A 112,996-nucleotide genomic window follows, 5' to 3' on the forward strand; every position below is an offset into this window, starting at 1 on the left:
TGCGCGGCAATCCTCCTCCTTCAGGGGGAGGAAGGATAGCGCGGACGCCGCAGGCGTCCTTGCTGGGCATTAATGCGGCGTTTTCTGTTGCGCAATGTACTGCCGCCCAATCTCGATGGGCGCGCCGCCGCACGCTCCCGCAAAATAGGATGGCGACCAAAGCGCACCACCCCGCAGCTTGCGTTGGATGGTTGGGTAGTTCTTCTGCCGAATCATCCGACTAGAAACCCCCTTCAGGCTGTTCACGAGGGCGGACACGGCCACCTTTGGCGGATAGTTCACGAGCAAATGCACATGGTCATCTTCTCCGTCGAACTCCACTAACTCGGCTTCGAAGTCGCGGCACACGCTCGCGAATACCACGCGCAGGTCATTAATAACCGCTTTCGTAAAGACGCCACGTTGATATTTCGTTAAGAAGACTAAGTGCACATGCATGAGGAATACGCAATGCCTGCCGTGCCTCATTTCCGGGTCTTTTATGCGGGGGCGTGCCATTTTCTGAGTTGCTTAGTTTCACAGCCCAAAGTATTTTTTACCGCATGGAACGACTCCAAGCCTTCAAATTCGAACTGATGCCGACCGGCGAGCAAGCGCGCAAGATGCGCCAGTTCGCCGGCGCGTGTCGGTTCGTCTACAACAAGGCGTTGGCGTTCCAGAAAGAGAATCACGCAAGCGGCCAGAAGTTCGTCAGCAAGTTTTCGATGAGCAAGCACCTCACGGAATGGCGCAATAACCCGGATACGCCTTGGCTCGCCGATGCGCCACGTCACGCGCTCATGATGGCGACCCAGGCATGCGATCGTGCATTTCAGAACTTCTTCGCGGGGCGCACGTCGTTCCCGCAGTTCAAGCGCAAGGGTGTCAGCGATAGCTTCCTGTTTCCCGACAAAAACCAGATTGAGGTCGATAGCGGAAACGGTCGTATCAAGGTTCCGAAGCTCGGCTGGCTACGCTATCGCAAGAGTCGCGACGTGCTAGGCGAAGCTCGCAGCGCTACCGTGTCGCTGCGAGCGGGCAAGTGGTATGTCTCGATTCTCACGAAGTGCGAGGTCCAGCAGCCGGTTCCACAAGGTCCGGCGCTCGGCATCGACGTGGGCGTTGTCCGCTTCGCCACCATGAGCGACGGAACGTATATCGCGCCGCTCGCGTCGTTCCGCAAGCACGAGCAGCGGCTTGCCAGGTATCAGCGCCGGATGGCCCGCAAGATGAAGGGCTCGGCGAACTGGAAGAAAGCGAAGTCCCGCATTCAGCGCATCCACGCGCGCATTGCGCACGCTCGCGCTGATTTTCTCCATAAGGCATCGTCAGCTATCAGCAAAAACCACGCGATGATCGCGGTCGAAGACCTGAAAATCAGCACCATGTCAAAGTCGGCGAAAGGTACGGCCAACGCGCCAGGACGCAATGTGCGCGCGAAGTCCGGCCTCAACAAGTCGATTCTCGACCAGGGCTGGGGCGAGTTTCGTCGGCAGTTGGAATACAAGACGGCATGGCGCGGCGGCTTCTTTATCGCCGTCGATCCCAAAAACACGAGTCGCACGTGCCCGTGCTGCGGCCATGTATAGAAGGACAATCGGAAGACGCAAGCGCTGTTCAAGTGCGTCGAATGCGGACACGAAGCGAACGCCGACCATGTCGGCGCGCTCAATGTCTTAGCGGCAGGACATGCCGCGATTGCCTGTGGAGGGATGGCGCGGCCAGGCCGCCCGTCGAAGCAGGAACCCACCGAAACTACTAGTGCGGTTTCCGCCTAGGGTCATAGGAATCCCATCCCTTCAGGGAGGGGAGGATGTCAAGCGACATGACCGCGGCCCCGAGGGGCCCGGCCATCGATTGCGAGTCGAATCCGAAGTGAGTGATTCGACAGCCGGGCCGCCCGCAAGGGGACCCACCGCGCCCCGAATCACACCGCCAGATTGTCCGGTTAAGTGCCGATCTCGGGTATCCATCTTGAGATTTGGTATCACTTTTAGATATCATATGCACTTCAAAGCCAAACACCGAAAGACGCTTGAGCTGCTTTTTTCACGCCCGACCCCGGCGAGTGTCAAATGGCTCGATGCCGTCGCGCTGATGAACGAACTCGGAGCGGAGATTGACGAACGTGAGGGGTCTCGCGTCGCCATCTTTTTGTTTGGTCAAGTCAGAGTGATGCACCGGCCTCACCCGTCGCCAGACATGGACAAGGGTGCCGTGGCGTCGATGCGAAGGTGGTTCGAAGAGAACGGAGTCAAGCCATGATGAACGTGATGAGGATCGGCGAATACAACGCGGTCGTTTCTTACGATCCGGAGATCGGTATGTTCCGGGGCGAATTCACCGGGCTCAATGGCAGTGCGGATTTCTATGCGGGCGATGTCGATCGTTTGCGGCGTGAGGGCGAACGATCGCTCAAGATCTTTCTTGAAGAATGCAAGCGGCGCGGGGTCGAGGCAAAGCGGCAGTTCTCGGGGAAATGGATGCAGCGTTCGACCAAAGCGTTACATGAAGCTGTGACACTGGCCGCTGCCGCGCGCGGTCTCAGCGTCAATCAGTTCGTTAACGAAGTGCTCGAGGAAGCGACGCATACCGATTAGCCGATGTCGTGCTCCGGAGACGTGTGCGTTGATCCGATAAGGCAGGGTTCACCCCGATAGGGCGGCTCAATCTGGTAGCGCTACCATCGCCGGCAAGCACGCCCCCGAGGAGACACCTGATGACCGCTCGTGAATCGAACCAGGCGCACACGCCTGCATCCCCGTATCTGACTCAACCGGCCGACGCCGCCGGCTCGCCGCGCGCGCGTCGCGCGTACACGCAGGATCGCCCGATCGGCGTGCGCGCAATCGTTGTCGCGGCCTGCGCGCTGGCCGCGTTCACAGCGAGCACCGCCGCGCAGGCCGCCGAGGTCGAAGTGCTCCACTACTGGACGTCGGGCGGCGAGGCCAAATCGGCTCAGGTGCTCAAGCAGATGCTCGAGAAGAAGGGCGATACGTGGAAGGACTTCGCCGTCGCGGGCGGCGGCGGCGAGAACGCGATGACCGCGCTCAAGACGCGCGTCATTTCGGGCGATCCGCCGGCCGCCGCGCAAATCAAGGGCCCCGCGATTCAGCAATGGGGCGACGAAGGCGTGCTCGTCTCGGTCGACGACGTCGCGCGCGCCGACGGCTGGGACAAGGTCCTGCCGACACAGATCTCGAGCATCATGAAGTACAAGGGCCAATACGTGGCCGCGCCCGTCAACGTGCATCGCGTGAACTGGCTCTGGATCAACGCCGATGCGCTCAAGAAGGTCAACGCCCAACCGCCTTCGACCTGGGATGATTTCTTCAAGACCGCCGATGCCTTGCAGAAGGCCGGCATCATCCCCGTCGCGATCGGCGGCCAATCGTGGCAGGAAGCCGAGACGTTCGAAACCGTCGCGCTCGGCGTCGGCGGCGCGGCGTTCTACAAGAAGGCGTTCGTGGACCTCGACGAAGCGACGCTCAAGGGCCCGACGATGGTCAAGGCGCTTGAGACGTTCAAGAAAATCAAGCCCTACACCGACAAAGGACAGACCGGCCGCGACTGGAATATGGCGACCGGCATGGTCATCTCGGGCAAGGCCGCGATGCAGTTCATGGGCGACTGGGCCAAGGGCGAATTCACGGTCGCGAACAAGACGCCGGGACAGGACTACCTCTGCGTGCCCGGACCGGGCTCGCAAGGCGCGTATACGTTCAACGTCGACAGCTTCGCGTTCTTCAAGGTCAAGAATCCGGACTCCGCGAAAGGACAGAAGGATCTCGCGAGCCTGCTCATGAGCCCGGAATTCCAGGAGATTTTCAATCTGAACAAGGGCTCGATCCCGGTGCGTCAAGGCATGGATCTCGCGAAGTTCGACGATTGCGCGAAGAAGTCCGCGGCCGATTTCCACAGCGCGCAAACCAAGGGCACGCTCGTGCCGTCGTGGGCGCATGACATGGTCATCAAGCCCGCCGTCGAAGGCGCGTTTTACGACGTGATCGGCGAGTTCTGGAACAACGACGGCGAAACCGCGCAGCAAGCGGCCAACAAGCTCGCGGCCGCGTCGAAGACGAACTAGGCTTCGCGGTATCCAGGCTTCGGGATGACGCGTCGCGTTGCGCTTCGTCCTGCTCCGGCTTTATCGATCGGCTTCGTCGACGGTCGGTCCGCATGAAGCCGGAGCCGCATTCGAACCGATCCGCGCATCGGACGCACCGCGCCGATACGGATTCGACCGAACGACGCAACAGAGATGCACGTGCGCGGTCCGCTCGATGCGCGTGCGGACCGTGTAGCATGGCGGCTTCGTTTCTGTCCCGTCTTTGAGGAACCCGCCATGCCGCTCGTGTCGCTTTTGCAGACGCGCATGCCTTCGCGCCGCGGAGGCCGTGCGCGATGACGACGCTCCATTACATCTTCGATCCGCTGTGCGGCTGGTGCTATGCGGCCGCGCCGCTCGTCGAGGCCGCGCGGGCCGTGCCCGATCTCAAGGTCGTGTTTCATGGCGGCGGCATGATGACCGGTCCGAATCGCCGCACGATCACGCCGCAATGGCGCGACTACGTGATGCCGCACGATCACCGCATTTCGGAACTCACGGGGCAACCGTTCGGCGACGCGTATTTCGACGGTCTGCTGCGCGATGTCACGGCCGTGCTCGATTCCGAGCCGCCGTTGACGGCGATCCTCGCGGCGGAAGCGCTCGATGCGCGCGGTCTCGATATGATCCACGCCGTCCAGCGCGCGCACTACGTCGACGGACGGCGCATCGCCGATGCCGACGTGCTGCGCGATATCGCCGCGCGGATCGGTCTCGACGGCGATGCGTTCGACGCGCAATGCACGCGTCTCGGCGGGACCGCGACGCTTGAGCACATCCGCGATGCGCGCGCCTTGCTCGAGCGAGTCGGCGGCAACGGCTTTCCGACGTTCGCGATCGAGGACGCCCAGGGCCGATTCGGGCGAATCGATACGGGCACCTGGCTCGGCCGGCCGACGCAATGGGCTCAGGCGCTCGCGCAAGCCGTCACGTCGGACGCGGTGTAACGCATGATGCAAACCGCAATCCGATACGCGATCGTCGCGGCGTGGGCCGCATGCGCGATGACGTCCGCGGGGGCCGCGACGCACGCGGACGAAACACATGCGGATGAAACACATATGCGCGCCGCCTCCGATGCGCGCGAACAGGTGCGGCGCGTCGTCGATGCCGCGGTGCGCCCGATGATGCGCGAGAACGGGATTCCGGGCGCGGCCGTCGGCGTTTTTGTCGACGGTCACGCTTATGTCTTCGACTACGGCGTCGCATCGAAGCAGACGCGCCAGCCCGTGCGAGACGACACGCTGTTCGAACTCGGTTCGGTGAGCAAGACGTTCACCGCGACGCTCGCGTCGTGGGCCTGCGTCGAGGGCAAGCTGACGCTCTCCGATCCGGTCCAGACGTATTGGCCCGCGCTCGCGGGCACACCGTTCGGCGCGGTGACGATGCTCGAACTCGGCACGCATACGTCGGGCGGCATGCCGTTGCAGGTGCCCGACGAAATCGGCGACGAGGCGGCGTTGCTCGCCTATCTGCGTGCGTGGCAACCGACCTATACGCCGGGCACGGAACGCACGTACTCGAATATCTCGATCGGCATGTTCGGATTCGCGACCGCGCGGACGCTCGGCGCGCCGTTTTCCGAACTCGTCGAACGGCGCTTGTTTCCGGCGCTCGGCGTCACGCAGAGCTATATCGTCGTGCCGCCCGCGCAGCGTGGCCGCTATGCGCAGGGGTATACGAAGGGCGGCGAGCCGATGCGGATGCGCGGCGACGTGCTGTCCGACGCCTCGTACGGCGTGCGCGCGACGGCGGCCGACGTCCTGCGCTTCGTCGAGGTGAATCTCGGTGTGCGCGACGTCGAACCGTCGCTGCGGCAGGCCGTCGTCGCGACGCATACGGGCTATTTCCGTACGGGACCCATGACCCAGGACTTGATCTGGGAGCAATACCCGTATCCGGTCGCGCTGAGCACGCTGCTCGACGGCAACGCGCCGACGATGATCGATTCGCAGCCGGCCGCGAGGATCGATCCGCCGCTCGCGCCGAACGATGTGACGTGGATCAACAAGACCGGCTCGACGAACGGCTTCGGCTCGTATGTCGCGTTCGTGCCGTTACGCAAGATCGGGATCGTGATCCTCGCGAATCGCAATTTTCCGATTGCGGCGCGCGTGGCCGCCGCGCATCAGATCCTGACGACACTCGATACGAACTAGCGCGCGAACGGACGTCTACGCGCATCGATGTGCGCGGCGTGCTTGACGCGATCCATGCGCGTGAACGCGGCGAATCCGCGTTCACGCGGATTCACGCGCTTTGACGTGCTTTAACGCGCGCTTACGCACCGCACCGGATCGGACGGCTTCGGGAGCTTGAGCGGCGCGGGCTTGACGGCATGCGTCGTCGCGAGTTCGTCGAAGGCCACTTGCTGAAGCGCCGCGACTTGCGCCGTCGACAGACCCAGCTCGAACCCCGAACACTCGTTGTCGCCGAGCGAACGCGGATCGAGACCCGTCACGCTACCGAAGACGACGAGCGCTTCGAGGTAATAGCCGAATGCGCTCGCATGGTAGTTGTCGTAGGACCAGAGATCGACCTTGCCCGCATCGATGCCGTCGTACGGATTGCCGTCCGCGACGCCCGTCTGGATCGCGCGCAGCCATGCTTCGCCGACCGGGATGACGGGCTTGAGCCCCGGTGTCGCGGCGGCGGCCTGATCGTAGCCGGCACGCACGTCGTGCGTCATCGCGTCGATTGACTTCCCATACCACGCGCCTTTCGCGTCGAAAACCTGGTCCGCGCGCGGCCACGTCGCCATCACGCGGATATCGACAGCGGGATTGCGCGCGCGCAGCAGGTCCGACATGCGGCGCACGGTATCGACGAGCACGGCCGGATCGCCGGGTTTCTTCGGATCGAGCGTGCTGTAGCCGTGCATCACGACAGCGTCCCACGCGCGTTGACCGATGATGCCGGTCTTGTGATCGAGGTGCCAGTCGATGCCGACGCCGGGTTCCGTCTCGAGATAGACGTCGTAATTGAGGCCGGCCTGGACCGTGAACGACTTGAACAGGGCCGGCATGCCGCCGATGCCTTCGCTGTTGAGATCCGTGACGGTATCGGCGCGGTAATAATGGACCGGCGATTTGTCGGCGTACGTGAAGCTGTTACCGATGAAGAGGATGCTGCCGGCGAGGGCGTTGCCCGCAAGGCCGAGCAGGCCGGCGGTCAGCATCAGGGCGCGCGGCCAGGAAAACGCGCGACGGGCGCGCCGCGACGAGGCTAAGGCGTGGATCAGCGTCAAGGTTGTCTCCTTTAAAAGGCTCGATGCGCATATCGCCGATCTCGCGTCGCGCATGCGCGGTAATTGTGTCAGACATGCGCACACTGCGTATGGGCACGCGCGCGCGTTGGACTTGCCTTTCTGTAATGACAAGTAATGGAAGAATATTTAAAGAATGCTGAAAGCGCTAAAGAATCTTTAGACAAATCCGATACCTCGTAGACCATCTCATTATGAACAGGACGGTCTATAGGTATGAAGTCAGCAACCCTGATGCGCATTTCGGCTTTGGCGATCGCGGCGACGCTCTATGGGTGCGCAACGAATGATCAAGGCGTTGTCGTCGTCGATCCGAACAAGGTCAACGAGATCATCACGAATGCGCTGACGCCGCCGCCGCCCGTCGCGGTCGTGGCCCCGGCCCCCGTGATCGTCGAAGATCCCTATGCGCCGGTCCCGACGGATGCTTACGTCCTGGTCGCGGTCGACAGCGATGTCGTCGTGATCGGCGGCAACACGTATATCTGGGTCGTCGGTCCGAACGGCAAACGCGAACGGCATTTCTACGCGCATGGCGATCATCGCCAGGACGTGTTCCGTCGTCGCGACGAACTGCATAACGTCATGGCCCAGCACGGCGGCCATCTGCCCGACCACGCAATCGCCGGCACGCATCCCGGCGCTCCCGGCGCGGCCCACGCGGGCCCCGGCGGCGTTGCGGCGCATGGCGCGCCGGGCGCAACGGTCGCGCATGCCGCGCCCGCGCCCGGGCATCCGGTCGCGGCGGCCAAGCCGGCGCCCGCGAAGCCTGCCAGCAAGGATCCGAAGAAGTCTTGAGCGACGGATGCGTCGGCATGCGCGGGCGATCGATCCCGCGCATGCCGCGTGTGTCTTCGCCTGCATCCTGCCGCGGCGCCGATCGTGCGCCGCATTTGACCGCTTAGCGGCGTTCCTCGCGCAAATAGGGCTCGCCGATGCTCGCGGGCGCGCCGTCGGCGTCGCGTTGCGTGACCGCGACCCAGACCATGACGCCGAGCGTGATCAGATAGGGGCTCATCAGCAGGAAATACTGCGGTAGCGCGATTCCGCTCGCGGCGAGCTGAGGAATCAGCGCCTCGATGCCGCCGAACAGCAATGCGCCGGCCAGCGCGCGCCATGCCGACCACCGCGCGAAGATCACGAGCCCGATCGCAATCCAGCCGCGCCCGTCGGTCATCCCCGCAATCCAGAGCTTCGTGCTCACCATCGACAGATAGCCGCCCGCGAGGCCCATCAATGCCGCGCCCGCAAGCACCGCGATAAAGCGGTAGCGCAGCACGGGAATGCCGGCCGCGTCGGCTGCTTGAGGGTTCTCGCCGACCGCGCGCAGCCGCAGGCCCGACGTCGTTCGGTAGAGATACGCGACGACCGCCGCGAAGATCAGCGGCGTCAGATAGACGATCGCGTTCTGCGCGAGCAAGCGGCTCAGCCACGGCGCGAGCACGCCGGCCCCCGGATGCAGCACGCCGAGCCCCGCCACGGGATGATTGGTCCATTCGAGCAGCGTACCGAGCAGGCTCGTGCCGCCTTCGCAGAAGAACACGATGGCGAGTCCCGAGATGATCTGATTGATCCGCAGCCAGATGGTCATGACCGCGAACACGACCGAGACAAGGCTGGCCGCGCCCATCGCGAGCAGCAGCGCCAGCACGGGATGGCCCGTCGTGATGTGGGCGCCGATCGCGGTGAGCCCGCCGACGAGCATGAACCCTTCGGCCCCGAGCGACAGCACGCCCGAGCGTTCGGTCACGATGAGTCCGAGCGCGGCGAGCGCGAGCGGTACGGCGACGTCGGGCACGCTCGCGAGCCAGGTCGTGATCCAGTCCATATCATTCGATCCGTGAGGCAACGGGTTGGAAGCGGTGGCGCACGAAGAAATCCGACGCCGCGACACTGATGACAAGAATCGCCTGGATCAATTGCACCATCGAGAACGGGATCTGATAGAACACTTGCAGGCTGCGTCCCGCGACGAAGAGCATCGCAACGAGAAACCCGACGCCGCATGCGCCGATCGGATGATTGCGCGCGAGAAATGCGATGAGCACGCCCGAGAATCCGTAGCCGCTATAGAACGCTTGAGTCAGGCGGCCTTCCTGTCCCGCGCAGAGCAGCCACCCCGACAGCCCCGCGAGCGCGCCCGAGATCAGGACCGTGCCGATCAATAAGCGGCGTACGGGGATGCCGACCGCGCGCGAGACGCTTTCGCTCGCGTGTACGAAGCGCAGATACAGACTCGCGCGGCTGCGTTCGAGCGCCCACCATGCGGCCGCCGTGACGACGAAAGCCACGAGCAAGGCGGCGCTGATGCCGCCGGGCAGATCGGGCAGGCGCTCGAAGGACAGATATTGCGGCGAGTGGGGGAACGCATCCTTCGGGTCTTTCCATGATCCATAAAGCAGGAACAGCAGGAAGTCGCCCGCGACGTAGTTGAGCATCAGCGTCGAAATGATTTCGTTGATGCCGAGACGCACGCGTAGCCAGAGCGGGACGATGACCCATGCGGCGCCGCAGACGAGCGCCGCGGCCATCATCGATCCGAGCCGCGCGCCCGGCGGTCCGATGCCGTAGATCGACACGGCGGTCGCGCCGATGGCGCCCGCGATCATTTGGCCTTCGAGGCCGAGATTCCAGAAGCGCGTGCGAAACGCGATCGCCGCGGCGAGTCCCGTGACGACGAGCGGCGCGGCCTCGAACAGCACGGCGCGCAGGCTTTGCGCATCGAACAGCGTCTGCATGACGAACTCGGTCCACAGATCGCCGGCGGATACGCCCGCGGCGACGAGGATCGCGCCGCTGACGAGCACGCCCGCGATAAGCGAGGCCAGCACCACGATGCTTTGTCGCGTGCGGCCGACATGCTGACGGACCTCGATCGTATAGCGTCGCGAGAGCCAGGGGATCGACGGGTGCGGTGCGCGAGGCGCGGTGGGCAACACGTTGCGCACGGTGGGTGGTTCAAGCGACATGAGATACCTTGGATTCGGAAAAAACAGGCGATTCGGCGCGCGCATCGTCATGCGTCGCGATCATCGCTTGACCGATCGCGTGCCGGTCGCCGGGCGCATCGAATTCGGCGACGATCGCGCCGCGCGAGATGACGCCGATGCGATCCGCGATCGAGAGAATTTCATCGAGATCTTCGCTGATCAGCAGGACGGCGGCGCCCGCGTCGCGGGCCGCGCGCAGGCGTGCATGAACCTGCGCGGCCGCGCGCACGTCGAGGCCGCGGCTCGGGCTATGCGCGACGACGAAGCGCGGCGCGCGGCCGAATTCGCGAGCGATCACGAGCTTTTGCGCATTGCCGCCCGACAGCAGCGCGGCTTTTTGCTGGACGTTGCGCACGCCGCGCACGTCGAACGTCGTGACCGCGGTTTGCGCATCCGCGGCGAGCCGACGGCGATCGATACGGAACAGGCCGCCGTAACGGCCTTCATGCAGATGCGCGACGCCGAAGTTGTCCGCGATCGACAACGCACCCGCCAGCGCGAGTCGATACCGGTCGGCCGGAATCGTCGCGATGCCGAGCGCGCGGCGCGCCTCGGCGCGCATCGTTTGAATGTCGCGCGCGTCGTCGAGTTCGATCGTGCCGGACGCGATCGGCTGGATGCCCATGATCGCGGCGACGAGCTCGCTTTGTCCGTTGCCGCCGACGCCCGCGAGACCATAGATTTCGCCGGCGCGCACGGCGAGATCGAGACCCTTGAGCATCGGTGGCGCACCCGCGCGCGATGCGGTGCTCACGCCGCGCATCGCGAAGCGCACGCGGCCCGGCGAACCCGGCTCGCGCGCGGTCGGCGGCAAGGCTTCGCCGAGCGCGGCGCCGACGAGTTCGCTTTCGCTCGTCGTGCGCGGATCCAGGGTCGAGACGGTGCGGCCCGCGCGCATGATCGTCACGCGATCGGCATGACGCCGGACGTCGGCGATCTTGTGCGTGACGAGCGCCACGGCCGCGCCCTGGCGCGCGAGGGCCTTCATCGCGTCGAGCAGGCGCGCCGCTTCGGCGTCGGTCAGCACCGCCGTGGGTTCGTCGAGAATGACGATGCGCCCGCCCGCGAGCAGGACCTTGAGGATCTCGACGCGCTGCTGTTCCGCGATCGACAAGGTATCGACGCGCCGCTCGGGTTCGATCGCGAAGCCGAGCGCGCTTGCCTGCGTTCGAATCGCGTCGGTCAGCGATGCGAGACGTTGCCGATGCGAGCGCACGTCGTTGCGCGGCATGCCGAGCAGAATGTTCTCGGCCACCGTGAAGGTCGGCACGAGTTTGAAATGCTGGTGCACCATGCCGATCCGATAGGCCGCCGCATCACGGGGCCCCGAGAACCGCACGGGATTGTCGTCGACGTGAAGCGATCCGGCCTCGGGTGCATAGAGGCCGGCCGCGATGTTCATGAGCGACGATTTGCCCGCGCCGTTCTCGCCGAGCAGGGCATGGACTTCGCCCCAGCGCAGCGTGAAATGCGCGTCGTCGAGCGCGACGAACCCGTCGAACGTCTTGCGGATACCGGTGAGTGTGAGTGCGTCGGCCATCGTTGGTGCGCTTGCGTTATTTCTGGGTGATCACGCCGGTGACGAACCAATCCATCTTCCAGAGATCGGCATCCGAGAGCACCTGTCCGGCCGGCACGCGCAGCTTGCCGTCGCGATCCGAGAGCGGGCCCGCATAGATCTGCTTGCCGTGCAGGATCGCGTCGCGTTCGGCGAGGATCAGCTTCTTCTTGTCTTCGGGCACGGCGGCGCCGAGCGGCGAGATGTCCGTGCCGCCGTCCTTCATTTCGATGAACGCACCGTACGGCGAGGGCTTCCAGTTACCCGCTTCGATTTTCTTGATCTCGGGCACGAGGAACTTGTCCCAGACCCAGACCGACGAGCAGACGGTCGCCTTCGGCGCGAATTCGCTCAGATCGCGGTGATGGCCCGTGCCGTAGACGCCGCGTTCCTGCGCGACGACTTGCGGCGTCGGCGTATCGACGTGTTGACCGATGACGTCCGCGCCGTGGTCGATCAGCGCCATGGCCGCCGCGCGTTCCTTGACGGGGTCGTTCCATGCGCCCGTGTAGACGACGGTCAACGTGGCATTGGGATTGATCTTGCGCGCGCCGAGTTCGTAGGCGTTGATGGTCCAGTTGACGACGCCGAACGGATTGGCCGCGACGAAGCCGAGCTTGCCCGTCTTCGAGACCGAGGCCGCGGCCATGCCGCACAGATACTGGCTTTCATAGGTGCGGCCGTAGAACGATTCGAGGTTCGACGCGTTCGTCGTGCCCGATCCGTTGAGGAACGCGACATCGGGATGCTTGGCCGCGAGCGCCTTGAATGCGTCGGAATAGCCGAATGCGGTGCCGATGATGATGTTCGCGCCGCGCGAGATGAAGCGTTCGACGACGGGATCGATGGCCGATGCATCTTCGGGGATGCTCTCGACGAACATGATTTTCTGTCCGAGCGCGGCTTCCATTTTCTGGCGGGCCTCGTCGAACGATTGGCCCCATCCGCCGTCGTTCTTGGGGCCGAAGTCGAGCATCGCGATCTTGGGTTTGTCCTTGAGCGTGAATCCATCGGCGAGCGCGACGTTCGAGGCGAGCGCGGCGCCCGCGGAGAAGACGATGCCGGTGAGCAGCTTGCGAAGCATGGGATACCTGTCGTGGTGAAGGGGAATTCGGTTGAACGTCGGAAGCGGCGGGTCGCGCCGCGATATCAGTCTGTCTCGCGGGCTAGAGCATGTGATTGATGCGGAACACATTGCCTTCGGGATCGAGCAGCACGGCCTGGTACCAGTTGTAGTAGGTCAAGTAGGGCGGCTTGATCAGCGTGGCGCCGTTGGCTTCGGCGATCGGCACGAGCCGGTCGACGTCGGCTTGCTGATCGACGTCGATGTTGAGCAGGAACTTGACGCCGCGCGTATCGGCGTGGTCGTCGAGATGCAGCAGCGCGTAGGCGTCGTGCGCGTTGAAACCGATGCACGTGCGGCCCGCGTCGATGCCGCGGAAAATCGGCGAACGGATCGATTCGACTTCGGCGAATCCGAAGACGTCCTGATAGAAACCGCTGAGCGCGACGATGTCGCGCGCGAAGACGTTGACGTAGGAGAGGTGAGCCATGACTATGCGGCCTTCGTGCCGCCGAACGTGGTTTGCTTGACGAATTTCGACGTCAGATGATCGCCCGACGAAATCGGTGCGTATTTCGGACGTTCGCCGGGCGCGAGACAACTCGGCAGGCATTCGACCATCGCGTCGTAGTTCGGCTGATGGAAGAAGACGAGCGATTGCCGGCGGTTCGTGCTGGCCTTGTCGGCGGGCGGGTTGATCACGCGATGGACCGTCGAGATCCATTGATCGTTGGTCCATTGCATCATGAGGTCGCCGATGTTGACGACGAGCGCGCCGTCGATCATCGGTACGTCGACCCATTGCCGGGCTTTGTTGAGGACCTGCAGGCCCGAATCGTCGGGACGCACGATCGTGAGGCTGCCGTAGTCGCTATGCGCGCCCGCGCGAAGCTGATTGGGCTGCGGGGCTTCGAGCTGCGGCGGATAGCTGAGCACGCGAAACATGCTGATGTGCTTGTCGATGCGCGCATCGAAGAAGTGCTCGGGCAGATCGAGCGCGAGCGCGAAGATGCGCATGAGCGAGCGCGAGAGGTCGCTCATCACGTCGAAATACGTGTCCCATGATTCGCGAAAGCCGGCGATCGGCGGATACGTGTTGGCGACGAAATGCGGGCCTGCGGCCGGGCCGTGGTGGTAGGTGTCGTCGGGTACGTTCGAGGGGCCGATCGAAAACGATTCCTTGAGATCGCCGGGCGCGGCTTCTTCGAGGCTGTACGACAGGCCTTCTTCGGAGACGGCGCTGTAGCCGCGCACCGCATCAATGCGCGGCCGATCGACCTTGCGTTTGTCGGCGAGCGGCAGCGCGAAGAAGTCGCGCGAGGTGGACGAGACGCGGTCGATGAGTTCGGTGGGCACGCCGTGATTCGTGATGACGAGAAAGCCGATGCTCCGGCACGCTTCGTCGACTTGTTTGGCGACTTTCGCGCGCCCCTCGGCGGTGCCTTCGAAATAGGGCGCGAGGTCGATGATCGGGACTTGCAGCAACGTCATGTATGGCTCCTGAGTCAGACTTGAGGGGACGTCATGCCGGGCGCGATTGCGCGGGCGGGGACAGCCCTGTGCGTTCATACAGCGCAAAAAAACGATTGCGTATTGCACGGAGTCCAAGGCAACGTTCGTGCCATGTGCTGACCAAATGGTCAGGTTTTTTGGGTGACACGCGCGTATGGCGTGGGCTGGCGGGGCGCGGCGCGGGGTGCGCGCGAGAATGTGTATGCGAAACGCGAGCACTTATTGAGTGCGGTGCGCGTCGAGCGGATGGGCGGAAGTGGTGCGTGGTGCACCGTCGGTTCGATGGCGCCGAAAACGTGCGTTCGCCGACCGAATCGATGATCGACACGCGCCATGCGCGTGCCGATGCTGTCTGAACCCGTGCGATCAGCGGCCGAAATACACGGTCATCGTTGCGTTCGTGACGGCCGGGTCGTGCGCGGTGACGCCGATCACGTCGCGCGTAGATGCGGACGCAAGGCGAGCGCGAGCGGGAAGATGGCCAGCGCCGTGATGGCGGTGGCGACCGTGGCGCCCCGCACGCCGATCCAGTCGCCAAGAAAGCCGTAGGCGATCGGCGAGAGCGCGCTCGATGCAATCACGCCCGTATAAAAGAGCGCAAACGCGCGCTCGGTCCGCTCGACCGGCGTCAGTTCGGGCACCGTGCCGTACAGGACCGACGATGTGCCGTTGAGCATGACGCCCAGCAAGGGCAGCACGATCATCGCGGGCGTGAGCGGCAACACGATCACGGCAAGGATCAGCACGGCCGTCGCGCCCTCGGTCGCGTAGACGGTGCCGATGACACCCATGCGCGCGCCGAGCCAGCCGCACGCGAACTTGCCCGCCGCGCCGCCGATGAACACGAGCGCGAGCGCCGTGCCCATCATCGGCTGCGAGATTCCCTTCGCCTTGAGAAGAAACGGCAGGAAGGTCAATAGCCCCATGCGCACGGCGGTGTCGAGCACACCGATCAGGAACAGCACCGTGAAACCCGATCGCGAACCGTGGTCGTGTGCGCTTGAAGCGGCCTTCTCGGAAGGCGCGTCGTTCTGAACAGGCGGGAGAAAAAGTGCAATCACCGCGGCCACGACGACGCCGAGCGCCGACATGAACCACAGTGCATGCCGCCACGGCATGACCGTGATCAGCAGCGAGATCGCGGCCGGCAGCGCGGATTTTCCGAGATCTCCGGAAAAGTTGTAGATGCTCAGCGGCCCCCGCGCATTGCGTCCATACGCGCGCGACACGGCGCCCGAAGCGAGCGGGTGTTGCGTACTCGAACCGCTTCCCGAGATCGCGAGCGAGATGCACAAGCCGAGCAAGGAACCCGACAGGCCCGCGAGCGCATAGCCGAGTGCGGCCAGCAGCGTGCCGAGCGCGAGCGAGGCGCGCGTGCCCCAGACATGCGCGAAGCGTCCCGCCGGCATCTGCAATGTCGCCATCGTGCCGCCGTACAGGCTGCGCAAAATCGCCAGCGCGCCGTAGTGGAGTCCGAATTCCGCCTGCCAGACCGGCAGCAGCGCGTAGATCATGTCAGTGTAGCCGTCGTGCAGCGCATGTGCCGTACACGAGAGCCAGAGGATGCGCGTGCGCGATGCGGCGTTCGATGGGCCGTGTTCGTCGGCGATGCGCTCGGGGGCGGCGGAAGCGGATAAAGGTCGCATGATTGAACGGGATCGCAAGCGCGCGGGACCAGGTGAAGACGCATCGCGTCGTCCAGGACGCACGTGTCGCAGGGGGCGAGGCGAAGCGCTTAGTCTAAGAGCATCTCGTGCATGCCACAATGGACGTTAAATTGAGTCTGGTGGGAGAAAAAGTCACGCCATGAGCACTGACAAGCGCACGAGTCAGCGTACGGAAAACGACGCGGAAAACCTGCCTCCGTTGAATGCGTTACGGCACTTTGAGGCGGTCGCCCGGCTCGGGAGTTTCGCGGCGGCGGCGAGCGATCTGCACGTCACGCACTGGGCGGTCGGCAAACAGATCCGATTGCTTGAACACTGGTTCGGCGTCCCGCTTTTCGAGCGGCGCGCACGCGGCGTCGTGCCGACCGATCAAGGCGCGGCGCTGCTCAACGACGTCAATGGCGCCTTCGCGCGATTGAGCGGCTCGGTGAACCGGCTGCGCCGAACTCCCGCGTCGCATCGCGTAACGGGCGTGGTCCGTGTGAATGCGCTGGAGAGTTTCGCGCTGTGTTGGCTTATTCCCCGGCTCGCGGACTTCGTCGCGCGCTATCCGGACATCGACGTCCGGCTTTCGACGACCTCGCGCAAATTGCGCTACGTCGGCGATGCGTTCGATATCGGCGTGCGCTCGGGTCCCGAAGACGCCGCGGGCCTCAAGTCGATGACGCTGATGCCCGACGTGCGTGTACCCGCATGCAGTCCGTCGGTGCTCGCGAGTCAGCCGATCCGCGCGGTCGCCGATTTGCGGTATCACACATTGCTGCATTCGACGACCACGCGCACCGCATGGTCCGATTGGCTCAAGCAGGCCGGCGTACCGAGATTGCAGGCCGCGCGTCATCTCGACTTCGATCATGTGTTTCTTCAACTCGGCGCCGCGGCCGAAGGTCTCGGCGTGGCCTTGGCGTCGCTGCCGCTGATCGAGCGTGAAATCGCAACCGGGCGGCTCGTGTGTCCGCTCTCGGAGTCGGCGTGGCGCGGACCTGACTACACCTTGGTCGCGAATCGGGAGCGTGCGGACGACGATGCGGTCGTGGCGTTCCGAAAGTGGATCGTCGCGGCGGCCGCGCAGAGTTCAGCCGAGTCGGCTCGCAGCGTGTCGGCACGGAAAACGCGCAAGCCCGTTTCGCGCGCGACACGAAGCTGAGAGTGGGAAACGCAGCCGATGATGCGCCGCGCGATCGATGTCGGACGTCGCTTCGCGTTATCTTGCGATACCTCGCACACGTCACACACCTCGCACACGTCACACACCTCGCACAGGTCATACAGGTCGTATGGGTCGTACAGGTCACCTCACGTCACCTCACGTCGCGGCAGGCGTCGACGACCCATCGCGTCGTTCGCCCGCGTCCGCGCCGATCGGCTCGTCCTGAACCCGAACCCGGCTCAGGAAGGCGAATACCGCAAGCGCGCAGAGCACGGTGATGACCGTGAGCCCGTCGAGCAGATCGTCGAACGCCTTGTGCGCGGCGGTTTCGAGCGTCGCGCGCGCGGCATCGGGCAACATCGACGCCGCATGCGCGAGGTCGCCTGTCGCGAGCCGCGCGGCTGCGGCGGCAATCGCGGGCGCACTCGCGTGCGGCATCGCGGCATGCAAGCTGATCTGTGCGAAGGCCGCCAGGCACGCACTCACGACGGCCAGCGCGATGCCTTCGCCCGCGACACGCGTCGTGCTGAAAATGCCGGTCGCCATGCCCGCGCGGGTCTTCGGCACGACGCTGATCGAGAGCCCGTCCATGAGGCCCCAGGGCAGTCCCGCGCCGATACCGATGATCAGCATCGGCGCGATCGCCGCCGACCCGGCGCCCGAGTGCAAAGCGCGGCCGAGCGCATGCAAACCCGCGGCGGCGATCAAAAGGCCGATGCCCGAGATCGTGCCCGCCGACATCCAGCGCGTGAGCGCGGCCGCGATGAGCGGGACGACGAGCATCGGCGACGACAGCGCGATCATGAGCATGCCCGCATGCAGTTCGTCGTATCCGTCGATGCCGATCAAACGAAGCGGCAGCGCGACGAGCAGCACGATATAGCAATAGCAGGTCGCGATCGGCAGGAGCTGAACGCCGACGAAACGCGGATAGCGAAACAGCGACACGTCGAGCATCGGCCGGGCCGTGCGGGTCTCGATACGCGCAAAGGCGAGCAGAAACGCGACGCAAGCGGCGAACAGCAGCACCACGGGCCGCGATGTCCAGCCGTGCGACGGCGCGTCGATGAGCGCCCACGTAAAGCACGTCAGCGCGCCGGTGAACGTCGCCGTCCCCGGCCAATCGAGTCGACGCGCATGCGGATCGCGCGATTCGCGCATGCGCGGCACGCCGAAGATCAGGGACAGCGCGCCCGCGAGCGCACCGGTCGCGAACACGGCGCGCCAGCCGAACGCTGCAATCAAGGCGCCCGCGAGCACCGGACCGAAGGCGAGACCGATACCGAACGCGGTCCCCAGCAGGCTGAAGGCGCGCGTTCGCGCGTCGCCGTCGAATTCCTGAGCGAGCGCGGCCGTGCCGCCCGCGAGCGTTGCGGCAGCGGCGATGCCCTGGATGCCGCGCAAGACGTCGACCGCGGTGATCGTCGGCGCGAAGCCTAGCGCAAGCGAACTCAACGCGAAGCCTGTAACGCCCGACGCGAATAGGCGTTTGCGGCCGAAGCGATCGGCCAGCGTACCCATGGCCATGAGCAAACTTCCGAACGCGAGCATGAACGCGTTCGTGACCCAACTGAGCGCGGCCGGATCGCCGCCGAGATCGCGGCCGATGGCCGGCGTCGCGACGGCGCCGCCCGAGAAAGCCAGCGGCATCGCAAGCGCGGCCACGCAAACCGCGGCCAATATCACGCGCTGCCGGGCGGGCGCGGGGGCATGTATGACAGTCATCATCGTTCCTCGTTGAGCGCCGGCAGAGGCGGACGCTGGGTGCATGAGCGAGCGAAGAACGATAATTCGGATCGAATCGCCGAAAAATACCCGGGAAATCCGAAGATAACGGATTTATATTCCGCAATGACGGCAATGCTCAAAGCTCAACAGATCCGGAGCCCCTCGACGTGGACAACTTGAATGGCATCGTTGCATTTGTGCGCACGGCGGACACACTGAGTTTCGTTGCGGCCGGACATGCATTGGGCATTTCAGCGTCGGCCGTCGGCAAGACGATCGCGAAACTCGAGAGCACGCTCGGCGTGCGGCTGTTTCATCGGACCACGCGTCGCGTGACGCTGACCGAAGAAGGGCGTCATTTCCATGAGCGATGCCGGCGGATTCTCGAAGACCTCCGCGATGCCGAGGCCATGCTGTCGGAAGCCGCGCAGACGCCGCGCGGCCGGTTGCGCGTGAGCTTGCCCGTGATCGGCTATCGATTCCTGTTGCCGGTGCTGCCCGCATTCAAGGCGCGCTATCCGGACGTCGAACTCGATCTGGATTTCAACGATCGTCTCGTCGACGTCGTCGAAGGCGGATTCGACGCGGTCATCCGAAGCGGCACGCTCTCGGATTCAAGTCTGATGGCGCGTCGTCTCGGTCCGTTCCGGTTCGTGCTCTGCGCATCGCCGGACTACGTCGCGCGGTTCGGCGAGCCGCATACGCTGGCCGATCTGGCGAAGCACGTCTGTGTCCGCTATCGCTTCCCGACGACGGGCCGCACGCAACCGTGGCCGCTCGAAGCCGACGGCAGCGAGCCGCCGAACCTGCGCACCGCGATGACGTGCAACAACATGGAGGCGTTGCGCGGTGCCGTGATCGCGAGTTTCGGCATCGGATTCATGCCGGACTTTCTCGCATGCGATGCGCTCGCAAGCGGCGCGCTCGTGACGGTGCTCGATGCGTATCCGATCGCGCCCGGGCAGTTCTCGATCGTGTGGCCGTCGAGTCGTCAGCTTTCGCCGAAGCTCCGCGTGTTCGTCGATTTCATGTGCGAGCACGTGTTCCCGGAGTCTTGAGCGGTGGCGCGCCTTGCGCGGATGCGCATCAGAAGATTTGATGAAAGACCCAGTACAGCACGGCCGCCAATGCGATCGATGCAGGCAGCGTGAGGACCCACGCAAGCACGAGATTGCGCACCGTGCGGCCTTGCAGGCCGGATCCGTTCGCGGCCATCGTGCCGGCGATGCCCGAGGCGAGCACGTGCGTCGTCGAGACCGGCATGCCCCAGACATCGGCCGCGCCGATCGTCAGCATCGCGACCGTTTCGGCCGCCGCGCCCTGGCCGTAGGTCAGATGCTGTTTGCCGATCTTCTCGCCGACGGTCACGACGATGCGCTTCCAGCCGACCATCGTGCCGAGTCCGAGCGCCATCGCGACCGCGACCTTGACCCAGTCCGGAATGAATTTCGTCGCGCGATCCATCTGCGTCCGGAAGTCATGGATGGCGCGCGCGTCGTCGCGCGGAAACTCGACGGACTTCGTCTCCTCGATGAGCTGAATCGCGCTGGCCGCGACGTACATGTCGTTGCGTACGTGATTGACGACGTTTTGCGGCGCGTCGGCGATGCCCGATTGCGCGACCTCATCGGCGATGCGGTCCGTGAGGCGCTTGAGCGCCGGCAGCGTCGCGGCGGTCATGTGATGCGTCTGGATATAGGCCTCGACGTCTTGACGCGGATCGGCGGACGGCGCGCCCGAACCCGGACCGGCCGCGAGCGCGGCGGACGCCTTGTGCGCGACGGCGATGAACGTCTGCGTTTCCGAGGGCGTGATGGACTTGTTGAGCGCATAGGCTGTGGGCACCGTGCCGATCAGGATCAGCATGATGAGGCCCATGCCTTTTTGCCCGTCGTTCGAGCCGTGCGCGAACGACACGCCTGTGCACGTGAGGATCAAGAGCGCGCGAATCCAGAGCGGCGGCGGTGCGTCGCCGTCGGGCGCCTGATAGAGCTTCGGTACGCGCACGAAGGCCTTGAGCGCGACGAGCAGCAATCCCGAGAGCACAAAACCGACGAGCGGCGAAAACAGCAGCGCCTTGCCGACGCCGATCGCCTGATTCCAGTCGACGCCCGTCGAACCCGACGGCCCTTGCATCAACTGGTTCGCGAGACCGACGCCGATGATCGAGCCGACGAGCGTATGCGAGCTCGACGACGGCAAGCCGAAGTACCACGTGCCGAGATTCCAGACGATGGCCGCGATAAGCAGCGCGAAGACCATGGCGAAGCCCGAGCTCTGGCCGACCTGCAGGATCAGTTCGACCGGCAGCAAGCGCAGAATGCCGAACGCGACCGCGCCCGTCGAGACGAGCACGCCGAGAAAATTCCAGATCCCGGACCAGATCACGGCTAGATGCGGTTCAAGCGAGTTCGTATAGATGACGGTCGCAACGGCATTCGACGTGTCATGAAAGCCGTTCACGAATTCGAAGCCGAGCGCGATCAGCAGCGCGGTGCCGAGCAGCACATAGGGAAGGAACGAGGTTTCCTTGACGGGACGCAGGTCCGCGGCCAGATGCGTCGCGACATAGACGGCGCCCAGCGCGAGCAGGATGGCAAACACAATGAAGCCGATATGGCGGCTTCGACGGCTACTCAGAAGGCTCGTCTGCGAATAGGCGAGGTCGGACATGACACATTGGAGGATGACGGGGGCACATCGTACTGTGCGGGAAGCGCTCGACGAGGACGGATCGGGGTTGCCATATTTTAAAATTGAAATACTGTGCAACGCGTCCTTCGTCGCGCCGCACGGATTATCGCATCTCGCCGCGTGTTGGTGCAGTGTGCCCTGTCTTGGCGCTAACCGTGCTGCTCGACAAATGCCGCGAGTCGATCGAGCGCAAAGCGCGCGCTCGGCAATTCAACGGTCGATCGTTGAAACACGTGATGCAGGCCCTCGAAGATATCGAGTTGCACAGGCGTGCCGCGCTGCGCGGCCGCGTGCGCATAGCGTCGCGCGTCGTCGATCAAGAGCTCGTCGCTTCCGACCTGAAACAAGATCGGCGGCAAGCGCTCGGGTATCGCGTAGAGCGGCGATGCGCGGCGATCTCTTGCGTCATGCGAACCGAGATAGGCCGATGCCGCGTTCGAGAGCATCACGGGTTTGAAGATCGGATCGTAGGTCTGCTCGTCAAGGAACGACGCGCCCGCCAACGCGAGATCGACCCAGGGCGAAAATGCCGCCACGCACGTGACGCGCGACGCGAGTTCGACGTCATGGCCGAGCGCCGCGAGCACGAGACCCCCGCCCGCGGAGTCACCGGCGAGCGCGATGTCACGTGTGCCCGATTTCGCGAGCCATGCGAGCGCGGCGATCGTCGCATCATAGGCCGCCGGGAACGGATGCTCGGGCGCGAGCGGATAGTCGAGCACGAAGGTATCGATGCGAGTGCGCGTCGCGATCTGGCTCGCAAAGCCGCGATACGCCTCGGCGGAACCGAGCATGAATGCGCCCCCGTGCACGAAGAGCATCACGCGATCGGCGCGCGCGCCGGCGGGGCGGACCCACCAGCCTTGCACGCCGTCGGCGTCGATGCGTTCGAGCGACACGTCGTCGGCGATCGGCGTCGCGGCGGTCATCGCGTCATAGGCCGCGCGCAGCGAGCCTTTGAAGCCTGCAAAATGCGCGTCGACCGCGGCAAGCACCGCGTGTTCGGCCGCGCGTTCGCCGTCGTCGAGTCGACGCAGGGTTTCGTCATGGGACAGTGCGATATCGGTAAGCATCATGCGCTCCTTGCTGTTTGCAGCGTTGTGATCGATGAGCCGCACGATATCGATTCCGGATCGCTAAGAATAGCCGTCGATTTGGCATAAAATCGATTCCAATTTGGAAATTCTTGATGGGGAACGCTGAAGCGCCATGGATCGACTGGATGCACTCAAGCTCTTTGTTCGGATCGTCGAGAGCGGAAGTTTTGCGGCGGCGGCGCGCGAAGCCGGCATCGGTCAGCCGTCGGTCAGCAAACAGATCGCCGCGCTCGAACGTCATCTGGGCGCGCAATTGATCCGGCGTACGTCGCGCAGCATGACGCTGACCGAGACCGGGCAGTCGGTCTATGAAGCGGCCGTGCGCATCGTCGGCGACGTGTCCGATCTCGAATCGTCGGTCGGCGTTCGGCAGGTCTCGCCGACGGGTCATCTGCGCGTGACCGTCGCGCCCGTTTTCGGACGCATGTATATCGTGCCGCATCTCGGGACGTTCTTTGCGCGCTACCCGAAGCTGTCCGTCGAACTCTCGACGACCGAGCGCACGATCAATCTCGTCGAAGAGGGATTCGATATCGCGATCAAGCATGGCCGTCTCGACGATTCGAACTTGATTTCGCGTCAGCTTGCATCCAGTCCTTTGCATCTCGTCGCGACGCCCGCGTATTTCAATGCGCACGGTCGCCCCACGGATGTCGACGATCTCGCGCGTCACGCCTGCATCGTGTTCGCGCCGATGCACGCGCCGCGCGCATGGCGCTTCGTGACCGCGCAAGGCCCGCGCGTGCACGTGCCGTCCGGCAGTCTCTATTCGGGTGACGCCGAGCATATTCGTACGGCGGTGCTCGCGGATATGGGCATGGCCCAGGCGCCGGGCTGGATGTTTGCCGCCGAACTCGAGAGCGGCGCGGTCGTGCGCGTGCTCGAACACGATGCGCCCGCGCCGCTGCCCGTGCATGCGGTCCATGCGTTCGGGCGCCGCGTGCCGAACAAGGCGCGCGTGTTTATCGACTTCGTCGCCGACATTCTTGCGATGCAATCGGGTCTCGCCTTTCACACCGATTTTCAAGCCGAATCTCAAGCCGAATCTCAAGCGCATTGATGCTCGGCCGCACGCGTTAAGCCAGATCGACGCCGCGGGCTTTTTTCAAATACCGTTTCCATTGCGCGACGAGCTCGCCGCGGCGTCCGGCGTAGCGCTCGTCGAGGAATTCGGCCGACACGATCCGGTCGGTCCGAAAGTGCCGGAAGTCTTTGCGGAGTTCGCACCAGGCAGCGAGCAGCCGTACGGTTTCCGCGTAGCCGATGATGACGGGCCATATGATGCGTTCGCTCGGCGATGCGTGTTCGTCGCGGTAACAGATGCGAATCTTGCGCGCGCTGCGGATCCATTCACGCGTGCGCGCGATGTCGAGCCCGTCTCGAGCGCGCACGAGCGGCGGGGGCGCGCCGATCGTCGGCTCGGCGATAAAGGGACGCAGCCGTTCGGGCACCGCCGCCGTGATCTTCGCGACCAGATCCTTCGCCGCGCTCGACAGTGCCGGATCGCCGCGTTGCGCGACCCAGATCGCGCCGAGCACGGCCGCTTCGAGTTCATCGGGCGTCAGCATGAGCGGCGGCATGTCGTAGTCGCGGTCGAGCACATAGCCGAGCCCGGCTTCGCCGCGGATGGGCACGCGTTGCGCGATCAGATCGGCGACGTCGCGATAGACCGAGCGCCTCGACACTTCGAGTTCGTCCGCGAGCGCATGCGCAGTGACGGGGCGCGTCGAGCGACGCAGAATCTGAATGATTTGAAAAAGCCGGTCGGATCGGCGCATGGGCATCGACTGCTGACAGAACGGTGGCAACAGGCCTTGATTAGCATGAGATCGATGTTGCGCGCGGCCACGCATCGCAATGCATCGATGCCGATGGCGCGGCGCGGCATGCCATCTATTCAAGGAGCGTCATATGAATTTTGTTTCGACCCGGATCATCACCGACGACATCCGGCGCTTGGTCGGGTTTTACGAAACCGTCGTCGGTCTCGTGCCGAGATGGTACACGGACGATTTCGCCGAACTCTCGACGCCGTCGTGCACGCTGGCGATCGCGAGCACGCGGACGATGGTGCTGTTCGGCGCGAGCGCGGCGCAGGGCGCCGCGAATCGCTCGGCGATCATCGAGTTTCTCGTCGAGGACGTCGATGCGCGATACGACACGGTCCGCGGCGCCGGCGCGGAGATCGTGCAAGCGCCGACGACGCAGCCTTGGGGCAACCGGTCTTTGTTGCTGCGCGATCCCGACGGCAACCTCGTCAATTTCTTCACGCCGGTCAGTCCCGACGCGATCGCGAAGTACGCGTCCTGACGCGCAACGAAACGAAACGAAGCGACGCTCGGCGCCGGCCTTAGGCGGACCCGAGCGTCGACACGTCAGAAGATATTGCGGATGCCGATCGCGACACCGGTCTGATTGTTGCGGCCCGGATAATCGGCGAGGAATGCGCCGTTGCCGCGGGAGAAATCGACCGTGCCGTAGACCTCGGTGCGCTTCGACAACGAATATTCGGCGAGCAGCGTTGCCGAGTAATTGATGCCGACACCGAGCCCGTCGCCGAGCATCGCCGCGTTGCGCGCGTGGTCGTAATAGCCTGCGAGCGTAATCGCGAGCGGCGGCGTGGCCTGCCATTGCGTACCGACGTAGAACGCGTCGTCGATGCGGTTCGAGCTCTGAAGCGAGAGTTGCGGCGCACCGGCCTGCTGCATGTCGAGGTCGGCCTGCCCTGTGTTGTCCTGCGAATGGACCCAACCGCCGAGCAGGCGCAATTGCTGCGCGAACGCGTAGACCGCGCTGACGTTCAGGACATTGAATTTCTTGCCCGACACGTCGTTCTGCTGGAAGCCGACATCGGCCGACAGTCCCGCGATCTGGTACGACACGGTCACGCCGTACATGCTGTTTTCGCCGTTGCTGCCCGCGACGCCCCCGAAGCCGTACATGCCTTCGAGATGCAGGCCCGAGAAGTCGCCGACGTATTTGACCGAGCTGTTCGTGAACAGATACGGTCCGACCGGGTTATAGATCCAGCTGTCCTGCCAGAAATCGCCGACGGTCAACGGGTCGTAGATATTGCCCATCACGTCGAAGAACGGCGTTTGTTGACGGCCGAGGGTCAGCGTACCGTATTGCGTATTCGAGAGCCCGACATACGCATTGCGCTGGAACAGCATGTCGCTCGAATTATCGAGCTTGCCTGACCAAAGCTGGATCTGACTTTCGAGTTTGAAGACCGCCGACGTGCCGCCGCCGAGATCTTCACTGCCCTTGAGGCCGAAACGGCTCGGTGTTTCGACGCCTTCTCCCATCGCGACCGTACTGTCATTCGCCGAATTCGTGTTGGTCAGATATCGCACGGTCGTGTCGACGAGACCGTAGAGCGTGACCGAACTCTGCGCGAACGCAGCGGAACCGGAGAACGTCAGCAGTGCAGCACCGAGTGTTGTGACAGTTTTCTTCATGGAGTCTCCTGTCTTTTGCGGGCCGGACCATACCGACGGATATGTCGTGGGTATGTCGTCGCGATGATATTTCCAACCCTTACACTCGGGCGACCGTTTTATTTCAGTGTGGTTTATTTACGTTTGCGCGCTACGCAATGTTGCGTGCCGGATCGCGCGCGACACATCCGAGTCTTAGGGCGGAGAAGCGTTTTACTGTGCGATGCGACATGCGGGGAACACGATCCTGTCTTGAGCGAAAATCAAGCGGATCGATCGTTTAAAACATGCGGGTGTGCGGTGATCGCGCGCGACGCAGAGGAATTCGCGAAGCATCGGGCATTACGGCGTAAAATGCTCGGTCGCCGTGCCGGATCGGCGAACACGCTCTTATGTCAGCATGCACGTCGATCTTCTCACCCTGTACTTTCTCGCGATCGGAACGCTTTTCGCCAGCGCTGGCATGACGCTCTGGGATTACCGGACGCATCCCGCGCGCAGCAAGGAACTGAAGATACTCGCGGCAGGCTATGCGACGCTCGGCGTCGGATGCGCGGCCGTCATCGCGCGAAACGATTTTCCCGGCGTATGGGGCGCCGCCGCGAGCAATCTCATCATCGTCTCGGGCTATCTGCTCGTCTTGCGCGGGATCGCCGCGGTCAACGGCCGACGCTATACGGTCTTCTCGATCGTCTTGCTCGTGGTGCTCGCCTTGACATGGGTCGTCGTCGGCACGCGCTGGCCCGATGCGATGTGGGACTACGTGACCGCGATCTTTATCGCGTTGGCGAGCGCCATCGCCTCGCGCGAATTACTCGTCGGCGACGGCGTGCCGCGTGTGCCGTCACGTCTGGTCGCGTTTGCCGTGACCGCGATGCACGCGGCTTTCTACACATTCAGAGCGCTTTGTCTGCCATGGCTCGTCGCCGCGTATGGGGCGCGCGTGCAAGCGGTCGCCAGCGACATCACGATGTACGAAGGCGTGCTGTATTCGGTGATTCTGCCGATGACCTTGCTCAGGCTGTTTCGCGAGGAATCGCACGGCGAGCTGCTGCGCGCGGCGCATACGGACTATCTGACGCGTCTGGGCAACCGCCGGTGGTTTTTCGAAGCGGGCGCGCGCGTGCAGATCGATGTCCTCGCGGGCGGGGCGGCGACGCTGCTCGCCTTCGATCTCGACCATTTCAAGGCGATCAACGATCGCTACGGTCACAAGACAGGTGACGACGTGCTCAAGTCCTTTGCGAATATCGCGCGTGGCGTGCTCGGCGCCGAAGCGATTTTCGCGCGGATCGGCGGCGAGGAGTTTGCGGCGCTGTTGCCCGGACAGGACCTCGCGCATGCGCGTCGTCTCGGCGAAATGGTCGCGCGGCATTTTGCCGAGACGGTCTTGCTGCGCATTCACGGCGTCGAAATCCAGGCGACCGTCAGCGTCGGTCTCGCGTCGTTCGGCAACCATGACGCGTCGCTCGGCGACGTCCTGGCGAACGCGGACCGCGCGCTGTACCGCGCCAAATCGCTCGGCGGTAACCGGCTCGAAGTCGCGCAAACGTCGGCGCGTGCCGCCGTCGTCTCGTAGCGCCGCGCGACCCGAACCCCGTGTGTCGCTACTCCTTCGATCCGCTCGCGGCGAGCGACGCGGTGAAATAGCGCTGGAAAACAAGCAGGATCGCGAGCGGCACGATCGAGATGAAAACGCTCGCGCCGAAGATCGAACCGAAATCCGTCGCGAACTGGCCCGCGAAATCCGCGGTTGCGACTGCCGCGACCTTATAGCTCGGATCGGGCGCGATCAACAGCGGCCAGAGAAAGGCTTGCCACTGGAACACGAACAGAATGAGCCCGGCGGAGATCAGCGCGGGCCCCGATAGCGGCACGTAGATGCGCATGAAGACGCCGAACCAGCCGAGTCCGTCGACGCGCGCCGCATCGGCAAGCTCGCCCGGAATGCCGAGAAAGAACTGACGCAGCATGAAGACGGCGAAGCCGTTGCCGACGCCGGGCAGGATGATCCCCGCATACGTGTTTTGCAGACCGACCGCGCGAAACAGCGTCAGCAACGGCACGGCGATCGCGTCGAACGGAATCAAAAAGCTGACGACGACGATCGAAAAGATCGCCGCGCGGCCTGGAATGCGGAGCTTGGCGAGCGCGAAGGCCGCCATCGAACAGATCACGAGACCGATCACGATCGTGACAAGCGCGACGAATACGCTGTTGAACATCGATCGCGCAAACGGGCCCGACCAGACATGCAGCCAGTTATCGAGCGTCAATCGGTTCGGGATGAAGGTCCAGATCCGCAGCGGCGACAGGTACTTGAGAATGTCCTCGCCGGGACGCAGCGACGAGACGAAAGCCCAATACAACGGTCCCATCGATACCGCGCCGACGATGACCGCGCCGACGAGCGCGAGACGGGATGCGCGTTCGTGCGCGGCCGCGTGGGTAGACGTGTTCATTCGCCTCGCTCCTTCATGAGCCGGAACTGGATCGTCACGACGAGCATCACGACGGCGACCAGGATCACCGTCGCGGCCGCGCCGCCCTTGTCGTCGCTATAGACGAAGGTGCGCGAGAAGATGTCGGCCATGATCAGGTTCGTCGTGTCTTGCGGTCCGCCGTTCGTGAGGATCTGCACGGGCGCGAAGACGAGGAAGTTCGACACCGTGTCGGCGACGAGAACAAAGAGCAAGGGCCGGCGCAGCATCGGCAGCGTCACGTAACGAAACTTCTGCCACGCGCTTGCGCCGTCGAGCGAGGCCGCCTCGTAGAGCGACGGCGAAATGTCCTTGAGACCCGCGAGCAGAAAGGTCGTCCAGTAGCCGACGCCGACCCAGCTCACGACGACGATGATGCTCGGCAGGGCCTGCGTCGTCGACGTCAGGAAGCCTTGCTGCGGCAAGCCGATCGCCGCGAGCAGCGCATTGATCGGACCGTCGGGCCGCAACGCGACGCCCCAGATCAAGGCCGATACGCTTTGCGGAATCACGACGGGCAGCAGCACGAAGGTGCGCCAGAGCCCGCCGAGCGCGATGCGCCGATTGAGCAGCACGGCGATCGCGAGCGCGAGCAGGATCTGGAACGGATTGACGATCACCGAAAAGAGCGCGGTCCGATAGAGCGCGTTCTGGAACGTCGGGTCGGAGAACAGCGATCGATAGACGGCCAGACTGAATCCGCCGCCCGCGTCGTCGGCGCTCAACGAATGCGTGATCGCCGCGATCGCGGGCCACAGTCTCAGGAAGACGAGCGCCGCGAAGACGGGGCCGAGCATCAGCAGGCCGACGGCCGTCTCGTTGTTGCTCAGCCGTGAACGCCACGTCGGTCGCGCGCGCGCGGGTGCGGGGGGAGCCAATGCCGCGGTGCTGGATGCCTTCAATCGATGCCTCCGTGCCGCGCGCTATTTGAGCCGCGCAAAGATCGACGTGAGCTGACCGTTCGCGCGATCGAGCGTCTGCTTCGCATCGGCGCCGTTGCGCACATCGCTGAACGCCTTGTTCATGACCTCTTCGAACGCGACATAGCCGACGGTGCGCGGGCGGCTGACCGCCGTGTTCTTGAGTTCATACGGCAGCAGCGCGGCATACGGCGCGGTCGATTCGCCACCGAGTTTCGTTTGCTCGGCGACGTAGCGATTGAATGCCGTCTGGTTCGCGGGCGGCAACGGATTCGTTTGCGTCGAGAGCAAGGCGCCTTGATCGTCGATCGTCATGAACAGCGCGAATTTCAACGCCTCGGCCTGATGCTTGCTGTGCGGGCTGATGCCGACGGCCCACGAATCGGTCGGCGTCACGGGTTTGCCGCCCGCGAAATACGGATGCGGCGCGATGCCCCACTTGAGCGCGCTCGCCTTCGTGAAGTCATAGAAATTCCAGGGACCGCCGACGAAGTACGCGATCTGGCCGTTGATGAACAGCGAGCCCATTTGTTCGGGCGTGATGCCGCGCGGCGCAAGCCCGTTCTTGTAGAGGTCGCCGTACCAGGCCATCGTCTTGACCCATTTGTCGGTATTGACCGCCGGAGTCAGCAGGCCGTCGCCGGTCAGGCCGGGACCGGCGCCGCTCGATTCGAACAGCGCCTGAAGCTGGTAATAGCGATCGACCTGTTCGAAGGCGACGCCGTATTTCGCGCCCGCGCCCTGGACTTTCTTGGCGGCCGCGAGCAGGTCGTCCCACGTCAGGCGCTTGGCCGGATCGGCCGAGGGCGGCTCGACGCCGGCCTTCGCGAGCAGGTCCTTGTTATAGAACAGCAACTGCGTCGAGGTCCATTGCGGCAGTGCGTAAAGCTTGCCGTTCGCGCTCGTCGCGGCGACGGCTTCGGGCGTCGTCTTCGAGAGCACGAGATCTTTTTGCGCGGACAGATCGACGAGCAGCCCCCGCTTGGCGAGCGCGGGTACGCGCGGCTCGTCGACACCATACAGGTCGATGCTGTCGTCGCCCGCGCCGATGCGCGCCTGCACCTGCGGATTCAATTGATCGAACGGCACGCGTTGTTCACGAACCTTGATGTTCGGATTCGCCTTTTCGAACGCTTCGATGACCGGACCATAGGTCCGGTCGTTTTGCGCATGGAGAAAATTGATCGTGACGACGTCCGCGGCGCTGGTCGTCGCGTGAAGAACGGTCAAGGCGGTGACGACGGCTGTGGCTGCGAAGCGTGCTAGGGCGGAACGCGGTTTCACGAATGTCTCCTCCGAATCAGTCGATTGTTATGCGGGACTGCATGTTCGGCGCCGTGTATCGATGACCGCGCGCCGTGTGCGGTGCTAACGCGAAAATGCGGCGAGCTTCGCAAAGAAATCGCCGAAAATCGCGTCGCGGTCGATGTGATGGATATAGCGGATCACATGGCGCGCGGCATTCGCGCTCCACGTGACGTCCGAATTGAGCACGGGACTCGGCACGAGACCGTGCGCGGTCCATCGCGCGTCGTTGAGCCAGGCGACGGGCGCCATGTCCCAGATCGGCTTGGACCAGCCGAGCGTTTGCTTTTCGTCGGCGTATTCCTTGACGCGTCGCGCAAGAAACGCGCCGAGCGGTCCCGACGGTTCGACGTGCGCGGCGAGTTCGGCGACGGTCGTGCGCAGGTTCGACACGACGCCCATGCACGGCAACATGACGACCGGCACGCCGCAATCGAAGATCACGCGCGCGGCGGCGGGGTCCTGTCGCAGGTTGAATTCGCGCGTATCGGGCCACCAGAGCGCATGGCCGCCGAGCCATACGACGACGATGCGCTCGATGATGCGCGGCTCGATCAGGATCGCCGACGCGATATTCGTGATCGCGGCGAGCGCGACGATATAGAGCGGGTCGTCGGGCGATGAGGCCATCGCGCGGTCGATCAGATCGCGCACGGCGGCATTGTCCTGCGGCTTGCCGCTGTCGCCGATGAAGTGTGTCGAACCCCGGAACACAAAGCCGTCCGGCTTGCGGCGCATCAGGTCGAGCAGCCGCAGGATCTCGTCGTAGCTGAGTTCCATGCCCTGGCCGGGACCGGTCGAGCGGACGTTGTGGAACGGAGCCGCGTAGATCGCTTCGACGTTCATGCGCGACGGGGACAACAGCGCGTAAACGATGGCGAATTGATCGTCGATCTCATTGAACGTGTCGGTGTCGATGACGACGCGGATCTTGCGGGCGGGCGGTTCGAGTCGCGCGACGCGCGTCGATTCCGTGAGCTGCGGAAACTGAGTCAATCGTGTCTCCCTTGCTTGTATATGGATCGCATCCGACGTCAAAGCCGTGGATTGCGTGCATAAAACGTTAGGCGCGAAAACGTTTGCGCGCACTAAGATATAACCCTAATACATCTTATTTTCCGATCGTCGAAATGTGCCGGTCGATGTGACCGATCGAGCGGATTCGACGGCATGGGGCAGTCGACATCGGGAGCGGCCATCGCAAAGACCACCGCCCATGATCACCATGAGAGCGCATTGCCGGAGGCTTGCGGATGCGGCGATCGCGAGCCGTCGCAATGCGCTTGCGTCGAGCGCGAGGTCGTTCGAACGCGATGCGATATCCATTCGCGTTTTAGTGATTTAGCGCGCATCACGGCGTCCGGTAGCATCGCGAGGCCTGACTTCAGGGTTTTCCTGATGCCCGCCTGGCCTTTCTTTTTGTCGTTGCCGGAGACACCGTGCTCAATTTCGCTCACGCCCCTTTCTTCAATCGACTTCGCGCCGCGCTTTACGTGTGTGTGCTCGGCGTGTGCGGCGTCGTCGCGGGCATGCATGCCGATTCCGCACGCGCGGCGGCGACGGAATTGCGCATCGGTTATCAAAAGTCGTCGACGCTGATCGTCGTGCTCAAGGCGCAGGGCACGCTTGAAAAAGCCCTGGCGCCGCTCGGCGTCCACGTGACATGGGCCGAATTCGCGAGCGGATTGCCGCTCGTTGAAGCATTGAATGCGAACGCGGTCGACTTCAGCGCCGACGTCGCCGATACGGTGCCGATCTTCGCGCAAGCCGCGCGCGCCGATTTCGTCTATGTCGCGCAAGAGGCGCCGTCGCCGAGCGCGCAGGCCATTGTCGTTCACAAGGATGCCGCGGCGCAGACCGTCGCCGATCTCAAGGGCAAGCGCATCGCGGTCGCCAAAGCGGCCGGCGCGCACTATTTATTGCTCGCGGCACTGCGTCGCGCGGGCCTCACGCCGAACGATGTGCAGATCGCCTATCTCGCACCGGCCGACGGCCGCGCGGCGCTTGAAACCGGCAGCGTCGACGCATGGGTCACATGGGACCCCTATCTGGCAAGCGTCGAACACGAGCCGGGGCTGCGCGTGCTCACCGACGGCCGCGGGCTCGCGTCGTATCAGCGCTATTACCTCGCATCGAAACCGTTCGCCGATGCGCATCCCGAGGTTCTGAAGGTCGTCTATGACGCGCTCGTCGAATCGGGCGTCTGGGTCAAGGCGCATCCCGACGAGGCCGCGCGATTGCTCGCGCCGGTCTGGGGGCTCGACGCGGCGACGGTCGAGCGCGCGAATGCGCGCCGCAGCTATGCGGTACGGCTTGTCGTGCCCGAGGCATTCGGCGAACAGCAGGCCATTGCGGATGCGTTCACCGCGGCGGGTTTTCTGCCGCAAACGATCGATACGCGCCGCGTGCCGCTTTGGAAGCCCGCGCCGTCGAAACAGTGAGGCGCGTCGGGCGCGTGCGGCCCGCCGATCGACGGTCGCGACATGGGCGTCGCTCATGAAACGAACTTCACGTCGAACGTGCCTTGCGCCCCTTCGCCGCTTTGGGGGTCGAGACCGGATCCCAACGATGGTAGAACGCGCCCACGACCCACGCGAGCAACAGTGTCCAGCCAATCCACGTGAGCAGTTCTCCGCCTGCCATACAGGCGTCATAGGCCGCGGGGGGCAAGGTCCACGCGAGCCGATGACCGAATGCGGTCGGCGGATGGGCGACAAGTCCGGAATTAATGAGGCCGGCGGTCGCCTTCGAAAAATTGCTGCTGATGAACGCGGGAAAACCGTACATGCCGAGAAAGCGCAGCAAGCGCGCCGAACGCGCTTCGAGCAGTGCTTTGACCGACGCTTCGATTTGTTGATAGCCTTGATCGACATAGGCTTCGCGCTCGGGCAATTCCCAAAAGCTTTTCAATTGCTGGTAGAGCAGCCGCGCATTCGCGTCGGGAATCGCGGCCGATGCCTTCACGCGTTGACTCGCGAGCGTCGATCGCGCGAGCGCGACCTGACCGAGCAACTGATACAAACTCTTTTCCTTGAGCCAAGCCTCGGTCAGCGCGGACCCGGTCCCGCGCGCATCGGACTCGCCTTTCCATTGCGCGTTGAACGCGATCAGATTGCTTTCGTGGGCCCGGAGCTGACTGCGCCATTCCGACGCCCTGCGCATGACCGGGATGATTTCGCTGTCCCTGAGGCGTTGTTCGTGCCAGTCATCGACGACGACACAGCCGCGGTTCGATAACACCGCGAACCCGCCGCTCAATGTGACGAGCTTGCATTCGGTGCTCGGCGGCAAACGCGACAGGCCGATCGGCGCGGGTTTCGCGCGTTCTTCCGCGAGTGCGGCGAGGATCCTGACGCTCGAATCGCCCAACGAGATGCCGCGCATCGGATGCGCTTGTTCGGTGCTCTTGGGCCAGTCGAGATACCGAAAGACCGGGCCGTCCGATCCGACGTCGATCGGGGGCGCCTTGAGCAATTCGACGTCTTCGGCAAGGTCGTCGTGCGCGTGGATGCGCGCGTTCACACGAATGCCGCTTAGCGGATTGAAGACGGTCCATAAGCTGTCGAGCACGTCGTTCCATGTGAGACGCGTCGGTGTGGCGTTGGCGCCTAGCGCTTGAAGACCGGGCGATGCGATCAGACTCGCGTCTTTGAACAGAAACCACGGATCGCACCAGATGTTGTTGACCTTGGCGAGCGCGCGCGCCTGTCCGTTCCGATTCGACAGATGGTCAAGATCGCCGGCCTGGAATCCGCTCGGCCCCTTCGATCCGCGCGGCAGATAGGGACGGGCATCCGCTTGCCCTGTCGAGAACTCGGCCTGCGTCGGCGACGTCGCATCGGCGGCGCGAGAGATGGCGCCGGTTGCGGTATCGCGATACGTCTCGGTTTCGCGCCGTTCGAGTTCGATCCAGAGCGATGTCAGATCGAGTCCCTCGGTCGGATCGGTGTGAATCGTGAAGCGATTCCATGCACTGGCGCTCGGCCGGTACGAGACGCCGAGTTTGAATCCGTGTCCGCCGCTCGAACGTTTCGTGTCCGCGCGGCCGAAGATTTTCACGGCGTCGCTGGGTTCGTCTTCGACATAGACGAGGGTATCGACCATCATATGCGCCTGCGGCGTATCGACGGCCGGCACGGACAGACGCAGGATCGTCGCGTGCGTGAGGATGTGTTCGTAGACTTGTTCGAGCCGCCGCAACGCGTTCGTCGCGGGGTGGCCGAGCATGCTCGGCATCTGCTCGGGATCCAAGCCATCCTGCAGGCTGCGCACGAGAAATTCGAAGCACCGGCGCCATGCGACGTCGGGCCAGAACGAGGCGTCGTCGTCCCGCGTCGCGATGCCGCCCGACTTCGCGAAATGCGTATGGCTCAGCGCGCTCGCCAGCGCCGGCCACGAGCGGAACGGGTGCTCGGGCATATGGCCGAGGTCCCAGTGCGTGACCGATACGATCCACGGCGCGAAGCATGCCGCGACATCCGGCACGTCCGCGAGATGCGCGATGCACATCAGCGCGCTCAGCAAGCTGTCGGGGCTTGCGTCCTTGACGAAGAACGCGAGCCGATCGAGCACATCGGCCGGAGGCTGGCCGACCGATGTTTGGAGCGATGCGTGGGCGCGCAACGTGGGGCCGAGTGTGGAGGCGACCTGCGAGAGCGACAGATCGTCCGGACCCTTGTGCAACCGGAAGCCGTCGATGTCCGACTCGGGCGGGAAGCCTCCGCCGAGCGCGATCGCCACGCGATGCCCGAGTGCGTCTTTCGCTTGCTGCGGCGAGGCATTGATCGGAATCACCCAGGGCCGCAATCGCACGATTGCGTCGAGGAAATGCGCAATGTCCATGCAGGCCCCGTCGGTATGGATATCGAAAGGAATGTAGGTGTTTTGTCAACGTCGAGCGATCGACATGAGCAGCCGCCCGAGTCTAGAGGCAGACAGGCTGATGCGACTGTATGGCGTCGCACAGACATCGTGCACGCACGGACGCGGATCGACTCGGTCATGCGGTCGGTTCATGCGCGAGCCTTTGCGTGCGCGGGTCTCGCGCAGCTCGATTCGTGTGCGTCGATCGATCGCGCGCACGTGGCTTTCGAGCAACCGGATCTGTGCGCCACGGCACTACACTTTGCATTCGCGTTTCACGACTCCACGCATGCCGTTTCATCGACGAGAGGACCCATGGCCTCCCAGACGGATACCGTTCTCGGTCGCGCGAGGGTTGCCGCGCTGCCGACGCCGCTTGCGATCGCGATTGCCGAATACGAACAGGACGACAAGACCGAAGCCGGCGAACGTGTGCACTTGCTCAAGCTGTGGCGCGCATGTGAAGCCGTCGAGCTCACGCTGCGCGTGCTGGTCGTGCTTTGCATCGGCGAACTTGTGTCGCGGAACCGATGGACGCCGGACGTCGTCGACATGCTGCGCGACCGGATCGACCGGCCGACGCTCGGACTCTGGAAGTCGATGCTGCTCGACCTCATCAAGGTTCTGCCGCGCGACGACACGGTGCTCGACGAGCTGCCCGGACTCGCGCAGGACATTGCCGAGTTCTTCGACGGCACGGGGCCGGCGCGCGGCGATCAGAACACGAATATGATCGCCTCGTTTTCGGCGCTCAGAAACCGGCTTGCGCATGGCGGCGGTTTGACGCACGAGGCCGCCGCGATGCTGCTGCGTAAATGGGAAGATCCCATCGACCTGTTTCTCGCGCGTTTCCTCTGGCTCGACAAGCTGACGTTCTACGCGCGTTCGCCGCAAGGCGCGCTCACGCTGTTACGCGGACAGAAGCCGGAGCGCACGAGCGAACCCGTCGCGCAGGCGCCGCTGCCGAACGACGACGAGATCGTCGTCGCGCGCGGCGGACGCAGTGTCGTGATCTGGCCGCTCGCGCGATACGGGATGCCGTGGGTCGCGAACCTCGATGCGCTGCCCGAAGACATCGTGGTCGAGATCTATGCGCGGCGCAGTTCCGTCGAAGGCTTCCACTACACGCCGATCGGTCTGGACGCGGCGTACTGGAGTTCGAGCCGCGCAAACGCGAGCGCGAAGTTTCTCGAGATGTTCCCCCCGCAGGCGCGCGATGCCGATCGCACGGGCGACGACGCGGTCGAGAGCTTTCGTCGCGAGATCGGCAAGGATGCGAAATTGTTCGTCGGACGGCAGCACGTCCTGTCGCACGTGCTCGATCTCGTGCGCAGCCCGCCGCGTATTCCGCTTCCGCTGCTCTGGTTGTCGGGCAGTCCGGGCATGGGGAAATCGACGCTGATCGCGAAGGTCGCGCATCGATTGATGTCGGAGCACGAGACGTTCGACGCACCGCTCACGATCGTGCCGTACCGGTTCAAGCGCGGCGATGCACGATGTTCGCGCGAATATTTCTTCATGCTCGCGTCGCGTAGCCTGCGCCGCATCCAGAAGTCCGACGACGCGGCGGACTACAAGCTCGAAACGCTGCAGAGCGCGTTGCTGTCGCTCGCGCCCGGCGCGCAATGCGTGTTCATCCTCGACGGCATCGACGAGATCGACGATTTCGATCCCGCTTTTCTGACCGAGGTTTGCGTCAAGCTCGCGCGCGAATGCGCGCCGCGCGGCAACGTCACGTGGCTTTTGTCGGGCCGAGCCGAATCATCGAACTCGTCGCTCACGCGCAAGCTTCGCGACGCAGGGGCCTACGACATCTTTCCCGATGGTCTCGAACCGATGCATGACGAGGACATTCGCGCGATCCTGCTCGACCAGATCGGACCCGCGCGCAACGTCCTGATCCGGAACGACACGATGAGCCGGACCGAACTCGGCACGCTGCCGCTGACGCAGGAGACGATCGCGATACTCGATACGGGCGTCGTGCCGCCCGACGTACGCGATGCGTTTGCGAAATCCGGCATCGAATTCGGCGAGAAGGTCCGTTGCTATCCGATCCGGGAAGAGGGCGAAGGACGTGGCGATGGACAGGGTAAACAACGCGATAGAGGACACGACAAAGGACGACACAAAGGACGCAAGGGCAAGCACAGCGCGTCGTGGCTGCTCGACGAAGACGGCACGATGTTCTGCGTCGAACGCATGCCCGACAGGCTCGCCGTCTGCCGGTACACGACGGGCAGCACGTTCGTCGATCGCGTTCGGCAGAAGTCGGATGGCTTGCCGCTCTATTTGCGCTACGTGGTGCTCGATATCCTCGCCGGCCGCCTGTTCAAACTCGATGGTCGCGACCCGCTTCCCGACAAGCTCACGGGCTACTATCAGCAACTGCTCAAGCAGCATGCGATCGGGACCGAGTACACGCTGCTCACGCCAGTGCTCTGTCTGATCGCGGTCGCCAAGGAGCCGTTGTCGAAGGAACAACTGCTCATGCGCATCCGCGGCGAGTTGTCGACGTCGGGCGATCCCGAAGCCTGGTTCGAAACGGTCATTCTGAGGCTTTCGTCGATGCTGCGCGGCGGCCGCGACGTGCAGGCCGGCGGCGCGCGCATCGGCAGCGGGTATAGCCTGTATCACGAGTCGCTGCGCCAGCATCTCGAGACCGATGCGGCGACGATCGACGCAGTGAAGCGCGCTCGCGAATGGGTCGTCGGTCTCGCGCGCGACTCCGCGTTCTCGCTGGAGCGCGCGGGGCCGTTCGCCGCGTACTTCGCGCGTCATGGGGTCACGCATCTGCTCGAAGCCGGCCAGCTCGCCGACGCCGTTGCGCTGCTCAATCAGCTCAAGGTGCGCACCGAGTGGCGGCATGACGTACCGCGCGGGTATCTGTCGTCGGTGACGAGCCGCAAGGTCGGACTCGCGCTCTCGCACTGGCTCGGTCAATGGGCCTCGCACGAATTGTCCGATCAGGAGCGTACGCAGCGCGACGACGTGATCAAGGCGATGTCGCCGCTCGCGCTCGCGAACATCATCTTCGATACCTATGAAACGGGGATCTACAGCGCGGTGCTGCGCATCCTCATCGAATTCAACTACGACGTATGGTGGAAGCCGAATCGAGAGCGGATCCGCGATCGCTTCATCACGTCGATCGATATCGTCGCCAAACATACGGTGGGGGAGGCGCTCAGTGACGTCTTCGCGGCTGCGGGCGCGCCGGCGCAGCGCGACAGACTGCTCGCGGACATCAAGGCGATGGCGCGCAGTCCGAATATCGACGAGCGCGAAGCGGCCGGTTACGCGCTCCAGGAGATCTTCCTGGACGAGCCCGAGTTGATCGATCTCGATGTGATCGAGCGCTGGGCGTCGAGCCCGACCAATATCGAGCGCATGATTCTTGGTGAATTCGTCGTGAGCTTCGCGCATGCGGACCCGGCCGCGCTTGCGCTTCACATCGCGAACGAGCCCGCGTGGCAGCCTTTCTTTGCGCCGATCTGGGAGAACAACGCGCTCGACGTCGACGATTTTCATGTGCTCATGACACCGCGCGCGGCGCATGATCGGCGCGTATCGGATTGCGCAAACGAACATGCCGCGACGCGCGCGAAGCTCGATCGTCTGCTCGCCGACCCGTATATCCGCGCGGACGGCGACCCCGACCGGCCGCTCGTCGCGCTGCTCGAAGGCTACGACACGCTGTCCGCGGGCGATCCGATCGTGCGCGCCGCCGTCCCGGCGCTGCACGCCGCGCTTCAGGAGAAGAAGCGCGAGACGCGGCGCATCGTGCTCGACATCATCAAGGTGCTGTTCTCGCACTCGTTCTGGGCCGTCGCCGAGGCCGCGACATCGGTCGTCGCGGATCTCGTGCACGAAGACATCGACAATCTGAGCTTGATCGACGAGTTGCTCGCCGAGCCTGATGCGTATTGGCGCGTGCGTTACGGCATCGTCGACGCGGCCTTCAACGTGCGCGAATTCGACGGCTATCAGCGGCTGCGGCGCGCGCTTCGCGCGAACTTCGCGCATGCGAACGCACGCGTGCGCGGCATTTGCCTCGACGAATTTTTCGCATGGGTCCGGCTTGCCGAACCGTCGGAACGCCTTGCGATCCTGCGCGAGTTCGAACAGCCGCTGCGCGCGGCGATCGAGCATGCAAGCGATTGTTGGGAGCTCGAGTATCTGTATCTTGTGTTCGCGCTGCTCGATCGCGATGGCGAGGACGTCGGTCAATGGCTCGGTCCGGACCAACGCTATGCACGCTACTTTGGCGATGTCGCGCGCGATCCGTTCTATAAGCTCGATCGCCAGGCGTTTCTGCTGCGCATCGACGCGATCCGTATGGCCGAGCTCATGAACACGAAGCGGGAGGCTTGTCGATGAGCGCCGCATCTTCGACGCAAGACGTGGCGCGTGATCCGGATCCCGCGTCGCGCACGGCGCGGCATGCGCGCCCGCGCGTCGCGATCGTCGGCGCCGGCCTCGCCGGCCTGAGCGCCGCGTGGTCGCTTGAACAAGCGGGCATCGAAGCGGTTGTCTATGAAGCGTCGTCGCGCGTCGGCGGCCGTGTCGAATCGCTCGTCGATCGGCTCGGCACGGGACTCGTGACCGAACTCGGCGGTGAATTCATCGACAGTACGCATGCCGATCTGCTCGGGCTCGTCGAGGCCTTCGATCTGCCGCTCATCGATACGGAGGCGACGTCCGAACTGACCTTGACGCCGTCGTATTACTTCGCGGGCGCGCACTATTCGGAAGCTCAGGTCGCGAGTGAATTCGCGGGTCTCGCCGCGCGGATGCGCATCGACGTCGATACGCTTTCGCCGGTGATCTCGGCGTTCCGGCATGCGCCGGCCGACGTCCGTCTCGATCGGATGTCGATCGCCGACTATCTCGATCACGCGGGCGCGAGCGGTTGGCTGCGCCGTTTGCTCGAAGTCGCTTATACGACCGAGTACGGTTCGGAGCTCGGCGAGCAATCGTGCTTGAACATGCTTTCGATGTTGTCGCTCGACGCAAGCGACGGCGACGAGGCGTTCAGCGTATTCGGCGGCAGCGACGAACGCTTCAAGGTGCGCGGCGGCAACGAGCGCATCGTGCGCGAACTCGCGGCGCGTCTGCACGATCGGATCGAACTCGCGTGTCGGCTCGTTTCGGTGCGCGAACACGGCGCGGGCTATCGGCTTAACTTCGATCGCGAGCACGGCGGCAAGGAAATCGACGCCGACTTCGTCGTGCTCGCGATTCCGTTCACGGTCTTGCGCGAGGTCGAATTGCCGCTTAGCCTTCCGCCGTCCAAGCGTCTCGCGATCGATACGCTCGGCTACGGCAGCGGAGAAAAGCTCGTCGTCGGCCTCTCGGCGCCGGTTTGGCGAGACCAGGGCCGCGACGGCGGCGCGTACTCGGATCTCGCGTTCCAGACGGGCTGGGATTCGGGCCGCATGCAGGCAACGGGCAGCGCGTACGCGTTCTTTCTCGGCGGCGCGACGGGCGCGCGGCTCACGGCGAGCGATCCGGCTGCGCTCGCGGGACGGTATCTGCGCGAGGCGGATGCGATGTTTCCCGGCATCGAGGCCGCGTATACGGGTCTCAGCGTCGCGACGCAGTGGCGCGCGAATCCGTTCTCGCGCGGATCGTATTCGAATTTCAAGCCCGGACAATGGACGACGCTCGCGGGCTGGGAGGGCGCGCCCGTGGGTAATCTGTTGTTCGCGGGCGAGCATTGCAGCCTCGAATTCCAGGGCTTTATGAACGGCGCCGTCGAGTCGGGCCGGCGCGCCGCGGAGACGATCGTCGCGCGAGTCGGCTAGTCGCGTCACCCGCGCGGCCGCGAACCCTGCCAAAGAGTGGCGATCTGGAGCAATAAAATCGACGAATAACGTATTTCCGCCATCGCTTTCATGCGTGTGTATCGCGGGTATGCGAAACTTAGACGATTTAAATAATAATTATTCTCATTGCATTCCGAGTCGAATCGGTCTCCCGCAAGCCCTTTTGAATACGATGCGTACTCTCTGGTTTTTGGTTAAAGGCTCGCGCATGCGGCTCGTGCTCGCGATGGGCATGAGTCTGGCAAGCGGTTTTGGTAATGCGGCGCTCGTCGCGCTGATCAATCAGGCGCTCGTCGCGACGAGCGCGCAGCTCATCGGCCTCGGCTGGCGGTTTTTGATGATCGGCGTCGCGGTGCTCATCACGCGCACGGGTTCTCAGGCGTTGTTCATGAGCCTCGGGCAGGATGCGAAGGCGAGGCTGCGGATGCAGACCATCGACCGGATCGCGGCCGCGCCGTACATCCATGTCGAGCGCCAAGGTTCGTCGCGCTCGCTGAGCGTGCTCACGCAGGATCTCGATGCGATCGTCGTACTGTTCGTCGGTCTGCCGGGTCTCGTGATGAACGCGGCGCTCATCGCCGGGTGCCTCGTCTACCTCGGCATGTTGTCGCTCCAGGTGCTCGGGCTTGCGGCGGTGACGCTGTGCCTGGGGTCGGCGGGCTTTCACTTCGCGAATACGCGCGGCCTGTTCCATCTGCGCAATTCGCGGCGCCGCGAAGACTCGCTCGTCCGGCATTTCCGCGCGTTGTTCGACGGCGCGAAGGAACTGAAACTGCATCGCGCACGCATGCGCGAGTTCGTCGATACGACGCTTGCGACCAATGTCGAAGCCGTGCGCGTGCAACGCACGCGCGGCTATGTGCTTTATATGGCCGCGGCAAGCTGGGGCAGCTTTATTTTCTTTGCGTTCATCGGCATCGTGCTGTTCGTGCTCACACGTTATGTGCCGGTCACCGCGCATATGCTGTCGGGCTTCGCGATGACCGTGCTCTACATGATCGTGCCGATCGAGGGCGTGTTGTCGGCCATTCCGAATCTGAGCACGGCACGTGTCGCGCTCGAACGCGTCGAGCAGCTCAACGCGGAGTTGCCGGGCGAAGCCAGCGATCCCGTACCGCATGTCGAATCGTTCGAACGCATCGTGTTCGAAGGCATCACGCATCGCTACTTCCGCGAAAAGGAAAACGAGGTTTTCACGCTCGGTCCGATCGACCTGAGTTTCCGTCCCGGCGAACTCGTCTTCGTGATCGGTGGCAACGGCAGCGGCAAGACGACGCTCGCGAAGCTCATCGTCGGGCTCTATGCGCCCGAAAGCGGGCGGATCGTGCTCGACGGACGCGAGATCGGCGAAGCGCAGCGCGATATGTTCCGCCAGCACTTTTCCGTCGTGTTCAGCGATTTCTTTCTGTTCGATACGCTGCTCGGCATCCAGGTCGGCGCGATCGATGCGCTCGCGCACGAACTGCTCGATGCGCTTCAGCTCTCGCACAAGGTCACGGTCGAGAACGGCGTGTTTTCGACGCTCGAACTGTCGCAGGGTCAGCGCAAGCGGCTCGCCTTGCTCGTCTCGTACCTCGAAGACCGGCCGTTCTATCTGTTCGACGAATGGGCCGCGGACCAGGATCCGCTGTTCAAGGACGTGTTCTATCGGCGCTTGCTGCCGGAACTCAAGGCCAAGGGCAAAACGGTCGTCGTCATCACGCACGACGACCGCTATTTCCATCTCGCCGATCGCTACATCAAGCTCGATTTCGGGCAGATCGTCGCGCAGGGCGAGGGCGAGGCCTTATCCGCGGCCGCATCGCTTGCCGGCGCCGCAGCGCCCCGGGCCCCGCAGGAGCCCGCTGCATCCGCGCCTACCCCTGCACCCGCGCGCGCCTAGCGGCGCCTGACTCTCGATGACCATGCATTCGCCCGACACCGCTGCTTTGTCCGCCGTTCCGCTGTTCGAACTCGAACGCGTTCACTTCGATATCGGCGCGAGACGTCTGCTCGACGATATCTCGCTGTCGATTCCGCGCGAATGCGTGACGGGCTTGATCGGTCATAACGGGTCGGGCAAGACGACGTTGATGGCGATGCTCGCGCGCCATCGCGATCCGCATCGCGGCGCGATCCGGTTCGACGGCAAGCCCATCGCGTCATGGAAGCCGCGCGAGTTTGCGCGCCGTGTCGCGCATCTGCCGCAATACACGCCGTCGACCGACGGCATGCTCGTGCGCGAACTCGTCGCGCTCGGCCGGTATCCGTGGCACGGCAGCCTCGGCGCGTTCGGCGAGCGCGATCGCGAGCGCGTCGCGGCCGCGATGGAGATGACGGATGTCGCGCAGTTCGCGGACCGTCAGGTCGATAGTCTGTCGGGCGGCGAGCGCCAGCGCGTCTGGCTCGCGATGCTCATCGCGCAGGACAGTCATTGCCTGTTGCTCGACGAGCCGACCTCGGCGCTCGATATCGCGCATCAGATCGAAGTGCTCGAACTCGTGCGCACGCTCTGCACGCAGCGCGGCATCGCGGCGGTCATCGTGCTTCACGACATCAATATGGCCGCGCGTTTCTGCGACCGGATCGTCGCGCTGCGCGAGGGCAAGATCCTCATGCACGGCACGCCGTCGGAGCTGCTGACCGAAGCGAATCTCGAAGCGATCTACGGATTACCGATGCACGTGCTGCGCGACCCCGTCAACGGACGCTTCGTCAGCGTGCCGCAGTAATCGGCTGGCCGGATCAAGAGGGGATCGCTCGGCAACGGGAATCTCCCGCGGGTTTCGACGTTCCTCCAGGTTCGATGTCCTGCCAGGCGCGATTTCCCACTCCATGCCTCCGCTCATCGAGGGCGGTCGTTCATCAAGGTCGGTCCCCCGTCAAAGGCCGCCTGCGCCGATAAATGGGAATGATTTGCTTTGTCACGACCATTCGCGGCGTATTCGCGCGGACCGTCTATGCTCGTTGAAGACTTCGCGTCGGGCGCCGCGCGCCGCGCATCGCGTGCCATCGCGAAGTCCGTCGACGTGCGATCCGCTCAACGAACGGGAGGCGTATGCAATCCGATCCGAAGGTCATCGAATATCTGAACGCCGAGCTGAAGAACGAGCTCACCGCGATCAACCAGTATTTCCTGCACGCACGGCTCTACAAGCACTGGGGACTCGAGGCGCTCGGCAAACACGAGTATGACGAGTCGATCGACGAGATGAAGCATGCGGACAAACTCATCGAGCGGATCCTCATGCTCGACGGGCTGCCGAACCTGCAGGACCTGAGCAAGCTGCTCATCGGCGAGCACACGCAGGAAGTGCTCGAATGCGATCTCAAGCTCGAACGGACCGCGCAGGCGACATGCAAGGAAGCGATCGTCTATTGCGAATCGGTCAGGGATTTCGTCTCGCGCGAGATCTTCGTCGAGATCCTCGACGACACCGAGGAACATATCGACTGGCTTGAAATCCAGATCGGCCTCATCGAGAAGCTCGGCATCGCGAACTACCAGCAATCCGCGATGGGCAGTCTCGGCAGCTAGGCTAGAGGCTAGAGGCGTAATCGATCAAGGGCGCACTCGGAGACCGGCGTTATTCAAGATTCGCGTGCCGCTTCGCCATGTCTTCTTCTCCGACGCCCTTTTGAATCTTGAGCCAACAGACGATCGATTCGCTGAGCAGGAAAAACGCCTGCTCGAACAGCGTGCGCATCGGCTGCAGGTTCTGCGCATGGTCGCGGTTCACGAGCGCCGTCGGCGCGGGGATCACGACCGTGACGTCGGCGGCGATGCGCCCGACGCGCGAGCGCCGCGCCGTGAACAGCGCGATGCGCGCGCCCGCGAGCCGGCCCTGATCGAGGATGGCCGTCACGCTGCGCGTTTCTCCCGAGCCGGATGCCACCAGGATCAAATCGTTCGCGGCGACGGGCGGGCAAGGCAGGCCGCCCGCCATATACGCCTCCACGCCGAGATGGTTGAGCCGCATACAGAACGCCTGAAGCAGAATGCCCGACCGTCCGGCGCCGAGGCAGAACACGCGAGGCGCGCGCTCGATTTCAGCGACGAGCGCATCGAGATCGGTCGCATCGACCCCGCACAGCGCGGTTTCGATTTCGCCGAGGATGTTGCCTGCCACGGTCGGAATCTTCAGTTGAGTCAGATCGTTCATGATGGCGCCGCGTAAAGTGGATCGCATCCCGTTGCCTGGAAACAATCCGGCGAAGCGCGATACGATTCAATGGTAACACTAGAACATTAATGGTGTAAATCTAACTTTTATGTTCTAAATGTAGTCACGCGCGGCGCGTGAGGGGCGTCAGCCCGCGATCACGAGCTTCGGGCCCTTGGCTTCGAGGTCGTACCGGTAGCGATCGGGAATGCCCGCGTCGGTGATGACCGTGTCGAAATGTTCGACGCCCGCGAAGCTGCACGTCGACACCTTGCCGAACTTCGACGAATCGACGAGCAGGATGCTCTCGACGCTCGATTGCATCGCAGCCTGTTTCCACGAGCAATCCTCGACGTAGCTGCAGGTCAGGCCTTGCTTGAGCTCGTAGCCGGTGGCGCCGATGAAGGCCTTGTTGGCCCGGTAGCGGTTCATCGCGAGGATCGCGTCGGGGCCCGAAAACGTGTACGACTTCGGCGACAGCACGCCGCCGAGCGAGATGACCGTCGTGTTCTCGCGCTTGGCGAGCACATTGATCGTGTTGAGGCTGTAGCAGATAAACGTATACGTGCCGTCGGCCGGCAGGCATTCGGCGAGCTGCTGGACCGTCGTGCCCGAATCGAGGATCACGACGTCGCCGGGCGTCAGCAGCGCGCACGCGGCTTGCGCGATGCGCCGCTTTTCGTCGACGTGCTGGCCGTGCTCGGTCTGCGCGTTGTAACTCGATGTCGCGCCGCCGTTCTCGAGCGAGGCCACGCCGCCGTAGACGGTGCGCACCTTGCCTGCGTCGGCGAGATCGCGGACGTCGCGGCGGATCGTCATCTCGGAGACGGTCAGCGCCTTGGCGAGGTCGCCAATGCTCATGAAATGCCGGGAATCGACGAGTTCGAGGATCTGGTCGGAGCGTTGCTCTTTACTGGCCATGGGTCGGTGCGGTGTCGTGGCGATGGCGGGCGACGGCCGTGCGATTGCGGCAATCGAACACCCGATGTTCAACGTCGAACATTCTAGCCGATGTCGCGATGCCGTTGCGTGCATGGCGACGGCATGACGGTGCCCGTGCCGAACCGGTTCGGCGATCGATGGGTCCGGTTCTCCGCGATGCACGGCATGATTCCCGATCTGACCGATACGCCGCCGCGCCCGACCGGGTGGGGCCGGCGCCGTTTTTCGCGGCGGCCGGCGCGCACGCTTGAACACTTCAATGATCACATCTTTATCATTTAGTTGACACTTTACCATTCCATGCGTAGAGTGTGATCAACGTAGAACATCTCAGCGACGCCACCAAGGAATCGGTGAACGCTGCGCTGAACGGCGCATGCCGCCCCGATGTTCGAGCGGAAATTAAAAAAAGGAAAAGGAATGGAGACGAAGGCGCCCGCCGGCGCGTTCGCGAAGCGCGAGCGCGCGGATGCACGACCGCATGCCGTGTCCCCGTATCCGAACTCCGACTTGAGCGTCTGGCCGATCGAGCGCGTCGTGCGTGATGGCCGGTCGCGGACATGGCGTCGAGCGCGCCGCGTACGGCCGCCTTGCGGCCCGCGCACGCATCGATGCCGCTGCTTCCAATGCTCCGTCACATACAGGAGACAACCATGAGTCGTCTTGCATCCCCTCGCGGGCAGCATCCCCGCTTCCGACTGCCGAACGAGGCGGGCATCGCGATCGTCTTTCTCGCGGTCATGCTGGGCGGCTTCATCGCGACGCCGAACTTCCTGACGGTGTCGAACATGATGGTGCTGCTGCTGAATGGCGCCGTCATCGGTTTCCTGTGTCTCGGTCAGTCGTTCGTGCTGCTCACGGGCGGCATCGATCTGTCGTGCGGATCGATCGTCGCGATGACGTGCGTGGTCGCGGCGCTGCTCATGGAGCGCTTTGGCGTGCCCTGGCAAGCGGCCGTGCCGCTCGTGATGCTCGTCGGCGCGTTCGCGGGCATGGTCAACGGCTGGCTGATCGAGCGCACGAAGGTGCCGCCGTTCATCGTCACGTTCGCGACGATGGGCGTGGCCGCATCGATTCCTCAAATCATCACGGGCGCCGAATCGATTCGCGTGACGCAGATCGGCTATGGCCTCATCGGTCAATCGCGTCCGTTCGGCATTCCGTTTCCGGTGCTCGCGCTGCTCGTCGCGATCGTGCTTGCGGCCTTGCTGCTGCGCAAGACCGTGACCGGTACGCATATTTACGCGGTCGGTGGCAACGCGGACGCCGCGCGGCTGTCGGGCATCAGCGTGCCGCGCGTGACGTTGTTCGTTTATTCGATCTCGGGGCTGTGCGCCGCGTGCGGCGGCTTGATCTACGGCTCGCGTCTGATGACGGGCTATCCGACGGCGGGCCGCGGCGACGAACTATTCTTCTCGATCGCGGGCGCCGTGGTCGGCGGCGTGAGCCTGTTCGGCGGCAGCGGTAGCGTCGTCGGCGCGATGATCGGCGCGATGCTGATCGCCGCGATCTCGAACCTCATGAACGTGCTCAACGTGAGCGCCTACTGGCAGCCGCTCGTCATCGGTTTGATCATCTTGGTCGGAGTCACCTTGGACACGCTCCGATCGTCGAAACGCCTCAGCTTTCCCTGGCTGAAATCGCGTCGCGACCGGAAGTTCGTCCAACACAACGATTCGCTGAAAAGCACGTCCTGAACAGGTTGAAAAACATGCGTACTCATTCCATGAAGACACTCGCGCTGGTCTGCTCGGTCCTCGCGCTCGGTTTGTCCGGTTGCAACCGCGAGCCCGCGACGCAGGCTGCGGGCGGCGCGAAGACGCTCGGCGTCGTGTTGCCGAATCTGACGAACCCGTACTACGTCGCAATGAAGAAGAGCTTCGAGGACAGCGGCGCGGCGAAGGGCATGAAGGTCGAAGTCTCGATCGCCGACAACGACGATGCGAAGGAGTTGTCCGAGGTCCAGACGTTCGTGCAGAAGAAGGTCGACGCGGTCGCGGTCAATTGCGTGAGCTCGGGCCCGTGCGTCTCGGTCATCTCGGAGTTGAACAAGGCGAATATCCCGGCCTACGCGATCAACATCCTGCCCGACCCCGACGGCCTCAAACAGCAGGGCGCGCATATCGTGCAGGGCGTGCAGACGGATCAGAAGGCCGGCGGCGTCTTCATCGGCCAGCAGCTCGTCAAGGATCTCGGCAACGACGCGAACGCGGTGATCGGCATCGTCGGCGAACCGACATCGACCGCGGCCAATGCGCGTGACGACGGCTTCAAGCAGGCGATCGCGTCGAATCCGAACCTCAAGGTCGTCGCGCTCGTCAACGGCAAGGTCGAGGAGACGACGTCGTTGAAGGTCACCACCGAGATGCTGCAAGGCAACCCGAACATGACCGTCGTCTATTCCGACACCGAACCGTCGGCGCTCGGCGCGCTCGCGGCGATCAATCAGCTGGGTCTCAAGGACAAGGTCAAGCTCTACGCGTTCGTCGACAAGGACGGCGTCAAGCAGATCCAGTCGGGCGACGTGCTCAAGGCGGGCGCGATTCAGGAGCCCGTGCGGCTCGCGTCGCTGCTCGTGGACAGCGTGAATCAGCAATTCGCGGGCAAGACGCCGACGGACCTGCTCAATAGCCCGCCGCTGCTCGTCAACAAGGACAACGCGGGTCAGGTCGTCGATCAGGCGTATTGATCGAATCGACGGGCCGCGGATGCTGTGCGCCGCGGTCCCGCTTTCGACACGCAGTCGATCCCATTCGTGCACGCGCGCCGTGCACGCTGCTCGGCGCAAGCCGGGAAGGACGCTTCGAGATGAATCACATCAACGATCGGTATCGCGCGCGCGACATCCGTGTCGCATTTGCGGGCGTGCCCGTGCTGCAAGGCGTGAACTTCGACGTCGTGCCCGGAAAGATCCATGGTCTGTTCGGGCACAACGGCGCCGGCAAATCGACGCTGCTCAAGATTCTCGCGGGCGTGAACCCGCAGGACTCGGGCGAGCTGCTGCTCGGCGACGCGCACGTGTCGCTGAGTTCGCCGCGCGATGCGCTCAAGAAAGGGATCGCCTGTGTGTATCAGGAACTGCGACTGATTCCGGCCATGACGGTCTGGCAGAACCTGTTTCTCGGCCGCGAGCTCAGGAAGCGCGGCCGGCTCGATGCGGCCGGCATGAAGGCCCATACGCGAGCCGTGCTCGACGACTACAAGCTCACGATCGATCCGCTGAGCCTCGTCAAGGACCTTTCGCATCCGGACAAGCAGATGCTCGAAGTCGTCGCGAACCTCGACCGCAAGGCGCGCTTTCTGTTTCTCGACGAACCGACGACGGCGCTCGAAGGCGCGCAGGCCGAGGCGCTGCTCAATGCGGTCCGCAAGATCGCGCGTGAACGCCATATCGGCGTCGTGCTCGTGTCGCACAAGCTCGACGAAGTACTCGGCGTCTGCGACGAGGCGACCGTCATGTGCGGCGGCAAGGTCATCTATCACGCCGATCGCGACATCCGGAAGCAGGACATCATCGACGCGATCGTCGGCGACGCCGGGGCGTCGATCGACACCGCCGAGCGCGCCGTCGCGCGGCAGCCGGATCGCGTGTCGGCGCCGTTTCTCGACGTCAAGGGACTGGCGACGGATCGTCTGCGCGCGGTCTCGCTCGAAGCGTGGCCCGGCGAGATCGTCGGCATCTACGGCCTCGCGGGCGCGGGACGCACGCGATTCTGCCGCACGCTCTACGGGCTCGAGAAGATCGTCGGCGGCCGCGTGCGTCTGGCGGGCAAGGACTACGCCGCGACGACGCCGGCCCAGGCGATACGCGAAGGGGTCGGCTATCTGACCGAGGAGCGCAAGAAGGACGGCATCGTGCCGCTGATGTCGAGTCTCACGAACGCGACGTTGCCGATCCTGCGACGTTTCCGCAAGCACGCGCTCGTTGATCACAAAGAGGCGACACTGAGCGCGCGCGCGATTCTCGATGAAATGAATACGCGCGGCGATCTGCGCGGACCGATCAAATCGCTTTCAGGCGGCAACCAGCAGAAGGTGCTGCTCGCGCGCGTCATCGGTCAGGATGCGCAACTCGTGCTGCTCGACGAGCCGACCAAGGGGGTCGATATCGGCGCGAAGGCCGACATCTACGCGATCATTCGCCGCATGGCCGCCGAGGGGCGTTGCGTGCTCGTGATATCGAGCGAGGAAGAGGAACTGCTCGAAATCGCGGATCGCGTGCTCGTGTTCCATCAGGGGATCTGCGACGGCACGGCGGTCGGCACAAGCGAGTTGACCGTCGCGGGCCTGCGCAAGGCCGCATGGAGCGGGCACGCCGCGGCGATGCAATAGGGCGGTCAGAGACCGTCCGATTCTTCGAAGACGTTGTGCTTGATCGCGTATCGCACGAGCGCCGCTTCGTGCGGGATCTGCATCTTCTCGAGAATGCGCGTCTTGTAGGTGCTCACGGTTTTCGCGCTGACGCAGAGCGATTGCGCGATCTCCGTGATCGTCTGGCCCGCCACGATGCGGCGAAACACGTCGAATTCACGGTCCGACAAGCGCTGATGCGGTTGCGCATCGGCCGGTTCGTTCAGGCTTTGCGCGAAGCGCTCGGCCATCGACAGGCTCACATAGACCCCGCCGCTCGCGACCTTGTTGACCGCGGCGACGAGCTCGTCGCCCGCGCTTTCCTTCGTCACATAGCCGGCCGCGCCCGCCTTGAACGCGCGGACCGCATATTGCTGCTCGGCGTGCATCGTCAGCACGAGGATGCGCAGCGACGGCACGGCCTCGCGGATCTGATGGATCAGGTCGATGCCGCTGCGGCCCGGCATCGACAGATCGAGCACGAGCACGCGCGCCGACGTGCCGCGCACGAGCGCGAGCGTCGTCGGGCTGTCGTAGGCTTCGCCCGCGATTTCGATGTTGCCGGCCGATTCGAGGATATGGCGAAGACCTTCGCGGACCAGAAGATGGTCGTCGGCAATCAGGACCTTGATCATGGATAGGGGTGGGTACGCAGGCGCTGTCTGTCCGATGAGGCGATATCTGGGCGAATTTTGCGGGATTTCCCCGCGAATCGCCAGCGCCGCGCCTTAAGCGGCATTCTCGGGGGAGGCATCCTCATGGGGCATCGAAGCGAAGATGGGGCATCAGTCGCGCGCTGCGACGGCGTCGATCGGCACGGAGATCGAAATCCTGAAACCGTGTCCGGGCGTGCTGTCGAACGCGATCGCGCCGCCGAGCAGATGCACGCGCTCGCCCATGCCGAGCAGGCCGAACGATGCGGGGTCGCGCTCGGCGCCCAACTGCGCGCCCACGCCGTTATCGGCGATCCGCAGCGCGAGCGCGCGATCGCCGGTGTCGAGATCGACCGTCACGCGCGTCGCGCCCGCATGCCGCACGACATTGTTGAGCGCTTCCTGGACGATCCGAAACAACGACGAGGCGGCGGGCCCGTTCATCTCGATCGCGCCGAGGTTCACGCGCGCGGTCACCGTGATCGCGTGACGCTGCTCGAAGTCGTTCGCGAGCCACTCGATCGCCGCGGCCAGACCCAGATCGTCGAGCAGCGGGGGACGTAAATCCGATGCGATGCGCCGCACCGATCCGATGATCGTGTCGATCATCGAGAGCACGCGCTCGGTGCGCAGCATCGCGCGCGGATTGGTATCCGCGGCCATGAGATCCTTGTGCAGGACGCCGACGTCCATCTTGAGCGCGACGAGCTGCTGACCGAGATCGTCATGAAGCTCGCGCGCCATGCGCCGTTGCTCGTCCTCGCGCGCGATGTGCGCGCGCGCCGCGAGTGCGCGCGAGCGTTCGAGTTCGGCCACGCGCAGCCGTTCCGTGAGATCGCGCGTGACCTTGGCGAAGCCGACGAGCGTGCCCTGCGCGTCGCGTACCGCAGTGATCACGACATTGGCCCAGAATCGCGAGCCGTCCTTGCGCACGCGCCATCCTTCGTCCTCGACGCGGCCGTCGCGCGCCGCGCGGTCGAGTTCGTCCTGCGGTTTGCGCGCGGCCAGGTCGTCGGGCGTATAGAACACGGAGAAGTGCCGCCCGATGATGTCGTCGGGCGCGTATCCCTTGATCTGTTGCGCGCCGGCGTTCCAGCTCGCGACATGGCCCGTCGGGTCGAGCATGAAGATCGCATAGTCCTCGACGGCCTGTATGAACAGCGCGAGTGTCCGATCGCCGGGACGCGTATCGCTCGATGGAAGGTCGGGGGGCGAGGCGTTCATCATGGATTCGGGTGGCGGTGTGCGGGCCCGCGAAAGCGCGAGGCGGCGTGTGCATGCGGCGCATCGTATTCGACGCCGGCCATTATAAAAGCCGTTGATGCGGGAATTTGCTTAATGCCTGTTGTTTCTGCGGGTGTTTGAAGCGCGGCGTTCGAATCGCGCGGCGCAACGGCGACGTATTGGCGACGTATCGACCTATCCACGTGTCGACGCATCGACCTGTCGGTGGCGTATCCGTGATGTATCGGCGATCGGGCTCTGTCGCGGATGCGTCACGCTACAATCGCCGCCACGTTCCTTTTCTCGCCACACCTGTCCGCATGACGCATCACGCCCTCGTCGCATTGGTCACCGGATCGACGTCCGGAATCGGCGCCGCCATCGCGCGGCGTTTGTCTGCCGACGGCTATTCGGTCGTCGTGCATTCGAGAGGCTCGGCCGATACGGGCCGCGCCATCGCCGCGGAACTCGGATCCGCCGCGTATATCCAGGCCGATCTCGCGATCGATGCGGATCGGGTCAGGCTCGCGCGCGAGGCCGTCGATGTCTGGGGGCGGCTCGATCTGCTCGTGAACAATGCGGGCATTAGCCACGTCGTGCGTCATGACGACCTGCTCGGCGCGACCCCCGAGATCTGGCATGCGCTTCATGAAGTCAATGTCGTCGCGCCGTTCAGGCTCATTGCCGAATTGGAGCCGGTATTGCGCGACGCGTCGATGCGCGGCCGCGCGGGCTGCGTGATCAACGTGAGTTCGCATGCGGGCGTTCGCCCGAAAGGCGCATCGATTCCGTACGCGGCATCGAAGGCGGCGCTCAATCACATGACGCGTTTGCTCGCGCGCTCGCTCGCGCCGGCGATACGCGTCAATGCGGTCGCGCCGGGTCTGGTCGATACGCCGTTGACCGCCGACTGGACCGACGCGCAGGCGCTTTGGCGCGAGCATGCGCCGATGCGTCGTTCGGCGAGCCCCGGCGATATCGCGCATGCCGTATCGATGCTCGCCTCGAACGATTACGTCACGGGCGAGATCCTCATGCTCGACGGCGGGTTGAATCTGACTTAGCGCGTCGACTGTCGTGCTTCGATCCGAATGCTTTGATCTGAGCGTTTCGATACGCGTGCTTCGATCTCCGCACGCCGACCGCGCGTCGCGATGGGCCGCCTACGACGCGCGCCCATGAGCGCGGAAACCGGAGGGTCGTCGAACCTAGGATGCCGCGATCGCGCCCGTGCGGCGGCTCGACAGCATCTGCGCGGCGACGAGCGCGATGCCCGCGAATGCGATCAGCGCGCCGACGATCGGCAGCACGTCGTAGCCGAGACCCGCCGACAGCGTGGCGCTGCCCGCGGCCGCGCCGAGCGCATTGCCGAGATTGAACGCGCCGATATTGACCGACGACGCGAGCCCGGGCGCATCGGACGCCGCCTGCATCACGCGCATCTGCAACGGCGGGACCACGGCGAACGTCGCGAGTCCCCAGGTGAACAACGCGACGGCCGCGCCCGCATGCGTTGACGCAAGCAGCGGAAACGCGAGCATCACCGCGACGACCAGCGCGAGAAATCCGAGCAGCGTGCCGTCGAGCGATCGGTCGGCGAGCCGCCCGCCCGCCATATTGCCGAAAAAGAAGCCGATGCCGATCAGCACGAGCATCGCGGTCACGAATCCGGACGTCGCATGCGTGAGGTGCGTGAGCGTGGGCGTGATATAGGTGTAGAGCGTGAACATCGCGCCAGCGCCGAGCACCGTCGTCGCGAGCGCGCGCAGCACCACGGGACGCATGAGCACGCGGAATTCCGCGCGCAAGTCGAGCGTCTCGCCGCGCTCGCCCTTCGGTAGCGCGATCCACAGGCCCGCGATCGCGAGCGCGCCGAGGCCCGCCGTGGCCGCGAACGACATGCGCCAGCCGATCGCTTCGCCGAGCCATGTGGCGGCGGGTACGCCGCCGATGTTCGCGATCGTGAGACCCATGAACATTGTGGCGACGGCGCTTGCCTGCCGTTCGCGCGGCACGAGGCTCGCCGCGACGATCGAGCCGATGCCGAAGAACGCGCCGTGATTGAGGCTCGTCACGAGCCGTGCGACGAGCAGCGTCGTGTAGTTGGGCGCGAAGGCCGACAGTAGGTTGCCGAGCGTGAAGATGGCCATCAGCGCCATCAACGCGGTGCGGCGCGGCCAACGCGCGAGCGCGAGCGTCATGATCGGCGCGCCGACCATGACGCCGATCGCATACGCGCTGATCAGCATGCCCGCCGTCGGAATCGATACGTGGACGCCCTCGGCGATGACGGGCAGCAGGCCCATCGGCGAGAACTCGGTCGTCCCGATGCCGAACGCGCCGACGGCGAGTGCGAAGAGCGGCCATGCGGCGCTCTCGCGCGCGGGTGCGTCGGAGCGTTGCGGGGCGGATATCAGGGCGGAGTCGAGGTGGCGGTCGGACATGGCGGTCAAGCGTGAGCGATTCGAGACCGGCGCATTATGCGGGTAATCCCTTGGGTAAAAAAACGCCCCTGACGGACAAAGTGTTTTTACCTCGGATCAAGAATGACGATGCATGCATCGCATGCTTTAGCAGAAATCCTTACGAAATCCATACATTGTTTTTGTGTGATCATAGGGAAAATTGCAGGCGCGAGGCCGCGAGGCTTTATATTTTTTGCAGACGGCATGCGACCCATTCATATCGACACCCTTCGCCGTCTTGACGGCGAAGGGCACGGCACCCGCACCTATTGCGCATGAATACTTCCGCGACGATGACCGCATCGACGCTCCAGAGCGCATCCCTGAGCTATGTGCTCGATCGCATCGGGGCCTATGTCTATGTCAAGGATCACGACGGCCGCTACGTGTTCGCCAACGGGGCCGTGTGCGAGCTGTTCGGCGCCGCGCCCGCGCAGGTCATCGGCGCGCCGGACGCGCATTTCATCGATCTCGATCGCTCGCAGCGGATGCTTGCGAACGATCGCGCGGTGCTCGACAGCGGCGAGACCATTCATGACGAAGAGGAACTGTGCCTGCTCGGCGGCACGGTCCGTGCGTTCTGGACGACGAAGGTGCCGGTGCTCGACGAAGAGGGCCAGGTCATCGCGGTCTGCGGGATATCGACCGACATCACGCACCGTAACTGGGCCGAAGAACATCTGGTCGGGCGCAACCATCTGCTCAGCAAGGTGCTGGCCCATATCGACGCCTGTGTGTATGTGAAGGATCGAGAAGGCCGCTATCTGTTCGCGAATCAGCGCGTGCTCGAACTGTATGGCCGAGCGTCGCGGGACATTGTCGGCAAGACCGATCTCGAGATCCATGGTCGCGATGTCGGTCTCAAGCTTACCGAGATGGATCAGCGCGTGATCTCGACGAATGCGCGGCTGACGTGCGAAGAAGTCGTCGTCGGAACCGACGGCGTCGAACACAACTATTGGTCGGTCAAGCTCCCGTTGGATATTCCGGGCAAGCCGTCGGGCGTGATCGGATTTTCGACGGACATCACGGAGCTGTTGCGTTTGCGGCAGATCGTCGAACGGCAGCGCACGACCGACGCGCTGACCGATCTGCCCAATCGCGCGCAATTCGAGGAGGAACTCGCGCTGGAATTGCGCATGGCGAGTCGCGTGCGTGGCGTGATCGCCGTCGCATTGCTCGACTTCGACCAGTTCAAGTACATCAATACGCTGCTGGGTCAGGAGATCGGCGATCAATTGCTGCGCGAAGCCGCCGAGCGGTTGCGACGCGCTCTGGCGCCGCGTTCGAGTCTCGCGCGCATCAGCGGCGACGCGTTCGTCGCGACGTTGTTCGCCGATGACGAATCGGACCTGATCGCGCAAGTCGAGGCACTCCGCGCGTTGCTCGCCGAACCGTTCACGTTGTTGGGCAAGCCCGTTCGCGTGACGGCGAGCGCGGGTCTCGCGGGGTACCCGCACGATGCCGATGTGGCCAGTGCGCTCGTGGACAGGGCCGAGGCCGCGATGTATCGCGCGAAGAACCGCGGCAGGGACCAGGTATGCCGATATACGGCGGATCTCGCGGCGATCGCCTCGCATCGTCTCGCGCTCGAGAGCGACCTGCGCGCCGCGCTCGCCGACGCGCAATTCGAATTGCACTATCAACCCAAGATCGGCAGCGCCGATGGCAGGGTGATGGGGTTCGAGGCTTTGCTGCGCTGGAATCGGCCTGGTCACGGGCGTGTGTCGCCGCTCGAATTCATTCCGCTTGCCGAGGAGTTGGGATTGCTTGTGCCGATCGGCGCGTGGGTCATCACGCAGGCATGCCGCCAGATGGCGCAATGGCGCGACCAGGGGCTGGGCCGTATTCGGGTCGCCGTGAATCTCTCGCCGTCGCAGCTCAAGAGCGCGGATCTCATCGATGGTGTGCGGGCGAGCATGACGTCGCACGGCATCGAGCCCAACGAGCTTGAAATGGAAGTCACGGAGTCGATGATGATGGACGACCCCGAGCAGGCGATCGCGACGCTCAATCGTCTGCGCGGCGAAGGCGTGCGTTTGTCGATCGACGACTTCGGCACGGGGTATTCGTCGATGGCGTATCTCAAGCGTTTGCCGGTCGACACGCTCAAGCTGGATCGGAACTTCATCACGGGCATCGACAAGGACACGCGCGATGCCGATCTGTGCGCGGGCATGATCGCGCTGGCGCACAAGCTCGGCTTGTCGGTGATTGCCGAAGGGGTCGAGACGGAAGCGCAACGCAGCGCGTTGGTCGAGCGTGCGTGCGATGTGTTCCAGGGCTACTTGTTCAGCCCGCCGATGGCCGCCGCGGACGTGGCGGCGTTTCTTAAGGGCAAGGTGGTCGCGTAGGGGCGCGGTGTGGGCATCGACACGTCGATGCGCCGCGACAGACGTCTCCCGATGACAAAACGTACGTCGTCATGTCATCGTTTGTTGTGTCCAGAAAGCAAATAATAGTTTGCGTTTTATTGCTATTTTGGACATTATTCTTTCCATGCCACGTCGATCCACTGCCGCCGAAATGCTCCCGTCCCCGGTCGAGCGCTCGCTGAAGAGCCTCGGGGAGAACTTGCGCATTGCTCGGAAACGGCGGGGCGAGACCATGCGGTCATTCGCCGAGCGGATGCAGGTTTCCGTACCGACGCTGCGGAAGATGGAGAACGGTGACTCGACCGTATCGATCTCGGTGTATGCGATGGCGCTCTGGCTCGTGGGTCGTGTGCAGTTTCTGGCGGCCATTGCCGACCCCGCCGCCGACGAAAACGCACTCGCGCTGGAACTGCGGAATCTATCGGCGAAGGGAGCGGCGCGGCGATGAATAACGAGCTGCATGTATGGATGTATTTGCCCGGAGCGCTCGAGCCGGTGCATTGCGGCACGCTCGAACTCGTCGGTGGCCGCATGTGTCGGTTTTCCTATGCGACATCTTGGCTCGAACTCGACGAGGCATTCGCGCTTTCTCCTGATTTACCGCTGCGACCCGGCGCATTCGAGCCGCCGGTCGGACAGGATATTGGCCCGATATTCGAGGACGCGGGGCCCGATCGTTGGGGCAGGCCAATCATCGAGCGTGTATTCAATCCGCGTCGTCGGTCGGAGATCGACTACCTCGCGCTGGTGGGTGAGGACCGGATCGGCGCACTCGCGTTTTCCTCGAGCTCGGAGACGTATTCGCCGGCGGCCGATCAGGTACTCCATCGCGCAGACTTGCCGGCGCTGTTGGCTGCCGCGCAAGCGATCGAGCGGCGCGAGGAGATTGGCGAAGAGATGCGGCGTTTGCTGCGTCCGGGCACAAGCGCCGGTGGTGCGCGCCCGAAAGCGATCATCGAGGATGCGGGAAGACGATGGATCGCGAAATTTCCTGCGGACGGCGATACGGTGGATGTTTGCGCGATCGAGCATGCGTCGCTGCGTCTTGCGCAAGTCTGCGATATCGCGGTTCCGGATTCCAGACTCGTGACGGTTCGTGGACAAAACGTCTTACTCGTCGAGCGCTTTGATCGCGATACCGATGGATCGCGTCATCACTTCTGCAGTGCGCGGACGGCGTGTCTTGCTGATGGAATTCCGATCGAGCAGGCCGCGTATTCCGATATCGCAAACTTTGCCCGACGCTATTCGGCCACGCCGACTGCGGACGCAAGGGAAGTGTTTCGACGCATGGTGTTCAACGTGTTGATGGAAAACACCGATGATCACGAGAAAAACCACGCGTTTCTATGGAAGAACGGACGATGGAATTTGGCTCCTGCCTATGATCTGCAGCCGCAGCTTCAGGGAATCGACTATCAAGCACTGCGCGTGGGAGACAAGGGGCACGAGCCGACGCTTGAAAATGTCATGTCGGCGTGCGGGCGATTCATGCTGACCGAACACGAGGCGCGCGACATCGTGTCGGCGATGCTCGTTACGCTCGCGCGATGGGAGATTGCATTCGCCGAAGCGGGAGTCGACGCACGGGACATCGAGCAATGCGGGCCCTTCGTGCGCGTTGCTCGCGAAGCGGAAGCCTGGTCCGAAGCGACGCGTTCCGCACGTCGCTCGCGTTCGCGTGTGTGAGCGTGTGACCCTGATTGAACGGTTTCGTATAACGCCGGCCCCGAAAGCGCCGGCGTAGAGGGGGATCCGCAATCAGATGCGTCCGAACTTCTCGAGCAGATCCTGGAACGTCTTGCCTTCGAGCACGAGCTCGCGCATCTGCGCTTCGTTGCGGGCGATCGTCGACGCGCGTTCATAGACCGGGCCCATCTCGGCGGCCGGCACCACGGCCACGCCGATTTCGTCGGCCACGACCAGATCGCCCGGGTTCACGATGATGCCCCCGCACGATACCGGCACATTGATCTTGATCGGTTCGCGCCGGCCCGAGATCGCCGTATGCGCCTGGCGCGGACCCACGGCCTTCGACGACACCGGGAAATCGAGGAATCGCGCTTCGTCCGTGTCTCGGCACGATCCGTCGATCACGGCGCCCACGATGCCGGCATTCTTCGCGAGCCCCGTCATGAGGCCGCCCCAGATCGACGTATCGGTTTCGCCGAACGCATCGATCACGATGACGTCGCCGGGACGCGCGACCGTGAACACTTCGAGACAGTCGACGATATCGCCGGCCGTAAGCTGGACCGTGAGCGCAGGCCCGATGATCTTGCGCGCCGATGCGCGCGGCTTGATGTCGTTGCGCATCGTGCCGACGCGTTCGAGCGCGTCCGAGACGACACACGACAGCGACATGACGTCGGCCATCGCGACGAATTGCGCAATCAGCGCATGGTTGAGCTCAGGGCTCGGATTGACGACGATACTCATCTGATTTCCTTCAATGGATTTCCCGTTAACGACGGGGGGACACGAGATTCGGCAGCGTTTGCCCTAGCAGCACGGCCCGCACGCTTTCCGCGGCGGTGCGGCACGCTTCGTCGAGCGCATCTTCGGAGACGTAGGCGACGCGCGGCGTGACGAGGCAATTCGGCAAACTGAAAAGCGGGTTCTGCGCAGGCGACCATCCGGTCACCTGCGCACCGATCGGCGAGAGCACCGCTTCTTCGATGGCGAGATCGGGATCGTCACGATCTCTGACATACACCTGGTACACGTACGCGTTCTCCGTACTCTGCTTTTTGTGTTGCGTGATATGCAACATGAGTGCATAGTTTGCAACGTCGATCGAAAGGTACGCTTTGGGATCGGACAGAGCAAATCGGGGAAAACACGTAGAAAGCCGCCATGCGAGCGCATCTTTTTTGGCGGTACGGTAGTCATGGGTCTCATGCGAGAATCGCGCCTTTTCTGGGCACCGAGTGTGTTCAGGCGCTTTGAGTCATCACTTTCGAAGGGGAGTCGTCCGTGTCACAAAGCATTGAGCGCGCGATCGAAGTATTGATGCTGCTCGGAGGCGGGGCGCAGACGCCGGCCGAGGTCGCACGGCGTCTCGACGTGCATCGGTCGACTGCGCTTCGCATCATGGACGTCCTGTTCGAGCAGCGCCTCTTGCGCAAACTTCCGGACGGTCGCTATGGCATCGGACCCGGCATCCTGTCGCTCGCGCATCGCGCGCAGGATCAGTTCGATCTCGCCCAGCTCGCTCATCCGAAGCTGCTCAAGCTCAATGCGTTGCGCGACCAGACGGTGCACCTCGCGGAGCTGCAGCACGACGAGATCTTCTATGTCGACAAGATCGAGCCGCGGCGCTCGATTCGCCTCACGTCGCGGATCGGCCAGGCCGTGTGCCTGCATACCGCCAGTGTCGCGAAGTCGATCCTCGCGTTTCTTCCGAGCAAGGCGCGCGATGCGATGCTCGACGGCTATGTGTTCGACAAGCACACGCCGACGACCCTCAGTTCGCGCCGCGCGCTCGAACGCGAGCTGCAGCTCGTGCGCGAGCGCGGCTGGGCGACCGACGACGGCGAGCGCGAAGACTATGTCGCGAGCATCGGCGCGCCGATTCGCGACGTGGACGGAAACGTTGTCGCCGCGGTGTCGGTCATCGAACTCAAGGCGATCCACGATCTCAAGTCGATGGAGAGCCTGATGCTCGATGCCTTGCTCGAGACCGCCGATGCGATCTCGCGTGAACTCGGATGGACCGGCGCGCCCGTGATCCGTTGAACCGCGTTGTGCATGCCGAATGCGCGACGCGTTCGGATGCATGCATCGCAGCGCGTACCGCGTGTCGTCGTCCAGCAATGTCCTCTTGATGTCCGCTTGATTTCCCGCCCGATCCTCCGCCTGATGGGCCGCATTCGCGAGCGCTCGCCGAACGGTTGATGCGCCTTTCGCACGCGCATGAACGCGTGTATTCACGTCTCCTCCATCCTCGATCTTGATGCGGCATTGCATGTGTCGGGTCGAGCCGCGCGCGCGATCCGTCCGTTCATGCGCGTGCGTCCTGCTCAAGCGTCACGCGCTTATTTGCCTGGATGTCCCTCATCCGCAACGGGCATTCATCCCAGATGATCGCTTCGCTTTCGTGTCCCTTCGCGTCGGCTTCCCGCGTGGTCTCCGCAGATGTTGGGACACGGGCCGTCGTTGTCTCCAAAACGAGGGTTTGCCCTTGGTTGTCGACCCACGTCGACGCGAGTAATGTGCGTCCTAAGTTGCTCAATGCGCATCGCAGTTGCGTATAGCGCAACACAAAAATAGGATAAAACGGACTTCGAAGTCGACGCGGCGCGACATATGTTTCGATGTGCGCGATCTGTACGACGCGAAGTCACGCATCTGAAGGCGAGTCTCAATGAATCAGAAGAACACGACCGACTACATCGTGATCGGCGCGGGATCGGCAGGGGCCACCATCGCGGGACGTTTGCTCGATCGGGGGCATTCGGTGACGGTCATCGAGGCGGGTCGTCTCGACAACCATCCGCTGATGCCGGTGCCCGCGGGCTTTACGAAGCTCATGCCGACGCGGCATCTGTTCCATTACCGCACGACCCCTCAAGACGCACTCGGCGGCCAGACGCGGATTCTTCCGCAAGGCAAGGTCGTCGGCGGCGGCAGCTCGGTCAACGCCATGGTCTATATCCGCGGACAGGCCGCGGATTTCGACGACTGGCAGGCCAAGGGGGCGAGCGGCTGGTCGTATGCGGATGTTCTGCCGTATTTCATCCGCGCCGAATCGAACGATCGCTTCGGACCGCCTTATCACGGCAACGAAGGCCCGCTCGGCGTGTCGGATCTCAACTACGTCGACACGCTGTCGCGCGCGTTCGTACAGGCCGCGCAGCAGGCGGGACATTCGTATAACCCCGACTTCAACGGCGCACGGCAGGAAGGCGTCGGCTTCTGTCAGGTCACGACGAAGGACAACCGGCGCAGCAGCGCGGCGAAAGCCTATCTGCACAAGCACTATCGGAATCCTAAGCTGCGGCTCGTCACGTCGGCATTCGTCGAGCGCATCGTCATCGAGAAGGGCCGCGCGGTGGCCGTGCGTTACGTGCGCGACGGTCGCGTCGAGACCGTGCACGCCGATCGAGAAATCATCTTGAGCGCGGGTGCGATCCAGAGTCCGAAGGTGTTGATGCTGTCAGGCATCGGCCCCGCCGATGCGTTGCGCAAGCAGGGTCTCGACGTCGTGCTCGACGCGCCCGAAGTCGGCCGTAATTTCCAGGATCACGCGGAAGTCCCCGTCATCGCGTTCTGTCCGGACGACAAGCCCGTCGGGTACTTCGGCCACGACACGGGACTCAACGCAGTGCGTCACGGCTTGCAGTTCGCGATGTTCGATTCGGGTCCGGCCACGTCGAACGTCGTCGAAGCGCACTGCTTCGCAGACTCGACGCGCGGCGGCGGACGCGCCGACGTGCAGATGCAGTTCCTGCCGCTCGTCTATCTGGACCTGATGGAGAAAGACATCATCCAGCACGCGGGCGCGACGATCAACACGTGCGTCGTGCGTCCGAAGAGCCGGGGCACGATTGCGCTGCGCAGCACCGACCCGACGGACGACCCCATCATCGATCCCGCCTATTTCTCGGACCCCGACGATCTCGAACGGACGATCCGCGGGCTTGAATGGGCGCGCGAAATCATGCGGGCGTCGGCGTTGCAGAAATATGTGGTCGGCGAAAAGCTGCCGGGCACGCAGACGCGTACGCGCGACGACTGGCTCCTGTTCATCAAGGAGTACGCGAAGACCGTCTATCACCCGGCGGGCACTTGCCGGATGGGGAGCGACGGCACGGCCGTCGTCGACCCGATGCTGCGCGTGAACGGTATCGACGGCCTGCGCGTCGCCGATGCATCGGTCATGCCGTCGCTCACGAGCGGCAACACGAATGCGCCGTCGATCATGATCGGCGAGCGATGCGCCGACTTTGTTCTTCAAGGCCGCACAAACCCATAAGCCACGTAGTCGTATCCACCCAGGAGACACGAATTGAAGCTGACCCGTAGACAGTTCAACAAGATGGCCGCACTCGCGGCAGCCGTGGGCACCGTGCCGCAACTCGCGGCGGCTCAGACGAAAAATAAGCTCAAGATCACGAGCGTCGTGACGCGGCTCGAAAACGATTACTTCACGAACTGGAACAAGGGCGCAACGGAAGCCGCCGCCGCGATCGGCGTCGACTACAAGATTCTCGCGTACGACGGTCAGGCGGCGAAGCACATCGAGATCGTCGAAGCGCAATTGCAGGCCGGCACGAAGGGCCTGTTCGGCGATTCGAACGACACCGCGAACGTCAAGCAGATCACAAGCCTCGCGGGCAAATACAACGCGACCTATATCGCGGTTTGGGACACGCTGCCCTGGATGCATCCGATCGATCAGGGCAACGGCTACGGCAGCTTTTTCGCGGCCGACGACGTACAGAACGCGTATAACCTCGCGAAGACGCTGTTCGAGGCCATGGGCAGCAAGGGCAACTTCGTGCATATCACGGGTTTCCCGGGTGCGTCGCCCGATATCTCGCGCACGCTCGGCGTCGATCGCGCGCTCAAGGAGTTCCCGAATATCAAGCTGCTCGCGCGTCAGCCGGGCAACTGGAATCCGGTCGATTCGCGCCGCGTGATGGAAGACATGCTGACCCGTTATCCGAAGATCGACGGCGTCTACGCGCAAAACGACAGCGAAGGCCTGGGCATCGTGCAGGCGCTCAAGGAAGCGGGCCTCAAGATTCCGGTGGTCGGACACGACGGCAATGCCGAGAACCTCGAACTCATCGAGCAGGGGCAATACCTCGCCTCGATCAGCTATATCCCGCAATACCAGGCCGGCTTTGCGCTCGTGCGCGCATTTGACGTGCTGAACGGCTGGAAGCCGTCGCCGACCGAACTGATGATGGCGACGGGCGGCACGCTCGTGACGAAGGCCAACGTCGCCAAGATCAAGGCGTTCCTCGGCGGCGGCAAGCTTCCGTTCGATTGGCGCAAGATGTCGCGCGTGCTGAGCCCCGACGATTGGGATCCGCAAAACTTCGTCTGGCCGCTCGACGTCGAACAGATGTGGGCGCCTTATCCGCGTCCGGCCGGTTACGAGCTGCCCAAGGCCTATCGCGACGCGGTCGCCGCCGGCGATCTCCAGCGCTACAAGGACCTGTACTTCTCTCACTACAAGAAGCGCATTCCGACCTAAGGTTCGCGCGCGCCGCGACGACGCATCGTCGCGGCGCGCCATGTGTATTCGATACGGCCGAGGCATTCAAGTGAAGGTTATTCAGCTCGCCATGCTTGCCGCGACGTTGGTCGTCGCGCAAGTGCTGGCTTCCATGTCTGGCATCTCGTTCTTCAATCTGCAGAACGTCCGCGATCTGCTGCTGTCGTCGTCGGTCACGTTGATCGTCGCGTGCGGCATGTCGGTGGTCATCCTGATCGGTTCGATCGATTTGTCGGTCGGCGCGATCGCGACGACGGCCGGCATGGTCTCCGCCTGGCTGCTGCCGGCGATCGGGTGGTGGGCGCTCGTGCTGGGCGTCGCGATCGGGCTCGTGTGCGGACTCGTGAACGGCGCGCTCTACGTCTATTTACGCATCCCGTCCATTCTCGTGACGCTCGGCATGGCGACCGCGCTGTCGGGCGCGGTCATGTTCATTTCAGGGGGCGAATCGATCGCCGTCATGACACCGGCCGTGATCCGCTTCGTGCAGGCGTCGATCCTGCCGGGCGTGCCCTTGCTCGCGCTTTATGCGCTCGTCGTCTATGTCGCGGTGGTCGGCTTGCAGAAGAAAGGCGTCGTCGGCCGGCATTGGCTCGCGATCGGCGGCGACGAAAACATCGCGCGCACGCTCGGCGCGGGCGTCGATCGCGCCAAGATCCTGGCGTTTGCGCTGAGCGGCACGCTCGCGGGTCTCGGCGGCGTGCTGCTGATGGCGCGTCTGGGCACCGCGACGGTGTCGATGGGCGATTTCCTGACGCTCGCGACGATCGCGGCCGTCGTGCTCGGCGGCACGGCGATCACGGGCGGACACGGCGGCGCGCTCGGTTCGATCATCGGCGTGCTCGTCGTCTCGACGCTCGCCGATCTCATGAACCTGATCGCCGTGTTTCCCTATTGGCAGGACATCATCAAGGGCCTCGTGCTCGTCGTCGCACTGCTGATCACATCGTTCCGCCAACGGGAGTTCGAAGTCAAATGAGCGGTCAACCTCATACACTGTTGTCGGTCAACGGCGTCAAGAAATCCTTTGGACCGACATCGGTGCTCGATAACGTCTCGCTCGACGTCCGGCATAACGAATTGCTCGGCATTGCGGGAGAAAACGGCGCGGGCAAGTCGACGTTGCTCAAGATCATGGCCGGCGTCGTGTCGCCCGATCAGGGCGGCATGACGTTCGACGGTCGGCCGCATGTGCCGGCGAACTACGCCGAAAGCGCCCGCGCGGGCGTCTTCATGGTGTTTCAGGAGCAGGCGCTGCTCCCGAATATGTCGGTGATCGACAATATCGCGCTCGGCAACGAAGCCTGGTTGCGCGCGCATGCATCGGGGCGTTCGCTCGCGCGCGTGGCGCGCGCGCAGCTCGACGAACTCGGCTTGAGCCATGTGCGGCTCGACGTCGTCGTCGGTCGTTTGCCGTTCCATGTGCGTCAGATGATCGAAATCGGCCGCGCGTTCATTCTCGCGCAGCTCTTCGACGTCAAGCATCCGGTGATCCTGCTCGACGAGCCGACCGCCGCGATCGGCGAACGCGAGATCGCCTTGCTGCTCGGCAGCGTGCGCAAGCTGCTCGATCGCGCATCGTTCGTGCTCATCACGCATCGCTTGTCGGAATACATCGAGTTCTGCGATCGCACATGTGTGCTCAAGGACGGCGTCAACAGCGGCGAGGTTTCGAAGGCCGAGATTTCCGAGGCGCGGCTGCATGCGCTGATGGTCGGGCGTCAACGCAATAGCCAGTTCTATCACGAGCATCGCCAACGTCAGGCCTTCGGCGCGCCGTTGATCGAGGTTCAAGGTCTCGACGGCGCGGGTGTCGCGGACGTGTCGTTCGCGGTGCGCGCGGGCGAGATCGTCGGCATCGGCGGCTTGATGGGGTGCGGCAAGGAAGCCGTGGTGCGCGCTTTCACGGGACATGAGGACTTTCCGGTCAAGGGCACGGTCGCGATTTCGGGCGCCGCGTTGCCGCTCAAGCGTCGCAATGCGGCCGCCGTCAAGGCGGGCGTCGGCGTCGTGCCGAAGGAGCGCAAGACCGAAGGCGCGTTCATGTATATGAGCGTCGCGAACAATATCGGCATCGCCGCGAGAAAGCGCGTCGTCGGCGCGTTGGGCTTGCTCTCGCAACGCAAGGAGCGCGCGATCGCGCGCGAGCAGATCAAGGCGCTCGGCGTGCGGACCTCGGGCCCCGATCAGTTGATCAAGAATCTCTCGGGCGGCAATCAGCAAAAGGTCATTCTCGGGCGCTGGCTTGCCGCGGGCGTGCGCGTGCTCGTGCTCGACAATCCGACGCGCGGCGTCGACGTCGGGGCCAAGGAAGACATCTATAAGCTCCTGCGCGATCTGGCCGACACCGATGTCGCCATTCTGCTCGTGAGCGACGATATTCTCGAACTGACCGGCCTCAGCAATCGGATTCTCGTGATGCGCGAAGGCCGTGTCAGCGCCGAATTCGATGCGCCGGTCGACGCGAAGCCGACCGAGCGCGATCTCGTCGCCATGATGACCTGATAGGAACACGACTATGTCCACGACTGTTTCGGCTTCGCGCCGCTGGGTGCCTTCGTTGAGCACGTGCCTGCTCATTGCGTCGGTGATCCTGATGCTCGTTATTTTTCAAGCGGGCAACGCACGCTTTCTTTCGTTTTTCAATCTGTTGAATTTCTTGCGGCAGTCCGCCGTATTGCTCGTCGTGGCGACGGGACTCACGCTGGTGATTCTCATCGGCAGTATCGATCTGTCGATCGGCGCGCTCGTCACGTTCTCGGCGATCGCGACTTCGGTGCTGCTGCGCGATTTTCAATGGCCCGCATGGCTGGCCATCCTCGCGGCGCTCGGCATCGGCTTGGTCGTCGGACTCGTGAACGGTCTGCTGACCGTCGTCGTGAACATTCCGTCGTTTATCGGCACGCTCGGCGTGATGATGGTGCTCGGCGGCGTATCGGTCTGGATGTCGGGCGGACAGAACGTGATGTTCTCGAACGAGACGATGGACTGGATCGCGTCGGGCCGCACGATCTCGGGCATACCCAATGTCGCGCTGTGGGCGTTCGCGGTATTCGCCGTCGCGGTGATCGTCTCGAACAAGACCTATCGCGGCCGGACGGTGTTCGCCACGGGCAGTAGTACGATGGCGGCGCGCATCGTGGGGCTCAACACGCAATTCATCCGGCTCGGCGCGTTCATGGCGTGCAGCATGTTGTGCTCCGCAGGTGCGGTGCTCATGGTCGCGCGCACGTCGGTCGGCACCCCGCGCATGGGCGACGGTATGCTGCTCGACGCCATCGCGGCCGTGGTGATCGGCGGGACGGCGCTCTCGGGCGGAAGCGGCGGCGTGCATCGGACGATCTTCGGCGTGGCGATCATCGCGTTGCTCAAGAACGGCTTGAACGTGATCGGCGTCAATCCCTATCTGCAATTGATCATTACGGGCGCGGTCGTCGTGATCGCCGTGACGATGACGCTCGATCGCAGCCGCATGGCCTTCGTCAAATAGGCCGCGCGGCGCGCATGTTACGGAATAGCACATGACAGACAATCGATCGACGAGAAAAGTCCTCATCACAGGCGCGAACGGCCATCTTGGGTTCATGCTGTTCGAGCATTTTTCATCCTTGCCGGGCTGGGACGTCTGGGGGCTCGACATCACGCCTCCGAGACATCCGAAGATCGTGCAGGGCGACACGACGCAATTCGACGCCGACTGGACGCACGTCCTCGACGGTTGCGACGCGATCGTGCATCTTGCCGCCGATCGTTCACCGACCGCCGAATGGGCTTCGGCGATCCACAACAATATGGACGCCGTGTTCAATCTCTACGAGGCCGCCGCACGGCATCACGTGCGGCGCATCGTGTTCGCGAGTTCGAACTGGGTGTTCGGCGGTTATCGGTTCGGCGACGAACGGTTGTCCGAGTCGCTGACGCCGAAGCCCGTCAATGCGTACGGCGTATCGAAGCTCTTCGGCGAGCGTGTGGCGGCGTTTTATGCGCGTGCGCGCGGCGTATCGACCGTCAGCGCGCGGATCGGCTGGCTCCAATGGACTCATGACAACGTGCCGGGGCCGCATATGGCCATGGGTCGCTGGGGTCAGCAGATGTGGCTGAGCCAGCAGGACTTCTTCGACGGGATGCGGTGCGCGGTCGAAGCGCAATTCGACGGACTCGAGATCGTCAATCTCGTGTCGAACAACGACGGCATGCGGTGGGATCTCGACGCGGGACGCACGAAGATCGGCTTCACGCCGTCGTCGCATGCGACGCCGCGTCTGCCGTTATCGCTCCGCCTCAAGGACTTCGGCGCCTGGTTGCGGCACAAGGGTGTGCCGGACTGGCTCGCGCGTCGGATCCCGGACAGCTGGTGAACATTGTGGCGCGGGCGTGATCGTGCAGATCGCGTCCCGCGCGCCGCGACAGCCTGATTTCAGGCGTGCGTTCGCACGCCGCCCCCGATAACCGCTACGAATCGCCCCATTCGTAAAATTCAATAGCCGGTTATCGCATTCTTCCCCACACTCCGCATTGCTCGAAGCACAGGGACGCCGACTCTCGGGCTGCATGCGAGCGCGTCGTTGCCGGATTGCCGCGCGCCGTCGAGTGGAGTCGGTCCCCTGCTCAAACATCCAACCGTTTGCGCCAGGAGATCAGGTTTCATGAAGATTAAGCATGTACGCACGCGTGTCTATGAGTGGCGAGGCAAAGTGGTGGCGCCGCAGTCACATTTCTGCACGAATGCGGTCGACATCCTCTATGAACGCGGCGACGCGATGGGCTCGTTTCGCTTTCACGGATGGCTGGTCGTCGAAATCGAATGCGACGACGGCACCGTCGGTATCGGCAATTGCGCGCTCGCGCCGCATGTCGCGAAGAAGATCGTCGATGAATACCTGGCCCCGATCGCGATCGGCGAGGATCCGTTCGATAGCGAATACATCTGGCAAAAGATGTATCGGCGCACGCTCGCGTGGGGCCGCAAAGGCATCGGCATGGCCGCGATCTCGGCCGTGGATCTCGCGATCTGGGACATCAAGGGCAAGGCGGTGAACAAGCCCGTCTTCAAGTTGCTCGGCGGCCGGACCAAGGAAAAGATTCCGTGCTACGCGTCGAAGCTCTATAACAACGACGATCGCGACGCCTTTCTTGCCGAGGCCCAGGGGTATCTCGATCAAGGCTTCACGGCGATGAAGATGCGCTTCGGCTACGGTCCGAAAGACGGCGCCAAGGGCATGCAGAAAAATCTCGAGCAAGTGCGTCTGCTGCGCGAACTCGTCGGCGACGATGTCGACATCATGCTCGAGTGCTATATGGGGTGGACGCTCGAATACGCGCGCCGCATGCTGCCGCGGCTCGCGCCGTATGAACCGCGCTGGCTCGAAGAGCCCGTGATCGCCGATGACGTCGAGGGCTATCAGGAACTCAAGAAGATGAACATCGTGCCGATTTCGGGCGGCGAGCACGAATTCACGGTCTATGGGTTCAAGGACCTGCTCGAACGCCGCGCGGTCGACGTGATTCAATACGACACGAATCGCGTGGGCGGCATCACGGCGGCGCTCAAGATCAACGCGATGGCCGAGGCGTGGTCCGTGCCCGTCATTCCGCATGCGGGTCAGATGCACAACTACCATCTGACGATGGCGAGCACGGCGAGTCCCCTCGCGGAGTTTTTCCCGGTCTTCGACGTCGAGGTCGGTAACGAGCTGTTCTATTACATTTTCGAGGGCGAGCCGCAGCCCGAGAACGGGTATCTGCAATTGTCCGACACGACGCCGGGGCTCGGCCTCACGTTGAGCGACGCGTACACGGACAGCTTCCATATCGTCGAGTAAGCCTGCATCGAACGTGCATCCACGGCTTGCCCATGCGCTAGCCGCGGATGCCGCATAGGCTGCACCGACGTGCGTGCCGGCGTCGTGCGCGCCGTCGCGGCACGTAGCGTTACGCCACGGCCCGAATGGCGTCGATGACGAGTTGCGTCGCGGGCCGAATCCGATGGTTCTTTCTGAGGATCAGCCCGTACGGCGCGAGTCGTCCGCGCAAGGGCGTCGGCAGCGCCGCGATCGTGCCGAGATCCGAGTAGTAGCGCGCGACCGAACTCGGCAACACGGCAAGCATATCGGACTCGCGCAGCAACGAGAGCGTGGTCAGGATCGACGATGTCTCGACCGTACTCGGCGGCGGCGACACGCGCGATTCGCGAAACGTCTGGTCGATGATCTGACGCATCGGACTCGGATGCGGCTGCACGATCCACGCAAAGCGCGTGAGTTCGGCCAGACGCGGGCGGCTCGCGCTCGTCGTCATCGGGTGATCGGGCCGCGACACGATCGACAGATCTTCCTCGGAGAGCGCCTCGAACGTGAGATCGCTGTCGGCGAACCCGTACGGGATGCGCCCGACGACGATGTCGAGTTCGTCTTGTTGAAGCGCGGGCACGAGCACGTCGCTCGTGTCGATCTGCACGGTCATATGCAGGCGCGGATGTTGCGCCTTGAGCGACACGATGACTTGCGTCAGCAAATCGGGTGCGGGCGCCATGACCGCGCCGATCCTCACCTTGCCGACATCGCCGGCCGCGATCGCGGCCAGTTCCTCTCTGAGTTCGCCGAGATTTTCGAATACGACGCGCGCGTAGCGGATCATCGCTTCGCCGTAGACCGTCGGTTCCATGCCGCGCGCGTGGCGGATGAACAGCGCGACGCCGACGGTGTCTTCAAGCTCCTGCAACGCCTTTGTCGCCGCGGGCTGGGTCATCGCGAGTTCTTCGGCCGCCTTGCGCAAGGACAGCGACTCGGACAGCGCCACCATCAATTGAAGGTGGCGCAGGCGCAGGCGTTTTCGAATGGTCGAAATGGGGGCAATCATGCTGGGTATGAGCGAATGAACATCATCGTGACGGTGTCGATGCGATACGTGAAAACCCGAGTGCCGACACCTCGAAAAATCGGCGCCAAGGCCCGTCATGGCGGGCTTTGCGCGCGATGCGACGGCTTCGGCGAGCGATAACCACAGGAAATAGGCCGATGCCATTTATTCAATAGTAACTTATCGCCTTTTTTTGCAAACTTCCATCAGAGATCAGCGGCCGCGAGCCGCACATCGATACCACGTCAAACGATCCGGAGACAAACGCTGATGGCCACTGTTGCTATGGCGGACACAGATGCCATGGGCGGCGCGCGATGCGAACAGGTCCGTGTGCTGCGCGCCGGTACGCTGCACGCGAGACTCGAAGGTCATGCGCTTCGCTATATTCGGTTCGCGAACGTCGAAGTCCTCAGGGCGCTGCAGTTCGCCATGCGCGGCGCGGGCTGGGAAACGCATCCTTTCGACGTGCGTTCGACGCGCATTCGCGAAACGTCCGATTACTTCGAAGTCGTCATCGATGGAACCACGGGGCCGAGCGGCGATGAACTCGATGTGTCGATCGCGATCGAGGGGCATGCATCGGGCCGCCTGACCTATACGACGATCGCGTCCGTGCGGCGCGCCGTCGAGACCAATCGCACGGGCATCGTCATGCTGCATCCGCTGAGCGTCAGCGGCGAGCGCGTCGTGGCCGAGCACGACGACGGCACGCTGAGCGAAAGCCGGTTTCCCGAACGGATCGAGCCTTACCAGCCGTTTCTCGCGCTGCGTGCATTGCGCCACGCAATCGGAGATCAGGTCGAGGTCGCGATTCGCATGACGGGCGATGTGTTTGAAATGGAGGATCAGCGGAATTGGTCCGATGCCTCGTTCAAGACTTATAGCCGTCCGATTGCGCTGCCGTGGCCGTATCCGCTTGCCGCGGGCGAGACGTATGTGCAGCGCGTCGATATCGATGTGAGGCCGTTGACGTCGCCCGTCGCCGTGGATGATCCGCGCATCGCGCGAGAACAGGGCCTTGAACAAGGCCCTGGGCAAGACTTCGACGCGCACGCGCCCGGACGATCGCAACCGATCCGTATCCAGATCGGCGCGGCCACCGATACGCGTCTGCCGTCGATCGGACTCGGCATCGACGCCGACGCCGACGTATGCGACGCCTCGCACGTCGATCTGTTGGGCGTACTGCGTCCGAATCATCTGGTCGCGACGATATGCTCCGATGACGACGCGGCTTCGCTTGCGCTGCGCTTCAAGCGCATCGCGTCGTTGACCGCGTCGGCGGGGGCCGACCTCGTGCTGAACGTGATCCTCGCGTGCCGGGATACGCCCGATGCCGAACTCGAAACGGTGCGGCACGCGATGCATGCCGCAGGCGTCGCGCCGGGTGCGGTGTTCGTCACGCCCGCCGTGGACCTCAAGGCGGTGTTGCCGGGATCGCCGTGGCCTGCCGCGCCCTCGCTCGAGTCGCTGTATGACGCGGCGCGGCGCGTGTTCGGTCCGGCCAAGATCGGCGGCGGCACCCTTGCGTATTTCGCCGAGCTCAATCGCAAACGTCCCGATCCCGCCGCGCTCGATTTCATCGGCTTCACGACCTGTCCGATCGTGCACGTGGCCGACGACGAATCGGTCGTCGAAACGCTGAGCTGTATCGAGTTCATCGCGCGCAGCGTCAAGGCCTTGTTTCCCGATGTGCCGTTCTGGGTCGGACCGTCGTCGATCGCAATGCGCGCGAATCCGTATGGCGCGCAGACGCCGGCGAATCCGTCACGCTTGAAAATTGCCCAGACGCACGACGACGTCCGTCAATTCGAATCGTTCGCGGCGGCTTGGGCGCTCGGCTATATCGCGGAATTCGCGAAACACGGCGCGCAGCGCATCGGCGTGGCCGAACTCACGGGATTCAGCGGCATCACGCTCGCCTCGAACGGACGCCTCGAATTGTCCGCGCTCGGACACCTGCTCGCGGCGCTCTATCGCGTGACGGGATACCGCCTGCTCGATGTGAGCGCTGCGTACCCCGCGGGCAGCACGGCTGTGCTCGCGGTCGACGACGGCGCGGTGCATCGCGTCTGGATCGCGAACCTCACGCCAGAGCGGATCTGTTATCACGTCGATCACGGATCGAATCCACATCGGCGCGTCGAGGTGGACGGGTATTCGGTCGCGCCCATTGTTTTGGAGGTTTGCTGATGCATCCCATCCCGGCCGACGATTCGTCGGTTATCGCGACGCTCGGCGACGTGACCAAGCGCTTCGGCGCGGTCAACGCGCTGAGCGGATGCAGCGTGTCGCTGCGGCGCGCCGAGGTGCACGCGCTGATCGGCGCGAACGGCGCCGGCAAGTCGACGCTGTCGCGCATCATCGCCGGACATATTCCGAGGACGTCGGGCACCTATCGTTTCAAGGGCGAAGCGGTCGACTTCGCTTCGCCGAGAGAAGGCTTGACGGCGGGGATCTCGATCGTGATGCAGGAGACAAGCATCGCGCCCGATCTCAGCGTGCTCGAAAACATCGCGCTGGCCGAGTTCGGCACGCGCGGCCGCACACGCTGGAACAGGATGCGCGAGAAAGCCGCGAACGCGCTCGTCGACATCGAACAGTCGCCGGATCTGCTGCATTTGCGCGCGGGTGATCTGTCGATCGCGCAGCGGCAGATGATCGAGATATGTAAGGCCTTGTATAACGATTCGGACGTGATCATCTTCGACGAACCGACCGCCTCGTTTTCGCCGCTTGAGGTCGAGCAGTTGTTCGCCGTCATGCGATTGCTGCGCGAGCGCGGCAAGTCGCTCGTCTTCGTCTCGCACCGGCTCGAAGAGATCCTTGAGATCACCGATCGGATCACGGTGATCCGTGACGGCCGCACGGTGGCGACCGATATCGCGACCTCGTCGATCACGACGCGCGATCTCGTGCGCTGGATGGTCGGACGCGATATCGAGAACGTCTACGAGAGCGCGCCGCAGCCGCAAGCGAGCGCTTCGCGCGAGCATGCCGTGCTCGACGTCCGGCATCTCGCTTCGGCGCCCTTGCTCAGGGATCTGTCGTTTTCGGTCGGGCGCGGCGAGATCGTCGGACTCGCGGGTCTTGTCGGCGCGGGGCGTTCCGAGGCGCTCGAGTCGCTGTTCGGCCTGCGCAAGATGCAAGGCGGCGAGGTCTTGCTCGACGGCAAGCCCTATCGACCCGAGACGCCGATCAAGGCGATTCGCGCGGGGATGGGGTTCATCGGCGAGGATCGTCGGCGCCAAGGACTCGTGCCCGATCTGTCGGTCCAGGAGAACCTGCTGCTCGCGCGCCTCGGCAGGCGTCGCGCGTGGTTCACCGACTACGGCACGCAGACTTCGGCGATCGATGCCTTGTTCAAGGATCTCGACATGCCGGTGCACGTGCGTGATGTGCCGATGTTGAGTTTGAGCGGCGGTCAGCAGCAAAAGGTCCTGCTCGCGCGCTGGCTGATGCTGAGTCCGTCGATCCTGTTGCTCGACGAGCCGACGCGCGGTGTCGACATCGGCGCGCGCAGCACGCTCTATCGGATCATCCGCAAGGTCGCGGCGAGCGGCGTCGCCGTCGTCGTCGTGTCGTCGGATTTCGAGGAAGCGCTCGGACTTTGCGATCGCATCGTCGTGATGAGCGACGGCGTATCGGTGGCCGAGGTGCCGAGCCATATGCTCGATCCCGCGATCTTGACGATGTTGTCGATGCCGCGTTCGTCGGCGCGCCAGATGAAGGCCGTGCTCGACGACATCGCGCGCGAGATCGAAGGGGCGGCATTCTGGGTACAGATCGAGCGGGGCCGCGTGTTTTGCCTCGATCTCGTCGAACGTCACGCGATGCAGCTCGGCTTCGCGCCGACGCATTTCCCGATGGTCGAACAAACGGCGCTTCGCGCGCTGTGGTCGGCCGATACACAAGACGGTCAGGTCGTCGAGGACGGCGCGGTGCGCGCGGTCAAGCTGCGGCTCGTCAACGCGTCGGGACACGCGTTCGGCGAGATCGGCATGTCGATACCTTCGAATATCGATGCGGCGCCTCTAAGTCGCGCCGCGCGCATCGTGGCCGACGCACTCGCGCGGCACGCGATTACCCATATCCGCGTCGCGATCGACACGTATCAGCATGAGGAGACACTGAATGAACGCTAAGACGATCCGCGATCCGCAAACCGAACCGCGACAGACCGCGGGCAAGGCCAAACGCGGTTGGCGCAAGGTACTGAGTCACTATCAGCTCGAAGTCCGCATGGGCCTCCTATTCGTGCTGATTTGCGCGGCGTTGGGGATCTCCTCGCCGCACTTTTTATCGTTGGGCAACGTGCTGAATCTCATGGATCAGGCCGTTGTGACCGGGATCGCGGCTATCGGCCAGACATTCGTCGTGCTCGTCGGCGGGATCGACCTGTCGGTCGGATCGCTGACGGGCGTCGGCGGCATCGTGCTCGGGCTGGCGATCAATACCTTCGGCATTCCGCTGATTCCGTCGATCGCGATCGCGATCATCGGCGGCGGATTGCTGGGGCTCGTCAACGGCTTGCTCGTCACGCGCGGTCGGATCGCGCCGTTCATCGTGACGCTTGGCATGATGTCGATCGGACGCTCGCTCGCGTTCGTGCTCACGAACGGCAATTCGATCTCGACGTTGCCCGATGCGCTGTCCGCGCCTTCGACGGCGACGGTGTTCGGCTTCCCGGTCAATTTCCTGCTTGTGCTCGTGCTGTTTGCAGTGACCTGGGCGTATCTGACGTTCGCCAAGGGCGGCCGCACGATCTATGCGCTCGGCAGCAATCGTGAAGCCGCGCGCGCGGCGGGCTTGCGCGTGGATTTTTACAACGTGCTCGTCTATGTGCTGTCGGGCGCGTTCTCCGCGCTCGCGGCGGTCATGCTCGCATCGCGGCTCATGTCGATCGATCCGATCGCGGGCACGGGGCTCGAACTCGATTCGATCGCGGCCGTCGTGATCGGCGGAGCGAGCCTGTTCGGCGGACGCGGCTCGATGATCGGCACGTTTTTCGGCGTGTTGATTCTTGTGCTGATCCACAACGGTCTGAACTTGCTGAATGTCGGTCCGTATTGGCAAGGCAGCGCGATCGGCACCGTCATCATCGTCGCCGTGCTCGGCGAGCGGCTGTTGAGCGCGCGTTTCGGGGCGCGGGCGAAATAGCCGCGTGCTTCAGTGACGTCCTTAGCGACGTTCTTGGCGACATCCTCAGGGAAATCGATTCTTACAACGTAGAACCAGGAGACACTGCAATGACGATTTTTTCCGCTAAAAACGCAGTTCGCGCCATTGCCGCGTTGGCGATCGCCGGTCTTGCGACGGTATCGATCGGCGCGCGCGCGCAGGATACCGATGTGAAGGGCAAGACGTTCGCCTACATCACGCCCGGCCTCGATCTTCCGTTCTGGCGGCACATCGCGAAGGGCGTCGAGACGGGCATCACGAAGGCGGGCGGCAACGTGCTGACGCTCGACTCGCGCAACGACGCATCGGCGCAGCTCAAGAACGCGCAGGATGCGATTTCGAAGGGCGTCGCGGGCATCGTGCTGTCGCCGACCGATTCGTCGACGGCGCCGAGCGTGCTCGCGTTGGCCGAGCGCGCGCACGTGCCCGTCGTCATCGCGGACATTGGCACGAACGGCGGAAACTACGCGACGTTCGTGAGTTCCGACAATGAGAAGGGTGCGTATGAAACGGGCCAGAAGGTGGCCGAGATGCTCAAGGCCAAGGGCTGGACGTCGGGCGGATTCGGCATGATCACCGTGTCGCTCGCGCGCAAGAACGGTCAGCTTCGTACCGCGGGTTTCCGTAAGGCGATGAAGGAAGCGGGCGTGCCCGAGGTCGGTTTGAATCAGTTGCAACGGTATACGGGCGAAGAGGCGTTCAAATACACGCAGGACATGATCACGGCGCATCCGGATATGCGGGCGCTGTTCGTGCAGGTCGACGTCGCGTCGCTCGGCAGCGCGAAGGCGATTCAGGCCGCGCGCAAGAACGACGATCTGATGTTGGCCGCGTTCGACGGTGTCGAAGACTTCATTGCGATGCTGCGCGATGGCCGTCTTGCGGCATTCGGCATGCAACAGCCTAACCTGATGGGCGAGAAGGCCGCCGACGCGCTTGTCGAAGCGGCTCAGGGCAAGACGCCGCCGAAGAGCATCGTCGTGCCGGTGGTCGTGATCACGAAGGACAACCTCGACGCGAATATGGCCGCGGTCAAGCAGACGGTCGCGTTCTGAGGCCAGGCGGCGATACAGAGGTTGTAGCGCGCGTCGCGGGTGAAGCACGGTTGACGCTTCGCACGCGACGCGCGTCGACGCGATACCGCGGTATCGCGTCTTTCTGGTGGGTTTCCTCGGCCGCTCAATTCGCTGGCCGCTCAGTTCCTCGGTTTTCCGAGCCGCCTGGCTGATGCGTGCAGATTCACGTCGCCCATCGCGCCGATCGGCGGTACACAGCTTTAACCCGGATGCGCATGTTCACGGCGTCAAAGCCGGTTCGCTGGGTTGATCTATGTTCGAAATACTTCATAAACACGAGATCGCGCCGCGCGTGACGCTGCGAAACGCAGGATGGTATGCGCATGCATGCGATCGGTTTTTTGGCTTTGAAAAAGATCGCCTGATTTAGCAGTAACTGGGGCAAACACCGAACCCTTAGGATGTGTCCTCGAATCTCCAAGTCAAATATCATGGGACGCTCGATGCCGGACACGGCAGGCGCGATCAACAAAAATAAAACGAAGACCGGGGCGGGCGAGCGGATAAGGCCGTTGGGATCGACTGAATTCTTGATCGGCAGAGGCATCGATTGGATTGTCCGACCCGGACATCCGGATGGGTGCCCGGAGATCACGGACGCATCGAGCCGACGGGTTTCGCCCGTGTGATTCTGGATGGCTGCAGCCATGATGGGTACGCACACAATGACTGGCACCTACGATTTCACCCTTGTTGCGGCGTCATTTCTTCTCTCGGTCATCGCCTCGTTCACGGCCCTCAATCTTTCCGATCGTCTCGACATGATCGGGAATCGGCCGATTGCGCCGTGGATTGTGTTCGGGGGCGGCGTCATGGGACTCGGCATCTGGTCGATGCACTTTGTCGGCATGCTCGCGTTTCATTTGCCGTTTTCGGTGGGCTACAGCATCCCGATTACCGTCGGCTCCCTTTTTGTTGCGATCGTCGCTTCGGCAATCGGCTTTATCCCCTTGTGGAGCTACGAATTGCGATGGTCGCGTCTGATCGGCGGCGCCGTCGCGATGGGACTCGGTGTCGCGGGCATGCACTATCTCGGCATGCAGGCGATGGGCGTATGCCCGGCGATTCACTATTCGCCATGGCTTGTCGCGCTGTCGATCGTGATCGCGATTCTCGCGAGCGCGGGCGCGCTGATTCTCGCCTTTGGTCTGCGCGGACTGCGCGCACACCGGCGTGTTCGTCAGGTGGGCGCGGCGGTGGTGATGGGCGTCGCGGTCTGCGGCATGCACTATTGCGGCATGGCCGCAGCGAGTTTCGACCGCGGCAGTTATTCGCTGTCGACGGTCAGCACCTTGCCCGTCCCATGGCTCGCGAGTCTTGTCATCACGTTCAGCCTGGTGATCTTCGCCGTGTCCATCGCCATCGCCGTGCTCGACGCCAGAGCCAACGCGCGCTTGCGTGCAGTCTCCGATTCGTTTTTGGAAAAACGGATCGGCAAGCGCGCGTCGGCGCGTTAGCGCGCCCAGGCGGCCAGGCGGCGCGTCACGTCCGGGCTCGGCGTGACGTATTCATCTATACGGTCGCACGGCGCGTCGCGATCGACATCTCGGTCTTGCATCATCGCGTTCGCTTTCGTCGCGTTGAATATCGATGCGGGGTCATAGGCTGACCCCACATCGATGCGAGGTCGCGCCTTGAGCGGCGCGATAGATGCGTACCTCGGGTGCGCCGTTGAGCAGCGGCTTGAGCGCCACGACCACGTCCGCGTTGAAGAGCGCGCTCTCAAGATAGGCTTGCGCGTGTGCAACGGTGTCAAAGCCGTGTATCACTTGGACGTCTTCTTCGCGCACAAGCAAGTCTTTCGACTTCGCGCCCGTGATCGTGTCGAGGAACGGGGCCCGGTACTTTTCATACACGCCGGCGGCAGCGGGGCGATTCGAGTTCGAAACGTCGAGCGTGATTTGCAGATAGACCATCGATGTGCTCCTGGTGGGTAGGCGTTAGAGGTAGCGGTCAGGCGTGGCGGCCGGCCATGACGCCGCCATCCACAGGCAGCACGGTGCCGGTGATCCAGGAGGCGCGCGTCGAAGCGAGGAAGAGCATTGCCTCGGCGACGTCGGCCGGTTGGCCGTTGCGTCCAAGCGGATGGAACGCATTGAACGCAGGCAAGGTTGCCTTCACCTGATCCGACGTCATGAACGTGTTGTAGACCGGTGTTTCGACCACGGCCGGCGCAACCGTATTGATTCGGATATTCAAGGGCGCCAGTTCGATCGCGAGGTTGCGCGTCAACGCGTGTACTCCGGCATTCGCAGCCGAATAGGCGGCCGACGGCGTGGCTCCGATCGCTTGCAATGCCCACAGCGACCCCGTCTGCACGATCGCACCGCCGCCGCGTTGCTGCATCGCCTTGGCCGCCGCTTGAGCCATGAAGAACTTGCCCTTCAGGATCGTGTCGAGAAACCAGTCGTATTCGGTCTCGTCGATGTCGAGGAAAGGCTTCGGGCGAAACACGCCGGCGTTGTTGATGAGAATGTCCACGCCGCCGAAGTCTCGATGCGCGAGCTCGACGAGCTCTTTTGCGGTCGAGGGATGGGCGATATCGCCCGCATGCCAGCGCACGTTCGCGCCGGACGGATCGATTTCGGCCGCCGCTTGCTTGAGCTTGGCTTCGTCTCGGCCGCCGATGACGACCTGGGCACCCGCTTTGACCAGACGGATCGCGACTTCCTTTCCGATGCCGGAGCCGCCACCGGTAACGATCGCAACTTGAGAAGAAAAACTATGCATGATCGAGTTTCCCCATGAATTCGACGCCTTTCCGCGATGCAGAAATATTCGTCTTTGATGTGCTCATTCTTCTCGCGATGGGGTGACGTCGCAAACGAGAAAATGTATGCTTTATTGAAAGAAAATCTTTACTGAAAAATCGCTGCGTTCGTGCCGGAATCCACCGTTGCGCCATCGAGGCATGCGCCTCTCGTGCAGCGCGACCGCTTCGTGCGAACGCACTTGGGCTCTTCCATATGAAAACACCGGGCTTTCTCAACGCATTGCGTGCGTTCGAAGCGAGTGCGCGCCATCAGAGCTTCTCGGCCGCGGCGCACGAACTTCACGTCACACCGGCGGCGGTCGGTCAATTGGTGCGGTCGCTGGAGGACTGGCTCGGCGTTCCGCTCTTCAATCGTGGTGCGAGCGGCAAGGCGCGATTGGTGATGACCGACATCGCCGAACGCGCGCTGCCGGACATTCGAGCCGGCTTCGATCGACTGAGCCTCGGACTGAATCGGCTGCAGGAGGGCGCGAAAGGCGGGGTGCTGACGGTGACGGTGAGTCCCGCATTCGCGGCCAAGTGGTTATTGCCGCGCATCGAGAACTTCTATAACGCGTGTCCCGACACGGACGTTCGATTGGATACGAGTCTGAAGCTGATGGATTTCGTGGCGCAGGGTATCGACATCGGCGTGCGCTATGGCCGCGGGACATGGCCGGGCCTCGAGGCCGAGAAATTGATGGATGAGGAAATCTATCCCGTGTGCTCGCCGGACTGGCTCAAGAAGAACAAGAGCGTCAAGGCGCCGCGCGATCTGGCGGGCAAATCGCTGATCCACGATCTCTCGGTCGACACGCATATCGGCTTTGTGTCGTGGAATGCCTGGTTGCAGGCGGCCGGCGCCGCTGAAGTCGATACGCGGCGCGGTACCCAGGTCAACAACTCGGCGGCGGTGCTACAGGCCGCAGTCGACGGTCATGGCGTGGCGTTGGCGCGAAGCGTCATGGCCGGCGATGACGTGGCGTCGGGCCGGCTCGTTCGGCTGTTCCCCAAGATCGATTTCGCGTCGGAGCTTGCGTACTACATCGTGTACCGATCCGAATGCGCCTCACTGCCGAGGTTGAAGGCGTTTCGCACGTGGCTCATGCAAGAGGCATCGATCGCGTGCCAAGGCGCGGCCAAAGCGCGATAAGTCCGAGGCGAGACGCAAGACGGGCCTGATCGCGTGCGGCCGATGTGCGTTATATCGCTCGCACGGCATCCCGATCAGACGAGGGCGCGCGAGGGCGCGCGACCGAAACCGACCTCAAGCGCGTTAAACTTTTCGCTGACAAGCCCTGCGTCGCGGGAGCGATACCGGCCGATGTGCAGGCCGAAGTGCTGGCCAATGAGCAGCGCCGTCGCGGAAGCGCGGGTGACACATATCACGGAGACCTATCAGTTCATGGAAGTCGACAAAGACCACCGTATCGAGAGGCGCGCGGATCGCTCGCTTTTATCGGCCGATTTCGAAGGATGGCCCGCGTATCGACTGCGCGAAGGCGATCTTGAGTTAGCGATCGTGCCTTCCGTCGGCGGGCGCTTGATGAACATCGAATTCCGTGGAACGAGCATCAGCTTCGTGAATGCGAACTTGAAAGGACGCGTGGCGCGTTTTGACCCGGTCGAGTGGGCCGGTCTGTGTGATGCGAAATGGCCTTTTCCGCTGTGGGGCGGATCAAAGACATGGATTGCGCCGGAGTCCGAGTGGCCGGGCGGCGCACCGCATCGCGATCTGGATAGCGGCGCGTACCGGGTCGTCAGGACATGGTGCGATGTGGCTTCGATGGGCATCGAGTTGGAGAGTCCGGTTTGCTCGGATAGTGAGTTGCAGATCTCACGATGTATCGAGGTGAAGGCCGGATCGACGACGTGGCGAACCTTGCACCGCATAACGAATCGCGGACCACGCGTGCGCGCATGCGGCGTCTGGGATGTTTCCATGTTTCGACGTCCTGCCACCGTTGAGATCGAGGTGGATGCCGGCTTCTCCTCGACTCACGATGTGATCCTGCCTGTCGAGGGGCACGGCCATTTTGCCGACATCCACGATACCGGCATCGTCTCGTTGCGAGACCGCACGGCAAGCGTCGCGTGTGAGCGTCCGGACACGTTCAAGGTAGGCGTCGCGCACGCAAGCGGAACTATTCAAATCGCCTTTGCAGGACGAGACGGCGAAGTGCATCAGTATCGACGCATCGCAAATGTCGAACGGGACGCACGGTATGCGCACGGCGCCGCGGTCGAGATCTTTAATTCTCAAGATTTGCCGTACTTCGAAGTCGAGTCGCATTCGCCGTTGATCGATCTGCAGCCGGGCCAGCATATCGAGTTCGAGATCGTCGAGCGTTTCGAATGACGGGCCGAGCGTGACGACGATCGGCTTCACGTGTCGACCCTAAAGGACGACGTCGGTCATCGATGACCGACGCTCACTTCGCCTCACGGTTGTCTTGATCGTCTCGCCCGCTGTCTTCGCCGGACGGACGAAATGTGCTTCAGTCCGAGTCCGTGCGATTCAGCAAGTGGGCAAATACCGCGGCATCGTCGAGTTCCGCCGACATGGCGCGCGTTTCGCCCAGGCTCGCGCTGCGCGCGGGTTCACGCGACGCGGTGGGAGCGCGCGGCGTCTTGCTCGCGCCCGTGGTCTGCATCGATGCGCGAATCGCGTCGATCAGATCGCACGAAGCGCCCGGCACGAGTTCATAGACCACCGACTTCGCGCGACGCTTCGCCGTCAGCACGTTCGCATCGCGCAGCACGCCGAGGTGCTGCGACAGATTGGGCTGACGGAGTCCCAACTCGCTTTCGATTTCCGATACGGCAAGCGGACCCTTGAGCAAATGCAGCGCGATCGCAAGGCGGCTCGGATGACTGATGATGCGCAAGCAGTTCGCGACGGCCACCAGTTCGGGACGTTCGGGTTCGGCTCGGCTCATCGGCGCGGCTCCCGACGCGGAGTCGAAGCACGCGTCTTGCGGCCTTTCGCGGCCGGCGGCTCGCTGGTGCGCGTCTGGTAGTACCAGTCCGCCACATTCTTCTCGGACAGCCGCGTGGCGACATCGTCGACGGTCTTCGGCGGCGGTACGACGCAGGGCAGGCCGGGTTGCCAGTCGGCCGGCGCGTACAGGTTTTCCTGCCAGGTCATACGCACCGCCTGAAACAGCCTGAAGGCTTCTTCGACCGAGCGTCCTGTCGAGATCGGGTACCAACTGATGGCCTTGATGATGCCGTCCGGATCGATCAGAAACATGCCGCGCACGGTGCTCGAAGAAATCGCCTTGGGCGGCAGCATGCCGTAAGCCTTGGCGACGGCCATCGACGGGTCTTCGATGATGGGAAACGGAATGTCGATGTCGAAGTTTTGTTGAATGCTGCGCAGCCAGGCGAGATGCGAATACAAGCCGTCGATCGACAGCGCGAGCAGCTCGCAATCGAGCTCGCGAAACTGCGGCGCGAAACGCGCGAATGCGACGAGCTCGCTGGTACACACCGGCGTGAAGTCGGCCGGATGCGAAAAGAACAGCAACCATTTGCCGCGATACGACGCCGAGGAAATCGTGCCCATTGTCGAACGGGCTTCGAAGTCGGGCGCCCGTTCATACAGAAACGGGGGGCGCGGGACCTGCAGAAATTCTTCGTTTCTGTCCATGCGAATGATCTGTCGAGGCGTCATGCGACGCTAGTTAGTGAATAAGGAAAGTGTTTTTCGTTTGTTGACTTGCGAAATATCGAAATCAATACTTCGTCGCGTCTTCCGCACGATCGCTTGTCTCCGAGAAGCCGTCGCCAATCTACTCATAGTTATGATTCATTGCAAGTGAATATGGCTCGCACATCGCCAGCTCCCGAACTCGTCGTTCCTCCGTTGACCCCGTTCGATGCCGATCTCCGTGTAGATCGCGCGGCGCTGACCGCGCATATCGACTATGTCGTCGAACACTGCGGCGCCACGATGCTCGTCGCCGCGGGCGTGGAGACGCAGGAATATCACTATCTCGCGTTCGAGGAGCGCAAGGCGCTGATCCGCCATACGGTCGAGGCGCTCAGCGGGCGTCTGCCGTTTGTCGTCGGCGTCTCGCATCCGTCGTTTCGCACGGCTGTCGAACTTGCGCAGCTTGCCGAGTCGCTCGGCGCCGCCGCCATCCAGTTGCTGGTGCCGTTGCGCCCGTTCGGCGGCGCGCCCAGCACGGCCGAGCTCGTGCGCTATATCGAGCTGATCGCGAAGGAAACCCGCTTGCCGATCATGTTGTACCTGAATGCGGGACCGGGCGCCGATCTGTCGCCCGATGCGACGGTCGAGCTGGCCAAGCTCGAACCGGTGCGGTACTTGAAGGAAAGTTCGCGCGACCTGTCTCGCGTCGGACGTCTGATCGAGCAGATCGACAAGTCCGGCCATGCGCAGTATTTGACCACGGCGCAAATGCTGTTGATTTCTCTGCAGTTGGGCGGCAGCGGCGCGACGATGCCGGCGCCGGTGGCGGAACTGGGCGGCAAGATCATTCGCGCTTACTCCACGGGCGACGTGCGCGAGGCGGCGCGTCTTCAGAGTCAGTTGTCGCTCTTCCCGGCGCGCTGGATGCATCGCGGCCTGGGCCCCACGATGAAAGCCGCGCTTGCCGCGCTCGGCCGCGGCATCGGCGATCCGTATCCGCCGTTTGGCACCGTCACCGCCGATGAAGTCGCGCAGCTTGCGGCCCATCTGAAAACCACCGACCTCACCCATGTGGGTTCCGAACATGCTTGATATCAAACGACTCTCTATTTCCGAAGCGGCCATTCTTCTCGAAGGATCGCGCCTCAAATCCGAAGAACTGCACATTCCGATGTGCACGGCCGTGACCGATGAATCGGGCCATTTGATCTCGTTCGAACGCCAGGACGGCGGCAAGATCAGCAGCATCAGCATCGCCATCGACAAGGCATTCACGGGCGCCACGGCGCGCAAGGGAACGCATGTCTACAACCAGCTTTGCCAGCCCGGCAAAGGGACGTTCGGCATTCACGTCACGAACGGCGGTCACTTCAGCATCATCGGCGGCGGTCTGCCCGTCACGGTGGACGGCGTCATTGTCGGCGGCATCGGCGTGAGTTCGGGGACAGCCGACGAAGACCTCGTGGTGGCTCAGGCCGCAGTCGACTACTTTCGCGCGAAGACCGGTTTCAAGGAGTGAGCCAGGCGGCTCACGCATGATTTCTTTTGTTTCAAGGTAATGCGGCTATGTCGACCGTTTCCATCGAGCCGCCTGCGCAGCGTCGTGGCCCTCTCGAGTTTCCCGAAAGTCCGCTCGCACAGGCTGCACGTCAGCCTTTGATGCTGGGACTTTTTCTGCCCACGCAGACCGGCGGCTTTTCCCAGTCGACCTATCCGCGCACCACGGACTGGTCATTCGAGTACAACAAGCGCTTGTCGCTGCGCGCCGAAGCGCATGGCTTCGAATTCGTGTTCGGACTGCAGCAATGGATTCCGAAAGGCGGCTTCGGCGGCCCGTCGCGCTATCGCGAGAATTTTCTCGATCCGTTCATGTCGACGGTCGCGCTGAGTGCGCTGACGACGCGGCTCATCACGATTTCGACGGTGCATATCCTGTACGGCGATCTTCATCCGCTCTATCTCGCGCGTTTCGCGGCAACCGCGGACCACATCGCCGGCGGCAAGTTCGGCCTGAATATGGTCACGGGGTACGACGCCGCCGAGCCGCGCATGTTCGGCATGCAGCGTGTCGCGCACGACGAGCGATACGATCGCGCCGACGAGTTCGTCGACATCATGGAGGCCCTCTGGGAAGGCAGTGAAAACATCACGCGCGAAGGCCGTTTCTACCGGCTCGAAGGCGCGTATGTCTCACCGCGGCCCAAATACGGGCGACCCATCATGGTGTCGGCGAGCGCGTCGCAGGCGGGCTTCGAATACGCTTCGCGTCATTCCGATATCGTGTTCACGTCGAGCCCGGGCGGGGCGATCTTCGAACGTGCGATCGAAGTCCTGCCCGAGCATGTGGCGAAGATCCGTGCGCCCTACGCCGGGACCGGGCGCTCGCCGAAGGTCATCATTTTTCCGTTGATCATCTGCAAGGAGACGCGCGCGGAGGCGTTTGCCTATCGCGACGCGATCGTCGCGCAAGCGGATCTCGAATCGATCCGTGCTTACACGGCGCGCCATAGCGGCGGCGATGCGCAGGGCTGGCAGCAGCACGTGCCCGCGGATCGCGTACTGGGCGGCCATGTGCAGATCGTCGGCGATCCGAACGATGTGGCGGACGGCCTGCAACGCCTTCACGAAGCGGGGTTCGACGGTGTGCAGATCGGCTTCTACGACTACGCGCCCGATCTGGAATTTTTTGCCGCACGCGTGCTCCCGCTGCTTGAGGCGCGCGGTTTGCGCGTGCCCGTCGATCTCTCCGCAACATGAGCCGTACGACGCCGGCGGATCTGATTCTCAACGCGGTGGTGCTGGGTGTGGGCATGCATCCGGCTGCCTGGCGCTTGCGCAGCGATGAGGCGTTCTCGTCGCTGGGTTTGCCGTTCTATCGAAGACTCGCACGCGAGGCCGAGGCGGCGAGCCTGCATGCGTTGTTTCTCGCGGATACGCTCGCGGTCGGCGAAGAAAATTTCGAACGTCCGAATCTCGGCGCCATGGACCCGCTGCTCGCGTTGGCCGCGATCGCGGGCGAGACCTCGCATCTCGGTCTGGTTGCCACCGCGTCGACGACCTATAACGAACCGTTTTCGCTGGCGCGGCGCGTCTCGACGCTCGATCAACTGAGCGCGGGCCGTGCGGGATGGAACGTGGTGACGACCTTTGTGCCGGACGTCGCGGCGAATTTCGGCGATGCGCCCTTGCCGCCCGCGGAGCAGCGGTACCAGCGTGCAGAGGAGTTCGTCGACGTGGTCCGTGCGCTATGGCAAAGCTGGTCGGCGCAGGCCCTGATCGGCGACAAGGCGCAGGGTATTTACGTCGACAAGGCGCAAGTGCGGGCCATCGATCATCACGGCCCGCATTTTCGGGTGCGTGGGCCGTCGACGCTTCCGCCGTCCGCGCAAGGCTCGCCGGTGCTGTTCCAGTCCGGGGCCTCGGATGCCGGACGCAATCTCGCCGCGCGCACGGCCGATGTGGTGTTCACCGCGCAAAACACTCAGGATGGCGCGCGCGCATTTCGCTCCGATGTGCGAGCGCGGGCACGCGAATTTGGCCGCGATCCCGACCGGATCAAGATCGTCCCCGGCTTATTGCCGATCATCGGCGGTACCGAGCATGAAGCACGCGCGCGCAAGGACACGCTCGATGCGCTGGGCGGGCAGGCCGAACTGAAAAAACTGGCCCTGCGTGTGGGCGTACCGGTGGACGCGCTCGAACTGGATAAACCGCTGCCGGTCGAGCGCATTCTCGCCAACGACGCGTTCAAGGGTTCCGAAGGATTTCGAAATGCGGCGCTCGAACTCGGCGTGCGCGAAAAACTGACCGTACGCGAAATCCTCTATCGCAACGGCGGGGGGCATCTGCAGGTCGTCGGCACGCCCGAACAGGTCGCCGACACGATCGAACACTGGCATGCGCAAGGCGCGTGCGACGGCTTCAATCTGATGCTTGACGTGCTGCCCGAGGGGCTGTCCGCCTTCGGCAGCGAAGTCGTTCCCTTACTTCAGCGTCGCGGCTTGTTTCGCCGTGAACCGCGCGGCGCGACGCTGCGCTCCAATCTGGGTCTCTAAGGTCAATTCATGCTGCTCTATAAAAAAACCGACGATCTCGCGCGGATCACGTTCGATAGTCCCGCGACGTCGAATGCGATTACGTTCCGGATCATGAACGACTATATCGAGGCGTTGCGTGCCGCACAGGAAAGCCGCGCGCGCTTCCTGATCATCGATGCGAACGGCTCGGACTTTACGCTTGGCCGAGACCAGAAGGAAAAGGTCAGCGGCGTGACGCGCGAGCAGAATCTGACCTTGATTCTGCAGGCGAACGCCGCGCTGCGCGCATTCGACGGCGTCAGTATCGCGCTCGTTCACGGTCGCGCACTGGGCTTCGGTTCCGGTATCGCATTGCACAGCACGATCTCGATCGGTTCGGACGATGCCGTACTCGGTTTCGACGAGATCCACCATGGACTCGCGCCGCTGGTGGTGGCGGCCTACGCGCCTTATTTCATCGCACCTCGCATCGCGCAGGACCTGGTGATCACGGGGCGCCCCGTGCCGGCAGCGGAGGCGCGCGAAATCGGCCTCTTGAGCCGCGTCGTGCCGCGCGCCGACCTTGAGAAGGCCGGCCTCGAAACCATTGCGCACCTCAGCGGGCATCATCCGGGCGCATTGCGCCTGTTGCGCCGCTATCACGAGAGCCAGGCGACCTATCCGGGCGACGCGGTATTGGCCGATGCCGTGCAGCAACTTGCGAGCTGGATCGAACAAGGCAAGCCCTGATCCCGCGTTTCCCACCCATCCACGCAGAACCCACGATCATGCAGCTCAAACACGTCATTGCCGCCGCGCTGGCAAGCCTCGCAACGCTGGGCGCGGCCGGAACGGCCCTGGCCGCCGACATCGCGCCATACAAGCTCGGTTATCTCGTCGATGCATCAGGCCCTCAGGCCACGACGATCAAGCCGACCTATGACGCGTTCCAGCTCTATGTCGATCAATTGAACCGGGCCGGGGGCATCAATGGCCGTCAGGTCCAGATCATCACGCGCGATACGCAGAGCGATACGCAGCGTTCGCTGACCGCGCTCGAGGAACTCAAGGACGAGGGCGTTTCGGGCGTGCTCGGGCTCGGTGCGAGCAACACGCATGCGGCGGTATTCGCGTCCGCGCAAAAACTCGGCTTGCCGGTGCTCGCGGCCAACCCGATTAACATCCCGCTCGTCCTGCCGCCGGTCAAGCCATTCGCGTTCGGGCTCGGCCAGGAGCTGAGTCTCGCGGGTATCGTGGGCGGCCATTTCGCGCATCAATTGCGTCCGCAAGGCAAGAGCATCGCTTGCGTGGCGTTCGAGGTGCCGGGATCGATCCTCAGTTGCAACAAGATCCTGGCTCAGGCTAAATCCGAGGGCTATCAGCAAACCCAATTGTTGACGGTGCCGATCGCGCAACGCGATTTCCGCGCTGTCGCGGACAAACTGGTTGCGCTCAATCCCGATGTCGTGACGGACTGCATCGGCCGCGAGCACCTTGCTGCCTTGTTGCCGGTGCTCGCACGCTCGCCTTATCACGGTGTCTTTCTGTCGATGGACACGGGCATCGGCGACAACACGGTGCTCAATGCATTGCCCGCCGGTTCGAAGCTCGAGGTCTATAGCTTTACGCGGTTTGTCACGGCGGGCGACGGCACCGGGCCGCAGCTCGATGCATTGCGTGCCGCGCTACGAAGCGCGCATCTCGGCGATGACGATGCAAGTCATGCGGGCGGATGGGCGCTCGGGCTCGTCGTGACCGCGGCGCTGCAACAGTGTGCCGCGGCCTGCGCGCCCGACGCGCTGCGCGCTGCGCTCGAAAAAGTCGATATCGACAGCGGCGGCCTGACGGGCACGCGTCTGACCTTGTCCGCGACCGATCACTACGGACCTTCGGCCTATCGGCTCTATCGCGTCGATGCCGACAAGCACAAGCTCGTGCCGACCGGCGACTGGCAGCGCATCGCAAGCGACGGACAACTGAGTCATTGACGCACCATGAACCCCGTCTCCTTTCTGATCGATCTGTTGAGCAGCGCGGTGACTTATGCGCTGCTTGCGCTGGCGGTCGTGCTCGCGTATCGCACGAGCCGCGTGCTGATGTTTTGCGTCGGCGAGATCGGCATGACCTGTGCCTACGTGCTGCACGATGTCTGGGGCTGGGCCGGAGGCGGGGGTGCCGGATTCGCGGCAGGGCTGCTTGCCGCGTTTGCCGTCGCGGCCGTGATCGGCTGGATTCTGTATCTGCTGTTGAGACAGTTGTCGGCCAACGGTGACCACTTCGTCGGAACAGTCGTGACGATCGCCGTGTCGATTTTCCTGGAAGGCGTGATGTCGGCGGTCTGGGCCGGTGAAACGATTCAAATGCCGTTTCGGCGCGACACGTTCGTGCTTGCCGGTGCGCAGATTTCGCCCGTGAGTCTTGCGATCGTCGTGATCGGCGGCGTGCTGATCGGGGGATTGCTGCTCGTGTTTTACCGTTCCCGCGCCGGGATCGAATTGCAGGCGGTTGCCGGAAACTGGCGGCTCGCCGTGCTCAGCGGCATTCCCGCTGCGCGCTGGCTGTCGTTTGTCTGGATCGTGGCCGCCATGCTGTGCGCGGTGGCGGGCCTGTTTTCCGGTGCGATTTCGGCGGTCTCGATCGGCGGCGCCGAGATCGGCTTCTCGGGCATCGTGGCGGCGATCATGGGCGGCTTGACGAGCCCCGTGGGTGCGCTCGCCGGGGCGCTGCTGCTGGCGGCCGGCGAGAATCTGACGAGCCTGTTCTTCGACGCGCGCTACAGCGTCGTGGTCCCCGTGCTCTTTCTGGTGCTGCTGCTCGCGCTGCGGCCTGCCGGCCTGAGCGGACGTGTCGAGCGCATTTCGAGGACCTGAGCATGTCGACTCCGCATTCCCGCACGTTCGCTACGGTTCAATCTCGTGTGCGCCGCCCGACGGTGCCGACGCGCGTTGCCGTGCGCGGCGCGATCTTGCTACTGGCGCTGGCGCTGCCGTTCTGTTTCGGAGGCTATGGCCTCTATGTCGCGGCAAGCGGCGGGCTGATGGCGGTCGGCGCGATGGCGTTGACCGTGCTTTCCGGATCGGCCGGACTGCCGTCGTTGGGGACGGCGGCTTTTCTTGCGATCGGGGCCTTTTCATCGGGCATTCTCGCGACCGAACTCCACCTCGGGCTCGGCTCCGCGGTACTGGTGTCGATCGTGCTGGGTTTTGCGACCGGCGCGCTGGTCGCCGTGTTGACGTTGCGCGTGTCGGGGTTGTATCTGGCCGTCGGCACGCTGGCTTTGCAGCATGTCGTGTCGATCGTCGCCACCGATCTCGATCTGAAGCTGACCTATGCCAGCGGCTTCATGCTCGACGCGCCGCGCATCGCGGGCGTCGCGATCGACTCGCCGTGGCGCTGGTGGGCCTTCACGGCGATCTTGATCGGTGCAGTCTTCGCCTTGTTTTCATGGTTGCAGCGCGGCCACGTCGGGCGCGAATGGGCACTGTTGCGCGCCGAACCGACCGCGGCCGCCGCGCTTGGCGTGTCGTCGGTGCGCGCGCGCCTGACCGTCTTCGCGCTGACGTCGGCCGTCATCGCCGCATCGGGTGCGATCGACGGATACCGGCTCGGCAATGTGCAGGCCACAGGCTACTCGCTGCATGTCGCCGTGACCTATCTCACGGTGGTCGCCTTAGGCGGGGCGGGGCGATTGAGCGGTGCGATCGTGGCGTCGTATGTGGTCGTGGTGTTGCCCGACGCGATCGCCGCCGCGTTGCGTGCGGTCGGCATCGACGCGACCTCTCATCTCGCAGGCATCGACAATATGCTGTTGGGGGCGATTCTGGTGATCGCACTGCTCGACGGACCGAAGCGTATCGCTCGCGCATTGCGCAGGGCGCCGAGCGATGACGGGAGGCATGCATGAGCGGGCAGGCATGGCTTGAGGTCGAAAATTTGGCCATCCGGTATGGCGCGGATCGCGCGGTCGAAGACGTCTCGTTCGCGCTCGGTCGCGGCGAAAGTCTCGTGCTGGCGGGCAGTAACGGCGCCGGCAAGACTTCCGTGCTGGGCGCGTTGGCCGGCCTGGGCGTCCACCGTCAACGGCTGACAGGGCGGATCCGCTTGAACGACGTCGATCTGCCCTATGGCGACGTCCGGGCGCGTATCGCGCATGGCGTGCGTCTCGTGCCCGATCGCGAAAAGGTGTTTGGTTTGTTGACGGTGGCGGAGAATCTGCGCATCGGCGCTGCGCGTGCGCGCAGCCGCGATATCGGGCTCGACGATGTGCTCGGCTGGTTTCCGCGCCTTGGCGAACGCAGCGCCTCGCTTGCCGGCAATCTCTCGGGCGGGGAGCAGCAGATGCTCGGTATCGGCATGGCGCTGCTCGGGGCACCGCAACTGCTGTTGCTCGATGAACCGACGCTTGGACTCGCGGTTCCCGTGATCGAAGATCTTTGCGAACGGCTTGCGCGTTTGCGCGCGGAAACGGGCTTGTCGATCATCGTGGCCGAATCGGATTCGCAATGGTTGTGCATGCTGGCCGAGCGCGCGCTCGTTCTGGATCGCGGGCGGTTGCTGCGCCGTTACGACAGCCTCGCAGCGTCAGATCTCGATGATATTCATGACGTGATGCTCGGACTCGGATCGAGCCGAAGCGCGCGTCAATCCGCGCGAGAAACCCATGTCTTACCTTGATGCATCGCTCGGTACGGCGCGGCCTGCGCTGCGTCTGAATCGCGTCAATCTGGCGTTCGGCGGCTTGCAGGTGCTGCGCGACGTCTCGTTCACGCTGTACGAGGGCGAAGTGCTCGCCTTGATCGGTCCCAACGGCGCCGGAAAGTCGGCGCTATTGAACTGTATCGGCGGCATATACACAGCGGCGGCGGGAAGCGAGATTGTGCTCGGCGAGACACGTATCGACCCGCTCGCGTCCCATCGCATTGCGCGCCTCGGCATCGGTCGCACGTTCCAAGGTCTCAAACTCGTGCGAGAGCGCAGCGTGCTCGACAACATCCTGCTTGGCTGGACACCGCTGTTTAGTCTGAGCGCGCTTGGCAGTCTGGTCTTCCCCGTGCGCGCGCGTTTCGAGGAACGCAGCGCCCGCCAGCGCGCACATGCGATCGCCGAACTATGCGGCTTGGAGGACGCGCTGCATACGCCCGTCGCCGATCTGCCGCTTGGCGTGCTGCGTCGCGTGGATCTGGCTCGCGCCCTGGTGCGTGAGCCCCGCATATTGCTGCTGGACGAACCCGCCTCCGGGCTCAGTCATGACGAACGTCCGCTGATCGGCGAGATGGTGCGTATCGCGCGCAGTCGCAAGGGACTGTCCGTTTTGTGGATCGAGCACGATCTCGATCTCGTGCTTTCGCAAGCGCAGCGCGCGATCGTGCTGCATCACGGCGCGGTGGTCGCCGCCGATGATCTGCGGCGCGAGGGCGCGCGCGCGCGATTGCTCGACGCATATCGACGCGGCGCGCCGCAACAGACCGCAGAATCCGGCGCGGCTTGAGCCTGCATGGACTTTATTCATTGATCGACGCGCGACTTTCCCGGTCCGTCGTTCGGTTTCGATCCCGGCGACCTTCGTCGCCGCAACACGTAAAGGAGCACTGCATGACACTTCGCCTTGGCGACACCGCCCCCGATTTCGAACAACAATCGAGTACGGGTCCGATCCGTTTCCATGACTGGCTCGGCAGCAGTTGGGGCGTGCTGTTTTCGCATCCGGCCGATTTCACGCCGGTATGCACCACGGAGCTGGGTCTGACGGCAAAGCTCCAGGACGAGTTTGCCAAGCGCAACGTCAAGACGATTGCGCTGTCGGTCGACACGGCGCAATCGCATCAGGAATGGATCAAGGACATCGACGACACTCAAGCCGCGCATGTCGGCTTTCCGATTCTTGCCGACGCGGATCGCCGTGTCTCGGATCTGTACGACATGATTCATCCGAATGCGAGCGAGACCTTTACGGTGCGCTCGCTGTTCGTCATCGATCCGAAAAAGAAGGTGCGCCTGATCATCACGTATCCGGCCAGCACGGGCCGGAATTTCGATGAAGTGCTGCGCGTGATCGATTCGCTGCAACTCACCGATAGCCATTCCGTTGCCACGCCGGGCAACTGGAAGCGGGGCGACGATGTCGTGATCGTACCGTCGCTCAAGGATGAAGAAGTCCTCAAGCAAAAGTTTCCGAAGGGCTACAAGGTTGTGCGGCCGTATCTGCGCGTGACGCCCCAACCGGATCTTTGACTGCCTTGAGCCGTGGTGTGTCCGGTGTCCTGCCAAGCGAGCCGTCGCGATGAGCAGGCCCCCTCGCGAGACGTGTCGCGGCCGTCTTCCGGTCTGCGGCACGTCCGCATTGTTTCCCCCTCTCGATCCCTGAACATGATGAAACGAAGGATCCTGCGCGCCGCGCGCATGTCCGCGTCTGCAACGAGTACCGTGCTGGCCGCGCTGGGCATCGTCGGCGGCATGGCGGCGGCCCATGCCGCGACCGGTCCCGAGCCATACCGTATCGGCTATCTGGTGGACGCGTCGGGCTCCGAACAGCAAACGATCAAGCCCTCGCTTGACGGACTCAATCTCTACATCGACCAAGTGAATCGCCAGGGCGGCGTCAACGGACGCCCGGTCGAGATCGTCGTGCGCGATACGCGCAGCGATCTGCAGCAATCGCTGGATGCGGTCGCGAGCCTCGCGCAACTGGGCGTATCCGGCATCGCGGGGATGGGCATTTCGAGCACGCACGGCCCGGTCTATGCGGCCGCGCAACGCGTCGGATTGCCCGTGATCGCGGCATTTCCCGCAACCACACCCGTTGTGCTGCCGCCCGCCAAACCGAATGCCTATGGCGTCGGTCTGGCGTTCAACGTGACCGCGGTCGTGGCGGGTCACTTCGCGCGTCAGGTCAGCCCGCAAGGCAAGCGCCTCGTCTGCGTGGGTTTCGAGTCCGCCGGCTCGATGCTCGCGTGCGCGACGCTCGAAAAGACCGCGCGCGCCGAAGGATTCAGCGATGTCGAAACATTGACCGTGCCGGTCGGACACCTGGATTTCCGTGCTGTCGTCGAGCGCATCAACGCGTCGTCGCCCGATGTGGTCGCCGACTGCTTGAATCGAGCGCAAGTCGCGGCGTTCTTGCCTGCGCTCACGCATTCGAATTATCACGGCGTGTTCTTGTCGATGGACTCGGCTATCGGCGACGCCGTGTTGCGCGACGCGACGCCGGCCGGCTCGGGTACGACCGTCTATAGCTACGGTCGCTATGTGACCGGGAGCGACGGCACGGGACCGCAGGTCGATGCGTATCGACGCGCGGTCGCGGCCGCCGGCCGCGGCGCGCCGAGTTCAAGTCTGGCCGCGGGATGGACCATGGGTCTCGTCATCACGGATGCGCTCAAGCGTTGCGCAGGCGCATGCGACGCGCAGCAATTCAATGCCTCGCTCAATCATGTCGACGTCGATACGGGCGGATTGACCGGCGAGCCGGTGCGATTCACGGCCACGGATCACTACGGACCCAGCGCCTATCGGCTCTATCGATACGATGCCGAGGCTCAGCAGTTCTCGAGCGTCGGCGACTGGGTTCACGTGGACAGCAGCGGCCGGCTGATACCGTGATGCGTCAGCGGCGCGGATCGCGCAACGGGGTCTGCCGTCGATGATGGCAGGCCCCGTTGTTCCACTGGGACGATACGGGCCGTTGTCGCGCCTGAACGCCCGTTTATCGATGTCGAGGCAACCGGCGCGCATCGCATGAAAGCATGCGCGCCGATGCGCTCGACTCCTCGCTCAGCGCTGTGCCGCGGACGCCATGATCAGCGAAGCGCCCTTCTCGGCGATCATGAGCGTGGCGGCATTGGTATTGGCCGACACGATGCGAGGCATCACCGAAGCATCGACGATACGCAGGCCCGCCACACCGTTGACGCGCAGTGCGGGATCGACCACGGCAAGCGCATCGCTGCCCATGCGGCACGATCCCACGGGATGGTGCACCGAGTCGCCTTTTCGTTTGCAGAACGCCAGCAATGCATTGTCGTCGCGCAGATTCGGTCCCGGCGCAAGCTCGATCAGGCCGTAGGACTGCAAGGCCGGTGCGGCGAAGATCCGGCGCAACTTTGCAATGCCCGCCAGCAAGGTTCGCTGGTCGTCTTCGTGCGCGAGATAGTTGCCGACGATGTCAGGCGCATCGTGCGGGTCGAGTCCGCTCAGATGGACGCTGCCCAGCGAGCGAGGCTGGGTCGGATAGACGATCGCCGTCACGCCGGCCTCGCGCGTGAAACGCCGCGGATGTGTAGCGGGATCCAGTGCGCCGGGGGCGAAGAAGATCTGCAGATCGGGGCGTGTCAACGCCGGCGTCGAGCGGACGAAACCGCCCGCCTGCATCGCATTGAATGCAAGCAGACCGTCGCGGCGCAGTGCATATCGGAGCACCTGCAAGGGCAAGCGCCAGCCGCGCCCCAGCGCATTGAGGGTTTGACCATGGCGTACCCGCATGACGACCGGCGACTGGTAGTGATCCTGCACATGCTCGCCGACCTGCGGCGCATCGACGCGGACTGGTAGCCCGAGCTTCGCAAGGCGTCGCGCGCCGCCGATACCGCTGCGTTCGAGCAGCAGGACATTGCCGACGGTTCCCGCGCACAAGATCACTTCGCGATGCGCGCGTACGATCTGTGCGGACGGACTCGCCGGCGTATCGCCTCGGGCGGACTTGACGTGCATGGCGATGCCGGCGACGCGCGTTCCTTCGAACACGAGCTCGCGCACCGTCGTGAGCGTCGCGATATGGAGGTTGGGACGTCGGCGCGCTCGGCGCAGATACGCTGTTGCAGCGCTTTGTCGACGCCCGCGATGCACGGCCTGAAAGTAGTATCCGGCGCCTTCCTGCTCGCCCGCATCGAAATCGGTATTGAGCGGGATGCCTGTTTCGTGCATCGCCTTGACGAATGCATCGGAGGCCGGATGACGCTGCGTGCGCGACAGACGCACCGGGCCGTCGCCGCCCCGAAATTCGCTCGCCCCGTCGGGGTGCGTCTCGCTGCGGCGGAAATAGGGGAGCACGTCGTCCCAACTCCAGCCCGTGCATCCCGCCGCGGCCCAGCCGTCGTAATCGTCGCGATGTCCGCGCACGTGCACCATGGCGTTGACGCTGCTCGACCCTCCGAGCACGCGGCCGCGTACATAGTCGATGGTGCGGCCGTCGAGGCTGCGCTCCGGCCGCGTCTTGTAGTCGAATATCACGCGCGGATCGAAGGCGACCGAATTGAATCCCGCCGGTACATGGAGCAGCGGCAAATTGTCGGGCGGCCCGTCCTCGACGAGCAAGACGGTGTAGCGTGCGTTCTCGCTCAGACGGTCGGCCAGCACGCAGCCCGCGGTACCCGCGCCGACGATGATGTAGTCATAGTGTTCGTGCGCGTTCTGCATGAGGATTCCAAGCGAGCGTTCAGCCCAGCAAAAAGGGATCGCGCGCGCGTCCCTCGAGTTCGGTCCAGATCGTTTTGACTTCCTGAAACTCGGCCAGCCCGGCATGGCCGTTCTCGCGACCGATGCCGCTATGGCCGAAGCCGCCGAAGGGTGCGAAGGGACCGACCGTGCGATACGCATTGATCCAGATGCTGCCCGCGCGCACGCGCAGCGCCACGCGATTGGCGCGTCGCACGTCTTCCGTCCAGATGCCCGCGGCGAGTCCGTATCGGGTGTCGTTGGCAAGCGCGATGGCGTGCGCTTCGTCGTCGAATGGAATCACGCTGAGCACGGGACCGAACACTTCGTCTTGCGCGATGCGCATGTCGTTGCTCACACCGGTGAGCACCGTGGGTTCGACGAACAGGCCGCCCTGGGCAGCGGGCTTGCCGCCATAGGCGATGCGCGCGCCTTCCGATGTCGCGTCGGCGATCAACGCCAGGATTTTTTCGTATTGCGGTCGGGTGGCCACGGGTCCCATCTGCGTCTCGGGATCCGTCGGGTCGCCGAGTCGGATCGAACGCGCACGCTCGACGATCGCCTCGACGAGCGGTCGCTCGATCCCCCGCTGCACGAGCAGCCGTGAGCCGGCCATGCAAGTCTGGCCGGTTGCCGCGAAGATGCCGGAAATCACACCGTTGGCCGCGAGTTCGATATTGGCATCGTCGAAGACGATTTGCGGCGACTTTCCGCCGAGTTCAAGCGATACGCGCGTAAAGTTCCGCGCCGCGGCTTCGGCGATCGAGCGTCCGACGGCATCGGAACCGGTAAACGCGAGCTTGTCGATGCCGGCATGCGCGACCAGCCGCTCGCCGACGCGACGTCCGCCCGTGACGACATTGAACACGCCGGGCGGAAGTTGCGCCTCGTGGATCAGTTCGGCGAAAGCGGCGGTGGAGACCGGCGTATGTTCCGACGGCTTCACCACGAATGTGCAGCCTGCCGCGAGCGCCGGAGCGAGTTTCCAGAGCATCAGCAGACCCGGCGAGTTCCAGGGCGTGATGGCCGCCACCACGCCGACCGGCTCACGGCGCGTGACCGCCGTGAAATTGGGCTTGTCGCTCGGCAGGACGGCCCCGATATCGCTGACTGCGAGCCCTGCGTAGTAGTACAGCCATTCGGGAAGATACCGCCATTGACCGAGCATCTCGCGATAGAGCTTGCCGTTGTCGGTGCTTTCGATGCGCGCGAATTTTTCCGCGTCGCGTTCGATCAGGGCGGCCAGGCGGCGCAGCACGGCCGCGCGTTGTTGAGGCGTATAGCGCGACCAGGGTCCCGTATCGAAGGCGCGTCGCGCCGCATCGACGGCGTGGTCCACGTCGGCATCGCTCGCCTCGGGCACGCTTGCCCATGGCGCACCGGTATAAGGATTCACGCTGACGAGACGCGCATTGTCACCCGTGCCGTCGCTGAACTGTCCGTCGATGTAGAGATGAAACGCCTGCAGCGTGTCGGTTGTCATTGTTCGAAGGCCGGATCGAGTTTGCGAGCCTGCGCGAGCAGTGCGCCCCAGTCGCGGCTATGCTCGGTGATGGTCGTCAGATACTTTTCCACTTGTGCGGTCGCATAGGCGATCACATCGTCAGGCGGCACGATCAACTGATCGACGCCTCCGGCGCTGAGCGCCGCGACTTGGGCACGGCAGGCGAATTCGAAGTTGTGGTGCTCGACATACGCTTCCGGAACCGTCCGTCCGCAGATCAGGGCGCCGTGGTTTTGCATCACGAGAAACAGCTTGTCGCCGAGACTGGCGGCCAGATCCTTGCGGCTCTCGAAGTCGAATTCGAAGCCCGCGAAGCGGTGATAACCGGTCCGGCTATAGACGCGCAACGCGTGCTGGTTGAGCGGAAGCAGGCCGATTTTCTGCATCGAAACGGCCAGATTGGCCGTGGTATGCGTATGGAAAACAGCCTGAATATCGGGGCGGGCCTCGAACACGCCCGCATGAATCACTTGACCGCCGCGGCTGACGGCGTCGGCCGAATCGCTGATCTTGTTTCCCGCGAGGTCGTATTTGAGCAGCGACGAGGCCGTGACCTGTTCGAAGAGTTGCCGCTCGCCCTTGACCAGGTAGCGGTCGGGTTCGCCGGGCACGCGCGCCGATAGATGGTTATACGTGAGGTCGTTGACGCCGGCGACCGCCATCAATCGATAGCTGGCCGCGAGCTGAACGCGCACATGCCACTCCTCGGCGGAAATATGCGACGGACGATGCTGATGTTCGTGGGCTGTCCGTGCGGACGTGGTGTCGGGAGGGGCGAGCTGAGTCATGGTGCCGGGATGTCAGGAAAGGAATGACGCGCCCGATGGTCATGACTTGCAGAAAATCGAAATCATTCGACCCGCTCAACGAACCTCGATGGTGGGCGTTGTGCTCAGGCACGCGCGAGGTCGAATTATTGATTGCTCAATTTCGAAACACAACAAACGTAACGCGATTTGCATATGGGCTCAGCAGATTTGCGATGCAAGTCGAACACGTACCGGCGCGACTTGCATCGGTTCAAGCGTCAGAACGAATGATGGATGCCGATACGCAGGAGCGCCTGATTGGGTCCCGATGACGGCGTATTCAGGATCGTCTCCGACGCGTGATAGTTGCCGGTCGCGTGTTCGTAGGCGGCTTGCACATAGACTTGTGTCGCCTTGGACAGCGAGTAGCGATCGCCGACTGCGGCCTGCGCATAGCGCGTTGCGTTGAGCCACGAAACGAACGAGCCGACGGTCACGGCATTGGCCGGCGCCGTGTACCAGTTGACGCCGAAATCCACGCTGCGCATGCGTCCGGACGTAGTCGGGGTAGCGAGATTGACCTGTGTGACCAGGCCGTGAACGATCACCGACTGACTCACTTGATAGATGGCGGACAGACCGAAGATGTCCTGCTTGGTCAGCAGAACGCTGGCCGCACCGTTGAGCGATTCACCCAGAAAGTTCGTGTAACCGAGCGTCGTGCCGAGCGCGACGGTATGGTTGCGCCAACTGCTGTAGACCGCGGACGCATTCAGCGGTCCCTTGTTATAGACCAGGTCGGCGCCCAATTCGCGCCCGGGCTGCGTGGCATCCGCAAGGCCATACAAGACCGCCCCCGAGAGGCCGTAAAAATCGGGGGATTTGTATTTGAATGAGTTATTGATCGACGAACCGAGAATCGCGATGCCGTCGAGATTGCCCGGATGGACGGTGAATCCCATCAACTCGATGCCGTTGTTCGATGCCGGCATCAGCGTTTCGGTCGTCAAATCGAGTTGGCGGCCCAGTGTCACGGTGCCGAAGTCGCCGCCCAGTCCCACGTACGAGAAGTAGCTGAATGCGTCGCCCGCGACGTTGGCGGTTCCGTTCGCCGACGAATACCCTTGCTCAAGCGCGAACAAGGCCTTCAGATTGCCGCCGAGGTCCTCCGTGCCGCGCAAGCCGAAATAATCGGGTACCGACTCCGGACCGACAAACACCTTTTGGGAGCCCGCGGCGTTCGTCGCGTAGGACACCCCCTCATCGATGCTGCCGTAGAGCGAAACGCTGCTTTGGGCGTGTGCAACGATCGAGAACGTGCCGGCGAGCAGCGGGATGGAAATCTTGGTTAGCTTCATTCTTAAGTGTGTGTCGATGAAATTGGCGTGTGGTTTGCGGCGCGTCGCGGAGGAGGTAGCGCGATGTGGCGCGCGTCCGAATCCGCAGCACTGCCAAGCAGCGAGGGGGCATCGAGACGCTCTTCGGACTGCTGCACGCTGCTTGCGCTTGACGCGAACGCATGTGCAATCGACTGAAGTACAGATCGTCGAGGCGAGCGGAGTATCGAATTGCTGCAACTGACGAGTCAACGAACCAAATTCACTAACTTTATTCTGGATTTGCAGGGCGCCTGGTGGCCGAAGACGGCGCGGCAGGCGCTCGCTCAGGCTGGGTAAGGGCTTCCGTAAATTGCAGAAAATTGAAACTGTTGATTGAAGGCGAGCGAAAGTCGACCTTTCAAGTGTTGCAGGCTCGCAAACCTGCGGGTACGAGATTTCGATAGCAGCGTTTGTTATTTCGGGCCGCGATGGTGGCGTGCCTATACTTTCGAAATTCTGAAACCTACAGATGCACTGACGCAGATGAATACGGATTTCCTTGTGGACGAGCCTTGGGTCGCGAAGCATCTCGACGATCCCGCGATCGTTTTTCTCGACGTGCGCGAGGCGACGCAATTCTGGGCCGCGCACCTTCCCGGCGCACGTCACTTCGACGTCACTCAGTTTTCGCACTACGACACGTCGGAGGCGGGGCTCGCCTTGCTGGCTTCGCAATTCGGCGCGCTGTTTTCGCTACTCGGCCTCGATGGTGAAGAACACGTCGTCGTGTACGAGTCGAAATCCGAATCGCGCGCCGCGCGTGCGGCGTGGTTGCTTGAATACCTCGGGCACGAGCGCGTTTCTCTGTTCGACGGTGGCTTGGGCGCGGCGCCGAATATCGCGCTGGACTCGACAGCACGTGCGTTCAAGCAGAAGTGGTTCAGAGCCAAGCCGCAGCCCGAGCGCGTCGCGGATGCGCAGGAGATCGTCCGTCGCCTTGACGAACCCGGTCTGCGCATTCTGGACGCGCGCCGCGCGGCCGAGTATTTCGGCGAAGAAAAGCGCGCGAAGCATGCGGGCACGATTCCAGGTGCGCGACATCTGAACTACGTCGACAACATCGACGCGGACGGCCGATTCAAGCCCGTGGCGCAACTGCGCGCGCAATACGAGGCATTGGGCCTGACGCCCGACGACGAGATCGTGACGTTTTGCGGAGGTGGCGTGCGCGCCGCGCATACGTACTACGCGCTGCGGCTCGCCGGCTTCGGCCGGGTCCGTAACTACACGGGTTCATGGGGCGAATGGGGCAATCGAGACGACTTGCCGATTGAACGCCCCGTGCGCGCGTCGAAAGGCTGAGCGCGTGTTTGACGCGCAGCCTGCCGATGTCGACGGCCTATGTCCCCATTCGTCACGATGACTCATGAGCCTGAGTTCCCGATCCTTTTCCGATAGCGAGCCGCCGCGCGCGCCAACGTCGCCGAGCGCGGCGCCGACGTCGACACGCCTCGCCTCGCGTGGCCTGCCTCGTCAAGAAGCCCGAGCCGCGGCCGACGATCCCGCGCGCGTCAATCTCGGCCGCGCCGTATTTGCCGTGCTCGTGATCGGTCTCTGGGAGGTCTCGGCGCGCTGGCTGTTCGACCCATTCTGGATCGGGCAGCCTTCGGCGATCGTCATGCGCTTGTGGTCGCTGCTCGAATCAGGCGATCTGTGGTGGCATTCGATACCGACGATCGGCGAAGCCGTGGCGGGCCTGGCGCTCAGCTTGATCGTCGGTATTCCGATCGGTCTCGCGTTCGCACTCAATCGTTACGTGCAGCGCGTTCTCGAACCGTTTTTTCTCGGTCTCTACAGCATCCCTCGCATCGCGCTCGCGCCGCTGTTCATTCTCTGGTTCGGCGTGGGTCCGATGTCGAAGATCGTGATGGCATTTTCGCTGGTCGTGTTTGTCGTCATTCTGAACACGTACGAGGGGATGCGCGGCGTGGACCCCGAATTGATCGACATGATGCGTGCGATGCGAGCGTCGTACGGCTACATCCTGCGCAAGGTCCTGTTGCCGGCGATTGTCCCCTGGATCTTCGCGTCGATTCGCGTCGGCGTGGGTCTTGCGCTGATCGGCTCGGTCGTGGGAGAGCTGATCGGATCGAATCGCGGTCTCGGATGGTATGTCGAGTGGGCCGCCGGACGTGTCGACATTACGGGTGTCTTTACAGGCCTCGTTCTGCTGATGGTCGCCGGCATGTTGCTCAACGAGGCCGTCAAGCTCGTCGAGCGCCGGGTCTTGCGCAAGCGGTACTGAACACGGCGCAGACCGCCGCGTGCGCCATGCAACCCGTCGCGGCGAGTCCCCGGCGGGAGACCTTTCTTCAATACCGTGTCGAGCGGCGGTCTCAACGAGATCGTCGTCTCCGCCGCAACCCTAACGTCACAGACCTGAGTACCTTGATGAGTAGCGACGCTCATATAGATTCGCGAAGCAGCACCCATACGGCGAGCGGCATCGAGCCTGTCGATCGCATCTTTCGTGAAGAGGCCGTGGTCCGGATTACCGACGTGTCGATGCGTTATTCGGGATCGGAATGGGCCCTCTCGAACGTCGACCTGGACATCGCCGAAGGCGAATTCGTCTCGATCGTCGGGCCGAGCGGATGCGGCAAATCGACGTTGCTCAAGCTGATCTCGGGATTGGAATTGCCTTCTGCGGGCCACGTTGCCGTGCGCGGCCGGCGCGTGGACCGTCCGCTGTCCGGCATCGGTTTCATGTTTCAGCGCGACGCGCTGCTGCCATGGGCCACGGTGGCGGAAAACATCGAGGTCGGCCTCGAATGCGGCGGATATCCGAAGTCGCAATTCGATTCCCGCATCGATGAGCTGCTGGGCTTGACCGGCTTGCAGCGGTTTCGTAACGCCTTTCCGAGGCAATTGTCGGGCGGCATGCGACAGCGTGTGGCGCTTGCGCGCATTCTGGCCTACGCGCCCGACATCTATTTGATGGATGAACCCTTCGGCGCGCTCGATGCGCAGACCAAGGTGGTGATGGGACAGGAACTGATGACGATCTGGAGTCGTGCCGCGCACAAGAGTGTGGTGTTTGTGACGCACGACATCGAGGAGGCCGTGAGCTTGTCGGACCGCGTCGTCGTGATGGGCGGCCGACCCGGACGTATCCGCACCGAATATCGCATCGATCTCGAACGACCGCGAGATGCGCGCGAAGTGCGCAGGCAGCCGCGCTTTCACCGCTATGTCGACGCGATTTGGAACGACATCATGTCCGAAAACCTTGGCGGCGGCGCGGAGCCGGCCGCGAGCGCAGTAATGGGAACGCACTAAAGGAAACGCACGCATGACGCAACACCATCTTGCCCTCGGTACCGGCGGCGATGCCGGTTTTACGGGGTATTTCCGGTCCGGCGTCGTGAGCGGCGATGCAGACCACAGCCACGACGACACGCCGAACGCCAGCAGCGCTGGCCGTGCTCGACGCCCGGCGTTGATCGTGCTTCAGGAGATCTACGGTGTAAACGATGAAGTACGGCGTGTGGTCGACGCGTATGCAGCGGTCGGCTTCAACGTGCTCGCGCCCGACTTGCTATGGCGCGTCAAACCCGGACTCGTATTCGACTACGCCGAGCGCGATGCGGCGCGCGAAGCGATCGGCCGGCTCGATACCGCGCAGATCGCGCTCGACATCGAGCAGAGCGCGCGCGTGCTTGCACAGCACGGCGCCGGCAGCGACCGCATCGGTATTCTCGCGTTCGGATGGGGCGGACAGCACGCGTTGTCGGCCGCACGAAACCAGGGCTTTCACGCTGTCGCGAGTTACTACCCCGGTAGCCTCGCACCGCACATCGATACCGCGGCGCAGATCGAGGCGCCGCTGTTGTTTCATCTCTCCACGGTCGACTTCCGCACGCCGCTCGAATTGCGCGGCGATCTGCGGCGTGCGCTCGCCCAGCGAGACGACGTCGAGATTTATTCGTACGGCGATGTCGATCACGGCTTTGCCAACCAGGCGCGTCCTGAATATGCGCGCGCCGCGGCGACGCTTGCGGATGCGCGTACGGTCGACTTTCTCAAGCGCCATCTCGAGCGATCGGTATGACGCCCGCGAATGGCATAGGAGTGTGCGGTGCTGAGTCAAGAAGATAACGAAACACTGACGCGAGTCGGAGAAGGCTCGCCGATGGGCGCGCTATTGCGTACGCATTGGCATCCCGCGGTACGCGCCGAGCGTCTGATCGCCGACGGCGCGCCCGTGCGTGTCCGTCTGCTTGGGCAAGATTTCGTCGCGTTTCGGGCGACCGATGGCCGCGTGGGTTTTTTCGACGAGGCCTGCCCGCATCGCCGGACTTCGTTGGCGCTTGCGCGTAACGAAGGGAATGGTTTGCGCTGCATTTTCCATGGCTGGAAGTTCGATGTCTCCGGCAAGACGGTGGACATCCCCACCGAACCGCCGCATCGATGCGCGGCATTGATGCGCGATGTGCCGCTGCGGCACTATCCGGTACGCGAGCGGGGCGGGGTGATCTGGGTCTATCTCGGCGATGCATCCGATGTCGCGCCGTTTCCCGATTTCGAATTCACCGCGTTGCCCGATGCGCATGTCGAGGTGCGCGTTGCGATCGTGCATTGCAACTGGTTTCAGGGTCTCGAAGCGGTGCTCGATTCCGCTCATCTGGGTGTCCTGCATCGCGGGCAACTCGATCGCAAGGACACCGGTCACGTTGCGTTGACACAAGGCGTGGCGACGAATTTCTCACTGGCGTCCCGCCATACGTCGCCGCGCTTCGAAATAGCGCCGACCGCTTACGGGTTCAGGGAAGCCGCGTTGCGCGAACTCGACGATGGGCAGACCTTCGCCAAGATTCGCGAATTCGTCGCGCCTTACTACTCGTTTCTGCCGGGCTTTCCGGAAATTCAGAGCCGTCGCATGCTCGTCGCGGCCGTCCCCATCGATGACGAATGGTGCGCGCAGTGGTGCATCTATTATCGATTGGACCAGCCGTTCGAAGACGGCGAGATCGAAGCGCGCTGGCAAAACGCGGGACCCGACAAGAACAACTTCTACGACCGTCGCGAAGGGCCGTCGACCCACTGGGGCCAGGATCGCGCGGCGATGGCGGCCGGGCATTTCAGCGGCTTCCCGGGACGTCATATCTATGAGGAGGATTTTGTCGTCCAGGAGGCCATGGGCCCCATCGTCGATCGCACGCGCGAATACCTGGGCTCCAGCGACAAAGTCATCATCCATACGCGCCGCGCGATGATCGGTGCGGCGCGTGCGCTGCAGGCGGGCCGGCCGGGATGGGGGCGGCCGTCGTCCGACATCGACTATCGCGCGATCCGCGCCTGCGCGGTGTTCTTGCCGCCGGGGCAAGCCTGGCAGGGCGTGGATGCGCGCATCTTGGGCCCGAATCAGCGCACGACCTGAACGCGCGCGTTCAGACGCTCGATGCGCGCGAGCCACGCAGCAGATTGGCTCGCACCGCAAAACGCATGACAACCATGAGGAATCCACTAGTGAACAGGCATCGTCGCGCTCGAAACATATTGACCCGCTGGACCGCACGTCCTTTGCGAATGGCTGCCGTCGTCACGGCTTTGGGTGGTGCGCTGCTATGCGGCGACGCGTTTGCACAAACCCATGTCCGCATCGGCCTGATCGGCACGAACGAATCGCAATTGCCCATCCTGATTGCGATCGACAAGGGCTATTTCAAGGATGAGCATCTCGATGTCGAAACCGAGAATTTCAGCGGGGGCGGCGTCGCCGTGCAGGCATTCGTGGGCGGCTCCATCGATCTGGCGTCGTTTGCGACGGACCACGCTTTGCTGTTGAACAGCCGCGGAACGCAGACGCGCTTTCTGATCGGCATCGACCGCTACATCACCCATACGCTCGTGGTGCCCATCGGCAAGGGCTATGTCGGATTGGCGTCGCTCAAAGGCAAGAAGATCGGTGTCACGGCGCCTGCGAGCTATTCGGATAACGTGTTGCGATGGTCGTTGCTTAAAGCCGGTATCAATCCGGATCGCGACGTGACGATCGTTTCCGTCGGTGATGGCAACACGGCCAAGGCCGCGCTTCTATCGGGCCGCGTCGATGCGGTGATGGCTTCGACCCCCGATGTGCTCGACTATCAAATCAACGATCCCGGCAAAACCGAAATCCTCTATGACTGGCGCAAGATTCCGCATTCCGGCCAGGCCGTCATTGGATTGCAGAAGTGGATCACGGCCCATCCGGACGCTGCGCGAGGCGTGGCGCGTGCCGTCTTGAAGGCTGAGCAAACGGTTCAGACGGATCCGGACGAAGTGCGCAAGATCATTCGCAAGCAGTTTCCCAATCAGACCGATGCGTATATCGACGCTTACGCGAAGATCGTCCCGGATTTGCTGTCCAAGGATGGTCGCATTTCGAAAGGCGGCTATCTGAAGATGGTCGAAATCATGCAAACGATCGAGCCGTCGGCGAAGCCGATCGATCAGTCGCAGGTCGATTTGACGGATCAGTTATTGGGCCGCTGAGATCGGTCGGCGAAGATCGGGAGCACGACGCTAAAAGGCTCGATCCGCGTGTGCGGATCGAGCCTTGGCGACCGAGAGCGTGTTATCCGATCGCGGCCTCGGCCATCACGAGCCATCGCCGACGATCGAGCGTCATGCGACACAGGCGCGGAGAAACACGCGCTGCGCCTGCGCGAAGTCGCCGATTCCTCGATGCTGCAGCGTCCGGTTATCCCAGATCACGAGTGCGCCGCTTTCCCACTGGTATCGCGCTTCGACTTCGGGAGACTTGATGCTCTCGAACAGAATCGTCAGCAGGCTCTGACTCGTGGTGCGGGACACGCCCTTGATATAGGCCGTGTACGACTCGTTGACAAAAATCTGCTTGCGCCCGGTGATGGGGTGCCGGCGGACGAGCGACGTTTCGATCGGCGGATGCGCGGCACGTTGGCGCGAGGCTTCTTCGACGTCATCGAAGCGATCGATCACATGACCCGTTGCATCCCAGTAGTGCACGGCGGTGAGGGTTTCGATATACGCCGCGAAATGCGGGTCGAGCAATTCGTAAGCGAGCGCGGCGTTGCTGAACAGCGTATCGCCGCCGAACGAAGGGACGTTCTGACCGAACAGTGCGGTCAGCGCCGGAGGATTGGGCCGAAAGGCCTGATCGATATGCCAGATGTAGTTGCGCGCGTTTCTCTTGCTGGTCGAGTCGACGATGTTCGCTTGCCCGTTTTGCGTTGCGGCCGGTGTTTTCGGACCGCCGTACAGCGTCACGTCCCCGAAGTTGTCGAGAAACTCCGTGAAGTTCTCGGCCGACAGGATGCCGGGTGCGAATGTGAGCAGACCGTGATCGAACAAGGCTTGACGAAGCGCGTCGAGCGTCTTTGGCTCCAGCGGGCCGCCGGTGTATTGCAGGCCGGAGACGGCGGCGCCCAGCGCGGGCCGCCACTTGCGGATCTGAACACTTTCTGAATTTTGAAACTGAATCGAAGCGGGGAGTAATTCGGGCAGGGAAGTCATGATGTCGCTTGTGACGTTTTATCGCGGATCCGTCGAATCTTAGTCACTTATCGAGCGGCTTAAAACAGGGGATTTTGGCTTTCCTTATATCGGCTATTGCTTTGTGTTGTGGCCGTGTCCATGCGATTCTGTCTCGGCAAGCGATGTCGGCATGCGAGAGGTCTTTGAAACTTTCAAAAAATGACAAGTATTCGAATAAGGATTGCACAATGAAGATGCAGCACAGGATATCGACGGCATGCGTTGCAGCGACGCTCTCGCTGTATCTCGTGTTTCCGGCCTTTGCACAGGGTGCCGATGCGGCCTCGACGGCGTCCGCGGATGCAGCCGGAGTCGCGAGTCCGGTCGCGGGATCGAAAAAATCGGTTCGGGCGGCCAATCGCGCGTTTTCCAAAAGGGTGAAGAAGGCCCTAGCTCAGACGAAGGGTCTCGAAAGCGCGTTGATTGTGGTTTTTGCCGATGCGAAAACGGGGGCCGTCACCCTGACGGGGCAGGTCGAGAACGCTGGAGAGGATCGCCTCGCTGTAGAAGCCGCCAAGAAGGTGTCGAACGTGACATCGGTCACAAGCAAGCTCACGCTTAAGACGCAGACCGAGTGATGTCGACGGGGCGTTTGCCGGCTCGTCGCGAACGTATCGTATGGCGTTCGGGCGGCCGGCGTCTCAAGCGGTCGACGGTTGACGAATTTAAAGGAGGCGCATCTTCGTCGACGGTCGTGCCGTTCATCGACGAGTCACCGCGTGCGCGAAGGCTTTAGCGTTTATTTGCTAGCACGGCCTGCACCATCTCATTGCGGGACTGAACGTGATTTCGGTCCCTGTCTCGACAGGATCACGATCGCGTTCGGTCTTCCGAGACCAAGTCGATGAACGCTCGCAACGGCGCAGGCATCAGCCGGCTCGGGAAGTAGAGCAGCGGTCCTTCAAACCGATGCCACCACTCGCTGAGTACCGGTTCCAGCTGACCGCTCTGAATATACGGATCGAGCCAGTTCCCGAACGCACAAATGAGGCCGTGCCCTCTGCAGGCCAGATCGATTGCGGCCGCGGCGGCATCGACGCCGACGATCAGGCGGCTCGAAGGATCGATATTCAAGCGCTCGCCTTCGCGCTCGAATGTCCATTGGGTGAGCGCGCCGCTAGAAAACCGCAAGCGCACGCAGTCATGCTTCAACAGATCCCACGGGTGCCGCGGTATTCCCCGCGAACGTAGATAGGAGGGTGCCGCGGCCACGGCCAGGTGCTGGAACGGCGGCCCTATCGGCACCGCGATCATGTCTTGAGCGAGATGCTCGCGATAACGTATCCCGGCGTCGCAGTCGGCCAAGGTGATATCGACAAGACGATCGTCGACCATGACTTCCACGCGTACGCCCGGATGTTTCGTCAGGAGCCGGTCAATCAACGGGGGCAGGATGTCGACCATCACCGCCCCGGTCACATTGAGCTTGAGACGTCCTCGTACTTCCTGATGCGCGCTCGTGGCGTCGTAAAGCGCAGCCCGGGTCTGCGCGAGAAGAGGGGCGATGCGATCCGCAAGTTTTTTCCCTGCCTCGGTAGGCATCACGCTTCGTGTGGTTCGGGAGAAGAGCGGCACGCCGAGTTGAGCCTCGATCCGCGCAATGGTTTCGCTGACATGCGAGGGCGAGAGACCCAGCAGCTTAGCGGCGGCGCGAAATCCCCCGGATCGACAGACCGCGAGGAAGAGGGATAGATCGTCGAGGGAGGGTTCGGAATTGTTCGCCATAGGGATTCAATCTATCCGAGTTCATTGGCGTGATCAACGTGGCCGTACAGTGCTCGGAGACCGTCGATGTTGCATGAATTCCAGATTCGTTGGGTCGTTTCAATGTCGCGAGGCCGGCGCGCGAGTGTTGTGTATTGTTCGTAAAAGCGAACGGCGTGTTCGAGAAAGCGGGACTTATCACGCGGGGCTATGTCAACGACCATCCTGCTTTCGAACGGAGGCTACCGGGATGGAACAGCGTAAAAAGCGGGTCGCACTTGTCACGGGCGCGAACAAAGGCATCGGCCTCGAGATCGCGCGTCAGCTCGGGCGTGCGGAGGTGACGGTATTGATCGGCGCCAGAGACAATGACCGAGGCCGGGCGGCGGTCGATCGGTTGCGCCAAGAAGATCTGGACGCCTGGTTCGTGCCACTCGACGTGACCGATGAAACAAGCGTGCGCAATGCTGCCGCATGCATCGCCGCCGATCACGAACGGCTCGATATCCTGATCAACAACGCCGGCGTGAGTGATGCAAACGATGGTCCGCCGAGCACCGGATCCATCGCAAGCGCGCGTCGGTTGATCGAGACCAATTTCCTCGGTGCTCTTGCCGTGACTCAAGCGATGCTGCCATTGCTGCTTCAGTCGTCCAATGGGCGCATCGTCAATATGTCGAGCACGCTGGGTTCGCTCACTGGAAATGGCGATGCATCGTCCGAGTTCTACGGTGTACGTCTGATCGGCTACAACGCTTCAAAGGCTGCGCTCAATATGCTGACGGTGCAACTCGCCGAAGAACTCCGGGACCGCGGCATTACCGTGAACTCGGCGTGTCCCGGTTACGTGAGAACCGATTTAAACGGTAACCGGGGCTATGTCTCGCTTCCCGAGGCGGCAGCGATACCGGTTCGGCTTGCGCTTCTCAGACGGGACGCCCCGACGGGAACATTCCTTGGTGCCGAAGGACACGTGGCCTGGTAGGCATATCGTTTGTGATATCGAGGAGCAGACGATGCGCTCGCGGTTTATTGCGCGGGCCTTGCTTAAGCAAAGAAGACGGCACCACTCGGGACCGATCGAAATGCCGCTGCCGATCTCTAAGGTATGCCTGACGAACATCCGTTGCCGATTCGGCAACGGACGGCCAAGGTGGATTTCGTGTCGGCAGCGACGGGTTGCGGATTCAACGGGTCGAGGCAATACATTGTTCGGGTGGCACTATCGGAACGAGCACGGCTGACGATTTGAGGCTGCGCATGCCGTGCCCGCATGAAATTGATAAACACGCGCAGCTTGCGCGGCATGTGCACCCGGATCGAATCGTAGAGATGGAATCCAGGAAAGCTCGGCCACGAGGGTTCGAGCAGCGCGATCAATTGGCCGTTGCGGAGCTCATCGGCGTCGTTCGAAAAACGGGCTGAGGGGCAAGAGCGGGGTGAGTTGTGCCGGTCGCGTCGGGCGTTTATTGGCCAGGAGCGGCCCGTCATACGAAACGATCGAGGGGCTGCTTCCACGAGCGACGCGGACACTCCGTCTGGCGCATTTGGGGCTTTCGAATCTCCGCACGTGCACATAGCTCTCGCATCCGGACGCCCCCCCACCCGGGTAACCCCCACCTGTTGCATTCAAAACACCCATTCGATTTATTTCGAAAATGTGAGACACCGTGTCATGGCGCGTTTGAAGGATGGGGAATAGTTTTACGCTGCGACGAACTCGGCATGCGACACCTGTGCGGTGTCACATGCCCTCGAATATGAATCGCATGAAATAAGTCACATTGAAGACCTATCGGGGAAGGCTATGGGGTATTTGTCGTCAGTCGGTTCCGGCATGGCGAGCGTGAAGCGCATGGCGAACATGCCCTTGACGCTCGCGTCGCTGTGTCTGCTTCTTAGTGCATGCGGGGGCGACTCGCCGCCGATACCGTCCTATACGATCGGCGGCACTGTCACCGGGCTGGCTGACAACGCGTCGATGAAGCTGCTCGACAACGGAGGTGACGCGCTGACAGTGGCTGCCAATGGCGCTTTCACGTTCGCCACGCCCATCGCGGTCAACCAAGCCTATGCGGTCACGGTCGGTACGCCCCCCCTGTGGCAGAACTGCGCGGTCGCAAACGGCAATGGCACGGCCGCAGCCAACGTGACAAGTGTGGGC

100 protein-coding genes and 1 pseudogene are annotated in these 112,996 nt (G+C 63.4%); 62 read left to right on the forward strand and 39 right to left on the reverse strand.

Annotated features, from left to right (window positions below):
- Positions 1-69 precede the first annotated feature (69 nt).
- Positions 70-498 (reverse strand): IS200/IS605 family transposase, encoded by a 429-nt coding sequence (tnpA, locus tag D7S86_RS15550; protein WP_121087758.1) that lies wholly within the window; start codon positions 496-498, stop codon positions 70-72.
- Between the two features lie 44 nt (positions 499-542).
- Here tnpA and D7S86_RS15555 point away from each other — a divergent pair.
- The 6 genes and pseudogenes from D7S86_RS15555 to ampC all read left to right on the forward strand — a co-directional run bounded on the left by D7S86_RS15555 (position 543) and on the right by ampC (position 6,246).
- Positions 543-1,757: pseudogene (locus D7S86_RS15555) on the forward strand (RNA-guided endonuclease InsQ/TnpB family protein).
- A gap of 226 nt (positions 1,758-1,983) precedes the next feature.
- The gene (locus D7S86_RS30435) at positions 1,984-2,244 is read left to right on the forward strand and encodes a type II toxin-antitoxin system HicA family toxin (protein ID WP_121087759.1); all 261 of its coding nucleotides are present in this window, start codon (positions 1,984-1,986) and stop codon (positions 2,242-2,244) included.
- Positions 2,241-2,579, forward strand: coding sequence for a type II toxin-antitoxin system HicB family antitoxin (locus tag D7S86_RS15565; protein WP_205962824.1), 339 nt, complete (start codon positions 2,241-2,243; stop codon positions 2,577-2,579). The genes D7S86_RS30435 and D7S86_RS15565 overlap by 4 nt, the downstream gene beginning before the upstream one ends.
- Positions 2,580-2,698: 119 nt before the next feature.
- Entirely contained in the window at positions 2,699-4,066 is a 1,368-nt protein-coding gene (locus D7S86_RS15570; RefSeq protein ID WP_121087760.1) for an ABC transporter substrate-binding protein, read from the forward strand.
- 317 nt (positions 4,067-4,383) lie between these two features.
- Positions 4,384-5,034 (forward strand): DsbA family protein, encoded by a 651-nt coding sequence (locus D7S86_RS15580; RefSeq protein WP_121087762.1) that lies wholly within the window; start codon positions 4,384-4,386, stop codon positions 5,032-5,034.
- Positions 5,035-5,037: 3 nt separating this feature from the next.
- Positions 5,038-6,246, forward strand: coding sequence for a class C beta-lactamase (gene ampC, locus D7S86_RS15585; RefSeq protein WP_240648196.1), 1,209 nt, complete (start codon positions 5,038-5,040; stop codon positions 6,244-6,246).
- 110 nt (positions 6,247-6,356) lie between these two features.
- On the opposite strand, the gene D7S86_RS15590 is transcribed toward ampC, so the two are convergent.
- Positions 6,357-7,334 (reverse strand): PEP-CTERM sorting domain-containing protein, encoded by a 978-nt coding sequence (locus D7S86_RS15590; protein ID WP_205962825.1) that lies wholly within the window; start codon positions 7,332-7,334, stop codon positions 6,357-6,359.
- 234 nt (positions 7,335-7,568) lie between these two features.
- Here D7S86_RS15590 and D7S86_RS15595 point away from each other — a divergent pair, with 234 nt between their 5' ends.
- Positions 7,569-8,150, forward strand: a complete 582-nt coding sequence (locus tag D7S86_RS15595; protein WP_121087763.1) for a hypothetical protein — start codon at positions 7,569-7,571, stop codon at positions 8,148-8,150.
- 103 nt (positions 8,151-8,253) lie between these two features.
- Here D7S86_RS15595 and D7S86_RS15600 read toward each other — a convergent pair whose 3' ends face one another.
- The 7 genes from D7S86_RS15600 to D7S86_RS15630 form a co-directional block, all read right to left on the reverse strand.
- Complete coding sequence (locus tag D7S86_RS15600; protein WP_121087764.1) at positions 8,254-9,180, reverse strand: ABC transporter permease; 927 nt, start codon at positions 9,178-9,180, stop codon at positions 8,254-8,256.
- Between the two features lies 1 nt (position 9,181).
- A complete protein-coding gene (locus D7S86_RS15605) occupies positions 9,182-10,321 on the reverse strand; it encodes an ABC transporter permease (RefSeq protein ID WP_121087765.1) in 1,140 nt (379 codons plus the stop codon).
- Positions 10,311-11,882 carry an ABC transporter ATP-binding protein gene (locus D7S86_RS15610; RefSeq protein WP_121087766.1) on the reverse strand — a complete coding sequence of 524 codons (1,572 nt, stop codon included), beginning with the start codon at positions 11,880-11,882 and terminating at the stop codon, positions 10,311-10,313. Before D7S86_RS15610 ends, D7S86_RS15605 begins: the two co-directional genes overlap by 11 nt.
- Positions 11,883-11,898: 16 nt before the next feature.
- The gene (locus D7S86_RS15615; protein WP_121087767.1) at positions 11,899-12,984 is read right to left on the reverse strand and encodes a BMP family ABC transporter substrate-binding protein; all 1,086 of its coding nucleotides are present in this window, start codon (positions 12,982-12,984) and stop codon (positions 11,899-11,901) included.
- A gap of 82 nt (positions 12,985-13,066) precedes the next feature.
- Positions 13,067-13,453, reverse strand: coding sequence for a VOC family protein (locus D7S86_RS15620; protein WP_121087768.1), 387 nt, complete (start codon positions 13,451-13,453; stop codon positions 13,067-13,069).
- 2 nt (positions 13,454-13,455) lie between these two features.
- Complete coding sequence (locus D7S86_RS15625; protein ID WP_121087769.1) at positions 13,456-14,454, reverse strand: isopenicillin N synthase family dioxygenase; 999 nt, start codon at positions 14,452-14,454, stop codon at positions 13,456-13,458.
- 452 nt (positions 14,455-14,906) lie between these two features.
- Positions 14,907-16,121 carry an MFS transporter gene (locus tag D7S86_RS15630; RefSeq protein WP_121087770.1) on the reverse strand — a complete coding sequence of 405 codons (1,215 nt, stop codon included), beginning with the start codon at positions 16,119-16,121 and terminating at the stop codon, positions 14,907-14,909.
- A 160-nt stretch (positions 16,122-16,281) separates the two neighbouring features.
- On the opposite strand from D7S86_RS15630, the gene gcvA (D7S86_RS15635) reads away from it, so the two are divergent.
- On the forward strand, positions 16,282-17,289 hold the full coding sequence (gcvA, locus tag D7S86_RS15635; protein WP_121087771.1) for a transcriptional regulator GcvA: 1,008 nt from the start codon (positions 16,282-16,284) through the stop codon (positions 17,287-17,289).
- Between the two features lie 159 nt (positions 17,290-17,448).
- On the opposite strand, the gene D7S86_RS15640 is transcribed toward gcvA (D7S86_RS15635), so the two are convergent.
- Positions 17,449-19,020 carry an MFS transporter gene (locus D7S86_RS15640; RefSeq protein WP_166444131.1) on the reverse strand — a complete coding sequence of 524 codons (1,572 nt, stop codon included), beginning with the start codon at positions 19,018-19,020 and terminating at the stop codon, positions 17,449-17,451.
- A 167-nt stretch (positions 19,021-19,187) separates the two neighbouring features.
- Here D7S86_RS15640 and D7S86_RS15645 point away from each other — a divergent pair, with 167 nt between their 5' ends.
- Entirely contained in the window at positions 19,188-20,078 is an 891-nt protein-coding gene (locus D7S86_RS15645; protein WP_121087773.1) for a LysR family transcriptional regulator, read from the forward strand.
- A gap of 28 nt (positions 20,079-20,106) precedes the next feature.
- On the opposite strand, the gene D7S86_RS15650 is transcribed toward D7S86_RS15645, so the two are convergent.
- Entirely contained in the window at positions 20,107-21,693 is a 1,587-nt protein-coding gene (locus tag D7S86_RS15650; protein ID WP_121087774.1) for an inorganic phosphate transporter, read from the reverse strand.
- Between the two features lie 170 nt (positions 21,694-21,863).
- Positions 21,864-22,787 carry an alpha/beta hydrolase gene (locus D7S86_RS15655; RefSeq protein WP_121087870.1) on the reverse strand — a complete coding sequence of 308 codons (924 nt, stop codon included), beginning with the start codon at positions 22,785-22,787 and terminating at the stop codon, positions 21,864-21,866.
- Between the two features lie 136 nt (positions 22,788-22,923).
- On the opposite strand from D7S86_RS15655, the gene D7S86_RS15660 reads away from it, so the two are divergent.
- The gene (locus D7S86_RS15660; RefSeq protein ID WP_121087775.1) at positions 22,924-23,871 is read left to right on the forward strand and encodes a LysR family transcriptional regulator; all 948 of its coding nucleotides are present in this window, start codon (positions 22,924-22,926) and stop codon (positions 23,869-23,871) included.
- 16 nt (positions 23,872-23,887) lie between these two features.
- Here D7S86_RS15660 and D7S86_RS15665 read toward each other — a convergent pair whose 3' ends face one another.
- Entirely contained in the window at positions 23,888-24,589 is a 702-nt protein-coding gene (locus D7S86_RS15665) for a helix-turn-helix transcriptional regulator (protein ID WP_121087776.1), read from the reverse strand.
- A gap of 133 nt (positions 24,590-24,722) precedes the next feature.
- Here D7S86_RS15665 and D7S86_RS15670 point away from each other — a divergent pair, with 133 nt between their 5' ends.
- On the forward strand, positions 24,723-25,121 hold the full coding sequence (locus tag D7S86_RS15670; RefSeq protein ID WP_121087871.1) for a VOC family protein: 399 nt from the start codon (positions 24,723-24,725) through the stop codon (positions 25,119-25,121).
- Positions 25,122-25,186: 65 nt separating this feature from the next.
- On the opposite strand, the gene D7S86_RS15675 is transcribed toward D7S86_RS15670, so the two are convergent.
- Entirely contained in the window at positions 25,187-26,272 is a 1,086-nt protein-coding gene (locus tag D7S86_RS15675; RefSeq protein ID WP_121087777.1) for a porin, read from the reverse strand.
- 379 nt (positions 26,273-26,651) lie between these two features.
- Between D7S86_RS15675 and D7S86_RS15680 the strand changes: the two genes are divergently transcribed.
- Positions 26,652-27,830, forward strand: a complete 1,179-nt coding sequence (locus tag D7S86_RS15680; protein WP_121087778.1) for a GGDEF domain-containing protein — start codon at positions 26,652-26,654, stop codon at positions 27,828-27,830.
- 28 nt (positions 27,831-27,858) lie between these two features.
- Here the strand turns inward: D7S86_RS15680 and D7S86_RS15685 are convergent, their stop codons facing one another.
- The 5 genes from D7S86_RS15685 to D7S86_RS29155 form a co-directional block, all read right to left on the reverse strand.
- Entirely contained in the window at positions 27,859-28,713 is an 855-nt protein-coding gene (locus D7S86_RS15685) for a carbohydrate ABC transporter permease (protein ID WP_121087779.1), read from the reverse strand.
- Positions 28,710-29,633, reverse strand: a complete 924-nt coding sequence (locus D7S86_RS15690; RefSeq protein WP_147432349.1) for a carbohydrate ABC transporter permease — start codon at positions 29,631-29,633, stop codon at positions 28,710-28,712. Before D7S86_RS15690 ends, D7S86_RS15685 begins: the two co-directional genes overlap by 4 nt.
- Before the next feature lie 21 nt (positions 29,634-29,654).
- The gene (locus D7S86_RS15695) at positions 29,655-30,881 is read right to left on the reverse strand and encodes an ABC transporter substrate-binding protein (RefSeq protein WP_158601976.1); all 1,227 of its coding nucleotides are present in this window, start codon (positions 30,879-30,881) and stop codon (positions 29,655-29,657) included.
- 138 nt (positions 30,882-31,019) lie between these two features.
- On the reverse strand, positions 31,020-31,952 hold the full coding sequence (locus tag D7S86_RS15700; protein ID WP_121087782.1) for a nucleoside hydrolase: 933 nt from the start codon (positions 31,950-31,952) through the stop codon (positions 31,020-31,022).
- A 224-nt stretch (positions 31,953-32,176) separates the two neighbouring features.
- Positions 32,177-32,413, reverse strand: coding sequence for a hypothetical protein (locus D7S86_RS29155; RefSeq protein WP_158601977.1), 237 nt, complete (start codon positions 32,411-32,413; stop codon positions 32,177-32,179).
- Positions 32,414-32,485: 72 nt separating this feature from the next.
- On the opposite strand from D7S86_RS29155, the gene D7S86_RS15710 reads away from it, so the two are divergent.
- Complete coding sequence (locus D7S86_RS15710; RefSeq protein ID WP_121087872.1) at positions 32,486-33,397, forward strand: aliphatic sulfonate ABC transporter substrate-binding protein; 912 nt, start codon at positions 32,486-32,488, stop codon at positions 33,395-33,397.
- Positions 33,398-33,464: 67 nt separating this feature from the next.
- Here the strand turns inward: D7S86_RS15710 and D7S86_RS29560 are convergent, their stop codons facing one another.
- A complete protein-coding gene (locus D7S86_RS29560) occupies positions 33,465-35,798 on the reverse strand; it encodes a hypothetical protein (protein WP_158601978.1) in 2,334 nt (777 codons plus the stop codon).
- A gap of 336 nt (positions 35,799-36,134) precedes the next feature.
- Between D7S86_RS29560 and D7S86_RS15720 the strand changes: the two genes are divergently transcribed.
- The 5 genes from D7S86_RS15720 to bfr all read left to right on the forward strand — a co-directional run bounded on the left by D7S86_RS15720 (position 36,135) and on the right by bfr (position 45,164).
- Entirely contained in the window at positions 36,135-40,199 is a 4,065-nt protein-coding gene (locus D7S86_RS15720; RefSeq protein WP_158601979.1) for an ATP-binding protein, read from the forward strand.
- Positions 40,196-41,626, forward strand: a complete 1,431-nt coding sequence (locus D7S86_RS15725) for a flavin monoamine oxidase family protein (protein WP_121087786.1) — start codon at positions 40,196-40,198, stop codon at positions 41,624-41,626. Before D7S86_RS15720 ends, D7S86_RS15725 begins: the two co-directional genes overlap by 4 nt.
- Positions 41,627-41,819: 193 nt before the next feature.
- Positions 41,820-43,529, forward strand: coding sequence for a cyclic peptide export ABC transporter (locus tag D7S86_RS15730; RefSeq protein ID WP_121087873.1), 1,710 nt, complete (start codon positions 41,820-41,822; stop codon positions 43,527-43,529).
- A gap of 22 nt (positions 43,530-43,551) precedes the next feature.
- A complete protein-coding gene (locus D7S86_RS15735; protein ID WP_121087787.1) occupies positions 43,552-44,358 on the forward strand; it encodes an ABC transporter ATP-binding protein in 807 nt (268 codons plus the stop codon).
- Positions 44,359-44,684: 326 nt separating this feature from the next.
- On the forward strand, positions 44,685-45,164 hold the full coding sequence (bfr, locus tag D7S86_RS15740) for a bacterioferritin (RefSeq protein ID WP_121087788.1): 480 nt from the start codon (positions 44,685-44,687) through the stop codon (positions 45,162-45,164).
- A 49-nt stretch (positions 45,165-45,213) separates the two neighbouring features.
- Here bfr and D7S86_RS15745 read toward each other — a convergent pair whose 3' ends face one another.
- Together D7S86_RS15745 and D7S86_RS15750 are read right to left on the reverse strand one after the other, a co-directional pair.
- The gene (locus D7S86_RS15745; RefSeq protein ID WP_121087789.1) at positions 45,214-45,789 is read right to left on the reverse strand and encodes a phosphoheptose isomerase family protein; all 576 of its coding nucleotides are present in this window, start codon (positions 45,787-45,789) and stop codon (positions 45,214-45,216) included.
- A 147-nt stretch (positions 45,790-45,936) separates the two neighbouring features.
- Positions 45,937-46,710 (reverse strand): DeoR/GlpR family DNA-binding transcription regulator, encoded by a 774-nt coding sequence (locus D7S86_RS15750; protein WP_158601980.1) that lies wholly within the window; start codon positions 46,708-46,710, stop codon positions 45,937-45,939.
- A 123-nt stretch (positions 46,711-46,833) separates the two neighbouring features.
- Here D7S86_RS15750 and D7S86_RS29565 point away from each other — a divergent pair, with 123 nt between their 5' ends.
- From D7S86_RS29565 to D7S86_RS15765, 4 genes are all read left to right on the forward strand, one after another.
- Positions 46,834-47,013, forward strand: a complete 180-nt coding sequence (locus D7S86_RS29565; protein ID WP_158601981.1) for a hypothetical protein — start codon at positions 46,834-46,836, stop codon at positions 47,011-47,013.
- Positions 47,014-47,384: 371 nt separating this feature from the next.
- Positions 47,385-48,428, forward strand: a complete 1,044-nt coding sequence (locus D7S86_RS15755) for an ABC transporter permease (protein WP_121087874.1) — start codon at positions 47,385-47,387, stop codon at positions 48,426-48,428.
- A 14-nt stretch (positions 48,429-48,442) separates the two neighbouring features.
- Positions 48,443-49,420: a substrate-binding domain-containing protein gene (locus tag D7S86_RS15760; RefSeq protein WP_205962827.1), complete on the forward strand. Its 978-nt coding sequence runs from the start codon at positions 48,443-48,445 to the stop codon at positions 49,418-49,420.
- 119 nt (positions 49,421-49,539) lie between these two features.
- The gene (locus D7S86_RS15765; RefSeq protein ID WP_121087875.1) at positions 49,540-51,063 is read left to right on the forward strand and encodes a sugar ABC transporter ATP-binding protein; all 1,524 of its coding nucleotides are present in this window, start codon (positions 49,540-49,542) and stop codon (positions 51,061-51,063) included.
- A gap of 5 nt (positions 51,064-51,068) precedes the next feature.
- Here the strand turns inward: D7S86_RS15765 and D7S86_RS15770 are convergent, their stop codons facing one another.
- Positions 51,069-51,716 (reverse strand): response regulator, encoded by a 648-nt coding sequence (locus tag D7S86_RS15770; protein WP_121087792.1) that lies wholly within the window; start codon positions 51,714-51,716, stop codon positions 51,069-51,071.
- A 150-nt stretch (positions 51,717-51,866) separates the two neighbouring features.
- Positions 51,867-52,958, reverse strand: coding sequence for a PAS domain-containing sensor histidine kinase (locus tag D7S86_RS15775; protein WP_240648198.1), 1,092 nt, complete (start codon positions 52,956-52,958; stop codon positions 51,867-51,869).
- A 320-nt stretch (positions 52,959-53,278) separates the two neighbouring features.
- Between D7S86_RS15775 and D7S86_RS15780 the strand changes: the two genes are divergently transcribed.
- A complete protein-coding gene (locus D7S86_RS15780; protein WP_240648199.1) occupies positions 53,279-54,022 on the forward strand; it encodes an SDR family NAD(P)-dependent oxidoreductase in 744 nt (247 codons plus the stop codon).
- Positions 54,023-54,166: 144 nt separating this feature from the next.
- On the opposite strand, the gene D7S86_RS15785 is transcribed toward D7S86_RS15780, so the two are convergent.
- Positions 54,167-55,402 (reverse strand): MFS transporter, encoded by a 1,236-nt coding sequence (locus D7S86_RS15785; RefSeq protein WP_121087795.1) that lies wholly within the window; start codon positions 55,400-55,402, stop codon positions 54,167-54,169.
- Positions 55,403-55,698: 296 nt separating this feature from the next.
- On the opposite strand from D7S86_RS15785, the gene D7S86_RS15790 reads away from it, so the two are divergent.
- The 3 genes from D7S86_RS15790 to D7S86_RS15800 all read left to right on the forward strand — a co-directional run bounded on the left by D7S86_RS15790 (position 55,699) and on the right by D7S86_RS15800 (position 59,487).
- On the forward strand, positions 55,699-57,777 hold the full coding sequence (locus tag D7S86_RS15790) for a putative bifunctional diguanylate cyclase/phosphodiesterase (protein ID WP_147432351.1): 2,079 nt from the start codon (positions 55,699-55,701) through the stop codon (positions 57,775-57,777).
- A 109-nt stretch (positions 57,778-57,886) separates the two neighbouring features.
- Positions 57,887-58,246 carry a helix-turn-helix domain-containing protein gene (locus D7S86_RS15795; RefSeq protein ID WP_240648201.1) on the forward strand — a complete coding sequence of 120 codons (360 nt, stop codon included), beginning with the start codon at positions 57,887-57,889 and terminating at the stop codon, positions 58,244-58,246.
- Complete coding sequence (locus D7S86_RS15800) at positions 58,243-59,487, forward strand: type II toxin-antitoxin system HipA family toxin (RefSeq protein WP_121087798.1); 1,245 nt, start codon at positions 58,243-58,245, stop codon at positions 59,485-59,487. The genes D7S86_RS15795 and D7S86_RS15800 overlap by 4 nt, the downstream gene beginning before the upstream one ends.
- A gap of 72 nt (positions 59,488-59,559) precedes the next feature.
- Here the strand turns inward: D7S86_RS15800 and D7S86_RS15805 are convergent, their stop codons facing one another.
- Complete coding sequence (locus D7S86_RS15805; RefSeq protein ID WP_121087799.1) at positions 59,560-60,237, reverse strand: RraA family protein; 678 nt, start codon at positions 60,235-60,237, stop codon at positions 59,560-59,562.
- Between the two features lie 25 nt (positions 60,238-60,262).
- Entirely contained in the window at positions 60,263-60,523 is a 261-nt protein-coding gene (locus D7S86_RS15810; RefSeq protein ID WP_147432352.1) for a hypothetical protein, read from the reverse strand.
- Positions 60,524-60,774: 251 nt separating this feature from the next.
- On the opposite strand from D7S86_RS15810, the gene D7S86_RS15815 reads away from it, so the two are divergent.
- The 8 genes from D7S86_RS15815 (at position 60,775) to D7S86_RS15855 (ending at position 70,848) form a co-directional block, all read left to right on the forward strand.
- On the forward strand, positions 60,775-61,536 hold the full coding sequence (locus tag D7S86_RS15815) for an IclR family transcriptional regulator (RefSeq protein ID WP_121087801.1): 762 nt from the start codon (positions 60,775-60,777) through the stop codon (positions 61,534-61,536).
- 628 nt (positions 61,537-62,164) lie between these two features.
- Positions 62,165-63,775, forward strand: coding sequence for a GMC family oxidoreductase (locus D7S86_RS15825; protein WP_121087803.1), 1,611 nt, complete (start codon positions 62,165-62,167; stop codon positions 63,773-63,775).
- Positions 63,776-63,808: 33 nt separating this feature from the next.
- Positions 63,809-65,005: a sugar ABC transporter substrate-binding protein gene (locus tag D7S86_RS15830; RefSeq protein WP_147432353.1), complete on the forward strand. Its 1,197-nt coding sequence runs from the start codon at positions 63,809-63,811 to the stop codon at positions 65,003-65,005.
- 70 nt (positions 65,006-65,075) lie between these two features.
- Positions 65,076-66,005, forward strand: a complete 930-nt coding sequence (locus D7S86_RS15835) for an ABC transporter permease (RefSeq protein WP_158601982.1) — start codon at positions 65,076-65,078, stop codon at positions 66,003-66,005.
- Positions 66,002-67,531, forward strand: coding sequence for a sugar ABC transporter ATP-binding protein (locus D7S86_RS15840; protein ID WP_121087806.1), 1,530 nt, complete (start codon positions 66,002-66,004; stop codon positions 67,529-67,531). Before D7S86_RS15835 ends, D7S86_RS15840 begins: the two co-directional genes overlap by 4 nt.
- A gap of 13 nt (positions 67,532-67,544) precedes the next feature.
- Positions 67,545-68,516: an ABC transporter permease gene (locus D7S86_RS15845; RefSeq protein WP_121087807.1), complete on the forward strand. Its 972-nt coding sequence runs from the start codon at positions 67,545-67,547 to the stop codon at positions 68,514-68,516.
- Positions 68,517-68,547: 31 nt separating this feature from the next.
- Positions 68,548-69,384 carry an NAD-dependent epimerase/dehydratase family protein gene (locus tag D7S86_RS15850; RefSeq protein WP_121087808.1) on the forward strand — a complete coding sequence of 279 codons (837 nt, stop codon included), beginning with the start codon at positions 68,548-68,550 and terminating at the stop codon, positions 69,382-69,384.
- Between the two features lie 288 nt (positions 69,385-69,672).
- The gene (locus D7S86_RS15855) at positions 69,673-70,848 is read left to right on the forward strand and encodes an L-rhamnonate dehydratase (RefSeq protein WP_121087809.1); all 1,176 of its coding nucleotides are present in this window, start codon (positions 69,673-69,675) and stop codon (positions 70,846-70,848) included.
- A gap of 109 nt (positions 70,849-70,957) precedes the next feature.
- Here the strand turns inward: D7S86_RS15855 and D7S86_RS15860 are convergent, their stop codons facing one another.
- A complete protein-coding gene (locus D7S86_RS15860) occupies positions 70,958-71,884 on the reverse strand; it encodes a LysR family transcriptional regulator (RefSeq protein WP_121087876.1) in 927 nt (308 codons plus the stop codon).
- A 270-nt stretch (positions 71,885-72,154) separates the two neighbouring features.
- Between D7S86_RS15860 and D7S86_RS15865 the strand changes: the two genes are divergently transcribed.
- From D7S86_RS15865 to D7S86_RS15880, 4 genes are all read left to right on the forward strand, one after another.
- Positions 72,155-74,080 carry a D-apionate lactonase family protein gene (locus D7S86_RS15865; RefSeq protein ID WP_147432354.1) on the forward strand — a complete coding sequence of 642 codons (1,926 nt, stop codon included), beginning with the start codon at positions 72,155-72,157 and terminating at the stop codon, positions 74,078-74,080.
- Positions 74,080-76,032, forward strand: a complete 1,953-nt coding sequence (locus D7S86_RS15870) for a sugar ABC transporter ATP-binding protein (RefSeq protein WP_121087811.1) — start codon at positions 74,080-74,082, stop codon at positions 76,030-76,032. Before D7S86_RS15865 ends, D7S86_RS15870 begins: the two co-directional genes overlap by 1 nt.
- Complete coding sequence (locus tag D7S86_RS15875) at positions 76,022-77,047, forward strand: ABC transporter permease (protein WP_121087812.1); 1,026 nt, start codon at positions 76,022-76,024, stop codon at positions 77,045-77,047. The genes D7S86_RS15870 and D7S86_RS15875 overlap by 11 nt, the downstream gene beginning before the upstream one ends.
- An 89-nt stretch (positions 77,048-77,136) precedes the next feature.
- On the forward strand, positions 77,137-78,123 hold the full coding sequence (locus D7S86_RS15880) for a substrate-binding domain-containing protein (protein ID WP_121087813.1): 987 nt from the start codon (positions 77,137-77,139) through the stop codon (positions 78,121-78,123).
- A 184-nt stretch (positions 78,124-78,307) separates the two neighbouring features.
- On the opposite strand, the gene D7S86_RS29160 is transcribed toward D7S86_RS15880, so the two are convergent.
- Positions 78,308-78,793 (reverse strand): hypothetical protein, encoded by a 486-nt coding sequence (locus D7S86_RS29160; protein WP_147432355.1) that lies wholly within the window; start codon positions 78,791-78,793, stop codon positions 78,308-78,310.
- Positions 78,794-78,809: 16 nt separating this feature from the next.
- Between D7S86_RS29160 and D7S86_RS15885 the strand changes: the two genes are divergently transcribed.
- Positions 78,810-79,601 (forward strand): MHYT domain-containing protein, encoded by a 792-nt coding sequence (locus D7S86_RS15885; RefSeq protein WP_158601983.1) that lies wholly within the window; start codon positions 78,810-78,812, stop codon positions 79,599-79,601.
- A 141-nt stretch (positions 79,602-79,742) separates the two neighbouring features.
- Here D7S86_RS15885 and D7S86_RS15890 read toward each other — a convergent pair whose 3' ends face one another.
- Both D7S86_RS15890 and D7S86_RS15895 read right to left on the reverse strand, forming a co-directional pair.
- Positions 79,743-80,060, reverse strand: coding sequence for a hypothetical protein (locus D7S86_RS15890; RefSeq protein WP_121087815.1), 318 nt, complete (start codon positions 80,058-80,060; stop codon positions 79,743-79,745).
- Between the two features lie 37 nt (positions 80,061-80,097).
- Entirely contained in the window at positions 80,098-80,874 is a 777-nt protein-coding gene (locus D7S86_RS15895; RefSeq protein ID WP_121087816.1) for an SDR family NAD(P)-dependent oxidoreductase, read from the reverse strand.
- A 236-nt stretch (positions 80,875-81,110) separates the two neighbouring features.
- On the opposite strand from D7S86_RS15895, the gene gcvA (D7S86_RS15900) reads away from it, so the two are divergent.
- Positions 81,111-82,049 (forward strand): transcriptional regulator GcvA, encoded by a 939-nt coding sequence (gcvA, locus tag D7S86_RS15900; RefSeq protein ID WP_121087817.1) that lies wholly within the window; start codon positions 81,111-81,113, stop codon positions 82,047-82,049.
- A gap of 195 nt (positions 82,050-82,244) precedes the next feature.
- A complete protein-coding gene (locus D7S86_RS15905) occupies positions 82,245-83,255 on the forward strand; it encodes a hypothetical protein (protein WP_121087818.1) in 1,011 nt (336 codons plus the stop codon).
- 139 nt (positions 83,256-83,394) lie between these two features.
- Here the strand turns inward: D7S86_RS15905 and D7S86_RS15910 are convergent, their stop codons facing one another.
- A complete protein-coding gene (locus D7S86_RS15910) occupies positions 83,395-83,835 on the reverse strand; it encodes an ArsR/SmtB family transcription factor (RefSeq protein WP_121087819.1) in 441 nt (146 codons plus the stop codon).
- Entirely contained in the window at positions 83,832-84,548 is a 717-nt protein-coding gene (locus D7S86_RS15915; protein ID WP_121087877.1) for a peroxiredoxin, read from the reverse strand. Before D7S86_RS15915 ends, D7S86_RS15910 begins: the two co-directional genes overlap by 4 nt.
- A 174-nt stretch (positions 84,549-84,722) precedes the next feature.
- Between D7S86_RS15915 and D7S86_RS15920 the strand changes: the two genes are divergently transcribed.
- The 12 genes from D7S86_RS15920 (at position 84,723) to D7S86_RS15975 (ending at position 96,166) form a co-directional block, all read left to right on the forward strand.
- Positions 84,723-85,643 carry a dihydrodipicolinate synthase family protein gene (locus D7S86_RS15920; protein ID WP_121087820.1) on the forward strand — a complete coding sequence of 307 codons (921 nt, stop codon included), beginning with the start codon at positions 84,723-84,725 and terminating at the stop codon, positions 85,641-85,643.
- Positions 85,636-86,070 carry a GlcG/HbpS family heme-binding protein gene (locus tag D7S86_RS15925; protein ID WP_121087821.1) on the forward strand — a complete coding sequence of 145 codons (435 nt, stop codon included), beginning with the start codon at positions 85,636-85,638 and terminating at the stop codon, positions 86,068-86,070. Before D7S86_RS15920 ends, D7S86_RS15925 begins: the two co-directional genes overlap by 8 nt.
- 140 nt (positions 86,071-86,210) lie before the next feature.
- Positions 86,211-87,308: an LLM class flavin-dependent oxidoreductase gene (locus tag D7S86_RS15930; RefSeq protein ID WP_420813250.1), complete on the forward strand. Its 1,098-nt coding sequence runs from the start codon at positions 86,211-86,213 to the stop codon at positions 87,306-87,308.
- Positions 87,305-88,606: an LLM class flavin-dependent oxidoreductase gene (locus tag D7S86_RS15935; protein ID WP_121087823.1), complete on the forward strand. Its 1,302-nt coding sequence runs from the start codon at positions 87,305-87,307 to the stop codon at positions 88,604-88,606. Before D7S86_RS15930 ends, D7S86_RS15935 begins: the two co-directional genes overlap by 4 nt.
- A gap of 9 nt (positions 88,607-88,615) precedes the next feature.
- A complete protein-coding gene (locus D7S86_RS15940) occupies positions 88,616-89,317 on the forward strand; it encodes an enoyl-CoA hydratase/isomerase family protein (protein ID WP_121087824.1) in 702 nt (233 codons plus the stop codon).
- Positions 89,318-89,355: 38 nt separating this feature from the next.
- Positions 89,356-90,555, forward strand: coding sequence for an ABC transporter substrate-binding protein (locus D7S86_RS15945; protein ID WP_121087825.1), 1,200 nt, complete (start codon positions 89,356-89,358; stop codon positions 90,553-90,555).
- 6 nt (positions 90,556-90,561) lie between these two features.
- Positions 90,562-91,437 (forward strand): ABC transporter permease subunit, encoded by an 876-nt coding sequence (locus D7S86_RS15950; RefSeq protein ID WP_121087826.1) that lies wholly within the window; start codon positions 90,562-90,564, stop codon positions 91,435-91,437.
- Positions 91,438-91,439: 2 nt separating this feature from the next.
- A complete protein-coding gene (locus D7S86_RS15955; RefSeq protein ID WP_121087827.1) occupies positions 91,440-92,471 on the forward strand; it encodes a branched-chain amino acid ABC transporter permease in 1,032 nt (343 codons plus the stop codon).
- Positions 92,468-93,241: an ATP-binding cassette domain-containing protein gene (locus tag D7S86_RS15960; protein WP_121087828.1), complete on the forward strand. Its 774-nt coding sequence runs from the start codon at positions 92,468-92,470 to the stop codon at positions 93,239-93,241. Before D7S86_RS15955 ends, D7S86_RS15960 begins: the two co-directional genes overlap by 4 nt.
- Entirely contained in the window at positions 93,228-94,055 is an 828-nt protein-coding gene (locus D7S86_RS15965; RefSeq protein WP_121087829.1) for an ABC transporter ATP-binding protein, read from the forward strand. The genes D7S86_RS15960 and D7S86_RS15965 overlap by 14 nt, the downstream gene beginning before the upstream one ends.
- Positions 94,056-94,159: 104 nt before the next feature.
- Entirely contained in the window at positions 94,160-94,798 is a 639-nt protein-coding gene (locus D7S86_RS15970) for a peroxiredoxin (protein WP_121087830.1), read from the forward strand.
- Between the two features lie 135 nt (positions 94,799-94,933).
- Positions 94,934-96,166, forward strand: a complete 1,233-nt coding sequence (locus D7S86_RS15975) for an ABC transporter substrate-binding protein (RefSeq protein WP_121087831.1) — start codon at positions 94,934-94,936, stop codon at positions 96,164-96,166.
- Positions 96,167-96,337: 171 nt separating this feature from the next.
- On the opposite strand, the gene D7S86_RS15980 is transcribed toward D7S86_RS15975, so the two are convergent.
- The 4 genes from D7S86_RS15980 to D7S86_RS15995 all read right to left on the reverse strand — a co-directional run bounded on the left by D7S86_RS15980 (position 96,338) and on the right by D7S86_RS15995 (position 101,607).
- Positions 96,338-97,978, reverse strand: a complete 1,641-nt coding sequence (locus D7S86_RS15980) for a GMC family oxidoreductase (RefSeq protein ID WP_158601984.1) — start codon at positions 97,976-97,978, stop codon at positions 96,338-96,340.
- A gap of 19 nt (positions 97,979-97,997) precedes the next feature.
- A complete protein-coding gene (locus D7S86_RS15985) occupies positions 97,998-99,479 on the reverse strand; it encodes an aldehyde dehydrogenase (protein ID WP_121087833.1) in 1,482 nt (493 codons plus the stop codon).
- Positions 99,476-100,195, reverse strand: a complete 720-nt coding sequence (locus D7S86_RS15990) for a class II aldolase/adducin family protein (RefSeq protein WP_240648203.1) — start codon at positions 100,193-100,195, stop codon at positions 99,476-99,478. The genes D7S86_RS15985 and D7S86_RS15990 overlap by 4 nt, the downstream gene beginning before the upstream one ends.
- 332 nt (positions 100,196-100,527) lie before the next feature.
- Entirely contained in the window at positions 100,528-101,607 is a 1,080-nt protein-coding gene (locus D7S86_RS15995) for a porin (RefSeq protein WP_121087835.1), read from the reverse strand.
- A gap of 522 nt (positions 101,608-102,129) precedes the next feature.
- On the opposite strand from D7S86_RS15995, the gene D7S86_RS16000 reads away from it, so the two are divergent.
- From D7S86_RS16000 to D7S86_RS30225, 6 genes are all read left to right on the forward strand, one after another.
- Positions 102,130-102,930 carry a sulfurtransferase gene (locus D7S86_RS16000; protein WP_158601985.1) on the forward strand — a complete coding sequence of 267 codons (801 nt, stop codon included), beginning with the start codon at positions 102,130-102,132 and terminating at the stop codon, positions 102,928-102,930.
- A gap of 64 nt (positions 102,931-102,994) precedes the next feature.
- Positions 102,995-103,873, forward strand: a complete 879-nt coding sequence (locus D7S86_RS16005) for an ABC transporter permease (protein WP_121087837.1) — start codon at positions 102,995-102,997, stop codon at positions 103,871-103,873.
- Positions 103,874-103,899: 26 nt separating this feature from the next.
- The gene (locus D7S86_RS16010) at positions 103,900-104,907 is read left to right on the forward strand and encodes an ABC transporter ATP-binding protein (RefSeq protein WP_240648204.1); all 1,008 of its coding nucleotides are present in this window, start codon (positions 103,900-103,902) and stop codon (positions 104,905-104,907) included.
- A gap of 13 nt (positions 104,908-104,920) precedes the next feature.
- On the forward strand, positions 104,921-105,679 hold the full coding sequence (locus tag D7S86_RS16015) for a dienelactone hydrolase family protein (protein ID WP_121087838.1): 759 nt from the start codon (positions 104,921-104,923) through the stop codon (positions 105,677-105,679).
- A gap of 27 nt (positions 105,680-105,706) precedes the next feature.
- A complete protein-coding gene (locus D7S86_RS16020) occupies positions 105,707-107,008 on the forward strand; it encodes a Rieske 2Fe-2S domain-containing protein (protein ID WP_147432356.1) in 1,302 nt (433 codons plus the stop codon).
- 149 nt (positions 107,009-107,157) lie between these two features.
- Positions 107,158-108,105, forward strand: coding sequence for an ABC transporter substrate-binding protein (locus D7S86_RS30225; RefSeq protein WP_240648213.1), 948 nt, complete (start codon positions 107,158-107,160; stop codon positions 108,103-108,105).
- 132 nt (positions 108,106-108,237) lie between these two features.
- On the opposite strand, the gene D7S86_RS16030 is transcribed toward D7S86_RS30225, so the two are convergent.
- Entirely contained in the window at positions 108,238-109,107 is an 870-nt protein-coding gene (locus D7S86_RS16030) for a TauD/TfdA dioxygenase family protein (RefSeq protein ID WP_121087841.1), read from the reverse strand.
- A gap of 209 nt (positions 109,108-109,316) precedes the next feature.
- Here D7S86_RS16030 and D7S86_RS16035 point away from each other — a divergent pair, with 209 nt between their 5' ends.
- The gene (locus D7S86_RS16035; protein ID WP_121087842.1) at positions 109,317-109,706 is read left to right on the forward strand and encodes a BON domain-containing protein; all 390 of its coding nucleotides are present in this window, start codon (positions 109,317-109,319) and stop codon (positions 109,704-109,706) included.
- 232 nt (positions 109,707-109,938) lie between these two features.
- On the opposite strand, the gene D7S86_RS16040 is transcribed toward D7S86_RS16035, so the two are convergent.
- The gene (locus D7S86_RS16040) at positions 109,939-110,853 is read right to left on the reverse strand and encodes a LysR family transcriptional regulator (protein WP_121087843.1); all 915 of its coding nucleotides are present in this window, start codon (positions 110,851-110,853) and stop codon (positions 109,939-109,941) included.
- 229 nt (positions 110,854-111,082) lie between these two features.
- On the opposite strand from D7S86_RS16040, the gene D7S86_RS16045 reads away from it, so the two are divergent.
- Together D7S86_RS16045 and D7S86_RS16050 are read left to right on the forward strand one after the other, a co-directional pair.
- Complete coding sequence (locus D7S86_RS16045) at positions 111,083-111,817, forward strand: SDR family oxidoreductase (protein WP_121087844.1); 735 nt, start codon at positions 111,083-111,085, stop codon at positions 111,815-111,817.
- Positions 111,818-112,669: 852 nt separating this feature from the next.
- The coding region (locus D7S86_RS16050) for a hypothetical protein (protein WP_147432357.1) at positions 112,670-112,996 on the forward strand (327 nt) is incomplete at its 3' end.

Source organism: Pararobbsia silviterrae (genome assembly GCF_003628125.1).
In the GTDB taxonomy this organism is placed as follows: domain Bacteria; phylum Pseudomonadota; class Gammaproteobacteria; order Burkholderiales; family Burkholderiaceae; genus Pararobbsia; species Pararobbsia silviterrae.

Bases quoted from the DNA above. Each gene is read 5' to 3' on its own strand.
- D7S86_RS16045 (WP_121087844.1), top strand. From the start codon at position 111,083: ATGGAACAGCGTAAAAAGCGGGTCGCACTTGTCACGGGCGCGAACAAA.
- D7S86_RS29565 (WP_158601981.1), top strand. From the start codon at position 46,834: ATGACGGTGCCCGTGCCGAACCGGTTCGGCGATCGATGGGTCCGGTTC.
- D7S86_RS15870 (WP_121087811.1), top strand. From the start codon at position 74,080: ATGCATCCCATCCCGGCCGACGATTCGTCGGTTATCGCGACGCTCGGC.
- D7S86_RS29160 (WP_147432355.1), bottom strand. From the start codon at position 78,793: ATGGCTGCAGCCATCCAGAATCACACGGGCGAAACCCGTCGGCTCGAT.
- D7S86_RS16040 (WP_121087843.1), bottom strand. From the start codon at position 110,853: ATGGCGAACAATTCCGAACCCTCCCTCGACGATCTATCCCTCTTCCTC.
- D7S86_RS15640 (WP_166444131.1), bottom strand. From the start codon at position 19,020: ATGATGACTGTCATACATGCCCCCGCGCCCGCCCGGCAGCGCGTGATA.
- D7S86_RS15970 (WP_121087830.1), top strand. From the start codon at position 94,160: ATGACACTTCGCCTTGGCGACACCGCCCCCGATTTCGAACAACAATCG.
- bfr (WP_121087788.1), top strand. From the start codon at position 44,685: ATGCAATCCGATCCGAAGGTCATCGAATATCTGAACGCCGAGCTGAAG.
- D7S86_RS15975 (WP_121087831.1), top strand. From the start codon at position 94,934: ATGATGAAACGAAGGATCCTGCGCGCCGCGCGCATGTCCGCGTCTGCA.
- gcvA (WP_121087817.1), top strand. From the start codon at position 81,111: ATGAAAACACCGGGCTTTCTCAACGCATTGCGTGCGTTCGAAGCGAGT.
- D7S86_RS15855 (WP_121087809.1), top strand. From the start codon at position 69,673: ATGAAGATTAAGCATGTACGCACGCGTGTCTATGAGTGGCGAGGCAAA.
- D7S86_RS15735 (WP_121087787.1), top strand. From the start codon at position 43,552: ATGCATTCGCCCGACACCGCTGCTTTGTCCGCCGTTCCGCTGTTCGAA.
- D7S86_RS15725 (WP_121087786.1), top strand. From the start codon at position 40,196: ATGAGCGCCGCATCTTCGACGCAAGACGTGGCGCGTGATCCGGATCCC.
- D7S86_RS15780 (WP_240648199.1), top strand. From the start codon at position 53,279: ATGACGCATCACGCCCTCGTCGCATTGGTCACCGGATCGACGTCCGGA.
- D7S86_RS15675 (WP_121087777.1), bottom strand. From the start codon at position 26,272: ATGAAGAAAACTGTCACAACACTCGGTGCTGCACTGCTGACGTTCTCC.
- D7S86_RS15915 (WP_121087877.1), bottom strand. From the start codon at position 84,548: ATGGACAGAAACGAAGAATTTCTGCAGGTCCCGCGCCCCCCGTTTCTG.
- D7S86_RS16015 (WP_121087838.1), top strand. From the start codon at position 104,921: ATGACGCAACACCATCTTGCCCTCGGTACCGGCGGCGATGCCGGTTTT.
- D7S86_RS15905 (WP_121087818.1), top strand. From the start codon at position 82,245: ATGAGCAGCGCCGTCGCGGAAGCGCGGGTGACACATATCACGGAGACC.
- tnpA (WP_121087758.1), bottom strand. From the start codon at position 498: ATGGCACGCCCCCGCATAAAAGACCCGGAAATGAGGCACGGCAGGCAT.
- D7S86_RS15755 (WP_121087874.1), top strand. From the start codon at position 47,385: ATGAGTCGTCTTGCATCCCCTCGCGGGCAGCATCCCCGCTTCCGACTG.
- D7S86_RS15720 (WP_158601979.1), top strand. From the start codon at position 36,135: ATGGCCTCCCAGACGGATACCGTTCTCGGTCGCGCGAGGGTTGCCGCG.
- D7S86_RS15790 (WP_147432351.1), top strand. From the start codon at position 55,699: ATGAATACTTCCGCGACGATGACCGCATCGACGCTCCAGAGCGCATCC.
- D7S86_RS15940 (WP_121087824.1), top strand. From the start codon at position 88,616: ATGCTGCTCTATAAAAAAACCGACGATCTCGCGCGGATCACGTTCGAT.
- D7S86_RS15880 (WP_121087813.1), top strand. From the start codon at position 77,137: ATGACGATTTTTTCCGCTAAAAACGCAGTTCGCGCCATTGCCGCGTTG.
- D7S86_RS15800 (WP_121087798.1), top strand. From the start codon at position 58,243: ATGAATAACGAGCTGCATGTATGGATGTATTTGCCCGGAGCGCTCGAG.
- D7S86_RS15860 (WP_121087876.1), bottom strand. From the start codon at position 71,884: ATGATTGCCCCCATTTCGACCATTCGAAAACGCCTGCGCCTGCGCCAC.
- D7S86_RS15890 (WP_121087815.1), bottom strand. From the start codon at position 80,060: ATGGTCTATCTGCAAATCACGCTCGACGTTTCGAACTCGAATCGCCCC.
- D7S86_RS30435 (WP_121087759.1), top strand. From the start codon at position 1,984: ATGCACTTCAAAGCCAAACACCGAAAGACGCTTGAGCTGCTTTTTTCA.
- D7S86_RS15570 (WP_121087760.1), top strand. From the start codon at position 2,699: ATGACCGCTCGTGAATCGAACCAGGCGCACACGCCTGCATCCCCGTAT.
- D7S86_RS15710 (WP_121087872.1), top strand. From the start codon at position 32,486: ATGCATGCCGATTCCGCACGCGCGGCGGCGACGGAATTGCGCATCGGT.
- D7S86_RS15935 (WP_121087823.1), top strand. From the start codon at position 87,305: ATGAGCCGTACGACGCCGGCGGATCTGATTCTCAACGCGGTGGTGCTG.
- D7S86_RS15985 (WP_121087833.1), bottom strand. From the start codon at position 99,479: ATGACAACCGACACGCTGCAGGCGTTTCATCTCTACATCGACGGACAG.
- D7S86_RS15630 (WP_121087770.1), bottom strand. From the start codon at position 16,121: ATGCGACCTTTATCCGCTTCCGCCGCCCCCGAGCGCATCGCCGACGAA.
- D7S86_RS15945 (WP_121087825.1), top strand. From the start codon at position 89,356: ATGCAGCTCAAACACGTCATTGCCGCCGCGCTGGCAAGCCTCGCAACG.
- D7S86_RS15680 (WP_121087778.1), top strand. From the start codon at position 26,652: ATGCACGTCGATCTTCTCACCCTGTACTTTCTCGCGATCGGAACGCTT.
- gcvA (WP_121087771.1), top strand. From the start codon at position 16,282: ATGAGCACTGACAAGCGCACGAGTCAGCGTACGGAAAACGACGCGGAA.
- D7S86_RS15730 (WP_121087873.1), top strand. From the start codon at position 41,820: ATGCGTACTCTCTGGTTTTTGGTTAAAGGCTCGCGCATGCGGCTCGTG.
- D7S86_RS16005 (WP_121087837.1), top strand. From the start codon at position 102,995: ATGAGCCTGAGTTCCCGATCCTTTTCCGATAGCGAGCCGCCGCGCGCG.
- D7S86_RS15930 (WP_420813250.1), top strand. From the start codon at position 86,211: ATGCTGGGACTTTTTCTGCCCACGCAGACCGGCGGCTTTTCCCAGTCG.
- D7S86_RS15655 (WP_121087870.1), bottom strand. From the start codon at position 22,787: ATGCTTACCGATATCGCACTGTCCCATGACGAAACCCTGCGTCGACTC.
- D7S86_RS15845 (WP_121087807.1), top strand. From the start codon at position 67,545: ATGTCCACGACTGTTTCGGCTTCGCGCCGCTGGGTGCCTTCGTTGAGC.
- D7S86_RS15595 (WP_121087763.1), top strand. From the start codon at position 7,569: ATGAAGTCAGCAACCCTGATGCGCATTTCGGCTTTGGCGATCGCGGCG.
- D7S86_RS15965 (WP_121087829.1), top strand. From the start codon at position 93,228: ATGTCTTACCTTGATGCATCGCTCGGTACGGCGCGGCCTGCGCTGCGT.
- D7S86_RS15670 (WP_121087871.1), top strand. From the start codon at position 24,723: ATGAATTTTGTTTCGACCCGGATCATCACCGACGACATCCGGCGCTTG.
- D7S86_RS15925 (WP_121087821.1), top strand. From the start codon at position 85,636: ATGCTTGATATCAAACGACTCTCTATTTCCGAAGCGGCCATTCTTCTC.
- D7S86_RS15805 (WP_121087799.1), bottom strand. From the start codon at position 60,237: ATGAGTATCGTCGTCAATCCGAGCCCTGAGCTCAACCATGCGCTGATT.
- D7S86_RS15840 (WP_121087806.1), top strand. From the start codon at position 66,002: ATGAGCGGTCAACCTCATACACTGTTGTCGGTCAACGGCGTCAAGAAA.
- D7S86_RS30225 (WP_240648213.1), top strand. From the start codon at position 107,158: ATGGCTGCCGTCGTCACGGCTTTGGGTGGTGCGCTGCTATGCGGCGAC.
- D7S86_RS15660 (WP_121087775.1), top strand. From the start codon at position 22,924: ATGGATCGACTGGATGCACTCAAGCTCTTTGTTCGGATCGTCGAGAGC.
- D7S86_RS15615 (WP_121087767.1), bottom strand. From the start codon at position 12,984: ATGCTTCGCAAGCTGCTCACCGGCATCGTCTTCTCCGCGGGCGCCGCG.
- D7S86_RS15605 (WP_121087765.1), bottom strand. From the start codon at position 10,321: ATGTCGCTTGAACCACCCACCGTGCGCAACGTGTTGCCCACCGCGCCT.
- D7S86_RS15895 (WP_121087816.1), bottom strand. From the start codon at position 80,874: ATGCATAGTTTTTCTTCTCAAGTTGCGATCGTTACCGGTGGCGGCTCC.
- D7S86_RS15785 (WP_121087795.1), bottom strand. From the start codon at position 55,402: ATGTCCGACCGCCACCTCGACTCCGCCCTGATATCCGCCCCGCAACGC.
- D7S86_RS15565 (WP_205962824.1), top strand. From the start codon at position 2,241: ATGATGAACGTGATGAGGATCGGCGAATACAACGCGGTCGTTTCTTAC.
- D7S86_RS15980 (WP_158601984.1), bottom strand. From the start codon at position 97,978: ATGCAGAACGCGCACGAACACTATGACTACATCATCGTCGGCGCGGGT.
- D7S86_RS15665 (WP_121087776.1), bottom strand. From the start codon at position 24,589: ATGCGCCGATCCGACCGGCTTTTTCAAATCATTCAGATTCTGCGTCGC.
- D7S86_RS15610 (WP_121087766.1), bottom strand. From the start codon at position 11,882: ATGGCCGACGCACTCACACTCACCGGTATCCGCAAGACGTTCGACGGG.
- D7S86_RS15775 (WP_240648198.1), bottom strand. From the start codon at position 52,958: ATGAACGCCTCGCCCCCCGACCTTCCATCGAGCGATACGCGTCCCGGC.
- D7S86_RS15770 (WP_121087792.1), bottom strand. From the start codon at position 51,716: ATGATCAAGGTCCTGATTGCCGACGACCATCTTCTGGTCCGCGAAGGT.
- D7S86_RS15765 (WP_121087875.1), top strand. From the start codon at position 49,540: ATGAATCACATCAACGATCGGTATCGCGCGCGCGACATCCGTGTCGCA.
- D7S86_RS16030 (WP_121087841.1), bottom strand. From the start codon at position 109,107: ATGACTTCCCTGCCCGAATTACTCCCCGCTTCGATTCAGTTTCAAAAT.
- D7S86_RS16010 (WP_240648204.1), top strand. From the start codon at position 103,900: ATGCAACCCGTCGCGGCGAGTCCCCGGCGGGAGACCTTTCTTCAATAC.
- D7S86_RS15625 (WP_121087769.1), bottom strand. From the start codon at position 14,454: ATGACGTTGCTGCAAGTCCCGATCATCGACCTCGCGCCCTATTTCGAA.
- D7S86_RS29560 (WP_158601978.1), bottom strand. From the start codon at position 35,798: ATGGACATTGCGCATTTCCTCGACGCAATCGTGCGATTGCGGCCCTGG.
- D7S86_RS15955 (WP_121087827.1), top strand. From the start codon at position 91,440: ATGTCGACTCCGCATTCCCGCACGTTCGCTACGGTTCAATCTCGTGTG.
- D7S86_RS15580 (WP_121087762.1), top strand. From the start codon at position 4,384: ATGACGACGCTCCATTACATCTTCGATCCGCTGTGCGGCTGGTGCTAT.
- D7S86_RS15995 (WP_121087835.1), bottom strand. From the start codon at position 101,607: ATGAAGCTAACCAAGATTTCCATCCCGCTGCTCGCCGGCACGTTCTCG.
- D7S86_RS15825 (WP_121087803.1), top strand. From the start codon at position 62,165: ATGAATCAGAAGAACACGACCGACTACATCGTGATCGGCGCGGGATCG.
- D7S86_RS15650 (WP_121087774.1), bottom strand. From the start codon at position 21,693: ATGTCCGACCTCGCCTATTCGCAGACGAGCCTTCTGAGTAGCCGTCGA.
- D7S86_RS15750 (WP_158601980.1), bottom strand. From the start codon at position 46,710: ATGGCCAGTAAAGAGCAACGCTCCGACCAGATCCTCGAACTCGTCGAT.
- D7S86_RS15850 (WP_121087808.1), top strand. From the start codon at position 68,548: ATGACAGACAATCGATCGACGAGAAAAGTCCTCATCACAGGCGCGAAC.
- D7S86_RS16035 (WP_121087842.1), top strand. From the start codon at position 109,317: ATGAAGATGCAGCACAGGATATCGACGGCATGCGTTGCAGCGACGCTC.
- D7S86_RS15960 (WP_121087828.1), top strand. From the start codon at position 92,468: ATGAGCGGGCAGGCATGGCTTGAGGTCGAAAATTTGGCCATCCGGTAT.
- D7S86_RS15760 (WP_205962827.1), top strand. From the start codon at position 48,443: ATGCGTACTCATTCCATGAAGACACTCGCGCTGGTCTGCTCGGTCCTC.
- D7S86_RS15600 (WP_121087764.1), bottom strand. From the start codon at position 9,180: ATGGACTGGATCACGACCTGGCTCGCGAGCGTGCCCGACGTCGCCGTA.
- D7S86_RS15950 (WP_121087826.1), top strand. From the start codon at position 90,562: ATGAACCCCGTCTCCTTTCTGATCGATCTGTTGAGCAGCGCGGTGACT.
- D7S86_RS15865 (WP_147432354.1), top strand. From the start codon at position 72,155: ATGGCCACTGTTGCTATGGCGGACACAGATGCCATGGGCGGCGCGCGA.
- D7S86_RS15885 (WP_158601983.1), top strand. From the start codon at position 78,810: ATGACTGGCACCTACGATTTCACCCTTGTTGCGGCGTCATTTCTTCTC.
- D7S86_RS15745 (WP_121087789.1), bottom strand. From the start codon at position 45,789: ATGAACGATCTGACTCAACTGAAGATTCCGACCGTGGCAGGCAACATC.
- D7S86_RS15620 (WP_121087768.1), bottom strand. From the start codon at position 13,453: ATGGCTCACCTCTCCTACGTCAACGTCTTCGCGCGCGACATCGTCGCG.
- D7S86_RS15920 (WP_121087820.1), top strand. From the start codon at position 84,723: ATGGCTCGCACATCGCCAGCTCCCGAACTCGTCGTTCCTCCGTTGACC.
- D7S86_RS15910 (WP_121087819.1), bottom strand. From the start codon at position 83,835: ATGAGCCGAGCCGAACCCGAACGTCCCGAACTGGTGGCCGTCGCGAAC.
- ampC (WP_240648196.1), top strand. From the start codon at position 5,038: ATGATGCAAACCGCAATCCGATACGCGATCGTCGCGGCGTGGGCCGCA.
- D7S86_RS15875 (WP_121087812.1), top strand. From the start codon at position 76,022: ATGAACGCTAAGACGATCCGCGATCCGCAAACCGAACCGCGACAGACC.
- D7S86_RS15685 (WP_121087779.1), bottom strand. From the start codon at position 28,713: ATGAACACGTCTACCCACGCGGCCGCGCACGAACGCGCATCCCGTCTC.